General features: G+C 42.0%; 95 protein-coding genes, 2 tRNA genes, 3 pseudogenes and 1 other annotated feature. Of the genes and pseudogenes, 47 read left to right on the top strand and 53 right to left on the bottom strand.

What is annotated here, in order from left to right; translation table 11 throughout:
• Positions 1-529: 529 nt before the first annotated feature.
• A complete protein-coding gene (locus V7K36_RS01610; protein ID WP_335112621.1) occupies positions 530-805 on the top strand; it encodes a DUF485 domain-containing protein in 276 nt (91 codons plus the stop codon).
• Positions 806-979: 174 nt separating this feature from the next.
• Positions 980-2548, top strand: coding sequence for a sodium:solute symporter family transporter (locus tag V7K36_RS01605; RefSeq protein WP_335112619.1), 1569 nt, complete (start codon positions 980-982; stop codon positions 2546-2548).
• A gap of 102 nt (positions 2549-2650) precedes the next feature.
• Here V7K36_RS01605 and V7K36_RS01600 read toward each other — a convergent pair whose 3' ends face one another.
• The 5 genes from V7K36_RS01600 to V7K36_RS01580 all read right to left on the bottom strand — a co-directional run bounded on the left by V7K36_RS01600 (position 2651) and on the right by V7K36_RS01580 (position 6855).
• Complete coding sequence (locus V7K36_RS01600) at positions 2651-3436, bottom strand: hypothetical protein (RefSeq protein WP_335112616.1); 786 nt, start codon at positions 3434-3436, stop codon at positions 2651-2653.
• A gap of 371 nt (positions 3437-3807) precedes the next feature.
• Positions 3808-4083, bottom strand: coding sequence for a hypothetical protein (locus tag V7K36_RS01595; RefSeq protein WP_335112614.1), 276 nt, complete (start codon positions 4081-4083; stop codon positions 3808-3810).
• Between the two features lie 610 nt (positions 4084-4693).
• Positions 4694-4840, bottom strand: coding sequence for a hypothetical protein (locus V7K36_RS01590; RefSeq protein WP_335112612.1), 147 nt, complete (start codon positions 4838-4840; stop codon positions 4694-4696).
• 24 nt (positions 4841-4864) lie between these two features.
• Entirely contained in the window at positions 4865-5707 is an 843-nt protein-coding gene (locus tag V7K36_RS01585) for a tetratricopeptide repeat protein (RefSeq protein ID WP_335112611.1), read from the bottom strand.
• A gap of 227 nt (positions 5708-5934) precedes the next feature.
• Positions 5935-6855, bottom strand: a complete 921-nt coding sequence (locus V7K36_RS01580) for a ribonuclease D (RefSeq protein ID WP_335112608.1) — start codon at positions 6853-6855, stop codon at positions 5935-5937.
• A gap of 448 nt (positions 6856-7303) precedes the next feature.
• Between V7K36_RS01580 and V7K36_RS01575 the strand changes: the two genes are divergently transcribed.
• Positions 7304-7747 carry a BON domain-containing protein gene (locus V7K36_RS01575; protein WP_335112606.1) on the top strand — a complete coding sequence of 148 codons (444 nt, stop codon included), beginning with the start codon at positions 7304-7306 and terminating at the stop codon, positions 7745-7747.
• A gap of 1160 nt (positions 7748-8907) precedes the next feature.
• Here V7K36_RS01575 and V7K36_RS01570 read toward each other — a convergent pair.
• Entirely contained in the window at positions 8908-10287 is a 1380-nt protein-coding gene (locus V7K36_RS01570) for a cytochrome P450 (RefSeq protein ID WP_335112730.1), read from the bottom strand.
• Between the two features lie 232 nt (positions 10288-10519).
• Between V7K36_RS01570 and V7K36_RS01565 the strand changes: the two genes are divergently transcribed.
• A complete protein-coding gene (locus V7K36_RS01565) occupies positions 10520-11152 on the top strand; it encodes a ParA family protein (protein WP_334827347.1) in 633 nt (210 codons plus the stop codon).
• Complete coding sequence (locus tag V7K36_RS01560; RefSeq protein WP_335112604.1) at positions 11152-11892, top strand: hypothetical protein; 741 nt, start codon at positions 11152-11154, stop codon at positions 11890-11892. Before V7K36_RS01565 ends, V7K36_RS01560 begins: the two co-directional genes overlap by 1 nt.
• Before the next feature lie 593 nt (positions 11893-12485).
• Here the strand turns inward: V7K36_RS01560 and V7K36_RS01555 are convergent.
• Complete coding sequence (locus V7K36_RS01555) at positions 12486-13379, bottom strand: alpha/beta fold hydrolase (protein ID WP_335112602.1); 894 nt, start codon at positions 13377-13379, stop codon at positions 12486-12488.
• 303 nt (positions 13380-13682) lie between these two features.
• Between V7K36_RS01555 and V7K36_RS01550 the strand changes: the two genes are divergently transcribed.
• Together V7K36_RS01550 and V7K36_RS01545 are read left to right on the top strand one after the other, a co-directional pair.
• Positions 13683-13994 carry a BMC domain-containing protein gene (locus tag V7K36_RS01550; RefSeq protein WP_273766297.1) on the top strand — a complete coding sequence of 104 codons (312 nt, stop codon included), beginning with the start codon at positions 13683-13685 and terminating at the stop codon, positions 13992-13994.
• Positions 13995-14079: 85 nt separating this feature from the next.
• A complete protein-coding gene (locus V7K36_RS01545) occupies positions 14080-14430 on the top strand; it encodes a carbon dioxide-concentrating mechanism protein CcmK (RefSeq protein WP_334868111.1) in 351 nt (116 codons plus the stop codon).
• Between the two features lie 296 nt (positions 14431-14726).
• Here the strand turns inward: V7K36_RS01545 and V7K36_RS01540 are convergent, their stop codons facing one another.
• Together V7K36_RS01540 and V7K36_RS33915 are read right to left on the bottom strand one after the other, a co-directional pair.
• A complete protein-coding gene (locus V7K36_RS01540) occupies positions 14727-14948 on the bottom strand; it encodes a pentapeptide repeat-containing protein (protein ID WP_335112600.1) in 222 nt (73 codons plus the stop codon).
• Position 14949: 1 nt separating this feature from the next.
• Complete coding sequence (locus tag V7K36_RS33915; RefSeq protein WP_442948423.1) at positions 14950-15060, bottom strand: pentapeptide repeat-containing protein; 111 nt, start codon at positions 15058-15060, stop codon at positions 14950-14952.
• Positions 15061-15856: 796 nt separating this feature from the next.
• Here V7K36_RS33915 and V7K36_RS01535 point away from each other — a divergent pair.
• From V7K36_RS01535 to V7K36_RS01525, 3 genes are all read left to right on the top strand, one after another.
• Positions 15857-17044, top strand: a complete 1188-nt coding sequence (locus V7K36_RS01535; RefSeq protein WP_335112598.1) for a HetZ-related protein 2 — start codon at positions 15857-15859, stop codon at positions 17042-17044.
• Between the two features lie 283 nt (positions 17045-17327).
• Positions 17328-18581 (top strand): pilus assembly protein PilB, encoded by a 1254-nt coding sequence (locus V7K36_RS01530; protein WP_335112596.1) that lies wholly within the window; start codon positions 17328-17330, stop codon positions 18579-18581.
• 201 nt (positions 18582-18782) lie between these two features.
• Positions 18783-19466, top strand: coding sequence for a Crp/Fnr family transcriptional regulator (locus V7K36_RS01525; protein ID WP_335112594.1), 684 nt, complete (start codon positions 18783-18785; stop codon positions 19464-19466).
• Between the two features lie 202 nt (positions 19467-19668).
• On the opposite strand, the gene V7K36_RS01520 is transcribed toward V7K36_RS01525, so the two are convergent.
• Positions 19669-19929 (bottom strand): hypothetical protein, encoded by a 261-nt coding sequence (locus V7K36_RS01520; RefSeq protein ID WP_335112592.1) that lies wholly within the window; start codon positions 19927-19929, stop codon positions 19669-19671.
• Positions 19930-20079: 150 nt separating this feature from the next.
• On the opposite strand from V7K36_RS01520, the gene V7K36_RS01515 reads away from it, so the two are divergent.
• Positions 20080-20703, top strand: coding sequence for a hypothetical protein (locus V7K36_RS01515; RefSeq protein WP_335112590.1), 624 nt, complete (start codon positions 20080-20082; stop codon positions 20701-20703).
• Between the two features lie 376 nt (positions 20704-21079).
• Positions 21080-21730 (top strand): Abi-alpha family protein, encoded by a 651-nt coding sequence (locus V7K36_RS01510; RefSeq protein ID WP_335112588.1) that lies wholly within the window; start codon positions 21080-21082, stop codon positions 21728-21730.
• Positions 21731-22584: 854 nt separating this feature from the next.
• On the opposite strand, the gene bcsA is transcribed toward V7K36_RS01510, so the two are convergent.
• From bcsA to V7K36_RS01485, 5 genes are all read right to left on the bottom strand, one after another.
• A complete protein-coding gene (bcsA, locus tag V7K36_RS01505) occupies positions 22585-25197 on the bottom strand; it encodes a UDP-forming cellulose synthase catalytic subunit (RefSeq protein WP_442948421.1) in 2613 nt (870 codons plus the stop codon).
• 57 nt (positions 25198-25254) lie between these two features.
• Complete coding sequence (locus tag V7K36_RS01500; protein WP_335112586.1) at positions 25255-27594, bottom strand: cellulose biosynthesis cyclic di-GMP-binding regulatory protein BcsB; 2340 nt, start codon at positions 27592-27594, stop codon at positions 25255-25257.
• A gap of 126 nt (positions 27595-27720) precedes the next feature.
• Positions 27721-28986: a glycosyl hydrolase family 8 gene (locus V7K36_RS01495; RefSeq protein WP_335112584.1), complete on the bottom strand. Its 1266-nt coding sequence runs from the start codon at positions 28984-28986 to the stop codon at positions 27721-27723.
• 79 nt (positions 28987-29065) lie between these two features.
• On the bottom strand, positions 29066-31423 hold the full coding sequence (locus tag V7K36_RS01490; protein ID WP_335112582.1) for a tetratricopeptide repeat protein: 2358 nt from the start codon (positions 31421-31423) through the stop codon (positions 29066-29068).
• Positions 31420-33273, bottom strand: a complete 1854-nt coding sequence (locus V7K36_RS01485) for a porin (protein WP_335112580.1) — start codon at positions 33271-33273, stop codon at positions 31420-31422. Before V7K36_RS01485 ends, V7K36_RS01490 begins: the two co-directional genes overlap by 4 nt.
• A 318-nt stretch (positions 33274-33591) precedes the next feature.
• Between V7K36_RS01485 and V7K36_RS01480 the strand changes: the two genes are divergently transcribed.
• From V7K36_RS01480 to V7K36_RS01460, 5 genes are all read left to right on the top strand, one after another.
• The gene (locus V7K36_RS01480; protein WP_335112578.1) at positions 33592-34389 is read left to right on the top strand and encodes a hypothetical protein; all 798 of its coding nucleotides are present in this window, start codon (positions 33592-33594) and stop codon (positions 34387-34389) included.
• A 994-nt stretch (positions 34390-35383) separates the two neighbouring features.
• On the top strand, positions 35384-35917 hold the full coding sequence (gene infC / locus V7K36_RS01475) for a translation initiation factor IF-3 (protein ID WP_335112576.1): 534 nt from the start codon (positions 35384-35386) through the stop codon (positions 35915-35917).
• A 329-nt stretch (positions 35918-36246) separates the two neighbouring features.
• Positions 36247-39267, top strand: coding sequence for an MFS transporter (locus V7K36_RS01470; protein ID WP_335112574.1), 3021 nt, complete (start codon positions 36247-36249; stop codon positions 39265-39267).
• Between the two features lie 28 nt (positions 39268-39295).
• Entirely contained in the window at positions 39296-41173 is a 1878-nt protein-coding gene (uvrC, locus tag V7K36_RS01465; protein ID WP_335112572.1) for an excinuclease ABC subunit UvrC, read from the top strand.
• 622 nt (positions 41174-41795) lie between these two features.
• Entirely contained in the window at positions 41796-41975 is a 180-nt protein-coding gene (locus V7K36_RS01460) for a replication restart DNA helicase PriA (protein WP_292763563.1), read from the top strand.
• 104 nt (positions 41976-42079) lie between these two features.
• Here the strand turns inward: V7K36_RS01460 and V7K36_RS01455 are convergent, their stop codons facing one another.
• Positions 42080-42625: a hypothetical protein gene (locus V7K36_RS01455; protein ID WP_335112571.1), complete on the bottom strand. Its 546-nt coding sequence runs from the start codon at positions 42623-42625 to the stop codon at positions 42080-42082.
• On the opposite strand from V7K36_RS01455, the gene V7K36_RS01450 reads away from it, so the two are divergent.
• A complete protein-coding gene (locus tag V7K36_RS01450; protein ID WP_335112569.1) occupies positions 42610-42855 on the top strand; it encodes a hypothetical protein in 246 nt (81 codons plus the stop codon). The genes V7K36_RS01455 and V7K36_RS01450 overlap by 16 nt on opposite strands.
• On the opposite strand, the gene V7K36_RS01445 is transcribed toward V7K36_RS01450, so the two are convergent.
• Positions 42820-43707 carry a class I SAM-dependent methyltransferase gene (locus V7K36_RS01445; protein ID WP_335112567.1) on the bottom strand — a complete coding sequence of 296 codons (888 nt, stop codon included), beginning with the start codon at positions 43705-43707 and terminating at the stop codon, positions 42820-42822. The two genes, V7K36_RS01450 and V7K36_RS01445, sit on opposite strands and share 36 nt — an antisense overlap.
• A 126-nt stretch (positions 43708-43833) precedes the next feature.
• On the bottom strand, positions 43834-44931 hold the full coding sequence (rlmN, locus tag V7K36_RS01440) for a 23S rRNA (adenine(2503)-C(2))-methyltransferase RlmN (protein WP_335112565.1): 1098 nt from the start codon (positions 44929-44931) through the stop codon (positions 43834-43836).
• 186 nt (positions 44932-45117) lie between these two features.
• Here rlmN and V7K36_RS01435 point away from each other — a divergent pair, with 186 nt between their 5' ends.
• Complete coding sequence (locus V7K36_RS01435; RefSeq protein WP_335112563.1) at positions 45118-45360, top strand: ribbon-helix-helix domain-containing protein; 243 nt, start codon at positions 45118-45120, stop codon at positions 45358-45360.
• A gap of 27 nt (positions 45361-45387) precedes the next feature.
• On the opposite strand, the gene V7K36_RS01430 is transcribed toward V7K36_RS01435, so the two are convergent.
• Entirely contained in the window at positions 45388-46164 is a 777-nt protein-coding gene (locus V7K36_RS01430) for an ABC transporter permease (protein WP_335112561.1), read from the bottom strand.
• Between the two features lie 308 nt (positions 46165-46472).
• Here V7K36_RS01430 and V7K36_RS01425 point away from each other — a divergent pair, with 308 nt between their 5' ends.
• A complete protein-coding gene (locus tag V7K36_RS01425) occupies positions 46473-47621 on the top strand; it encodes a DegT/DnrJ/EryC1/StrS family aminotransferase (RefSeq protein WP_335112559.1) in 1149 nt (382 codons plus the stop codon).
• A 127-nt stretch (positions 47622-47748) separates the two neighbouring features.
• Here the strand turns inward: V7K36_RS01425 and V7K36_RS01420 are convergent, their stop codons facing one another.
• Complete coding sequence (locus V7K36_RS01420) at positions 47749-48492, bottom strand: DUF561 domain-containing protein (RefSeq protein WP_335112557.1); 744 nt, start codon at positions 48490-48492, stop codon at positions 47749-47751.
• 69 nt (positions 48493-48561) lie between these two features.
• The gene (locus V7K36_RS01415; protein ID WP_335112555.1) at positions 48562-48747 is read right to left on the bottom strand and encodes a hypothetical protein; all 186 of its coding nucleotides are present in this window, start codon (positions 48745-48747) and stop codon (positions 48562-48564) included.
• Between the two features lie 898 nt (positions 48748-49645).
• Between V7K36_RS01415 and V7K36_RS01410 the strand changes: the two genes are divergently transcribed.
• Positions 49646-50434 (top strand): class I SAM-dependent methyltransferase, encoded by a 789-nt coding sequence (locus V7K36_RS01410; RefSeq protein ID WP_335112553.1) that lies wholly within the window; start codon positions 49646-49648, stop codon positions 50432-50434.
• A 159-nt stretch (positions 50435-50593) separates the two neighbouring features.
• Here V7K36_RS01410 and V7K36_RS01405 read toward each other — a convergent pair whose 3' ends face one another.
• From V7K36_RS01405 to V7K36_RS01385, 5 genes and pseudogenes are all read right to left on the bottom strand, one after another.
• Positions 50594-51136: a Uma2 family endonuclease gene (locus V7K36_RS01405; RefSeq protein WP_335112551.1), complete on the bottom strand. Its 543-nt coding sequence runs from the start codon at positions 51134-51136 to the stop codon at positions 50594-50596.
• A gap of 221 nt (positions 51137-51357) precedes the next feature.
• Positions 51358-52359 carry a PRC-barrel domain-containing protein gene (locus V7K36_RS01400; protein WP_335112550.1) on the bottom strand — a complete coding sequence of 334 codons (1002 nt, stop codon included), beginning with the start codon at positions 52357-52359 and terminating at the stop codon, positions 51358-51360.
• A gap of 199 nt (positions 52360-52558) precedes the next feature.
• Positions 52559-56215, bottom strand: a complete 3657-nt coding sequence (gene smc, locus V7K36_RS01395; protein ID WP_335112548.1) for a chromosome segregation protein SMC — start codon at positions 56213-56215, stop codon at positions 52559-52561.
• Between the two features lie 342 nt (positions 56216-56557).
• Positions 56558-56719, bottom strand: a pseudogene (locus V7K36_RS01390) (IS4 family transposase); the annotation flags it as partial.
• A gap of 270 nt (positions 56720-56989) precedes the next feature.
• Positions 56990-57775, bottom strand: a complete 786-nt coding sequence (locus tag V7K36_RS01385) for an Npun_F0296 family exosortase-dependent surface protein (protein ID WP_335112546.1) — start codon at positions 57773-57775, stop codon at positions 56990-56992.
• 410 nt (positions 57776-58185) lie between these two features.
• On the opposite strand from V7K36_RS01385, the gene V7K36_RS01380 reads away from it, so the two are divergent.
• From V7K36_RS01380 to V7K36_RS01365, 4 genes are all read left to right on the top strand, one after another.
• Positions 58186-59385 carry an anhydro-N-acetylmuramic acid kinase gene (locus tag V7K36_RS01380; RefSeq protein WP_335112544.1) on the top strand — a complete coding sequence of 400 codons (1200 nt, stop codon included), beginning with the start codon at positions 58186-58188 and terminating at the stop codon, positions 59383-59385.
• 146 nt (positions 59386-59531) lie between these two features.
• Positions 59532-59978, top strand: coding sequence for a hypothetical protein (locus V7K36_RS01375; RefSeq protein ID WP_335112542.1), 447 nt, complete (start codon positions 59532-59534; stop codon positions 59976-59978).
• A 424-nt stretch (positions 59979-60402) separates the two neighbouring features.
• Positions 60403-61422 (top strand): glycosyltransferase family 2 protein, encoded by a 1020-nt coding sequence (locus V7K36_RS01370; protein ID WP_335112540.1) that lies wholly within the window; start codon positions 60403-60405, stop codon positions 61420-61422.
• An 878-nt stretch (positions 61423-62300) separates the two neighbouring features.
• Positions 62301-63857 carry a serine/threonine-protein kinase gene (locus V7K36_RS01365; RefSeq protein ID WP_335112538.1) on the top strand — a complete coding sequence of 519 codons (1557 nt, stop codon included), beginning with the start codon at positions 62301-62303 and terminating at the stop codon, positions 63855-63857.
• 470 nt (positions 63858-64327) lie between these two features.
• Here V7K36_RS01365 and V7K36_RS01360 read toward each other — a convergent pair whose 3' ends face one another.
• From V7K36_RS01360 to V7K36_RS01340, 5 genes are all read right to left on the bottom strand, one after another.
• Positions 64328-64525: an NblA/ycf18 family protein gene (locus tag V7K36_RS01360; RefSeq protein ID WP_094348015.1), complete on the bottom strand. Its 198-nt coding sequence runs from the start codon at positions 64523-64525 to the stop codon at positions 64328-64330.
• Between the two features lie 644 nt (positions 64526-65169).
• On the bottom strand, positions 65170-65895 hold the full coding sequence (locus tag V7K36_RS01355) for a Stp1/IreP family PP2C-type Ser/Thr phosphatase (protein ID WP_335112535.1): 726 nt from the start codon (positions 65893-65895) through the stop codon (positions 65170-65172).
• A gap of 16 nt (positions 65896-65911) precedes the next feature.
• Entirely contained in the window at positions 65912-67597 is a 1686-nt protein-coding gene (locus V7K36_RS01350; RefSeq protein WP_335112728.1) for an ABC1 kinase family protein, read from the bottom strand.
• A 124-nt stretch (positions 67598-67721) separates the two neighbouring features.
• Positions 67722-68048: a DUF6825 family protein gene (locus V7K36_RS01345; protein ID WP_335112532.1), complete on the bottom strand. Its 327-nt coding sequence runs from the start codon at positions 68046-68048 to the stop codon at positions 67722-67724.
• A gap of 146 nt (positions 68049-68194) precedes the next feature.
• The gene (locus tag V7K36_RS01340; protein WP_335112530.1) at positions 68195-68434 is read right to left on the bottom strand and encodes a hypothetical protein; all 240 of its coding nucleotides are present in this window, start codon (positions 68432-68434) and stop codon (positions 68195-68197) included.
• Positions 68435-68518: 84 nt separating this feature from the next.
• On the opposite strand from V7K36_RS01340, the gene V7K36_RS01335 reads away from it, so the two are divergent.
• The 3 genes from V7K36_RS01335 (at position 68519) to V7K36_RS01325 (ending at position 70094) form a co-directional block, all read left to right on the top strand.
• Positions 68519-68881 carry a DUF433 domain-containing protein gene (locus V7K36_RS01335; RefSeq protein WP_335112528.1) on the top strand — a complete coding sequence of 121 codons (363 nt, stop codon included), beginning with the start codon at positions 68519-68521 and terminating at the stop codon, positions 68879-68881.
• Positions 68856-69218: a hypothetical protein gene (locus V7K36_RS01330; RefSeq protein ID WP_335112526.1), complete on the top strand. Its 363-nt coding sequence runs from the start codon at positions 68856-68858 to the stop codon at positions 69216-69218. Before V7K36_RS01335 ends, V7K36_RS01330 begins: the two co-directional genes overlap by 26 nt.
• A gap of 90 nt (positions 69219-69308) precedes the next feature.
• Complete coding sequence (locus tag V7K36_RS01325; protein WP_335112524.1) at positions 69309-70094, top strand: Uma2 family endonuclease; 786 nt, start codon at positions 69309-69311, stop codon at positions 70092-70094.
• Here V7K36_RS01325 and V7K36_RS01320 read toward each other — a convergent pair.
• The 3 genes from V7K36_RS01320 to V7K36_RS01310 all read right to left on the bottom strand — a co-directional run bounded on the left by V7K36_RS01320 (position 70091) and on the right by V7K36_RS01310 (position 74108).
• On the bottom strand, positions 70091-70216 hold the full coding sequence (locus V7K36_RS01320) for a hypothetical protein (RefSeq protein ID WP_335112522.1): 126 nt from the start codon (positions 70214-70216) through the stop codon (positions 70091-70093). The genes V7K36_RS01325 and V7K36_RS01320 overlap by 4 nt on opposite strands.
• A 4-nt stretch (positions 70217-70220) precedes the next feature.
• Positions 70221-72974 (bottom strand): CBS domain-containing protein, encoded by a 2754-nt coding sequence (locus V7K36_RS01315; RefSeq protein ID WP_335112726.1) that lies wholly within the window; start codon positions 72972-72974, stop codon positions 70221-70223.
• Between the two features lie 234 nt (positions 72975-73208).
• Complete coding sequence (locus tag V7K36_RS01310; RefSeq protein WP_335112520.1) at positions 73209-74108, bottom strand: RNA-guided endonuclease InsQ/TnpB family protein; 900 nt, start codon at positions 74106-74108, stop codon at positions 73209-73211.
• A gap of 636 nt (positions 74109-74744) precedes the next feature.
• Between V7K36_RS01310 and psbZ the strand changes: the two genes are divergently transcribed.
• The 6 genes from psbZ to V7K36_RS01280 all read left to right on the top strand — a co-directional run bounded on the left by psbZ (position 74745) and on the right by V7K36_RS01280 (position 79675).
• Positions 74745-74933, top strand: a complete 189-nt coding sequence (psbZ, locus tag V7K36_RS01305) for a photosystem II reaction center protein PsbZ (RefSeq protein ID WP_300415693.1) — start codon at positions 74745-74747, stop codon at positions 74931-74933.
• Positions 74934-75121: 188 nt separating this feature from the next.
• Positions 75122-75700, top strand: a complete 579-nt coding sequence (ribH, locus tag V7K36_RS01300) for a 6,7-dimethyl-8-ribityllumazine synthase (RefSeq protein WP_334827423.1) — start codon at positions 75122-75124, stop codon at positions 75698-75700.
• Positions 75701-75814: 114 nt separating this feature from the next.
• Positions 75815-75886 (top strand) — tRNA-Gly (locus V7K36_RS01295).
• Positions 75887-76095: 209 nt separating this feature from the next.
• Positions 76096-76503 (top strand): hypothetical protein, encoded by a 408-nt coding sequence (locus V7K36_RS01290; protein ID WP_334827425.1) that lies wholly within the window; start codon positions 76096-76098, stop codon positions 76501-76503.
• Between the two features lie 4 nt (positions 76504-76507).
• Positions 76508-77773: a glutamate-5-semialdehyde dehydrogenase gene (locus tag V7K36_RS01285; protein WP_334944070.1), complete on the top strand. Its 1266-nt coding sequence runs from the start codon at positions 76508-76510 to the stop codon at positions 77771-77773.
• A 330-nt stretch (positions 77774-78103) separates the two neighbouring features.
• The gene (locus V7K36_RS01280; RefSeq protein WP_335112518.1) at positions 78104-79675 is read left to right on the top strand and encodes an alkaline phosphatase D family protein; all 1572 of its coding nucleotides are present in this window, start codon (positions 78104-78106) and stop codon (positions 79673-79675) included.
• A gap of 481 nt (positions 79676-80156) precedes the next feature.
• Here the strand turns inward: V7K36_RS01280 and V7K36_RS01275 are convergent, their stop codons facing one another.
• A complete protein-coding gene (locus tag V7K36_RS01275) occupies positions 80157-81341 on the bottom strand; it encodes an acyl-CoA dehydrogenase family protein (RefSeq protein ID WP_335112516.1) in 1185 nt (394 codons plus the stop codon).
• A 773-nt stretch (positions 81342-82114) separates the two neighbouring features.
• On the opposite strand from V7K36_RS01275, the gene V7K36_RS01270 reads away from it, so the two are divergent.
• Entirely contained in the window at positions 82115-83830 is a 1716-nt protein-coding gene (locus V7K36_RS01270) for an iron uptake porin (RefSeq protein WP_335112514.1), read from the top strand.
• 588 nt (positions 83831-84418) lie between these two features.
• Positions 84419-85324 carry a molybdate ABC transporter substrate-binding protein gene (gene modA, locus V7K36_RS01265; RefSeq protein ID WP_335112512.1) on the top strand — a complete coding sequence of 302 codons (906 nt, stop codon included), beginning with the start codon at positions 84419-84421 and terminating at the stop codon, positions 85322-85324.
• A 459-nt stretch (positions 85325-85783) separates the two neighbouring features.
• Here modA and V7K36_RS01260 read toward each other — a convergent pair whose 3' ends face one another.
• From V7K36_RS01260 to V7K36_RS01245, 4 genes are all read right to left on the bottom strand, one after another.
• Positions 85784-86836: a hypothetical protein gene (locus V7K36_RS01260; RefSeq protein ID WP_334827437.1), complete on the bottom strand. Its 1053-nt coding sequence runs from the start codon at positions 86834-86836 to the stop codon at positions 85784-85786.
• A gap of 271 nt (positions 86837-87107) precedes the next feature.
• On the bottom strand, positions 87108-88313 hold the full coding sequence (locus V7K36_RS01255) for an SfnB family sulfur acquisition oxidoreductase (protein WP_335112510.1): 1206 nt from the start codon (positions 88311-88313) through the stop codon (positions 87108-87110).
• 160 nt (positions 88314-88473) lie between these two features.
• Positions 88474-88992, bottom strand: coding sequence for a hypothetical protein (locus tag V7K36_RS01250; RefSeq protein WP_335112508.1), 519 nt, complete (start codon positions 88990-88992; stop codon positions 88474-88476).
• A gap of 11 nt (positions 88993-89003) precedes the next feature.
• Positions 89004-90494, bottom strand: coding sequence for a sodium:solute symporter family transporter (locus V7K36_RS01245; RefSeq protein ID WP_334827443.1), 1491 nt, complete (start codon positions 90492-90494; stop codon positions 89004-89006).
• 301 nt (positions 90495-90795) lie between these two features.
• Here V7K36_RS01245 and V7K36_RS01240 point away from each other — a divergent pair, with 301 nt between their 5' ends.
• The gene (locus tag V7K36_RS01240) at positions 90796-90990 is read left to right on the top strand and encodes a hypothetical protein (protein ID WP_335112506.1); all 195 of its coding nucleotides are present in this window, start codon (positions 90796-90798) and stop codon (positions 90988-90990) included.
• Position 90991: 1 nt separating this feature from the next.
• On the opposite strand, the gene sfnG is transcribed toward V7K36_RS01240, so the two are convergent.
• Positions 90992-92089, bottom strand: coding sequence for a dimethylsulfone monooxygenase SfnG (sfnG, locus tag V7K36_RS01235; RefSeq protein WP_335112504.1), 1098 nt, complete (start codon positions 92087-92089; stop codon positions 90992-90994).
• 858 nt (positions 92090-92947) lie between these two features.
• Between sfnG and V7K36_RS01230 the strand changes: the two genes are divergently transcribed.
• The 6 genes and pseudogenes from V7K36_RS01230 to V7K36_RS01205 all read left to right on the top strand — a co-directional run bounded on the left by V7K36_RS01230 (position 92948) and on the right by V7K36_RS01205 (position 102383).
• Entirely contained in the window at positions 92948-93997 is a 1050-nt protein-coding gene (locus V7K36_RS01230; protein ID WP_335112502.1) for an LLM class flavin-dependent oxidoreductase, read from the top strand.
• Between the two features lie 23 nt (positions 93998-94020).
• The gene (locus tag V7K36_RS01225) at positions 94021-96093 is read left to right on the top strand and encodes a LysR family transcriptional regulator (RefSeq protein WP_335112500.1); all 2073 of its coding nucleotides are present in this window, start codon (positions 94021-94023) and stop codon (positions 96091-96093) included.
• 815 nt (positions 96094-96908) lie between these two features.
• Positions 96909-97130 carry a hypothetical protein gene (locus V7K36_RS01220; RefSeq protein ID WP_335112498.1) on the top strand — a complete coding sequence of 74 codons (222 nt, stop codon included), beginning with the start codon at positions 96909-96911 and terminating at the stop codon, positions 97128-97130.
• A 48-nt stretch (positions 97131-97178) separates the two neighbouring features.
• Positions 97179-99260 (top strand): annotated as a pseudogene (locus tag V7K36_RS01215) (dynamin family protein).
• Positions 99261-99398: 138 nt separating this feature from the next.
• Complete coding sequence (locus tag V7K36_RS01210) at positions 99399-101591, top strand: dynamin family protein (protein ID WP_335112496.1); 2193 nt, start codon at positions 99399-99401, stop codon at positions 101589-101591.
• 117 nt (positions 101592-101708) lie between these two features.
• Entirely contained in the window at positions 101709-102383 is a 675-nt protein-coding gene (locus tag V7K36_RS01205; RefSeq protein ID WP_335112494.1) for a DUF305 domain-containing protein, read from the top strand.
• A 105-nt stretch (positions 102384-102488) separates the two neighbouring features.
• Here V7K36_RS01205 and V7K36_RS01200 read toward each other — a convergent pair whose 3' ends face one another.
• The 3 genes from V7K36_RS01200 to V7K36_RS01190 form a co-directional block, all read right to left on the bottom strand.
• Complete coding sequence (locus V7K36_RS01200; protein WP_335112492.1) at positions 102489-102848, bottom strand: type II toxin-antitoxin system PemK/MazF family toxin; 360 nt, start codon at positions 102846-102848, stop codon at positions 102489-102491.
• Positions 102823-103455 carry a hypothetical protein gene (locus tag V7K36_RS01195; protein WP_335112490.1) on the bottom strand — a complete coding sequence of 211 codons (633 nt, stop codon included), beginning with the start codon at positions 103453-103455 and terminating at the stop codon, positions 102823-102825. The genes V7K36_RS01200 and V7K36_RS01195 overlap by 26 nt, the downstream gene beginning before the upstream one ends.
• A 280-nt stretch (positions 103456-103735) precedes the next feature.
• A complete protein-coding gene (locus tag V7K36_RS01190) occupies positions 103736-104374 on the bottom strand; it encodes a peroxiredoxin (RefSeq protein ID WP_335112488.1) in 639 nt (212 codons plus the stop codon).
• Between the two features lie 548 nt (positions 104375-104922).
• On the opposite strand from V7K36_RS01190, the gene V7K36_RS01185 reads away from it, so the two are divergent.
• Entirely contained in the window at positions 104923-105633 is a 711-nt protein-coding gene (locus V7K36_RS01185) for a hypothetical protein (RefSeq protein ID WP_335112486.1), read from the top strand.
• 67 nt (positions 105634-105700) lie between these two features.
• Here the strand turns inward: V7K36_RS01185 and V7K36_RS01180 are convergent.
• A pseudogene (locus tag V7K36_RS01180) lies at positions 105701-105895 on the bottom strand (redoxin domain-containing protein); the annotation flags it as partial.
• Positions 105896-106222: 327 nt separating this feature from the next.
• Between V7K36_RS01180 and V7K36_RS01175 the strand changes: the two are divergent.
• The gene (locus V7K36_RS01175) at positions 106223-107542 is read left to right on the top strand and encodes a hypothetical protein (protein ID WP_335112484.1); all 1320 of its coding nucleotides are present in this window, start codon (positions 106223-106225) and stop codon (positions 107540-107542) included.
• A 12-nt stretch (positions 107543-107554) separates the two neighbouring features.
• Here V7K36_RS01175 and V7K36_RS01170 read toward each other — a convergent pair whose 3' ends face one another.
• A complete protein-coding gene (locus V7K36_RS01170; protein WP_335112482.1) occupies positions 107555-108475 on the bottom strand; it encodes a lysylphosphatidylglycerol synthase domain-containing protein in 921 nt (306 codons plus the stop codon).
• Positions 108476-108817: 342 nt separating this feature from the next.
• On the opposite strand from V7K36_RS01170, the gene V7K36_RS01165 reads away from it, so the two are divergent.
• Complete coding sequence (locus tag V7K36_RS01165) at positions 108818-109354, top strand: DUF6658 family protein (RefSeq protein WP_335112480.1); 537 nt, start codon at positions 108818-108820, stop codon at positions 109352-109354.
• 129 nt (positions 109355-109483) lie between these two features.
• Positions 109484-110083, top strand: coding sequence for a hypothetical protein (locus V7K36_RS01160; RefSeq protein ID WP_335112478.1), 600 nt, complete (start codon positions 109484-109486; stop codon positions 110081-110083).
• Between the two features lie 239 nt (positions 110084-110322).
• On the opposite strand, the gene rplL is transcribed toward V7K36_RS01160, so the two are convergent.
• From rplL to rplS, 8 genes are all read right to left on the bottom strand, one after another.
• On the bottom strand, positions 110323-110715 hold the full coding sequence (gene rplL, locus V7K36_RS01155; RefSeq protein WP_335067965.1) for a 50S ribosomal protein L7/L12: 393 nt from the start codon (positions 110713-110715) through the stop codon (positions 110323-110325).
• A 100-nt stretch (positions 110716-110815) separates the two neighbouring features.
• Positions 110816-111460, bottom strand: coding sequence for a 50S ribosomal protein L10 (rplJ, locus tag V7K36_RS01150; protein WP_335112476.1), 645 nt, complete (start codon positions 111458-111460; stop codon positions 110816-110818).
• A 61-nt stretch (positions 111461-111521) separates the two neighbouring features.
• Positions 111522-111689: a sequence feature (ribosomal protein L10 leader region), on the bottom strand.
• Between the two features lie 70 nt (positions 111690-111759).
• On the bottom strand, positions 111760-112473 hold the full coding sequence (rplA, locus tag V7K36_RS01145; protein WP_334833052.1) for a 50S ribosomal protein L1: 714 nt from the start codon (positions 112471-112473) through the stop codon (positions 111760-111762).
• Positions 112474-112605: 132 nt separating this feature from the next.
• Positions 112606-113031: a 50S ribosomal protein L11 gene (gene rplK, locus V7K36_RS01140; protein ID WP_335112474.1), complete on the bottom strand. Its 426-nt coding sequence runs from the start codon at positions 113029-113031 to the stop codon at positions 112606-112608.
• A gap of 6 nt (positions 113032-113037) precedes the next feature.
• Positions 113038-113679: a transcription termination/antitermination protein NusG gene (nusG, locus tag V7K36_RS01135; RefSeq protein WP_334833056.1), complete on the bottom strand. Its 642-nt coding sequence runs from the start codon at positions 113677-113679 to the stop codon at positions 113038-113040.
• Entirely contained in the window at positions 113679-113900 is a 222-nt protein-coding gene (gene secE, locus V7K36_RS01130; RefSeq protein ID WP_334833058.1) for a preprotein translocase subunit SecE, read from the bottom strand. The genes nusG and secE overlap by 1 nt, the downstream gene beginning before the upstream one ends.
• Before the next feature lie 396 nt (positions 113901-114296).
• Positions 114297-114369 (bottom strand) — tRNA-Trp (locus tag V7K36_RS01125).
• A 145-nt stretch (positions 114370-114514) separates the two neighbouring features.
• Positions 114515-114877, bottom strand: coding sequence for a 50S ribosomal protein L19 (rplS, locus tag V7K36_RS01120; protein WP_273766612.1), 363 nt, complete (start codon positions 114875-114877; stop codon positions 114515-114517).
• Positions 114878-115343 lie beyond the last annotated feature (466 nt).

Here is a 115343-nt window from a genome sequence, read left to right as displayed (position 1 = left end):
TAAAACCTAGTAGTATTTACGTAAATATTTCTATTTTTAGTATAAAAAGTAGTAGTTTGATTAAAAAAGTAGTAAATACCAGTACAGACGAGCTTTATTTGGTATAACTGCATCTATATAGGATCAGTATTTGATTTCTGAAAAGATACGTAGGGGAGCCAGTGCGTTGCGGAGGTTCCCGACGCTCGATGACTCGCTAACGCTGCGCTATCCGTTGTAGCAACTGGCGTTGTGTTAGCGACAGCGTAACGCACCATCATCAAGGGTTTGGTGCGTTACGAACTGCGTTCTAACACACCCTACAATACCTAATTTTGTTCAAAAATCAAATATGATTCCTATAGATAGTTTTATGTTTCTCTGACTCAAAACAGAGTCGCTATTGTCTTTTTATTTTGGTATATCACTTGGCAAAGTTAATTTTATTACCTGAAATAGCAATAAATTTACTAATAATCTTTAAGAAAATTACGCAGAAATCAACTTCAATGAGACAATCTGACCTAATCTTCTCAACCCAAAGGAAGACATGAGCGATCGCACAAAGGCTCTCCAGGCTCTCGCAGCTGAACGTTGGCGGGTATCCCTGATTCTCAGTGGAGCCATGATGTTTATTTACTTTGGCTTTATCCTATTAATCGCGTTCAATAAGCCCCTGTTGGGGTCATTAGTAGTTCCTGGCCTGAGCCTGGGAATTTTACTAGGGGCGCTGGTAATTGTCTCAGCATGGGTATTAATTTTTATCTACGTGCGTTGGGCAAATAGTAGTTATGACGACCAAATCGCCAAGCTGACACGCAAGTGAATTAGCTATTAGCAATTTCTAAAACACCAATTCAGTAATCCTGGAAGAACCTCTCCCCCAACCCATCTCCGCTTCGGAGAGGCGAATTTGGCTCCCCCTTCCCTTATAGGGAAGAGGGGGCTGGGGGGTTAGGTTTTTTCTAATCCCAAATCCAAAATACTAAACCAAAAAAGCATGAATAGTGTGTGGTTCGATCTGCCACTAGCGGCGGATATTACCAGTCTTGGTCACTTTAACCCGTTAGCGATCGCTTTCTTCTTTCTGTTTGTTGCCAGTTCTTTAGGCATTACCTATTGGGCAGCAAAGCTCACCAAAAATACGGCACAATTCTATACAGCTGGCGGTAAGATTAGCGGTTTCCAAAATGGGCTGGCGTTGGCGGGAGACTTCATGAGTGCAGCTAGCTTTTTAGGTATCACTGGGCTGGTGGCACTCAACGGCTTTGACGGCTTAATTTATTCTATCGGCTTCCTGGTGGGCTGGCCGATAGTCATGTTCCTAATTGCCGAACCACTACGCAACTTAGGTAAATACACCTTTGCCGATGTAGTAGCTTATCGTTTGCAGCAAAAACCTGTACGCATAGCATCGGCGATTGGAACGCTGGTAGTGATTAGCTTTTACTTAATTGCTCAGATGGTAGGCGCTGGTGAGCTAATCAAACTATTGTTTGGCTTTGATTATGAATTAGCTGTAGTCATCGTCGGTTGCGTGATGATGGCTTATGTGATTTTTGGCGGGATGATTGCCACCACTTGGGTACAAATTATCAAAGCAGTTCTGTTGCTCGGTGGAACTATCTTACTAGCTATCTTGGTACTGGCACGATTTGGCTTTAACCCGATCGCTCTTTTTGCCGCCGCATCACAGAAGTATACAGGTGTATTAGCTCCGGGCAAACTGGTTTCTGATCCCTTTGATGCTATCTCCTTGGGGATGTCGTTGATGTTCGGCACTGCTGGACTACCCCACATCCTGATGCGTTTCTACACAGTACCCGACGCTAAAGCAGCACGGCTCTCTGTTACTTATGCGACAGCAATTATTGGCGTTTTTTATCTCCTTACCTTCATCCTTGGCTTTGGAGCGATGGTGCTAGTAGGTCAAGATGCTATCAAGCAAATTGGGACTGGTGGTAATATGGCTGCGCCGATGTTAGCAGAATTTCTCGGTGGTGATGCTTTCTTAGGCTTTATTTCTGCTGTTTCCTTTGCAACTATTTTGGCAGTTGTGGCGGGGTTGACACTCTCAGGTGCGGCTGCACTATCTCATGATTTGTGGGTGAACGTGGTGCGATCAGGTCATGCTGACGAGTCAGAACAGCTGAAGGTAGCTCGCGGTGCGACAATGGTTTTGGGGTTAGTGGCGATAATTCTGGGTATTTTGTTTAAAGGGCAAAACGTTGCTTATATGGTAGGTTTAGCATTTGCGATCGCAGCTAGTGCAAACTTCCCAGCCTTGCTCTTATCAATGCTTTGGCGACGCTTCACTACTAACGGTGCGGTTGCGAGTATGTTAGTAGGTACCGTCTCCTCTTTAGTGCTGATTTATTTATCACCGACTATTCAAGTAACGATTCTCAAGCATGCTTCTGCACCCTTTCCTTTGAAAAATCCTGGATTAATCAGTATCCCACTGGCGTTTATTGTGGCGATCGTCGTTTCACTCTTGAGTACTGAACAGGAGGCACTAGAAAAATTTGCGGAAGTTGAGGATCGCATCCACATTGGTTCTGGAATGTGATTTTGTCAACGCACAAACAAGTCTAAGCGGCGAAAGCCGTTTAGAACTACGTGGAAATGCGTAGCATAACGAGTGATTAGCATTGGGGGTAAACTTAAACAGTTACGAGCGATCTTGTGTCCGTAAAATAGTAGTACCAACAGAACCCGCTAATTCCACATCTTCTAAAAACATTTTATTAACAGTCTTTTGACGGTAAATCATCATTTCCCGCACCCAAGAGTCATGACCTTGCTCCATGTACTTACCAATACAGTAACCAGAGTATTCAATATGCTTAGTTTCGTCGAAAATCAACAAATCAGACATTCGAGTTACTTTTGCTAAGTTCTTAGGTGTAGCATATGCTTGCAGTACTGGACGCAACAATAATTGTAGGATCAATGCCCGAATTTCTAAGAGATTGATTTGGATAATCTCATCCATCACCAACTTTTCATCGATTATTTGAGCCGAAGAAATAGGTATTAGGGGCGGATGCTTGTGGTGATAGTATTGCGGAGAAAAGGCTTTCAACTGTGTGCGGAAATCTGCTTCTATTTTCGTCGGAAAAATAATATTCAACAATGCCACAAACATTAGTGAGTGGCGCGACTCATCAATAGAGTGATTTCTCACCAACTGGGCAAACTCCTGATTTTCGATCTGCTCTGAGAATTGCCAAACTTGTTTAGAACCAGATCCTTCTTCAACGACGTTACTAATCAGGGAATTAGAGAACCACTCAGCATTACGAGCAAACTGACGATAGGAATTACCGTACCATGCCATACCGTGTGGTGGTGGATGAATTTCGCAAGCCTGTCTCAAAACACTTTGATAATCTTCAAGAATCTGGCAGTTATAACGTTGTAGATAATTGAGCGCCAACTCACTAATATTGTTCATATATTTTATCTTAAAAAAACTATATTTAGTATAATTCCTACCCTTGATTGGATAATTATTAGTAGCACATAGCTCTTAAAGCATAGGTGTAGATATAAACCTTAGAGGATATTTGAAAAGTATTGGGCGAATATAATAGAGCCTCCGGCACGCTGACGCGAACGCTATTACACAAACGAAGTCAGCTTTGAAGTTCTGAACGCCGGAAGTCGGCGCTCAGACTTCTCTCTACGCGGACTAATAAAAAATCAAGGGTTTTAAATCCACGCAGGTGGGTAAAGTCCCGTGCAGCCGCGATTAATAGTCGCCAGAGCTAGTAATAAATTAGACTTTTCAAACATCCTCTTAAAGTTAATCTTTCAATTTAATGATTAGTCGTTCTTGCATTTGGGTGGTACTGCAACGATTGTAATTGTAAAAGGGCGCTTGGGTGGTACTGCAACGATTAGAATTGTAAAAGGGCGCTTGGGTGGTACTGCAACGATTAGAATTGTAAAAGGGTGCTTCGGAGGAGATGGACAGTTACTACTACCAGTCGAGATATCTTTTGCCACGCTTGTACCACCTTTGATTGCCTCCATGTCTTCTAGACTTAAATCAAAACTAATTAGTTCGTTATCTAGATTCTCTAGTTTTACATTTTCCATCTGTTTAACCTCAATTTAATTAGTATCAACCGGAAAGAATCTCTAAATACACAAGCTTCTTTCTGAGTTTAAGAACTTAAACAACGCTTTTCAAAGAATTCGTTGCTTAATTTATCTTGAAGATTCACTATTATTTTACAAACTAGCATTCTTACTGCACAGTTTGGTAATCATTACATTATGTAAAAGGGACATAAGTAATTTAGTTAGGTCAAAGGCGAATGGTCCGCTTGAAAAGCTAAAAGCGATGAAAGAAAAAAAGGATTGCAGCCTTTTAATGCCATTGAGCAGTGGTTAGATGGGTCAGGCGATCGCATTCTTGATAGACGTGGGAGCGCCATCGCTCTCCATTGCAGGTGCTGCGTAATAGATGCGGTAATGATACTGTAAAATAAAAAAGGATTCAGAATCCAGAATTCAGAATTCAGAATACTCCACCCATGAAGGGATGCTGCGATTCGTTCAGTATAAATAAGTAGCAATACTTAGGGACGACTGGCAAGGAAAAAGAAGGGAGCAATCCAACAGAACCTTGACTACTTGATAGTCATGTAGGTGAGGGCATAAGCCCAAGTCCTACTCCACAGGTGCAGTGGTAAAAGCACGACCCCTACTGATGAGAATAGCCATCAAGTTGGTAAAGCGGGGCGAAAGAAGGTAGCCGATAGCCCAAAGTCGGTAATCCCTTTAGGAAGAATCCATGAGCAGCGAAAGCGAAAGATGCAATCGAACCATCGTGACTCAGTGGTCTGTTCACTTTTAACTAAAACCCTGCTTTTGCCTACTGTCCAAGTTCTTTGATGTTATTCATCACTTGTTGGTATAAATCGTTGTTACCTTGACTTTGAAAAATGCTTGCTGCTTGTTGCAAGTCCTTAAGCGCTCCCTGTTTGTCTCCATTGGTGGCGCGGGCATTTCCCCGGTTATTGTAGGCAGGGGCAAAGTTAGGATTGAGGCGAATGGCTTCATTGTAATCCGCGATCGCTCCCTGTGGATCTCCATTGGCAACACGAGCATTTCCTCGGTTATTGTAAGCTTGAGCATATTTGGGGTTGAGGAGAATCGCCTGGTCAAGATCATCCATTGCCCCTTTTTTCTCTCCATTGGTGGCGCGGGCATTCCCCCGGTTATTGTAGGCTTCAGCATAGTTGGGATTAAGGCGAATCGCTTCACTGTAATCTTTGACTGCTTCTCTGTTGTTTCCTAGTGAAGCGCGGGCATTCCCCAAGTTATTGTAGGCTTCAGCGTCGTCAGGGTTGATGCGAAGTGCTTGATTGTAATCTGCGATCGCTTTGTCCTTGTCTCCCAAATCAAAGTAGGCTAATCCCCGACCGTTGTAGGCAGCGCCATATTGAGAATTTTGATCAATTGCCTTACTATAAGAAGCGATCGCGGCTTGCAAGTCGCCATTTAAATGCTGATTCTTTCCCTGAATATAGAATTTCCCACCAATGGAAGTTGTCACTGAACGACGGCTAGGTGGACTGACTCCGATTTCTGTCACCAATAAATTGTCATTCTTACTGCAAGAAACACTACTAATTGCGGTCAATGTAGTAAAAATAGCTATGGTAAATAAAGTATTTACCCTTGTTCGCTTTTGCCTAAATAAACGCCGTCTCATAAGTTATTATAAACTGCTATAACACCTGAACGCAATTAGTACCAAAATCTAGATTTTCATTTTTTAACTCAATAATTATTCTAACTTTTTATATAAGTTTAAAGTTCATTTACAAATTAACCTAATATTCAATAGCTTTTTTTAATGGTTATTTCTCGAAGCAATTATCAACTATCAAGTATAAACCTTGCTAGATAAATTCTGGCATTTGTAGCCTGATGAACAATTTACTCATCCTCCGTTTCATTCTCTTGAGTTTTGGTATTTAGCCGCCAAGACGTGGTTTTTTCAATATCTACAGACAGATGTTCCAGATTTTGCCCTAAATCTTTTTGGAGTTTCTGAGTTAGTGTGATCGGAAAATCTAAATCAATACCTTGGGTTTGTGCTAGCCTTGCCAATTCTGTAAATGCAGCTTTGACTGTAGTGCGCTCATAACTAGTCAGCTTATAATCAGAAGTTTCCGATATATTCTGAGCTTGCATAGCTTTTTTCATGCGTTCTTGTAAATGCTCAAATTCGGAATTTAACAACTTCCATTGCTGCTCAAGTTGCGAGTATTTGGTACTTAGTGATATTAAGTCTTCCGTTGCGGGGTCGGGACTGGCTTGGGCTTGTAATCCTAACAAATTTAAGTGGATTTGAGCAAGATAAATACAATCTAAGTAAGCATACTCTATCTGTTCTTCAGTTAGGGGACGTTTTCCCCAATCGCTTTTTTGTTCTTGTTTCTCGATATTATTAAAGCTACAAAGTGCAGTAGCTATGGTTTTGAGTTGGTAGTTGGGTAATGGTAAAAGATAGTAGGGAATTTTTTTTGCCATTTCCCAAGTGCAAGTAATATTTTTGGCTTTCTTGTTACCGAGAAGCTTTAGATCATAACTGGCCTTGTGAAAAACTTTTTCAATTGTAGAATTTACCATAATTTCATCAATAAATTCAGCTATGATGTTAGGCTGATCTAGGACATCTAAAAGGTAGACGCGATCGCCACTCATATCTTGAGGATTATCTAATACCTGAATCAGCGATAGGCGGGGATTACGACTTTTATAGTCAGCCACTTCTGTATCTATCCACAACGTTTTAGCGCTGGTATATTCAGTAACAATGGCACGAATTTCGCCGGCGGAAGTAAGGTACGGCATTGGCTAATATTTCCTGATATTTAGGGCATTGTAAGCAAGCCATAGGTTTCTAAAGTAACATTTTGTGGGCACAATATTGCCAAAATGCTGAAGTTTTGAGTTGCGATCGCCAAACTGACTTAAATCTGATAACATCGAGTCACCACTGTGGGATGGCATTGTCTATCATTGAGAAAGCTCCTCAGCATCTACATTAAATTCATCAAGAGCTAGAGGCTCTATGCAGAGCCATCTTGGTTAGCAGCCGTCAGGAAAATTGAATTGGCATTTTTCAAAACTGGCAGCAAAATCTTAGCTTTAGGAAATCGCCCAAGTTTGAATTTTCAGTAATCTGAGCGCTTGCTTAGGCACTTTTGCTACTTCAAATTTAATCGTTTTTTAACATCTGCTCCTCACCATGACACACACCTCAATTAATCGCTTCAAGTACTCAATTCGGAGATAGATAATGAAAAAGCTTATTCTATTGCTAGTTAGCAGCATTTTGGTAGTTGGTACTTTTGGCTGTCAAGAGGCTCCTAAAACTGGTTCGGAAACTCCTAGTACTACTAATGAAGCTGCTCAAGCACCAGCAACGCCAGCTTCGCAGATAAATCAAACTACTACCAACGTTCCAGCAAAAAAAACGACTCCTTCAGTAACTAGCACCGATGCTGAAAAAACGGCAGCAACCAAAGCTAAGGGCGACTTAAAAACCGAAGTTAGTAAAAATTTGAATAAAGGCTTACCAGGTAATAAGTTACAAGTTGAAAACAAAGAGGGTGAAATTATCCTCAAAGGTACAGCAGCTTCTAAACAAGAACTCCAGAAAGCTGAAACCTTAGCTAAAGAAGTTCAAGGTGTGAAAACGGTGAAAGTGGAAGCAAAAGTTGAAGCTACAAAAAAGCCATAAAAGAATAACTGAAGCTCTCAGTTAATATCGGCATGAAAGCCAAAGCAGGGACTTACGCAGATGTAATATTATGTCCGCCAGATTACCCATAATAAAAGAACCCCACCCCCAACCCCTCCCCGCCGGCGGGGAGGTGAGACAAAGCATAGCTTTGGCGGGGTGGGGTTCTTCGGGTTTAATAAGCAATCAAGCGGACATGATATAAGTCCCTGTTTTTTATTTGCTCAAATCAAGGTAAGCAAATTCGTAGATATAAAACTAGTATTTGATTTTTGAAATACACGTAGGGTAGCGATAGCGTAACGCTCCACAAGCTTGGAATGAATGGTGCGTTACGCTCCGCTAACACACCCATACAAGACTACTGAGGTTTTTTCAAAAACAATTTACGATTTCTATATTAGAACTTACGTATTAACAGGAAATATCAGAAATGGATGATTTGAAAACTACATTTGTTGTAGGGGCAATTCATGAATTGCCCCTACAACTGTGGTATTTGATGATCAGGATTTATTCCAGGACGGAACTATTTGGTATCACTAACAATCCATCTACTATTTTGGGCATCCCATAAAAGAAAAAAGTATATAGAACCAGGAATTACTTTTCCACTGTTCATCAAGTATTTGACTTTAGCATTTACTGTAGCTGTTTGTGCAGTTGCTTCTACCAAACTAACTTGTTCAATATCTACGCTTTCAACCTTTCTCCCCCACCAGTCAATATATGAAAGATAGCCATCTGGATTCCGGCGTTTATTATTTTGATAGCTAGGAGATAGTTGATTCCATCCAGTTTGAAAATCATGTTTATTAATTATCTCAAAATAATTTTTTACAGCTTGTTCTGGTGTTGTTCTATCGTTTTGAGGCTCTGTTGAAGAAGGCAGTTGAGCAGATTGGGTGGGACTAGGAACGTTATTGCTAGGAAATTGCGATCGCAGGGTGATACCAGTTCTTTATGAAGCTGCGCTAAACAAAGCTTCAAGAATAAAGTCGTAAGAGGTGAGAGAAACAATCACCTCTGGTGTAATCTTTTCTAGCACCTTAGCTAATTTACGACGCAGTTGTGTAAGAGTTTTGCAATTTGAGACCCATCACACTTGTACCAAATACACCCTTGGGAATAATTTAGCGCAGCTTCATACAGAAATGGTATTACACCAACGCTGGTGTATTAGCACGCTTAACTTGAGGTGTAGCAACCATCCGCATTCCTGCGGGTGCAGCTATAGTTAACCCACGGCGCACAGGACGCACAGGACGCTTGTTGGCTAGCGATACTTGAAATTCCGACAAAACAGTTGCCAAGACGATTTTCATTTCATACTGGGCAAATGCCATCCCAATACAGCGACGATTACCGCCACCAAAGGGTAAATATTCATAAGGTGAATATTGTCTTTCTAAAAAGCGTTCTGGTTTGAACTGCTTGGATTGTGGGTAAACTTCTTCCCGATGATGTGCTAAATAAATACTGGGGACTATTGCCGTTCCCTCTCGCAGTTCGTAGCCCATAATTTTAATTGGGATCTTCACAATCCGCACGAAAGCAGTCATGAGGATTGGGTAAATTCGCAATGTTTCTTGGCAAACTGCTGTCAAATAGGGCAATTTAGCTACATTACTCAAATCGGGGTTAACTCCAATGGTATTAAGTTCCTCTAGCAACTTCTCCCGCACCTCTGGTAAATGGTCAATCCAGTAAAAAGCCCATGTCAATGCAGAAGCGGTAGTTTCATGTCCCGCAATTAGCAGCGTCATTAACTCGTCGTGTAATTCTTCATCTGACATCCCTTGACCATCGTCATAACGAGCAGCCATCATCAAACTCAGGATATCTTGGCGATTTTGATCAGCTTGGGTCCGACGTTCTCGAAGCAAAGCATAAATAAGTTGATCAATTTTTTGCCGTTGTTGCAGAATCCAACCCCACGGACTCCACGCACCGAAATCTTTTTGGATGAAGCTGAAAAAGAAAGCGCTGGACATTACGGGCGAAGTGATGAAGTCTAGTAAGTCACTTAGCGATCGCCTCAGTGACTCAAAAAGCTCTCCTTCATTCAAACCAAATACAACCCGTAGGATAACACGCAAGGTAATTTCTTGCATCGACTCACGGATCTTAAAAGGCTTGCCAATTTGCCATTCATGACTCACCTGTCGGGATATTTTACAGATATCCTCACCATAAGCCCGCATCCTTTCGCCATGAAAGGGAGGAGCTAATAGTTGCCGTTGGCGCAGATGGCGATCGCCATCTGCTAACATAAAGGAGCGATCGCCAAGCAAAAATCCTAGTCCTATGGCCCTGCCAACCTCAAAATGGCTGGAATCAGCAGTAAAAATCTGCTCAAGTGCTTGGGGTTGACTAAAGTACACAAGATGGTTATCCCCGCGACTACTCCTGATCGTAAAGGTGTCACCATAGATTTTCGCAAAATCATCCAGATATTTCACCGGCTGACCAATAAACTTGATCATCCGCAACCAGCGCGGCATTTGAGGCCCATCAGGCAAATTGTAAGTTGCTGTCATAGAATTTTCTGGAATTGATGGCTTCTGAATTTTATTGTTACGAGTTTTCATGTTCTTGAGAGTCACATAAAGCGGTATATTCTTGTAAGGGAGTTCCAATGAAAAAGTTTCATCACCAGGGACTGAGAACTAGGAACTAGGGACTAGAGATCAGGGGGACAAAAAGGAGAATAATAACTCCTAACTCCTAACTCAGCACTCAGCACTCAAGAGGCAGAATCGGAAGCAAGCAGTGCCAAAAATCATCGCTATTCTCAACGGTAAAGGAGGAGTCGGTAAAACGACTACCGCAGTCAATCTGGCTGCAAACTTTGCGAAGAAAAAAAAGGTGCTTTTGATTGACGCAGATATTCAAGGTTCTGCCAGTTGGTGGTTTGGGCGCAGTCAGCAAGGAATGGGATTTGATTTATCTCAAGAAACCGATCCGACACTTTTAGGTGATTTAGGAAAGATAACAGGTTACGATTTAGTAGTGGTGGATACGCCTCCCGCGCTGCGCTCTGAAGCATTAGTGGCGGTGGTTGCGATCGCAGATTATCTAGTTTTGCCTACACCCCCAGCCGCAATGGATTTAGCCATCCTCGTGGAAACAGTCAAGGAAGCCGTTATCCCCTTGGGAACCCCCCATCGGGTATTGCTCACCAAAGTTGATACGCGCAGTCTGGGGGAAGCACAAGAAGCAAAAAACACTCTGACTCGGTTAGGTATTCCTACTTGTAATACCTTCATCCGTGCCTATAAAGCTCATGAACGAGCGGCACTTGAGGGTGTAGCGATCACTCAATGGCGAGGAGGAAATGCACGGGAGGCGGAATTAGACTACCGCCGTGCAGCTGATGAATTACAGCGTGATTGGAGAAAATAATGGTTAAGAAACAAAGCCTCTCTGACTTACTACAAGAAGAGGCGCAAAAATTTACACCCTCAGAAGGTGAATCTGCGATCGAAGTTGCAGCAGAAAAAGTTGTCGAAGAACAGGCTTCATCTGATGAGGAATCCTCAGCACAGACACCTGAGTCAACTTCTATTAAGCGCACAAGTCCCACTAAGGCTGATTTAGAAGTAACTGTCAAAGAGTTGACAATTAATCTGGAAAAAAGCCACAAAAAAGAAGTATCTCTTGGACAGGAAATTGCTGATTTGCAATCAAAATTATCTAAACAAAAAACATTTGCATCAGAACAACAATTAGTGATACAACAGCTAACAAAAGAACTTGATGAAACCAAAAAAACAGCACTGCAACTTGCAGAAGCAAATTCCCATCTGATAGAAGAAATTAATGCTTTAAAACAAACAGCAGAAGATAATTCTAAACTTGTTGTCAAAGAAACTAGTGCGATAAAACCAGTAAAAGAACAATACAATCCATATAACTACAAAAAATCACATCGGCCATCGGAAAGACTAGCTCAAAATCAACCAGATGAGTATGCTGATAGTGTTGTCAAAGAAACTAGTGCTATACAACCAGTAAAAGACCATTACAATCCCCTTAACTACAAAAAATCACATCGGTCATCGGAAACACTAGCTCAAAATCAACCTCAAAATCAACCAAATGAGTATCCTGATAGTTCTAATGAGATGTGGTTACTTGACTAGAGTCAGTTAATCAGTCAGATCAAGATTAATGGCAGTACTTCAAAATCTATAGCACTGCTTCATTTATTCGCCATTCCGCAGAACCGCACCCCAGCAAAGTTGTGCTTTCCGCCCCCTCTTTGCTTGCAGAGAGGGGATAAAGGACATGGCTGCAAGGATTTTGGGAATGACAACTATAGCGATGTGTTACGACAAGCCGCTCCGCGTCTACGCTTGTTTGTATGCAATACACTCTGACCTCACTTCCATTCCTCTTTCCTAAAAGGAGAGAGGCTTTGAGGTTTACTCTCCTTTCCTTGTTGTAACTCACATTAATAAATAAATTGATAAAACAGTAAAAAATACAAATAAAAATTCTTCAATTAGAAAGATTTTACTCAAAGGAGTTCTAGCTACACAATTCCCTAAAATTCTGTGAAAGTAACACTATTAAAGAGAAAAATAGTAGCTCCGACAGAAGCCATTAGCAATAGATGAAAAACTTTAGAGTTCAGCATTACATAAAAATTATTGATAGCTGTGCTGCCTTGACACGTTCTTCCCAAATATACCTAATAAGTTGCAAGAGATGCATCAGATTTTTTGGGTTTGAACTACAATTCAACTCGAAAGTCTAAAATATACTGCGCGGTAATTTGTGGTTGTTCCAGGTGTGGGAGATGACCACAATTTTGAATCCAGACGAGAGTACTGTGTGGAATTGCTCTTTTAAACCTTGTGGCATCCCCAATACCTAAAATTTTATCGGAATCGCCCCACAAAATTAGCGTTGGTTGCATAATTTGTGATAGCGTTTCAAATCTAAAAGCATTGTAACCACCGCTTTTGGTAAAAGCAATCACAGCTTGATGCCAACTCGGCATTTGTAAATGTAATGCGCCACAACACAGCGCATCGATAGAGGCAAGACTTTGATTTTTATATCCAATGCGGGAAACGCGATCGCGCACTTTCAGATTACTCAAAAATTGAGTTGCTAAATAATCCAACGGGGGAAACATTAATTTACTTAATGGTGAACCACCCGCTAACCCTGCACTGTCAATTAACACCAGTTTTTTTACCACTTCTGGGAAAGTCAGCGTAAAATCAATCGCCGTCGCACCCCCCATCGAAGCCCCCACTAAAATTACAGGTTGCTTAATCAGGCTTTTCCAAAAATAATAAAGATGGGTTTTAATCGCAGTTGGGCTATAAGCAATTCCTGAGAGTCTATCTGTAAACCCAAAACCCAACAAATCCACTGCCCAAGTTTCATTATCTCCAGAAAGCAGTGGCAAAAGCCGCCGAAATTCTAATACAGAACTGTCAAAGCCGTGAATTAATAAAATAGGAGTTCCACCACTCCCTTGCTTGACATAGGTTGTGGTAACTGGTTGATTAGTTAAAGGAGTAGCGATCGCAGAAGTTTGAATATTCCGAGCTAGTGCGATCGAGGTAGATTCTGTCAGTTGCCCAACAGATGTAGGAAGAAAATTTGGAAACATAAATTTCAGTTTATCGTACTAGCTTGCTTCTAGGCATCGCTGATTTTGTTAAACAACAAAATTACACAAACTAACGTGCTGAAGGATTATTTGTAATATATAAAATATAAACTAGCAGCTATCAAAACATTCTAACTCCCAACTCCTAACCGGAGGCGGAGCGTCTTCGGCTTTGCTGCTAACTCCTCACTTCCCACTCCCGCAGAATTCCTGGTATCAAAGAAAGTTTTCTAAAATGTTAAAATTTGGACTAAAGCCACGTACAATTAAAGTCGCCTATCCCTTAATCCAGGAGCTAATGCCATGCCAATGGCGGTTGGCGTAATTGAAACTTTAGGTTTTCCTAGTGTCTTAGCAGCAGCAGATGCAATGGTCAAAGCTGCCGAAGTCACAATTGTGTACTATGGTCAAGCTGAAAGCGCTCGTTTGTTAGTCGCCGTCCGGGGACACGTTGCTGAGGTAAAAAGAGCTGTTGAAGCCGGAATCGCAGCTGGAGAGCAAGTCAAGGTTGGTGCAGTAATTACCTACTACATCGTTCCTAATCCTCCGAAAAATGTTGAAACCATATTACCAATCCATTTCACTGAAGAATCAGAACCTTTCCGCATGTTCTAAGCAATTTTGCTATCAAAATTTGTAGCGAAGCTTCGGACAATTAACTTGTAGCCCCCATATTGTTTATTCATACAGGAGATTAATAATGTCATTACAGGCAGTTGGAGCACTCGAAACTAAAGGTTTTCCTGCGGTGCTAGCAGCAGCAGATGCGATGCTAAAAGCTGGTCGAGTCACCCTCGTTGGTTATATCAGAGTAGGTAGTGCTCGCTTTACAGTTAATATTCGTGGCGATGTTTCTGAAGTAAAGACAGCTATGGCTGCTGGTATCGAAGCCGCAGAAAATGTTTATGGCGGTACGCTGGAATCCTGGGTGATTATTGCTCGTCCCCATGAAAACGTTGAAGCTGTTCTGCCAATTGCTTACACAGAACAAGTCCAACAGTATCGAGAATCTGTAGAAAGTCCCATTGTTAGATCATCGAACGGTCGATAAAGTCAACCCCCTGCAAGGGAATTCAAAATGAAGAATCCTCATAAATGAATTTAAAGAGAAGTATCTTGTAAGGCTTCTGAACATTAAAGCTTTTGAGGGTTGCATTCTTTTTGTTTTTAGAAGAAAACTTATCAAAACTGGAGGACACCCGATCACAGATTTTCTATCGGGTGTTTAAAGATAGTATTGTGATTGTGCAGGTAGTTAGCGGTTATCGAGATTTAAAATCTATATTTGCAGATGTGGATGATAAATAATTTGGCGTTGCTGATTAGATGTATGAATCTTGGTGTAGTCTACCAATCGTGATCGGAGTCGATGATAGTTCCGTCTTCCAAAACGAGACCACGAACTGGGGTACCAGTGAAATCAACCGTATCAACATTTATAGCTCCTCTGACATCGGCAGCAAAGTAGGTTTCACTGATTGCGGCATAAAGCAAGTTAGCTCTGCTCATATCAGTCCCATCAAGTTCAGCACCGGATAGACAAGCTTTGGTCAAGTTAGCTCCACTCAAGTTAGTTATTAGTCAGATTACACCGCTCCAAAGCAGCACTAGTCAAATTGGCATTACTCAAATTGGCTCCAGCCAAGATAGCTTTAGTCAGATCGGCTCCACTGAGATTAATCCCACTTAAATCGGTAGCAAAATCAGGACAAACTTTGTCATAAGCAACAATGTCAAGATCGGGATCGATTCCACTAACATTAATCCCCTTGAGATCAATCCCAGTAAAATCCCTTTCCTAAGCAGCGTAACGTTTTCTCAATTCTTCGCCGTCCATAATTTACTTTTATTATTCAACACATATAAAATCCTAACCGCTATTTTACGTATATACACTTAATAAAATCAAAATATATTACGATATTTAACTTAATTACGATTCAGTTAGGGCTTGCTCCTCCCTAACCCTCCTTAAAAAAGAGGCAATTAAGCTCATTTATTTTAAGAGGGGTTGGGGGGATCTTCCGGGGCAAAATCTCATTAACACCAAGCAAGCATCTTGAGATTTAACTAAGTATTCTACTACGTAAGGGATTATAAAGGGTTGAAGTTGAAACTTATACGGCTGAAATAACGTCTAGAACATTGAGTTGAATTAGATTCATTCCTCCTATGTGTTACAAAATGTCAGATTTCCCCGATCCATCTCGTGCAAAGGTGTATCGTCACCACTCTAGGTAAATTTCTGTTCTCAGTTAAATAACATAACTTTACAAAAAGCTAAAATTAACAGAATTGGTTGAAACGCTTTATAGGTATGGATTTTGGGCTTTTTAAAATTGAAAGTAAAACATCAATGTAGAAATTTATGCATAATTTTAGTGAATTAAGACGTAATAAAAGTGGAATCACTGAGCTATTTTCATGAGACTCATGAAATCCAGGAAAGTTACCAGTTAAACAATTAGGTGGGACGAATGGGGGTTGTGATGCAAACTTCAAAATTGAGTTTCGAGGAACGCAATCTCACTATGACAAAAGATGTAGAACAACTGGCTCTAGATTGGCGAAAGCGCTTGGCTGCGGAATGTCCAGACCAAAATGAAGCTGCTAGGCAAAGCATTATTCTCTGGTTATTTGGATCTGACTCAAAACGCTTTGATCTGTTTAACCCTAAGGAATTCGATATTGCCAAGCAAGCGATGGAATATCGCTGGAGAATTTTATGTCAACGCTACTTGGGGCTAGGGCGAGAACGTGCTTATCGCAACTTGATAACGCGATTGGGAAGTTTAGTAACATTACGGAATAAGATTCAGACTTGGGTTTCCCTCAGCCGCGATCGCCAGCGCAGTGTGATGGATGTGTTACAAGAAGTACTCCAAGAATTACTGCAAAGCGATAGCCATATGCAACAACAAATGGCTGATATTGCTAAATATACAACTGATAGACGATTAAGGGATGCTCTGCTATTTGCCAGTGTAGAAGAATATTCTCTGCGGCCAGTACGCAATCAACCACTATTAGCTTACCGATTTGTGAATTACTTGCGTCGCACTCAGCGCGGTGGCTTAACCCAAGTGCCGGGCCGTGACTTGATTAGACTGGTGTCGGAAGAAGTTCTCACAGACGACAATGATAATCGAGTTAACTTAGTGGATAGTCAGGCGATCGCCGAATATCAAGAAGCACAACAACTAGAGGAACAACAAGCGCTGCGCCAGTCAGTACAAAAAGAATTTGAAAATTATTTACAAGAAAATCTGGGGGCAGACGCAGTAGAATGGCTACGACTGTATCTGCAAGGTAAGTCCCAGGAAGATATTGCCCAGAGACTGAATAAGCAGACTAAGGAAGTATACCGTCTGCGAGAAAAAATTAGTTACCATGCTGTACGTGTTTTTGCCCTCAAAGGTAAACCAGAACTCGTAGACGCTTGGCTCTCAATTTCCTTGCAAGAACATAACTTGGGGTTAACGCCAAACCAATGGCAGCAACTTGATCAAAAATTGACCCCTCTGGGACGGCAGATCCTAGATTTGCGGAGAGAGGGTAACTCAATAGAAGCAATAGCCCAACACTTAAAACTCAAAACCCATCAAGTGCTAGGCGAATGGACAAAAGTCTATCTTGCAGCCCAAGCTTTAAGAACTCAGGAGTAAGCTATGAAGCATCTAGTTGATTTATTGAGGTCGTGGGGAAGAGTAGGAGATGGAGAAAACAGGGGAGCAGGGGCATATAGCAAGTTCTTCCCATCTACCTCTTTATCCCCCTCATCCCTAACTCAGTATTATCACTAAACTACAATCCAAAATTGATTATTTACTTACGTCTATTTATGTATAGATAATTAAATTTTTAATAATTTAACAAAGGATCTTGATTAAATGTTTACTAAATTAGAGGAAAGATAGTATACAAGTAAACACCAAGCAAATCAAACCTATGTTGTCTTCAAAAGGCAAACTAACAGATACCGCAGGAAATAGAAAGCAAGTGCTAACTGCTATACAAGCCCACTGGGAGCGAGTAGACATTCGTAAGCAAATATTCCAGCTGATGGATAGTTTTTTGTCTTTTGAAGCTTGCCTCTACCACCAGATTCTGCCTTTTGAATTAGAAGACAATAACCTATTGCTAGGTATGGTTCATCTACAAGACAGCGAGGCACTAAATTACGCTAGTCGGATCTTGTCTTATATCAATTGCACAACGGCAACCGAGGCGATCGCAGCCGACGCTCACCGCCGAATACTGTCAGCCTACCTCAACCATAAGAATACACCTCAGCTAGATGCAAAACTTGTGCATCAGCCAACAACGGACTTTCTCCCAAGAAATAGCGCAGTTACCACTACTGACAAACCTATCCCCTCCCTAGATGCCGACTCGGAATTAAATCAGCAACCAATATTGATGGTGTTTCAGACACAAAAGCGTCAACATTCTTGGCAGCACGTAGACTTGCCTCCGATCCCAGAGCTAGATAAATTATCTCAAACTCCGACGTTCTTGACTCCTATTTCCAGAGGTCAAGAGAGAGAGACATTCGTTGCAGCAGCACCAAACAATTTACCTATTTTGTCTACACAAGTTCCCGAACTATTTAGTCCGATTGAAGTACTACCAACACTACCACCCAAGAAATTACTAGAAGAATTGCTAGGGCGAATTCTGGCTGGAGGAATTGGTCGGCTGTACTTAGAAAGACAAGCTTATGAAGGCAGGATACTGTGGAGTGATAATGGAGTCTTGCAGTCTGTATTAGACAAACTACCGCTCTCTGTTTTCCAAGGAGTACTAAATGAATTAAAGCGGTTTGCTTCCCTGCCTGTCACCACGGTTACAGAACCAAAACAGGTAGAGAAGGAATACGTGTATCAAAAAAGCCGCTTATTGTTACGCTTGCGAGTCATGCCGGGAAACTACGGCGAAGAGGCAACGCTCCAAGTCTTGCGGGGAGCAGCATTAAAGTTCTATCAACAACAACAGTTGGCGCGTTTGAGCCGCGATGCCTTGGGGATTTCTCAGCAACTAAGCATCAAGTTGCATGAACTACAAGAACGGCTTTTACTGAATCCCAGCCTTGACTCTCAGCAATCAGAGACTTTGATTACCCTGCATCAACTAGTGAAAAATTTAGACCAACAGATCAAAATACTGGCACTGGAAAGTAATCCACCAACAAACAGCAAATGATCGGTCTGTCAGTGAAACCCCTGATTTCGATCACATACATAATTGTTATGTTTTAATGGACTCCAGACCGATCAACCTTAGAGGTTCATCTCCAAATAAATACAAATTTTGCGATCGCATTCTGAGTAAGATTACGGTTTAGACAAACTTATAGTAGAAAGTTAGTTTCCCGCTCTTAAATCCATCTCTTGCAAATATTTCATGCTAACTGAGGTTTTTAGTGAACTTTTCCCCTTAATGAGTACAGCCACTCCACAGACTTTGGAATGGCTGCTCAACGTTGCAATTGAACATGAATACCCATCTGGGCGAGCTGTTGTGATGGAAGATGCCTGGGGTAACGCCGTTTACTTCGTGGTTTCTGGTTGGGTCAAAGTCCGGCGAACCGTCGGTGAAGATTCAGTAGCTCTGGCAATTTTTGGCCGGGGCGATTTTTTTGGAGAAATGGCAATTTTGGATGAATCTCCACGTTCAACCGATGTCATTGCCCTTTCACCCGTGAAGTTGCTTAGTATCTCCAGAGAGCGTTTTATACAAATCTTGTTTAAAGACCCGCAGTTACATCACCGGATGTTGCAACTGATGGTGCGGCGATTGCGGCAAATTAACGTGCGCTTACAAATGCGGTCTTCACCACCAGCAGTCAAACTTGCTCATACCCTAGTGACTTTAGGTGAAAGTTATGGTCAGGAATCAAATTTGGGCAAGGAAATTTATAACATTCCCTTCAAAGATTTAGCAGAAGTTACAGAAATCGGCGTTGAAGAAACCACCAAAATTATGGAAAAGCTGCATGAGAAAGGGTGGATCAAAATTGACAGCGCCAACAATATCATTTCTCTTGTGAACTTTAAACAGTTGATGAACTTAGCTGGGAAACTGTGATTGGGGTATAAGTATCATCGGAACAGAAAACCGAGTTAAGCTTAAAAGCCTTATTAAATAAGGATTATACTGATAACGAAGGTCATTGACTAATGCTGATCATCAAGTCACTATTCAACGATAAAATAAGGGTTTCAGCTTCGGAAAATGCTTGTATTACTCATGTAATATCTCTTAACCTAGTTTTCTACGTGAATGCTACTCATACCCCAGTAAGACCTACATTATTTTCGTCTCCATGCAAGCTGAAATGAAGGATAGGAACCAGTGGATGTTGGTGAGAACAAGCATCGACAAGATGAGAGCTAAGTGCTTCAGCAAGCATTTCTCTGTCGGATGCGAGGCTATACCAAAAGGGAATCCTGGCTAGGTTAAATGCTTCACTCAGTGCGCGACCTTCTACTCGTCCATGCAGAAGATCATGTTTTGATGGTGATTCTATGATGTAGACAAAACCGTTCATTCCCATTGGTCAGTTTTTTGCCCCTCAACTACCTTAAATATTGGTCTGTACAGACTAACATAAAAAGTTTGTTAGAAATTAAGTAATTCTGGGCATCCTATAGTCATAGACAAAAATAAAGCAATTACTTTCAATTTCGCTATTGATGTTATGGGTATTAATCGAAATATAAAATTTGGAATTTCAAAATCAGGAACTTATCTCTTAGACTTTATTCCCAAAGAACAAACAGAGCGTTATTTACATAGACTCAATTATTACAAATTAAATTATAAGGTAGTAACCAGAAAGCGGAACTTGACAGATGATGAAATTTTTCGGCACAGATTAAAAACTGATGAAGAAGAGGTTTGTTGCGTATTCTTTTCTTTGATTGAAGAAGAACTAATCAAGAAATTAATAGCAGCATATGGTTTGATTGACAAAAGAAAATATTTAATCCCAAAATCTAATAATTTTATATGTTTTTTAATGGATAATATTTATATTATCGCCTGTAATAAAACTTTTTCAGACGAAATAAAGTTAATGAATAAATACTTAAGCCAGTACACTGATTTTAAATATAAACTAATTCACATCGAAGATTACGGTATTTTTATGTCGATGGCAAGTATATCAAATCTAATTATTGAAGATATTGAAAATTTTATATGTATCGTGGATGAAAATCATGAAGAACATGAAATAAGAGAAAAAATGTTAAAAGTGCAAAAAATGGTTAAGATATATAAAGAATACCTTAGAGTTCAACCACCTATTTATTATTTTTGAGAATGTTATAGGGAAAGCCAGCGTTATGGTGATCGCTGTAGGGGAATTGTCTTTTGTGGGCTTGTCTCAGTACAAAACAGCCTTGTTTGTATCAGGGTTTGCAGTTAGATAATGTAAGTGACCGAAAAGCCTAAAATTTCGTGAGCGAATCCAGGCGATTAACCAAGACTTATCAATCAGCCCGACAACACGACCGCTACAACCCGCATTCTAACGTTGGCTGATAAAACCTGCTTATGTTTGCAGCATCAGACCTGATTGCAGGTATAATCCGCTCTCGCAGAGCAAGGCACTGATATCAAAATCACAACCCTTTAGAAGTAGAGTAAGATTTTTATAGAAATCATATCTCATAAGTCAAAGATAAAAGAAAAGTATGGATATAATACCAATAATTACTGAAATTTTAGGTAATGCAGATAAAGCAGGAATAACAATTTTAGTCAAAGCACTTTTTGAAAAAGAAATAATCCAAATTGGGAATTGGACAAGAAAGAAAGCTGCTAATTTAGTTGAAACGCTAAAAATAATTCTTAACAAGCCAAATATTAAAGATATAAATTTTGAAGAATTAATAGAAAAAATAGAAGATATTGAACAGGAAACATTGCAGCCTATATTAGAGAATATACTTATAGGACATAAAAATGAAGTAATTAGACAAAAATGGATTAATTTATTAGAGTCAGCAATATTAGGATATTCAATTCACCCTAGATATATAGAGACATTAAGACTTTTGGATGGTATAGACGCTAACATTTTGGAATTTATGTTTGATTTTCGCAAAAGAGGAAATCGATTGAAGAATTCTGAAATTGAAATAGCGTTAGAACAAAGGAAAATAGAGAATCCTACAGAAGAAATGGTAAAAGATAGTTTATCTAATTTAGTAGAAAGAGGATTATGTGATGTAAATAACCTACAAGGAAAACCAAGATACTCAGACATGGATAGCGAAAACATATACATTAGCCGCTTCGGGGAAAAGTTTTTATTTATGGTTGGTGAAAAAAGTCCTGAGTAGCAGGTTTAAAAAGAGAATTTGCTGTTTTGAATAGATGCCGACATAGTGCTGTATAGCGCTTTTATATCAATTATTTTGGTAGTTTTATAAATTACCATAAGGCGGGACGAAGAACCTCGCCTTTTTTAGTTACGCTAAGGACTTGATGAGCCGCTTTCAATACGGGTATAAGTATCATCGGAACAGAAAACCGAGTTAAGCTTAAAAGCCTTATTAAATAAGGATTATACTGATAACGAAGGTCATTGACTAATGGTGATCATCGAGTCACTACTCAACGATAAAATAAGGGTTTAAGCTTCTGAAAATGCTTGTATTACTCATGTAATATCTCTTAACCCGGTTTTCTGCGTGAATGCTACTCATACCCCAATTAGCTGCCCTAAATGTGGTTCTACTCAAATCACTTCAAACAAAAAAGGCTTCAACGTTGGTCATGCTCTGGTTGGAGGTTTAGTAACTGGCGGGGTCGGGCTTGTTGATGGTTTGTGGGGAAGTAATGAAATACGCCTCAATTGTTTAAGATGCGGAAATCGCTGGAAACCAAAAATGTAAAACTGTTTTAGATTGTTTTCTCTGCCCCTGCCCGATACCTTCCCAGCAGATGTTAATTTTTGTGCTGTCGTAATCGGGAAAGATTTTCATGAGGTTGAAACCCCAAAAAATGGGGGTCACTCAGCTACAGATTTTCTGACCTTTATCCCAAGAGGATTTAAAATCCTCTTGGGCGTATTCGGGGAGCTTGGAACAGCAGAGAGCTAGTCCTTTCTGCCCCCCTGCTACCTTAATTAATCTTCCTAATGGGACTTAAACAAAAATTAAGGGTGTTTTGGCTTAAATTGACACTAATGTTGCTACAGAACCTGCAACAGTTGTTTAATTTTGGTGTCTTGGCGTTCCTTGAATTTTTCTGGAAAAATTAACTCGATCGCAATCTTGCCATTTGTCTGTTCTTCTATTGCATAAATTTCGGCAACAAATCGGTTAGATGAGAGATTATCGGCATCCTGATTTAACAGTAAACCAACTAGTGGTTTAGCAGTTCGCATCGTATGCAAATCCTGTTGTCCTAGCATTTTGTGAGAAGACACGGCTTTTTTATCTTCTATTTCCAAGCGTAAACCCGTTGTTCCTAGTTCTGTGGCTACTGCAAAGAAGAAGTTACCATCCCAGTAGAGTTGACTATTAGTGTTTACCTGCTTGCGTACCTTTTTACGGCTAGTTTGGTTGAGGTCACGCAAGGCCCGAGTCAGACTCGTGGCTAGAAATCCCAGGGAAGCTAGGGGCTGGTCTACGTACTGGGCTTTCTGAGAATACCACTCCCGGACATCAGAATACAAAACCAGAGTTAAAGCATCGCGTTGGGTACTATTGAGTTTCACAAAATCAACACCCAAAAGCGTTTGTGTGTCATTGATCGGAGAGACTCGAACAATCTGCGCCGTTAAACAGGCGCTAGCAGTATAATCTCCCATCACCTCAACTTCCACTTCATCTAGTAAATTGGGCCAGGTTTCTAAAGAAATTAAGGCGCCAGTTTCGGAAATATTCACCGTTTTGCCCATGATTGTTTGACCGTTACTGGTAATTAAAATGGGGAGACGACGCTGCAAACGGTGAGCAGTACGTACTTGCGGTTGTTCAAAGCCAACCAGCAAAGCAGCTGAGAGCAAAACAAGATTAAAAATAGACCACATGGTGTTGACTAAGACCGCTTGCCAATCTTCAGGACGTAGCAGCAGCCAATAGGGAACAGCCAGTAACGAAGAGACTACAAATCCTGTCACCACCAAAAGACCACGCATTGATTCCCAATCAAAGGTGCGTTTGGCAATAGACGTCCCCTTGTCGGTAACATTAAATGAACCCAGCTTGGGGTTAAACAGCGCCAACATCGTCACCCACCCAGCCTGGAAAGCCATCGCAAATTCAAAAATTTCGTTCCAGAAGGAGAACCGGACGTTTTTGTAAATGATGTAGTTAGTAAAAAGGGAGAGGAGAATATGGGGTAGGGCATAAGCTAGAGTTTCTAAACCCAAACCTTGAACAGAGTTAACGCCAAATAATAAAAATAGCGGCGGAGCGATCGCATATGTTAGTCGAGGATAGCCATACAAAAAGTGCGAAGTCGCGCTAAAGTAACAAATCCTCTGGGCAAATGTCAGGTTCAGTTTCCGATTAAAAACGGGGTTTTCCAATCGCAGAATCTGCGCCATCCCCCTTGCCCAGCGTACTTGTTGCCCTACATAAGAAGAAAACGTTTCTGGTGCTAAACCCGCCACCATAATTTTGTCGTAGTAGATAGACTTGTAACCAAGCGAATGCAATCGCAAGGCGGTGTGACAATCTTCTGTCACTGTTTCCACCGCAATTCCCCCAACTTCTAAAGCGTGGGATTTGCGGATTAATGCTGCCGAACCGCAGAAAAAGGCGGCATTCCAAAAATCGTTACCTTTTTGTAGTACCTTATAAAACAGTTCATTACCTGCGGGTATTCTACCTTTTGTTACCAAATTACGCTCGAAGGGATCGGGGTTATAGAACCAGTGGGGAGTTTGGACAAAGGATACTTTGGGATCGAAGAAAAAACCCATTGTATGCAGGAGAAATTGCCGTGATGGGATGTGGTCGCAGTCCAAAATCAATACTAAATCGCCGTCGGTTTTCTCAAAGGCGGTATTGATATTACCAGCTTTAGCGTGGTCATTACTGTCCCGCGTCATGTGTATACAGCCGAGTTCTTGGCACATTTGCCGTAGCTGTTCCCGTCTGGCGCTAAACTGTTCTCGGCGTGGGTCGTTTTCTTTATACTTCTCTGGACGACCATCATCAAGAACATAAACCGTTTTTTTCTCAGGAGCATAATCACAGGCTAAGGCTGCCACGGCAGTCTTACGAACAATCTCCACATCTTCGTTGTAAGTGGGGATGTAGATATCGACTTTGAACCATTCCTGTTGAGGAATGTTTGTGAGATTAACTGGTTGGCGTTCTTGAATTTTCAGGGTTTGAAAGTATGCCAATACCAAGGTGAGGATGGCATAGAGTTCGGCGAGGAACAACAACACACAAGCGATGCTGTTGAGCCAACCATCAAAGTTAAGAGTATAGCTGGTGCGGTAGAATAAATAACGCAGCGTTGTGATCATACTCAGCCACAGCATAAACAAGTGGTAATACTGGCTGATTTCTGAAGAGTCCTCTTGAAACTCTGCTTGGATGACCAGTTGACCGACTAGCACCAAAAATACTGCTACCAATCCTTGCTGCCAAACTTCTATCGGGGTAACAATCAGTGGCACTGATAGCACCAATAGCAGCAAGATCAACCACTTAAACTGTTTCACGCCCACCCTTTGGAGAGTGCGGTCAAAAAATCGGGGGGTAATATCAATCAGCCAATTGCTCAATTTTAAGCGCTGGCGATCGCGTGATTTCCGGGGCAATGTGTCGGGGGAAGAAGACATTTTGGATCTCAATTTGGAAATTTAAATTTAAGATTGGCGATACCTGACCGAAAGTGTCTACTTTTTGTCAGCAGTTAGCCGCTTGAGATACAACTGAACAATCCCGTAAAGAATTAGAGAAACACTCAAAATGCCTACAGGTAGCAATAGCCAATTTTCTTGTAAAAAGCGTGATGCTTTACTGAGGGGAGTGGTATTTTCCCAGCGACGGGTGTTCGGGGCGCTTTCGAAAAACTGTAGTTGATAGGCATCAGCATCGTCAGAAGCTGAGTCTTTTTGATCGCTACTAATTAGCACCGTATCTTTTTTAAGCTGGAAGAACCACGGATCTTGATTAAGGACTTGTCGCACTCGCTCTAAACCAGTTTCGGTTTGAGATGTTAAAGCTAGAACGACGCGATCGCTATTCCAAGGAGAGATAATTTGCTTAATCATCCCTTGTGTATCCTGCGGAGTCTGAACCGCAGCATCGGCAGAGGAGCGGGAAAATGCTTGGTTCAAGTTAAAGCCACTGGAATTAAACACTTCAGGGAAAGGAAACTCTTCCCGCGTACCAATTCCTACCAAATGGTCATTTTTACGGACTTTTGTTGGCAAAGCATCCGGTGTATAAACTTCTAGTTTGACGGTATCTGCTTGACTGAGCCTGCCTAAGCGTTCGCTAAAAGCTAACAAGGTCAAAATATCTGTCTTCGAGGGGATTTGGGGCACGACAATCGCCGTCTGAGACAAATCCTGTGGTGCAGCAAAGGGGAAACCAAATTTCAGCAGGTTCAAGTCTGGTAGTTGTGTAGATATCTCCCGTTTCAGGTCGAAGCTAGTATCAGAATGAACCGTACCTGTCAGTTGTTGATCTGGTGGCTGAAGGCAGTTCTGTTTATCAAAGGGTTCTCTGGGACTCATCCGAAAGAAAACTTGCAGTTTCGAGTTAGGTTTGATCAAGTTTTCCGGCAAATTGACTTTGAGGTTTTTGCGAGTTTCTCCCGACTCAGAATCAAGACGTGCCCCACCGATGAAAACTCCATCCAGTAAAACTTCCAGCGCAGAAGTTCGGGGATTAAGCTGCGGTCCATAGCTGTACATCAGATTCATCGAACTACCCCGGAGAAATCTATCATCCGGCAAAGCGCGAAAATCAACTTCAATTGGCGGCGCTGCCATCCCGCGTACAGTGACATCACTAAACGGCTCACCATTTATCTGGGTTTTGATGTCGCCCAGTTTAAAAGAATTTTGCTCTGGCAAATAACGAGGCCACTGGCGGAGTCCTGGTGTCGAGCCTTCTTTGAGGGTATTGACAAAAACTACCTGACCAGTTCCCATTTTCCGTAAGTCTGGTTGTGATAAAAATTGGGTGGCTTTTTCCACAGCTTTTGTGCTGTTGCCAGTGGCAATTAAAACCGGAACCCCGCTCTTTTCAGTTTTTGTGATCATCAACACCCCGGTTTCATCTGGTACGGGGTTGTTGTCACGATCCAGAATTTGATTGCTGACGACTTTCAGAGGCAAATTCTTCCAAGTATTTAGGGCTGGTTGCTCGGTGGGAGTGCCAATGATCACCAAGCGATCGCTTGCCTTCACATTTGCCACATTAGACACCAAGCTCGTCTGAATCGGGCGAAAATCTGCGATTCTTCCGAATGCCGCTTGTAAGCGAGCTGCTGCTGTCAGCCAGGATTGATCAATTTGACTCGGTTGCAAGTAAGCAATTTGGTTAGTTTCTAAACCGAGGTCGTCAAAGAAAGGATAAGGATAGCGGCTGAAATTCAGGGGAATCGACTGCCGTTCATAGTTCAAAATTAATTTGGAATCTGGCAGAATCTCTGTCCACAAGTCGGGACTACTGGGGTCGCTACATTCGAGTGTGTTATTCTGTTGTGCCACCAATATGAGTTCGTTATAGTCTTGAAGCAGCTTTGGTGGGATATTGAACAGTACTTGACCGACTTGGGAATCTTTGCGGTTGAGTGGTACGCTACCGACACTGGTGCCATTGACTAGCACGGTCAGGTTGGAGCGATTGGCATAGAGTGCTGGTGAGTGTTGAAAGCGGATTAAGGCTTGTATCTTACCCCGTTCTAGTTTCCAGCCACGGGGACGGGTAAAAGCAAGACGACCTTCTGAGTAAACCCCGCGCAAGCGCATCCGGTTGCCCACAATCGGACTACGATTGAATTCTAAGATGTAACTTGCCAGTTTTTTGGCGCCAGCAGTTTCTAAGTCTGCTTTACTACTATTTTCTGATGTGGTTGCTTGAGCTAATAAAGTTACTTGTTGTTGCAGTTCGCCTTTAGTTTGAGCTTGAGCGCTCAATAATGAACTAGGGAACAAAAAAAAGCAAGAAGTAACAATAATTGCTTTTTTACTAATTTGGGAAAGGTGAAATAACTGCTTCATGGTAGAGCGTGATTTTAGTTCGTATTTTCTAAAGGAAATCAATGGGAGTCAGTCTATCGGGAATAAAAAGCAAATACTCAATCATGGGTTTGGCAAGCCCGGACTCTAATTCAGCGTCGGATAATGTTATTTGCCTGTAAGCAGTCGCTGAGGTATTGTCTTTGGAGGTAGCAATCCTAACCAAGCCAAATTCTGGGTATAATAACCCGACTGATCTCCCCAAACTCCCTGCTTGTATTGAGGCAGTATTTTTTTCACAAGCAGTTCTTTAGCTGTTGCTGGTTCCACCAATTGCATAGCGGCATACAACATAGCGTATTGGGATGTAGTTTCGTAATTCACTAATGCTTTTCCTTGGAGATCAATGCGGGCTGGTAGACTCGATTGTTTACTCCACAGTTTTCGCAGGTGCTGAGTGGATGTCACTAGATAGCGCTGCGCTTGGGGTGAATTAAACCAGGCAGCATCTAACGACAAACGCCACCAGACTCGATAAGCATCAAAGCCATACAAACTCTTCAGAGTGCTAGATGCTGGTAGAGTTTGGTATTGTCCTGTTTTGGTATTTAGAGCTACCCAGTCACTGGGTAAACCCACGCTAGAAAGCTTTGCCGAATTTTCTAGCACTTGATAGCTACTGTCTACCAAACTCAACCAATCATGTTGGGGGTCAACTTGTGCAAAGATCCGAAAAGCATAGGGAGCAAAATAAGAGGGATTGAGGTAAAAAGTAGATGCATTCGGGACAAATGCAGCTGCTGGCCCTGGTAACAGGTAGCGCTTACCTTGGGATTCTGAGATGGTGGACAGGTTCCATAAATCTTGTAGTTTAATTTTTGCCAGTTCCAGGTATTCGGGACGATTCCAGCGCCGTGATGCCAAAATCAAGGCGGTAATCGCATCTATATCTCCATCACTGGCAAAGTTGGTGTCGATGATACCCCAGTTACCATCTTTGTTTCGTCCCCATTTCCAAGCCCATAAACTATCTGTACCTTTACCACCCGCTTGACGATGGAGGTTATTTTCCGACCAGTGTAAAGTTAGAGCAAAAGTTGTCGGATCATTAATCAGTACTGCTCGTAGTAAAGCATAAGCTTGACCTTCACTAGTTGAGCGATCGCTTGCTTCATAATCAATCACCCGCCCATCTGACTGAATAAATTTTTGGCGGTAGCTGTCCCAGCTTTGGGCTAGTAATTCCCGGTTAGGGGTGGATTCAGGAAGATCCGCTAAAAATCTAGTGAGATTTTGACTACTACCTTCAGTGGGGAGGTTTGCCACCGGAATTAGATTATCCGGTGTTTTGGGTTTTGCTGCCCAGTAACTAGAGATACAGGCAGATAAACCAATCAGGCTGGCAATAGCTGCCACTCTTGGGAAGTACCACATCCTAAGAACAGTTTGATTTGTAAAACATTAGCCGAGTAGTTGTTGAAAATTAACTTTCATAAAGAAATTTAGGCGGTCGCTAATTGCTGTTTCGACGTTGATAATCTTCCCAAGGGGGTTGAAATCCTCGCCGTTGCAGAAAGTCTGTTTGGATTTGCTGTATTTGCCGAGATGCATCACTATCTATTCCTCCTTCGGTGGCGGCTTCTAGTTGCAATTTTTCTAGCTGCGCCAGCGCCGTTAAAGGCTGATCTAAAATCGCATTCAATCCAGCGAGGGCGTGGCGTGTGCCTTTGTCTTCTGGTTTTTGTGCCAGCACTTGAGCATAAATCTCCTGTGCCGATTCAAAGCGGCGCTGTTCAAAGCGAATTCCGCCCAAAGCCGCTAGGGCATCAATGTTATCTGGTTGCTGCGCCAAAATATTCTCATAGGTACTGCCAGCCAAATTAAAATCACCTACAGATCGAGCCAACTCTGCCTGCAACTGGTATGAATCAGAGGTCTTGGGAATGCGAGCAATCAACTGCTTCATCCGTGCTTGTGCTTGGGCTGGATTACGTTTTGCGATCACCTGTAATAGTCGCAGTTGTAATGGATAAGAATTAGGGTCAGCTTCTAGCAGGTAACTATATAAAGCTTCTCTTTGCGGATCTGTAGGTAGCGTTCCTAGCAAACTGTATAGTTCTGGAGGAGTATTGGTTGCAGGTTGTGTAGCTAACCAATTGTTGAGAACTGCCTCTGCTTCTGGTTGGGAGATCCGCTTGGCTTGATAGGCGATACTAGCACGCCCCAGTTGAATCGATAAATTTTCAGGATTACGAGCTATTAGTTGGTCATAAACTGTCACAGCCTCATCAAAACGCTTTTGTTGCAGTCGCACTCCAGCCAGTCCACCCAAGGCAGCATCAATAATATCGCTACTATTTGGCTTGCTAGCAAGGACAGCTTGGTAACGCTGGGCACTAGGTTCGAGACTACCCTCACGACGCTCAATTTCTGCTGCTAGTAACTGGGGTGCGAGGTCTTTAGCACCTGCGGGGGTAGCTGTGTAAGCTGCCAATGCTTGCCTTGCGCCATTCAAGTCTTGGCGCTGCACATACATTTGCGCCACCCGGAAATTCAAAAACGGTACGTTGACCCCTGTTTGCAAAATATTTTGGTATACAGGCAGAAATTCTGGATCGGGAGCATCAATGTTGACTAAGGCATTAGCTAGCTGTTGTAACTGCACGCGATCGCTCGGTAGTGATTGTATTGCAGTCGCCAAACGCTGTTTCAAGTCATTTTTACCGAGTAAACCTAACTGATTTTCCAAAGCCAATTGCTGCACTAGCAAACTTTGATCGTTGGGAAATTCTAACGCCACCCGTCGATATAGTTGCAGCGCTGTTTGCCGTCCTTCGGGGAACCCAGTAAAGACATCAGCGACTTCGCGCAGCAATTTCGGGGAAGGGTTGGGATCAGTTTGGAGGGCTTGACGATAGAGATTGAAAACTTGCTGGGTGAGGGTGGGGTTATTAGTGTACTTGCGAATTTCATTGAGCGATCGCGCTAAGGGCAAAATCGCATCTGGTCTTCCCTGTAATACATCTAAAACCGCCAATGCTTGGGCTTGTTGTTGATTGACAAGGTATGCTACAGCCAGTTCTTTACGGGTTTCAATCCCGATCTGGTTAAGTTTATTGGAGCGCTGCAACTGCGCTTCTAATACCTGTACTGCCCCCGCCGGATTGCCTGTTTCGCGTAAGGTGCGACCGTAGGCTACTGCTGCATACTCTGTAATCGCTTTGCCATTAGAGCGGTAGCGGTTAAACAACTCTAGTGCTTTCGGGAAATCCCCACTGTAACTATAAGTTTGAGCAGCACCAAGGACTGCATCCGGCGTGGGGTTGTTGTTCAGCACGATTTGGTAGTCTGCCAGGGACTCGGTTAATTGTCCTTGATAGGAGTAGAGTTGAGCACGGTAAACGTGAGCTTGTGAGTCGTTGGCATTCAACTCTAATAAAGTTGTCAGAGCCTCAATTCCTTTTAAATTCCACTCAGGACGATAAGTTGCCAATAGACCAACCGTTTTTAAAGCTAGTTGGTTGTTGGAGTCTACCGCCAGTACTTGTTGATAAGCACTCCAAGCTTCGGGAATACGTCCGGCTTTGCGATAAGCGATCGCTAATCCTAACCTAACTGGCGAAGATTGCGGTTGACTTTTGAGGGCTTGCTGGAAGGCTGCGATCGCATCATTAATGAAGCCCTTTTTTAACAATGCAAAACCCTTTTGTGCCGACGCAGGTATATTCTGCGCTTGAGCAGGGGCAATGCTACCCAAAGGCGGCACAGTTACTAAGTAAGTAAAAAGCAAAAATGAACAGGTAAAAAGCGAACGATATTTAATTCTTTTCGGTTTTAGCTTTTGGCTTTTACCTATATTGTTTTGACTCATTGAGCAATTCTCCGTCTTGGAGTCACATCAAATTCTGATTTAATCCTGATACCGAAGACTGTATCGGAGAAATTATCACGTTCCTGAATCGAGAAGCCTAGCCGCAGATTAGGAAGAAATTTAAAATCATAAAACGCTTCTAATACATCGGGACGGTCTCCACGACGCAGACTATCGTTAGAGAGAGGGGTTCCATAAGCTATTCCTAGTCGGTCATCTGGGGTAAAAGTATCCAATAAACTAGCTCCCAATAGGTAAGTATTTGCACCCACTTCTAAAGTGCTATTTTCGTAATGACCATAGCGCCCAAACAAACCTAATTTCAGATTGGGAATAAAGACTTCGGCGTTGAGGCCATATGATTCTTCGCGATCATTTTTCTGAGTGCCAAATTGATTGTTACCTCTGGGAATGCTGTAGCTTTCAAGGAAGCTATCACCCACACCAGCGTCGCGATCGCTGGCATAAGTACCACGAATAATCGCATTACCGTAACGGATACCGATTTCTCCAGCAAATCCATCTAAGGAAAAGTCACCGATTTTGTTGGCTGACGAAAAGACTGCTGCTTTTGCTTCAATATTGTCGGTGACACTCCAATTGACTAATAAACTAGTGCGTGAACTAATCCCGGTCGCCGCCAGTGCTGGGTTCGTTTGAAACACCGGATTAAAGAATTGACTTGCGCCATCTTTAGCAAAGCTGTTGCGATCGAAGTAAGACGTTAAATCTATTTGACCAATCACAAACCGTAGATTAGGCACTCCTGGCAGAGAAGTCGCCAAATAAAGCTCGTTGACGTTTAAACCGTCGTTTCGAGAGTCATCCAACTTGCTGCCTTGGCTGGTTAAATCCAGGGTTGCCCCAACCAAAGTTTGGGGAGAAAGTGGGTAGACTCCTGTGACTCTCGCCCGTGCTGTAGTGTCACCGCCTTGGTTGATATAAACTCCTTGGAATTGTAAAGAGGGTTCCCTTAAACTATTGCTATTAAGAAGCTCAGGGCGTTGTTGAGTAGTTACTGATTGCGTAACTGGTACTGCTGTGATTGGAGTCGGAATGGTACTAGGGACTGATGGTTTTGTCTCTGGATTGAGTAATTGTTGATTAAAAGTTGCTGCCACTGGTGCAGTGAATTCTGGTGTTACAGGTAAGTTGGGAAGTGGCGGCAGGGGAGCTACTTGAGAACTGAGTACTTGATTAAAAGTTGCTGCTGCTGGTGCAGTTGATTTTGGCGTTGCAGACGAGTTGGCCAATGGTGGCGAGGGATCTGCTTGAGAACTGAGTACTTGATTAAAAGTTGCTGCTGCTGGTGCAGTGAATTCTTGCGTTGCAGACGAGTTGGCCGGTGGTGGCGAGGGAACTGCTTGAGAACTGAGTACTTGATTAAAAGTTGCTACTGGTGGTGCAGTAAATTCTTGCGTTGCAGATGAGTTGTCCAGTGGTGGCAGTGGGGCTACTACTGAGCTAATTGGTGGCTTGGAGCCGTTCATCTGTCCCTGCAATCCTAAATTCAGGTCAGAAGTTTCCCCACCTGCTGCCACTGGTGGTACAACAGAACTACGTGCTACTGGCGGGGCTTTTCCAGTCACCTGCTGCTGGATGAAGACACTCTCCAGTTGTTGGAGATCGTTGGCTGGTTTGTGCTGTACAACTTTAGGCACTGGATTAGCGATCGGTGCAACTGCTACACCACTCGTCGCGGGTAAAGGAGGCAATGTTTGCCACCCTGACTGCGATTGACTCTTATTGACGAGCAATTGAGGCACTGGTAGCGGTTCTGCTAAACCCAATTGGTAGTCGCTAGTCTTTAGCTGAGATGGATTGACTTGAGCTGAAGACTTTTCGCTCACTGCCAGTACCCAGCAAATCGAAACGGCGATAGTGCAAAGCAGTGGATAAGCCTTGTGGTACTGACTTAGAAAAGTAAGTTTGTAACAATTGTATACTGTTTGCCTCATCAGCCTAGTTAGGTAACAACTACATATTTTAGGTTAATCAATGTCGCAATTTTAGCAACTGCAATGAGTGTTAGCCACTAGATTACATAAACTTTGCAATTTTAAATTAATTAGATTAAGAGTTATACAACTTGTTATTTATAAGAATAAATTGGGCATAATAGGTAAAAACCTGAGTTATTTGGAAATCAGCCAAAAATATTGCCTTTTATGATGAAAAAGCTTGATTTAAAGACTATTATTCCCAAATTTAAAGCTTTAACTACTGCTAATCTCCAGCTAGCCATTTGTCTAATGCTTTTAGCTGCCAATTATGGTTGTGTTCAAAAAGCACAAGAAAAGGTGGAGATGCAAATTGAAAATGTACAACCTATATCAAGTAAAGGCGTATACAACGTAGCCGGTAGTAGCAATCTACCTGAATCTAGCAAGATTACAGTGGCCGCTGTGCGTTATTTACGTCCAGTATCAGGACAGGCAGAAGCTTTGCTGAACTCAGACACGAATACTAACCGTTCAATTCTGGCTCGTCAAATTGTGGAAGTGAAACAAGGACAATGGGAGGCCGGGTTGAATTTGTGGCAAGTTTCACCCAATGGTAGCTTTCAGGAAGCCTGGCAAGCAAATCCAGCACAAATACGTTTGTTTCCAGAAGATCGCGTTACATTTGTAGCTATTTTCGATCCTGCTAGTCAGTGGGAACAATTAGATAATCAAAACCCTCAAAAGTTAAAGTCAGAAAATCAACAGCTTGAAAAGCTTGAAAGCAAGTTGATTCGCTTTACTAACGAAGGTGAAAAGTATTTACAAGTTAGCCAAAGCTTAACAATAGCCCTACCTACGGGGAAAACAATACCACTTCGTCCGCAACCGGAAGACTTAAATGGTGGCTGGGGAAACCGATATCAAATCCCACCGCAATCCATAGCTTCTAAAACTACCTTACTTGCACCGACTAAAAATAGGCAGACGAATGCCTATGTGACTCCTTCAGAGTTTCTTAGGTGAGAATTAAGATGGGCATCAAACCCTTAATAATTCCAAATTCGTCTTGGAAAGTTCTGATGGCTGCGGTGGTCACTGAGCGCGGTCGTTGTGGGGGCTGCGCCAACAGATAGCGTAGCGTTAGTGAGTCCGCGAGCGTCGGAAACCGATCCTCAGACTTTCCGCAAAATTGAAGACAGTTTCAGACGGAGAGAAGATGGGGTTCTGTAGCCCTCCATCCCTCTCTGTTTGATAGATAAAAACTGGAATAACCAGCCTCAATATGAGCGCTGGCATCCAGATATTGATTACCCAATAACCTTAATTCTCTGATTAGCAAACTCAAAAATCAATGCTCATAACCATAAATAAATTTTATGAATGAGGAGATTACGCAAAAACTTAAACAAGTAATCGCGCTCTAGAAGTTTTGGCATAATACCAGTGTACTTCCTGTTCTAAGCAAAGGCGTGGGTTGCTGTCGGGAGTTGTCGGGGGGATTCATACAAAGCTTTGAGCAATAGCACTTAGATTAATCATCTTTTGCAATCGCTGGTATTCTTTTAAAGAGGAGTATTCACTCCAAACTAATTTTCCACAACCCGTCTAGCGGACGCCACCAGTAGCAAGAAACGGCAAGCTTGAAATGGTACAGTACTTTCAGCTAACACACCCCATAAGACTACTGAGGTTTTTTCAAAAACAATTTACGATTCTTATAAGTCCTGAATTCTGACGCCTCGGCGGAGCGTCTCCGGCTCCGCTGCTGAATTCTGTTTCAATAACTGTAATAATATTTAACATGAGTCTAGGTTCTGTAATTTAGATTAACTCTTGCAGAAAAATTCTTTCAGAGTGAGTAAAATAACAAAAACAACGACGCAACTATTTTATGGATTAGCTACCCTAGAAGTGTAGACTATTTTTTCATATCTTGACTTATTTCAGTATTTTGCCATCTGAGGCATACCAATTTAGACAACACCAAATCCTTCATTAAGAGCTCCCATAAATCATAATGGCTGTGATTGAGAAGAAAAGAACTCGCGATCTGCCCCAAATTAACGAACGAATTCGCTTCCCAAAAATTCGGGTCATCGACACTGACGGCGGCCAGCTGGGAATTATGACCCCACAAGAAGCACTACAACTAGCAGAAGAAAAAGAGCTAGATTTGGTGCTAATCAGTGACAAAGCTGACCCGCCGGTTTGTCGGATTATGAACTACGGGAAATACAAGTTTGAGCAGGAAAAAAAGGCGCGGGAAGCCCGGAAAAAGCAGCACACGGCTGATGTCAAAGAAGTTAAGATGCGCTACAAAATAGAAGAACACGACTATAACGTGCGTGTTAAGCAAGCAGAGCGCTTTTTGAAAGATGGCGATAAAGTCAAAGCTACTGTCATGTTCCGGGGTCGAGAAATTCAACACAGCGACCTAGCAGAAGATTTGCTCAAGCGGATGGCAACGGATTTGGAGCCTTATGGTGAGCTTCAACAAGTGCCAAAAAAAGAAGGGCGAAACATGATGATGCTCATCTCGCCTAAAAAATAATCCTCTAACTCTTTAATAGACTAAGTTTGAAACTCCCCTGACTTCTAGCTAGGGGATTTTTTCATTTTTCGTTGGGATGCAACATAGGCTTTAGGCGCATATCTGTGCGCCCCTACCTCTGATGTCGTTTAAATTTATCTAAAATCGATAGTCCTGAAGCCTGAGTGGGAAACATAGTATTCAGTTGCTCAGGATTTTTGCTATTTCCAGGGGATGAGGAAGAAATCAATTCAAAATTCAAACAAAAGACTGGAGAAGATGAGGAAGTAATTTTTCCCTCTGCTCCCCTGCTCCCCTTACACGGTGATACTACCAGAAAATAAAACTGCATGGAACTGAAAAATCACTGGTTGGCTGCAAATAAAGTTGCTTTACCACGACTACTACAGTGGGTGAATCTCCGACCAGAGGAGAGCGAACGAACTCAGTTGATGTTTCTCTTTTACACAACTGTATCTGTAGGATTGCGGTGGGCAGAGGACAGTACGGTAGCGCTGTTTTTGGATGAATATGGGACTAACCTACTGCCGTGGATGTATATTGGCAGTGCTGCGATGAGTGCAGGACTGGTTTTTTTATACTCTTGGCTGCAAAAGATTTTTCCCTTACGCCGGGTGATTGTAGCGATCGCACCTTGTATGTTAATGCCATTAGTTTTATTAATTTTAGTACGTTGGGGATCGCATTTTTCCTACCTGGCAGTGATTTCGGTATTTCTGCTGCGGCTATGGGTAGATGCACTTTATGTAGTCAATGACCTCAACACCTCTATCGTCGCTAACCAACTATTTAATATTCGGGAGATTAAGCGGACTTACCCACTGGTGAGTAGTGGTCTTTTGGTAGCAGATGTAATCAGTGGCTTTAGTTTGCCTTGGCTAGTGCAATACACCTCGCTGAATAAGATCATCCTCATCGCCTGTGTAATGATTTTATTAGGATCGGGGATTTTATTCTATTTAACTTATCACTATCGAGCAGCTTTTCCTGAAACCCCACAAAAACTAATTCCTGAAGAACAAGCGTCACGGCAGCGTTTCATCAAAAGTCCACTGAAAAGCTATGTCTTTTCCTTGTTTGCCTTTGTGGGTTTGTTGCAAGTCATTGGGTTGTTAGTAGATTTTCAGTATCTGCGCGAACTCCAAGCCAATTTAAGCGACCGAGAACTCGCTAGCTTCTTGGGTCTTTTTGGTGGGATGTTGGGACTGTGTGAGTTGTCGTTGCAGTGGTTTGTTTCCAGCCGACTCATCGAACGGATGGGGGTATTTTTCACAGCCACGCTTTTACCAATCACCATCGGCTTTTGTCTACCAGGAGTGCTGATATTGCTGAATTTAATTCCAGCCATCCAATCGCAAAGCTTTTTCTGGGGTCTGATAATTGTCAAATTCTGCGATGAACTTCTGCGCTACACCTTTGTCATGAGTAGTGGTCCGATACTGTACCAACCGATTCCAGAGGGAATTCGCAGCCGGATGCAGACTTTATCTGGCGGAACTGCCGAAGCGATCGCTACAGGTTTGACAGGAGCGCTAATTTTTGTCACTCTATTGTTTTGTGGGCGGTTTGTACCAGTACCAATGCAAAAATGGGTGTTGGTATCAGAAACAATGCTGATAGCTGGCACCTGTTTAACAGTAGTTTGGGAATTGCGATCGCGCTATGTTGAACTGTTAGTCTTAAGTGTGGCACGGGGTCACTTAAGTGCAACCAATGTCGGCTTACGATTTTTCAAGCAGGGGGTAGTCAAAGCTTTAGCAGAAAAAGGCAGCGAGGCTGATAAACGCTCTTGCATTGAACTTTTAGCCCAAATTGATTCCCAAGGATCTGCGGAAGTTTTAGCACCTCTACTAATCAAGTTAACCCCAGACTTGCAGCGCCAAAGTTTGGAAGTGATGCTGATGGCAGGTGCAAATCCCGCTTATCTAATCGCCATCCGTCCTTTGTTAGAACAATCCCAAGAAACTAACCCCGAAGTTTTTGCCCTAGCGCTGCGCTACGTTTGGCTGGCTGAACCAAATCCGAATTTAAGCATCCTAGAAGAATACCTGAACCCCCAGCAAAACTCACTCATCCGCGCCACCGCCGCCGCTTTAGTCTTACGCCAAGGAACGCCCATGCAAAAGGTAGTAGCTACCCAAACCATGCGCCGGATGTTGACTCATAAGCTAGAACGGGAACGAGTGAATGGAGTCAGAGCGCTCAGAGAAGCAGTTTATTTGCAGGCGTTGCGGATTCACATCCCGAATTTATTACAAGATGAGTCGTTACGGGTGCGCTGTGCTGTATTAGAAATGATTGCCGCAACCCATTTAGAAGAGTACTATTCGGCACTGATTGCAGCACTTTATTACAAATCAACCCGCAGTACAGCAATGTCAGCCTTAGTGGGACTAGAAAATGAAGCTTTAGAAATGCTATTGCGGTTGGCTACGAATATTTACAAACCCGAAGTAGTGCGAATGTACGCTTGGCGAACCATTGCTCAAATTGGCACTCAGGAAGCATTGGAGTCTTTATGGGAAAACTTGGAAACATCTTGGGGTACTACCAGGGATCATATTCTTCGCAGCTTAGTAAAAATACACAAACAACCAGGAATAACAGGTTTAGTGGATCGATTTTATGAAAGTCGGGTGGAAAATTTAATCAAGCAGGAATTAAAGTTTTTAGGTGAGATTTACGCCGCATACATAGACTTTCAAACATTAGACCAAGAAGAAAATCATCAATTCAGTCAGAGGATTGTGATTGTCTCTGAGTTATTGCAACGCGCCCTTTTAGAATTAGAATTGGATGTCAAAGAGCGGCTATTACTGCTACTAAAACTGCTTTACTCGCCAGAAAAGATGCAAGCAGCAACATTCAATCTGCGATCGCCTTCAGTGGTAAACTTAGCGCGGGGGTTAGAAATCTTAGAGCATACCATAACTTTGTCTTCAAAGTCCTTATTGCTGAATATTTTAGATAACCGACCGCAGTCAGAAAAATTGCAATATCTTGTCGAAGCCAAGATCGGAGAATATGAGAATATGCTGGTTAGCGATCGCCTCCACAGATTGCTAACATTGGGTAACTTACTTTCTGATTGGTGCCTAGCTTGCTGTTTTCATTATGTTCAAGTGACTCGCATCCGGCTGACAAGTTCTGAGATTTTAGTGAGTTTGCGTCATCCAACTGGCTTTGTTAGAGAAGCTGCGATCGCATACTTAAATATGGTTTCACATCGCGTTCTCCTGCAAATTCTACCCCAGTTACAAAAAGATCCACATCCTTTGGTGGCCACTCAAGTTAAAGAGTTGCTCGAAAAATACCAGGTTAAATCGGCACAAAAAAATAATTTTTCTTAAAATAGAAAAAGATTACCTAATTTGGGTTGTGACAATATCTACTGAAATATTACCACTGGTTAAAGAACCAGAACGATTAGAAAACCGTCTAGCTGAAATTCCACCGGAACCGGGGGTCTATTTCATGCGCGACAGGAGCGATCGCATTATATATATAGGTAAATCACGTAAGTTGCGATCGCGTGTCCGTTCCTATTTCCGCGATGGCTACAACAAGAGCGAACGCATCGCCACGATGGTCAAGTTGGTGACAGAAATTGAATTCATCGTCACTGATACTGAAGCCGAAGCCTTAGCGCTAGAAGCCAATTTGATCAAGCAGCATCAGCCATACTTTAACGTACTGCTCAAAGATGATAAAAAATATCCCTATCTCTGCATCACTTGGTCAGAAGATTATCCGCGAATTTTTATTACCCGTAAACGCCAATTTGGCAAAGAAAAGGATAAATTTTACGGGCCTTATACGGATGCTGGTTTATTACGAGAAATTGTCCGCATCTGCAAGCGCATCTTTCCACAGCGACAACGACCTCAACCACTTTTTAAAGACCGTCCTTGCTTAAATTATGATTTAGGGCGTTGTCCGGGTGTGTGTCAACAGCTGATTTCACCAGAAGAATATCGCAAAATTGTGCAAAAGGTGGCGATGGTCTTTCAAGGTAGAACTCAGGAACTGATTGATATTTTGACCCAACAGATGAACGCAGCAGCTGAGAACTTGAATTTTGAGTCAGCAGCACGAATTCGTGATCAAATTTCTGGGTTAAAGTCGCTGACAGCCGACCAAAAAGTTTCCTTACCAGATGATACAGTTTCGCGGGATGCGATCGCCCTGGCAGCCGACGAACAGCACGCCTGCATTCAACTATTCCAGATTCGCGCTGGGCAATTGGTAGGACGTTTGGCCTTTGTGGCGGATGCTGACGCGGAACCAGGAGCTATTTTACAACGCGCTTTAGAGGAACATTACCAAACTGCTGACTCAGTGGAAATACCTGTAGAGATTTTGGTACAGCATGATTTACCAGACGGGGAAATATTGGCGGATGTCTTAACTCAACGTAAAGGCAAAAAAGTCACAATTTTGACTCCTTTGCGGCAAACTAAGGCAGAATTAATTGAGATGGTAGAGCGAAATGCTCAGTATGAATTGCAAAGAATGCAGAAATTTGGCGAACGCAATCACCAAGCAATGCAAGATTTAGCCGCCATTCTGGATTTACCAGATGTACCCCACCGCATCGAAGGTTATGACATTTCCCATATTCAAGGGTCAAATGCTGTGGCTTCGCAAGTCGTGTTTATCGACGGATTACCCGCCAAACAGCACTATCGCCACTACAAAATCAAAAACCCTACAGTGACAGCAGGACATTCAGATGATTTTGCCAGTCTTGCTGAAGTTATCCAGCGTCGGTTTCGCAAGTATGGGGAAGATCAGCAATTAGTACGTTTGGGTAATCCCGACTGGCCTGATTTAATCATGATCGATGGTGGTAAAGGTCAATTATCCTCGGTTATCGCCATCTTGCAAGAGATGAATTTATTAGAAGACTTGCGAGTTGTGAGTTTAGCAAAGCAGCGAGAAGAGATTTTTTTACCGGGAGAATCTAAACCCTTGACAACTGATGCAGAACAACCGGGAGTACAGTTATTGCGACGGCTGCGGGATGAAGCGCATCGGTTTGCAGTGAGTTTCCATCGTCAGCAGCGTAGTGATAAATTGAAGCGATCGCGTTTAGATGAAATTCCTGGTTTGGGACATCATCGACAAAAGCTGCTACTAGGACATTTTCGCTCAGTTGATTATATTCGGCAAGCAACAACCACACAACTAGCTGAAGTCGCAGGAATTGGGCCGCGTTTGGCTCAAGAAATTTACGATTATTTTCATCCTGCTTAAAGTCACAACTCCCACTCTCACCTTGAAGACTTGTCGTTACCCACATTTTCGTAACAGTCAAAGTGTCGCATAGACAGGCAATCCCGCCCAGAACTTAAGTTCTGGGCTGATAGCTAAAGTCCACTCAAGTGGACTAAAATTTTTCCTTTTACACACGATAGCCATCTACATGGCTTAAAATCTTGTATTTTTAGCTATTAGCCTCGGAATTTAATCTCATAAATTTTGCCAGCAAATATTAACTAAATATTAAAATAGATATTTTGTTACTAAAGATACAGTATTTTACCGGGTTTAATTTTTAAATACAAGAACGACTTTTTTTGTAGTCGTCTGAAATAACTATAAACAAGGCTCTCTCAAGGCATTAATCATAGGGATCAGTAAATTTCTAAGCAGCATTTAATTAAAAAACAATTTATGTATCTAAAGTAGGAGGGTAGAATCACCTAAATTATAGAATAATAGATAGAGATATGGAAAAGTTTTCAAACTTGAAATTTTGTTTAAAATAATCAACCAAATATTACAGCAGTTTGTTAAGTTGGGTCGAATCAGAAATTTTTCTGGTTTAACTTGTAGTTTTACTAAGTAAAAAATAATTAGAACCAGGGGTTTTAAAATGCAGACAGTACAAAAGATTTACTGCCCAAATTGTGGTAGTCACGCCGAGCGTTATTATATTTCTGATAGTCAATTAACTCGGACACAATGCCCAAGTTGTGACTACTTGATGATTACTTGCACCCGCACAGGCAAAGTCATTGAGGCTTATGCCCCTGGCATTTACGCACACCGCTAGATAATAAATAAAACAGAATAAAGGTGCCAGTCGTCAGAATGCAGAATTCAGCATTATGTATTCTTCTTCAAGAATAAAGTTATTTCTCAGAAATTTTGAGTACTTCACAGGTTGTCGTTCTGTTGTCTAAGTTCTTGCTGTCGCCTCTGTTGTTCTAATCTCAATTCTTGCTGTTGTCTAAGTTCTTGATCTTGTCTGAGTTGTTGCTGTTGTATTCTCAGTTGTTGCTGTCGTGTAAATTCTTGCTGTTGTAGTCTCGTTTCTTGCTGTTGTAGTCTGAGTTGTTGCTGGCGTCTGAGTTCTTCACGTTGTCGTGAAAATTCTTGCTGTTGTAGTCTGAGTTGGTGTTGTTGTTGTTGTGGTTGTTGAAAGTGTAGCCGTAGCCATGTTTCCTCAAATTGCTCTTGTGTTTGCTGAGTTTGCTCCTCTTGTTGTTGTCTAATTCTTTCTTGAAAGGACTCAGGTTGCTGAGGATTCGTCTGAATTTGTTGCTGAGGATTCGTCTGAATTACCTGCTGAGGATTCCTCGGAATTACTTGCTGAGGAATCCTCTGAATCACTTCCCCATAGGCAGGAGAATTCATCGGCAAAGTTTTTGCAATAACAATTACCAGTAGCCAGAATTTAAGCATCAATGAGCGATTCAACATACAGTTATTTTGTCAATCGTTATAGTTCCATAGCCCTAAATAGTTCATCTGCTTCGATGACTGGAGATATGAACAAGAATTCTTCTTCGTTGCAGCAATTTGGCGTTAAGGTAGCTAGCCGTCCAGCACTCCGTCTAGAATTGCGTCACTCAGGGCTTTTGTTGCCAAACCCACAACAACTATGCTTGTTTGTGTCAAACATGGCGTGTGGCAACACACATCAGCGATAATGCTGCTTGTGGAGAATTAGGATTGATACCAGACCATAATTGAGCCAAGCGATACTTGTTGTCAGATTCACCGTAATTGCCTTGTAATACCTCTGCACCAACTGTATGGTTGTGGGGATAAACCTTGACACTAAAGCCAAGTGGCTCCAGAATTTTGTAGTAAAGCTCTGGCGTTACTCCATCCCCAGGTCGGTGATGAACCTCAGTTGCTAATCCCCAAGTTTGCTCTGCTGCTGAGGTATGACCTCCTCGTTTGATTAGCCGATATAGCCCTAAGCGTAAGTTCCATAACCACAAAGCTAATCCTTGAAAGTTCCAGGCAGTCAACTGAGGGTCGTGGTCTGTGATTAGAATGCCGCCTGGACGGACTAAACGCGCTGCTTCCTCCAATACGATGTCCATGTAATCACAGTGATGCAGTGTAGCATTAAGTAGTACAAGATCAGCAAAATTAGAAATGAAAGGAAGTTGGTGGGCATCTGCCTTGACTGGTATATAGCCAATACGTTGAGCCATAGACAATGCCCCATCGCTAACATCTACACCAATTAACAATTGTGGTTTTCCCCCAAGCGTTGCATACAAATTGCCCGGGCCACAACCAATATCTACAACAATTTTATGATCCCAAGTTCCCGTGGCCGCTTGCCAGCAGGACTTGAACACTTGATTACGATGACAGTGCAAAAAATAGTTTTTTGCCCATTCTGGATGCCCAAAGTAATAACTATTCGCCTTGATGGCTGGACTGGAAATAGGAATAGGGAAATTTAAGATATCTTGTTTATCTAAATCGACTCTAAAATCAGCAGCAATATAAGGTTTGAGAACTGAATATGAAGAAGTTGCCATAGCTATCACCTCTATTAATATCCTGCTTCAGTTCGCTACATCAGCGAACCCTTAAATTTATTAACCGAGCAATATTGCCAGGTATCTGTGAGATCAAAGTAATTAAATTTACTGAGTCCAATAGATTTAATTCTTACTTGCTCTTAGTTGCCCACAAGCAGCATCGGCTTCTAAACCACGGGAATAACGGACACTAACAGCAGTATTTTGCTGCTTGAGGACGTTGACAAAGGCTTGAATGCGATCGCGGTTGGGACGTTTATAGTCTACTTCTTGGATGGGATTATAAGGAATCAAATTTACATGACTTTGGAATCCTCGCAGGCATTTTGAAAGTTCCAATGCGTGTTCTGGTAAATCGTTAACACCAGCAAGGAGAACATATTCAAAGGTAAGGCGGCGGCCAGTAATTTCCACATATTCCCGACATTCAGCCAGCAAATCTTCTAGAGGATAGGCGCGGGCACTGGGGATGAGTTTTTCTCGTAGTGCTTGATTGGGTGCGTGCAGACTAACTGCCAGAGTGATTTGCAAATGGTTTTGCGCGAACTCACGGATGCGATTGCGAATCCCAACTGTAGAAACTGTAAGCGATCGCTGTCCTATACCGATGTCTTCGTTCAGGGTTTTCAGGGCTGCTAGGACATTCTCAGTATTTAACAACGGTTCACCCAGTCCCATAAATACGACATTGCTAACCCGTTGCTGAAAATCTTCTTGTACAGTCAACACCTGATCGACAATTTCATGGTGTGCTAGGTTGCGTTTGTAGCCGCCTTTACCAGTAGCGCAGAAATCACACGCCATTGGACAACCCACTTGAGTAGAAACACAAACTGTCAGACGGGCTTTTGGGCCTTCTCCCGCTTCTGCGAAGGTAGGGATGCCAACAGTTTCAATAATTTGCCCGTCTGTTAATTGTAAAAGATATTTGACTGTGCCATCGGGTGCCACAGAGCGGTAATGTAAAATTGAGCGGCCAATCGGAATTTCTGCTACTTCTTTCCGCCATTGCTTCGGGAAGACAGAAATATCAGATAGCGATCGCACCCCCTTGTCATAGATCCATTCATGCAGTTGTTTTCCTCTGTAAGCAGGTTGTCCCTGCTGCTGCACCCAAGTGCTTAACTCCGCAAGGGTCGCACCTAGAAGGGGAGGGATTAATTCTGATTTTTCTGGGTTGTTGTGTAAGTCAACCTGAGATATAAGTGGCGTAGCAGACATAAAAAATCACGAATTGATGCTCGATCTCTATCGTACACCGCCAAATTAACAAAACAGATTAACAATTCAAAATTCAAAATTCAAACATTTTAGACAATGACAAACGTACAGCAACAGAAAAAAATCAATTATGACTAAAATGATGTTATAAAACTCATCAAACCAAACATCATTTGCGAGAACGGTATGGAGCAACAGACGGTTTGCACAATGCTGACCCTCCCAAAGGACTTGTTAGAGGCAACCGATAAAGCCGTTCAGGCAGGAAAAGCCAGAAGTCGTAACGAGTTTGTAACACGGGCATTACGGCGTGAACTAGCTGCTCAAAAACGGGCAGAAATTGATGCAGCCTTAGCAGAAATGGCAAATGACGTAGAGTATCAAAGGGAAGTTTTGCAGATGGAAACAGAATTTGCCCCGGCTCAATGAAATACTCTTGAATCTAGATTAACCCCCTCACGTCACCAACTGCGCGGCGGAATTGAAAAATTGACGACATAATCCCTTAGTAACTAAAACTGTTGTCAGCAAGTTAGCGAAAGCCACCATGAACATAATCAAAATTTCGTAGGATACAGCATCCAGGGGTTTGACACCAGCTAATAACTGTCCGGTAGTAATTCCTGGTATTGCCACCATACCTATGAGGATCATTTGATTGAGAGTGGGAATCAATCCGGCTCTGATGGCGTCTTTGCGGTATTGACTAACTGCTTGCTCTGGAGTTGCGCCTAAGCTTAAATGGGTTTCTATTTCGAGATGGCTGGAATTAATGGTGCTGACAAGACGATCGCCGGCGATCGCAGCTGCATTGGTAGCATTACCTAAAACTATCCCTGCTAGGGGAATTATATACTGTGGTTCATACCATCTTTCTGGTTGAATGATCAAGAAATTGGTGTAAAGCACTGTCAGGGCGGTACTAATTAAAATTGCACCCCACACCAAAGGCAACACATGAGGAATTTTTTGGCTGATGCGATTTCGTGCGACAATCGCCGTAATTGTCAGCATTATTGCTAATAGCGCCAAAACTGCCCAAGCATTGTCCAAAGCCAAGATGAAATCTAAAATGTATCCCAATACAAGAAGTTGTAAAATGGTTCTCCCAGTAGCAAGGGCTAAGTTAAACTCTAATCCTAATTTTTCCCAGGCAGATAAACCAATGGCGATCGCCATCAATCCCACAGCAATAGCTAAATCCACGAAATCCAGCTTGATCAGATCCTGCATAGGTTTTCTATCTCCTGGTATTTTTTATCAAAGCAGCCCACACACCTGGAACTTTGATCCGATGTGTTGGATCTTGAATGATATATATCACTTTCATCAATTCAAAATGGTACGAACTTAGCATGGCAAACACCTAGTATGCCTACTATCTGTAAATTAAATGTGCGGTAGTTAACCGCCCCACAATTTCAGTAAAAACCCTAATAGATGCGTATCTTGGGCGATAGTCTTTTAGTAGCTCCTATTTGATTAAGCAAAAATTGACTGTCGAAGTGCATCCTTTGTATCTCCCGATAAAATGAGAACTCATGATCCAAAGTGTAAATCCCATCCCTGCATTTGATATCAAGCAGCAATACACCACCATCGAAGCAGAAATAAGTGCAGCCGTTTTAGAGGTTCTGGCTTCTGGCCGCTATATCGGTGGTCCCCTAGTCGAAGGCTTTGAGCAACAGTTTGCTGCTTATAATACTGTTACTGAATGTGTGGCTTGTAATTCTGGTACTGATGCGCTCTACTTAGCGTTACGAGTCTTGGAAATTAGTGCAGGCGATGAAGTGATTACAACGCCTTTTACCTTTATTGCGACATCTGAAGTGATTAGCGCCGTGGGTGCAAAGCCTGTTTTCGTTGATATTGACGCTACTACGTTTAATTTGGATGTGGAGCAAGTCGCGGCGGCGATTACACCCAAAACTAAAGCGATTATCCCGGTTCACCTATTTGGACAACCCGTGGATATGACATCATTGATGGCGATCGCTCAGTCTCACAATTTGTCAATAATTGAAGATTGCGCTCAGTCTACAGGAGCAATTTGGGCTGATGAAAAAGTCGGAAGTATTGGACATATTGGTTGCTTTAGTTTCTACCCTACCAAAAATCTTGGTGGTTGCGGCGATGGTGGAGCAATAACGACTAATGATCCAGCGATCGCTACTAAACTGCGAATACTACGGGATCATGGTAGTAGAGTTAGATATTTACACGAAGAAATAGGCGTAAATAGCCGCTTGGATGCTCTCCAAGCGGCTATTTTGCAGATTAAGCTGCGTTATTTAGATATTTGGAATCATCGCCGACGAGATATCGCCAATTATTACTACCAGTTCCTTAGCCAAATTCCGGGAATCGTCCCACCCCAAGAATTACCTGGGGGTATTGGGGTATGGAATCAATACACTGTTCGCATATCAGGCGAAGGGCGAAATGGTTCTAGCGCCAAATATCGAGATTCGGTGCGTAGTCAATTGCAAGAACACGGCGTGAGTTCAATGATTTACTATCCCCACCCTTTACATTTGCAGCCAGTTTATCAAAGTCTGAGCTATCAAATTGGAGACTTTCCAATAGCAGAGCAAGCTTGCCATGAAGTCATATCCTTGCCCATGTTCCCAGAGCTGACACAACAGCAGCAAGACCAAGTAATTTATGCCTTGAAAGAAGTAATGAGTTAGGAGTAGAGACGCGATTAATCGCGTCTCTTTAGGAGTAAAGACGCGATTAATCGCGTTTGTACAGAAGTTAGGAATTTTGAATGAATAAGTTTCTTCAACTCATCACTCCTAACTCATAACTCTTAACTTATTTCATTACTGCATTTGCAGTCGCTAACGCTTCCACCAAGCCACGCACGGCGGCAATCATTGCAACTTCACTATTGAGTTGGTTGATGGCGGAACCAACACCAACACCAGCAGCACCAGCAGCGATCGCTAATGGTGCGGTAACGTTAGAAATGCCTGAAGCACACAATACTGGCACTGACACCACACGAGAAATCTCAAAAGCTGCTGCCAAGGTGGGGGCAGCTTTTTCAATTAATCCTAGAGTTCCAGGGTGAACTGGGTTACTGCTAGTACCGCCTTCGGTTTGAATAATGTCCGCTCCAGCTTTCACCAGTTCTTCCGCTAACTGTACCTGTTGATCTAGTTCCAGGATGTGAGGAACGGTGACAGATAGGGTGATTTCTGGGAGGAGAGCGCGGGTTTGCTTAGTCAGCGCTAGCACTTCTGGAGCCTCAAAGCGGCGTCCTTGAGCATAGAAGGAATCGAAATTCCCGATTTCAATTAAATCAGCACCAGCTGCCACAGCTTGCACAAATTTCTCTGGTTCTACTGCGGATACACAAATTGGCAATTTTGTCAAACTTTTAGCTAGCTGGACTAAGGTTGGAGCGGCGGCAATATCGACAAAAGTAGCACCGCCAAATTCAGCAGCTTTAACAATAGCAGCGACGCTAGTGGGGTCGAAGTTATTCAAGCCGCTAATCACTTTCAGAACGCGGCGGTTAGTAAATGCACGTTGGAGTCTGGAATACATCGTCATGGTTGGGCTTTTGAAGCTATGAAAATTAGGTATATTCTACCGTTCCTTAGTTGATGAGAGACTAAATTATTACGGCAGTTGCCAAATTTTAATTTCTGCAAGCCGCACTGAGAGCGATCGCATAAACTGTGAATAATTAGTTAGGGGAGAACGTACCAAATCGGGAAAGTGGAGGCGATGGGTTGCGCCCCGCCAGAAGCGATACTCCTGGAGCCTCCCGAAGGGCGATCGCATCTCAGTTAATTCAATACCCAAATGTTCGTTATTACCTATAGGACTCCTATTTTATTTTTGAACAAAATTAGGTATTGTAGGGTGTGTTAGAACGAAGTTCGTAACGCACCATTATCAACGGTTTGGTGCGTTACGCTGTCGCTAACACACCCTACATATCTTTTCAGAAATCAAATCGGATTGCTATATCAGCCGAATCATTCAAATTTGTAATGAGAATACTTATCTTATCCTTGCAACTATAAATTAATACCTGGCTCTGATTAACTAATTTTGATTATACTGAAGTACGCAAATACTAAAAAATACCATCAAATCAAATTGGATCTACTGATTGTTGGTAGATATACGCAACATAAACCAACCGATATAATCTGCTAAACATCTTATACACTAAATTCCACAGTAATTAACGCAGTATTTATTAAGTAAAAATAAAAACTAATATCCGAAATATTCGGGATTACATTTAGCTATTGTATAGAGGCAATATAGATGTAAGTAGTAAGCATAATTAAACCTAACTATGTAAACTTATGTAAAGTACCAAAAAGGCTTTGAATATAAGCTTTTAAACGATTTACATTTTTTAATTTAGTTGTCTTTTTAACGCCCGCCTACTTAGTACAACTAATAACTTAAAAATGCGGTCTAACACATAAAAAGTTGTAACAATACCGCATAAAAAGATTTAACCCCTCAGCATTCGGTGTTCTAACCTTTTGACAATGAACGAGCCACAAGCGAGGACGCACAACTATTGCCAACCGAAAAAATTAAAATAAGGTCATTCCAGCCTCACACAAGTGTGAATTTCTCCATGTTGCCGAATGTGTTCAACTAACTGCCCTACCTGAAATTAGGGTCTTGGCTATTGTTTGCGTAAGTCCTGTTAAATTATTCTTTTCCGAAGGAAGATATGACTGAAGAAATAATCGCAAAGTTTGACGAGAAAGAAATACTTGAACTCTGGGATAATAGAGCTGGAGACTGGGATATTCAAGTTGGCGAGGATGGCGACAGCAATCGAATTCTGAACTCAGATCCGGTACTATGGAATTTTGCTGGTAATGTTGCGGGATTGTCTGTCCTCGATGCTGGTTGTGGCACAGGATATCTGGCACGCCAGCTTTGCCTTAAAGGAGCCAATGTAACTGCTATAGATTTTTCACCTCAGATGATAGAAATTGCCCAATTCAGAGCTAGCCAAAAGAATCTAGATATAGATTTTCATTTGGATTCATGCACTGAACTCAAGTCGCTTCCAGATGAACAATTTGATATTATCATCTCAAATTACGTTCTCATGGATTTGCTTGATCTCGAAGGAGCAATCAGGGCATTCAATCGTGTTCTCAAGCCTAATGGTATTGCAATTCTTGTGTTCTCACATCCTTGCTTTCGTCAAGGCAACTCGACTGCTGTAAATGAGGATAGGACGGTTTTTTATGGTTGGACTTCTTCTTACTTTGAAAGGACACAACACAACGACCAACCTTGGAAGCATTTTACAACACCATTTATCTGGTTTCACCGTCCTCTTTCCGATTACTGGAAAGTCTTCAAGGCAGCAGGTTTTTCTGTGGACGAATTTGAAGAGCCAAGAATTACCCCAGAACGATATCATCTTGCAGAAAATGACCGGAAGCTGTTCAATTGCAAAACACGTCCCTATTCGGTAGTTTTTAAACTGCTGAAGGTTAAATGATTATATTGGAACCCGATAAACTTCTAATACAACGCGGCGTAAATAAACATACCATTTCAAATGGCGCAAAAGCCCGGAATACAATTCTTTTGACTTTTGACTTCCGCCTTGCGGTACTAGTTCCATCCATTTACATCTAGAGGATCTTTTACCACTATCCTAGTCAAACTCTAGAGGCCACAAATCTGCAATTGGTACTTCCCATCCTGGGAGCAGTTCGGGAACTGTTAAAATATCGCCATCATGGAGTATTATTGCCTCTTGTCCAAAATTATAAACTTCAACAATCCGCTCATCTGGATTGAGCAAAATTCCTACCTTAGTTCCCAAACTCAGAAATTCTTGAATCTTGGCTCTCAGATCCTCTAAATTATCGCTAGGGGACTTCACCTCTACAGTCAAATCGGGAGCCAATTGAGCAAAAGACTTGGGACTGCGACGCAAGCGTTCGGCTAAAACAAATGAGGCGTCCGGTGCGCGTAAATCTGAATTTGGCAATCTGAAACCAGCACTAGAAGCTGCTGTTCGTCCCAGTTTGCGCGGTCTAACCCAGTTACGTAACTGGGCTACCATTTCAGCTGCGACTTCATCTGATTCGTATCCTGATGGACTCATGACAATAATATTACCCTTAACTAATTCCATGCGAAAGTCAGGGTGCTGTTGCTGCATTTTTTCCAAGTCTTCAAGCGTTAGGGACATAAAACCTCTCTAGGAGCGATCGCTTTATTCCGCCTAGAATTACTATACTGTAATACTTATAGACCTCTTTAGGAGCGAAACGATCATCAGGTCTAAGACTATTATCCTAAAAAATTAGCCAAAAATTAGCCCCCTCCTTGCTTGCAAAGAGAGAGCTGAACTTATCTGAGAAACAATTCGTAATTTTTGGCTTAAATTACGAATTACGAATTACGAATTAGTTAATACCCGCCTTCTTCTTCGTATTCTGGCTGCCTTTCCTTGACTTTCTTGGGAATATTCACGGGCTTCGGCGCATCTTCCCAAGCATCGCCCTCTACGTCGTCATAATCATCGTATTCATCAACGTATGGCTTACTGATGGGCTGGGCTTCATATTTTATTAGCGGTTGCTGCGGTTGTTGATACCTGTCACTGCCCGTTGCCTCGCTCCAGTTATCTTCTTCCTCATCTTCTTCGTATTGAATAGATTCATACTGCTGCGCCCTCATTACCTGACGCTGTGGCCTTTCTTCTTCCACATAATCTTCATTCCATTCCTCTTCCCGCGCTATGGGTTCGGGAGCGCGAACTTTTTGCCTGGGTGGCTGCAATGGCACTCCACTAGGCAGTTGATTGCCGGGTGCAACTTGGCGTGGTGGAGTATAGCCGTATTCTTCTTCTGCATCGCGCTCCCACGGCGCTTTGCCGATACCCAGGCGCTCTAGTAAACCAACTGTTAACTGGTTTACTCGTTCTTCGGCTCCCTCAAACACAATCAACCTATTGGGGCCAGTGCTGACAATTTCATCCACTGAGAATTCGTAAGTACTCAGAAATTGATCGGGAATTTGGGGCAATCCTAAAGAAGCAATGACTATGGAGTTAAGCTTCCCGGTTTCGGCGTTGAACTTGAAGCCCCGAACTTTGCCTAATACTTCACCTGTTTCTGTAATTACTTCCCAGCTAATCAGATTACTGAGAGATTCAACTTCGATATCTTCAATTACATCTTCGTTATCAACCAGGATGACATCACCAATCTGGTTGATGTTGTTGAGGTACATATAGCGCGGTATGCCCGAAATAGAGATCAGGCTGTCTCGCAAACCAAGTGCCACAACCTCTCGTTGATCAATATCAACCCAGACTTGACTGATGATGCCTAACCGCTTGCCGTTGTCGCGGGTAATCACCTGGGTATTTAATATGTCGGAACGCCTAATTATCTGTTCAGAGGTCATTCTATACCGAGTCCTGATCTCGAATCCGGTTTAACGCGATGTGCGACTTATTCTTGCAACCCCTCTCTAAACCTCTCCCCCTGTGGAAGAGAGGCTTTGATTTTTGCTCCTCAACCCTTTTAGATAAGGGGTTGGGGGTTAAGTTTGAGAGAAAGTCGCACATGACGTGGTTTATCTATACACTATTATTAACAAAAACTCAAACAGATGTATTGGATGATTGTAACTTAATCCCCAAAACTTGAGTGTAAGCTCCTCGTGCTTGAGTAACGCCAATTGTGCGTTCGGCTGATTCTATCATCGGACGACGCAAACTCACAACTATAAATTGCGCTTGTTGTGACTGTTGTTTAATCATTCTAGCTAATCGTTCTACGTTTGCCCCATCTAAAAACATATCTACTTCGTCAAAGGCGTAAAATGGCGATGGGCGATAACGTTGCAGGGCAAAGATAAAGCTCAAGGCGGTGAGTGATTTTTCTCCCCCAGACATGGAAGCTAGGCGCTGTACTGGTTTGCCTTTGGGGTGCGCGACTAAATTTAGTCCACTGCTAAAGGGATCTTCGGGATTTTCGAGTTGTAAATAGCCGTCGCCGTCGGAAAGAATGGCAAAAATCGATTGAAAGTTTTCGTTGACAGCATCGAAAGCTTCTCTAAAGGCAAGTTGCCGCAATGTGGTAAAATTTTCGATCCGCAAAAGTAATTCGGTGCGTTCCCCTTCTAAAGTTTGCAATTTTTGCGTGAGTTCCTGGAGGCGGTTTTGGGTGCGTTCGTGTTCTTCCAACGCCAGCATATTCACAGGTTCCATTGCCTGTAAGCGTTTGGTAAGCGATCGCAATTCTTTCTGCAATTCTTCCAAGTCTACCTGATCTGGAACTTCCGGCAAGGGATTTGGCAATTCTGCTCCCACATCCCGCAACTGACTTTGCAAAGCAACTAATTCCTCCCGCCGCTTTTCTTGGGTTTCTTGGAGTTTTTGGATTTCCCATTGCAATTGTTGTTGACGCAAAAGATGCGATCGCACTTCTTGTTCTGTAGCATCACGTTTTTGTTTCTCTTCTCCCAAATTCTGTTCCATTTGACTCAGCGTCGCCCGGGTTTCAGCGATCAGAGTGCTGAGTGCTGAGTGCTGAGTACTGAGGGAAGACAGTTGATTTTGTTGTGTTTGTTGTTCTTGCTGATATTCTGTAATCCTCTGTTCCCCTTCTTGGATTTTTTCTTGTAATCGCTGTTGCTGATTTTCCAAATTTTTTAATCTTTGTTCAGCTTCGCGTAATGCTGTCTCCCGTTGTTGCAATTGTTGCTCTTGAATTTTAATTGTCGCTTGGATTTGCTGCCATTCGCTGGGAGTTTGGGAAGCTTCCAACTCTGCTAAAGCGTGTCGCAATTGTTGCAACTGAGTTTCTTGTCCCGGTAATTCCCGTTCTAAAATTTCCAATCGGGATTGAGCCGTGGCTAACTTTTCACTGTTTTGTAAGAGTTGTGATCGCGTCCCTTCTAATTGCCCTGTTAAACTCTTAATATCTTTCTGTAACTGTTCTAATTGCAACTGCTGTTCGCGCCGCGCCTGACGCGCTTCTGTGAGTTCTTGCGTCAGTTTCTTGGTTCTGGTTGACAAAGTAGCGATCGCCTCAGTACAACGCTCTAAAACCCGCTCAATATCCACCAAGCGACTTCTTAAAGCGATCGCTTCATCAGATTCCGCCGCTTCTGCATTACCAAACCGCAAGGCTGAACGCTGGGTGTTACTACCACCAGTCATTGCGCCGCTAGTTTCCAGCAGTTCCCCGTCTAAGGTGACAATGCGATACAGTCCTAAGTTTTTCCGCGCCGCCTCAAGGTTGGCAAATACTACCGTGTTACCGAAAACATAGCTAAATACATCTTTGTAACGGCGATCGCAATCGACTAAGTTAACAGCATAGTTAACGAAACCGTTGGCAAAACGCAGCGTTGCATCTTGAGTAAATTTGGGAGCGTGAATTTTATTCAACGGTAAAAAAGTCGCCCTCCCAGCACGTTTCTGTTTGAGCAGTTCAATTCCGGCTGCGGCGATGCTGTCATCTTCAACTACAATATGTCCTAAGCGCCCACCAGCAGCCATTTCCAAGGCTAGCTGATGGCGGGGTTCCACCCTTCCCAACTGCACAACTAAGCCACAAAGTCCAGGCATTGCAGATTGTAAAATGACTTTACTAGCTTGGGTTCCTTGGACTTCTTGCTGTGCCTGCGCTTGCGCCTCTATTTTATCCAACTGGCGTTGTTTTTCCCGTTGTTCAGAAAGTAACCGCTTTTGGGTTTCCTGTTGGATTTGCAATTCTTGTTCTGTGGCTGAGAGATTTTGAGCTAAATTTTGGATGGGTTCGCTAGAGGCGTTAAATTCCGTTTCAACTTGATTACACTCAGCTTGTTTTTCTGCTAATAGTGGTTCGTCACGTTCAATTAACTGAGTTTGCTCTTGGATAAGCTGCTGTAACTGATTATTGCGTTCCCTAAGTTGTGCTTGTTCGGTGCGTTGCGGTTCCAGAGTTTGCAGCAAAGTTTCAATTTGACGGTTGAATGCTGTTTGTTGCTGCACCCACGCTTCCGAAGCCGAGGCGATTTCTGCTGCTGCTTCGCGGGAACTTTCTAAAGCTTGCTGCGCCTCATCCCTTTGCTGTTGTGAAGACGCGATAAATCGCGTCTCTAGAATCTGTGTTTCGGCAATTTCTTCTAAGGAAAGACGGTATTTTTGAATCTCTTGCTGAGTTTGAGCCAGACGTTTGGCAGTTTCCTGCGTTGCTGTTTCTAATTCCGTTAGCTGACGCTGGAGTTGTTTACGTTCTGCTTCTTGGGTGGCGAGGGTAGATTGTACCGCCAAAAGTTCATCTTCTCCCAAGGCTTTGACATGGGCATTGAGTTTTTCTAGTTCAGCAGTTTTTTGGACGATTTCGGAATTTAGGTTTGTGAGTTGGGTAGTGAGTTCACCAGAATTGCGATCGCCACTTTGAATTTCGTTAACTAACTTTTCTTGTTGTGCTTGTAGCGATCGCCATGATAAAACTGCTTCCCAAGATTGCTTGGCGATAAATTCCGTGCGAAGCTTTTGATATTTCTCAGCTTTCGCCCGATCTTGGGAAAGGCGATCGCGCTGTGCAGTTAATTCCGTTTCAATAATCCGACAGCTATCTTCCTTTTCCTTCACCTCATCTAAAGTTGATTTGGCTTGGACAATTTTGCGATCGAACGCCGCCACCCCAGCCAATTCATCAATAATTTCCCGCCGTTCCCGCGTATTCATCGAGATGATGCTGGTGACATCCCCTTGCAGCACCACGTTGTAGCCTTCAGGATAAACCCGCAGGTTACTTAGTTGCTCATGCAATTCCGTCAGCGTACAGGCTTCACCATTGATATAGTAATTCGATGTGTAAGTCCCTTGGTGAGTAACTCGCAGCCTTCTAGTAACACTCCATTCAGTTGGGGAGTGGGGAGTACAGACGCGATTAATCGCGTCTGTACGGGAGTGGGAATTTTCCTGATCTTCATCTACTTGTTCTGTGGCTTCCTCACTTTGCGCTTTTGCGCCTCTGCTTGATAAATCCTCCCCCGACAAATCAAACGTCACAGTGACGCTAGCCTCAATAGAAGCCCGTCCTTTAGCTGTTTGAGTGTTATTTACCAAATCCGGGAGGCGATCGGCTCGCATTCCCTTAGAACTGGAAAGTCCCAAGCAAAATAGCAGTGCATCGAGAATATTAGATTTACCCGAACCATTTGGCCCAGATATGACAGTACACCCCGGTAGCAAAGGGACTGAAGTAGTGCCACCGAAGGATTTGAAGTTCGTAAGTTCCACGCGCTTGATATGCACCATAGAGCTAATTACGCAATAGCAATACTTTCAGCCTTTACTCCCTTGAAAATGCTCACCTAATGCTCATTTACCTGACTTTCAGCACTTGATCATGGTTTTTAAGTACAAAATATTACTCAGCAACCATGCTCAAGGAATGCTCAACCTTGTGAGTGAGAATCTACTCTATCTTATATGTCCAGAGTTGTTGGAGTAATAACTAGAGAATTACGAGCAAAACGCCTATAAGAAAACACCCTACTTTTTACGGTAGGGTTTAGTTTTTGCTTATGAATCACAATAGAGTACCTCTTGCTGTGAAGTGACATATTTTAATGTCATCTGGACAATACCTCTGCCAATTTACGAGGGTTCAACGCCGGTGGAAACGGGATGAATACGTCTTAAAGCAGTAAGCTTGGCAAAAATCTGGGTTAATAAAATAGGCTCAGGGATTTCGGGAAGCATTTTTAACATTTCACGAACAAATCGAAAACCACGATGGTAAGCCTTAAGATCAATAATTCATACTATTTTTTTGGCGAAGGTATTGTAAATGGTAAAAGGATTAGGGCGAACCTACCGTAAGTAAGCTCGCCCTAACTTGTATTTAAAATTGTCGTCGGAAGTTGGGAAATCCTAACTACGGCACGCTACGCGAACGTGGAGCTTGGGGTTAGGAGAGAAAATCAGGAAAATCTTACCAAATTATTGAGGAGCCGTGTGAGGTTAACGTCTCATACACGGTTTGTCAACGCCGAGTCAGGAGGGTGACTTCCTAGCTTAGGCATCCACTTATGACAATTGCAAAACTGACTTTTTGTTGACTCGACGAGTCAGAACTGAAGTAGCGCCCACAAAACCAATCACAAAAACTCCTAATAGAGAAGAAGACTCAGGAACTGCTTTGGTAACTACATTACCGGTGATATTGTTGTAGCTAGTAGCGACTGTGTGATTATCTGATTCAAAACCAGTTCCGCCAACATTGGTGAATTGAACCTGATCAAAAGTTCCGGCAACATCGTAGAAGTTGATGAACGCAAAGGGTTCTCCAGAATCCTGATTTGCGAATGTCGAATTAGGATTACCGTAGTAGCTGGCTTTATTTGCTAACCCTGCGATATAACTAACCACATCAGCAGTGGTGATAGTTTGTACAACCTTACCTTGTGAAAGAAATGTAAGTACGTTACTAGCGTCTCCCGCAGACCACCAAAGCCCAAAGTAACTTTGTGCGTTTTTCAAAGTTAAGGTGGAAACCGTTTTAACACTACCGTTATTCGTGTCTACATCAAAATATTGACCTGCTCCACCAGCACCACCATATAGGTTTGCATCTTTTATCAGACCGTTATCATAAGTACCAATAGTTGATGTAAAGCCGTTTGCACTGTAACCTGCTGTTTGTCCAGTAAAAGTGTTTACATTAGAACTAACAAGATTTGATAATTGGGCATTTTGTACGCCTGCGTTTTCTATTGATACCGTAAAAGAGGAAGCCATTGCAGGGCGGGTAAGAGTCGCTAAGGACAAAACGACACCAGAAGCGATCGCGGACTTAATTAAAAAACTTTTCATTCTACAATTCTTCTCAGGGTTAAGATTTTTCTCCGTTCAACGCCCATTGTGCAATGTGCTTCTAGATTTAAACATCAGAAGGATTACTACTGTTTCGATTTGATTCTGCCCAGATAAAATGTAATTTATAGGACTTTATTTAGAGTAAAATCACTGGTGTTAAGTTATGTAACATCTTAGCTTTATGTAGAAAGCACAAAGTTATCAGTACTGAATTGTAAACAAACTTTTTTTATAAAAGGTGCTACTTGGTGATTTACAGGCAGTTTATATTTTTAGGATTTTAGATAAAGAAGGCATGAGTACTGGGTGTCAACTTTCTCCAGTCAACTATGCCAACTGAGTTTTTTTGACATGGGTAGTAACATAAATTAAACTACTTCTTGGAATCAACAAAAGAATCTTTATCAATGCATCCGACTGAAGAAGCTGCTGTTCCTACTCGCGTTATCGGTTTAATTAGTGGCACATCCGTAGATGGTATAGATGCTGCGTTGGTAGAGATTTGCGGTACAGAATTGGATCTCAAAGTTGAGTTGCTAGCTGGGGTAACATATCCCTATCCAGCCGAACTCAGAGAAAGAATATTAGCGGTTGGTGCAGGCGTTGCCATCTCAATGGCAGAATTGGCAGAAATAGATGATGCGATCGCCATTGTCTTTGCCCAAGCCGCCCAAAATATTCAAATTGGCCATCACCCAGCCACTCTCATTGGCTCCCACGGTCAGACAGTTTATCATCGACCACCTGCGGATAGGGGAATGGCGAAGAAAACCACTCCCGACTCCCGACTCGGCTACAGTCTGCAACTAGGGCGCGGTGCATTAATTGCCCATCTTACAGGCATTACAACTGTGAGCAACTTCCGCGTTGCTGATATCGCTATTGGTGGTCATGGTGCGCCTCTGGTACCTAGAGTAGATGCCTATTTACTCAGTCATCCCCAGCAGGGGCGTTGTATTCAAAACATTGGTGGTATTGGTAATGTTGCTTATATTCCGCCTCGGCATGGCGACTGGCTCTCAAAAATTCGCGCTTGGGATACTGGCCCAGGAAATAGCCTGTTGGATCTGGCTGTGGAGCATTTAAGCGCTGGTGCTAAAACTTACGATGAAGATGGCAATTGGGCAGCGAGTGGTACTCCTTGCCATCCATTGATAGAACAATGGCTCAACCAAGACTACTTTCATCTACCACCGCCTAAATCCACTGGTCGAGAGTTATTTGGTGTGACTTACCTGCATCAGTGTTTACAAGATGCCCAAGCATACCAACTTAATGCTGCCGACGTACTGGCAACTCTTACCGAACTTACAGCTGCTTCAATTGTCCATAGTTACCGTACTTTTTTGCCGGAAATGCCACAACGGGTACTATTATGTGGCGGTGGTAGTCGCAATTTCTATTTGAAACAAAGATTACAGTTATTGTTGACATCAATACCAGTCTGGACTACAGATGAAGTCGGCTTGAGCGCAGATTTTAAAGAAGCGATCGCCTTCGCGGTTTTAGCCTACTGGCGACATTTGGGTATTCCTGGGAACCTACCTACTGCCACTGGGGCACCTCAAGAAGTCCTTTTGGGAGAAATTTACCAAGGTCAGTATTGAGTAGTGAGTCCTGATTAAGGAGCTAGGAGACAGGAAAAACAAATAAAAAAATTTCTTCAACGCGATCGCGGTTCATTCTTCACTTCATTACTCAGCACTGCTATAACTGTAGTCTTGGCGGTACTCGATCAAGGCAGGAATAGAAGGTGGCTCATACTTTTTTATTAGAACCAGGACGCTGGGTAATGCAAGGAAATTGGCTGGAACGTAATGGTATGCCAATCAGCGTCAAGGGTATGACCTTGGTAGCTTGGAATCGAGATAACTGGTTCACTATGGCCACAAAACTGATATTTCCTGGTAGCGATCGCTCGGAAATCTCTCTACAATACAAGGGGCGGCTGCATCAGGGAGAGCGGCAGTATACTTTTTTATTGCAACATAATCTTTTGGGGCAGGTTGAAGGGGAAGGCTGGATTGGTCTAGATACTATTGTGCAGCATTACCGAGTACTAGACGATCGTCAGCGTCGTAGTGGGTTTGAAACCCTACACCGGATTTCGGAAGATACATACTACCTCAGCAGTGGCATCTTGGCTGGTCATTTTTTAACTACCACAATGGAAGCTAGCCTAGAGCGTCAGTCAACCTAAAAATTCCGGGAAAAAAGCTTGATCTAGATATAAGCGTTTTAAGAGGTTAAGTGCTGCTTGACAAAAGGTATTACAGACTATAATATTTGACAGCATAGGCGCAGCCCACCGCAGGCATCGCCCTTTGGAGAAAATTTTGTCATCTATAGAATGTCTCATGCCTGAACTTAATGAGTAATTGTTTATGCTCACATACTTGCTAAGTTGTAACTAAGTAGGCAAGAATAAACCAAACTATGTTACGGAATATAAAATCCATTAAATAGGCTCGTAGCAAGGGTTTCAGTCCTCAAAATAGGGTTTCAGCCCTCACTACAAACCTGGAATTATTTATGTCTACGTACTTATAGTAAAAAAGAAATTTTAAAACTATCATCAGGATTCTAGCATTTTGATCTAATCGTGTAGTCAGGAGTTCAGTTTCATGAATCCTAAAGTCTCTGTGATTATCCCTGCTTACAATACTGAAGCTTATATTGCGAAGGCAATAGAGTCAGCCTTAAAGCAAACGCTCACTGATATTGAAGTTGTCATGGTCGATGATGGTTCAAGTGATAAAACTGTAGAAGTCGCTAAAAGTTTTACTGACCAACGTCTCAAAGTGATAGTTAATCAACAAAATCTTGGGGTTTCTGCTGCGCGTAATCGTGCCCTCAGAGCAGCCCAAGGAAAATGGGTTGCTGTTCTGGATTCAGATGACTGGTATGCTCCTGAAAGATTAGAAAAGCTTGTATTGCTGGCAGAGGAAACAAATGCAGATATGATTGCTGACGATCTTTATTTAATCAAAGATGGTGCAACATCTCCTTGGAGTACATTGATTCAAGAAAGTGGAGAAGATATAGATATAGATAAAATTCTCCAAATTGATATCATTTATTTTGTAGAAACTGATGTCTATGGACAAGCAGGGTTGCATCTTGGTTTAAGCAAGCCTATATTTAAACGAGAATTTCTGGTTAAGCACGGCATTGAGTACGATGAAACCTTAAGCATAGCTGAGGACTTTTGGCTTGATATGAAATGCTTAATCAATGGCGCTCGCTTTTTTGTTGTGCCGAAACCCTATTATTTCTACCGCTCACGCCCCAATTCTATGGTACATCAAAGCATATTGTCACGTCTAAATCAATGCTGCATAGCTACTAATTATTTCATTCAACAAGAAGTTGTGAAAAAAAATCCAGCTTTAATGCGTGCTCTATCTTATAATCTTGCAGTCTTTAAGAGAAATCTAGCTTACTTTCAAGTTGTAGTGCCTATCAAGGAAAGGAAATGGTTAACAGCATTAACAGAAATCAGGAAAAACCCGTACTTTTTTTCTGATTTTATTTCTCGATTTAACAATATTATCGAACGTCGAATTCAATACTATGTGAGGGGTAATAAATCAGTTTTTGATATGTCTTATAACCTACATAAAAAAACAAAAACTACCAATTAGTGCTATCACAGTTTTATAAAAAAAATACATCCTTACGTAGTTCAGAATGATCCTGAAGGTTAAAAACCTGGTTAGGCAATAAGTATCTGTGATTACCCCTACTTATAAAACAAAGGCAGGGGAAAGTCTTGCTGGAGGTAGGAGGAAAGTGCTAATCAAGTAAAACTTTAGTTGTGGGTCATTGGCCACTAAAATAACAGTTATAAATCTGAATAAGTTAGAGCATTATTTACAAGGTATGAGGGCTTATATCTGATAAAATCTGCCTAGCACGGCTTCATGTCGCCCCCTCAGGCTTTATTGATATTCAAAACTCCGCACTCATCATACAGTTCTCAGAACTCTGTGGTGAGTATGCTGCTACCTAATTAAGGTTTTTGGCAGATCCTAGAGTTATCTATTTAGTCAAAATTGGGCAAACTAAAACTACACGATAATTAAAGTGCAAAATGGTACAAAACGTCATTATAAATCTACCCTTTCTGCTTGTTTGATCTGGTATGTTGCACCAGTTGTAATAACCGTCTCGGTTGCAACCTACCAGAGAATGGTTTCAATCCTCTAAAAGAGGACTGAAAAAAGCTATAGCAATCCGAATTGAAACGTGAGAAAATACTGAGATTAAAAGTACGTATTTTAAAGCCTTTCAGCGATTTTCTCTCTCACGAATGATTTAGGATTGCTATAGTACAGCACCGCCTAAATAGAGCAACGATTGCAAATCGCACAAAAGCCTATCCTATAAGCTTTTTGACTTCCCACTTCTGCCTTGCGGTACAAGCCTAGAAAGTCATTTCTGGGTGCAATAATTCAGATATCAGTTTGAATGCACTTTTCCTCCCAAACACTTACAATCTGCTTTTGGATTCAAATTCTCTATGTCAGACCCCAACATTGGTCGCTTACTCAGCAAACGCTACCAACTCCAGGAGTTAATCGGTACTGGGTCTATGGGTCGGGTTTATCGTGCTAAAGATACTTTGTTGGGAGGTGTACCTGTTGCCGTTAAGTTTCTGGCTCTATCAATCCAAAATGAAAAGCTGCGATTGCAAGACCGCTTTGAGCGAGAAGCAAAAACCTGTGCTTTACTAGGGCAAAAAAGCATCCACATTGTCCGAGTTATGGACTATGGCGTAGATGAGAATAATATTCCGTTCTACGTCATGGAATACCTACAAGGACAAAGCCTGAACAATATTATTCGCAAGCAACGACTGCCTTTACCAAGATTCTTGAGTATGGCGCGTCAACTCAGCCTGGGGTTACAGTGCGCTCATGATGGCATCTCAGTTGAAGGCACTATTTGCCCAATTATCCATCGTGATGTTAAGCCAAGCAATATACTGGTGATTCAAGATTCCAGTTTCGGAGAATTGGTCAAGGTTCTAGATTTTGGCATTGCTAAGTTATTACAGTCAGATGGCGACCATACAAAATTTTATTTGGGGACATTGGCTTATTCTTCTCCCGAACAGATGGAGGGTAAAGAATTAGACAACCGTGCTGATATTTATAGTTTGGGCGTGATGATGTTTGAGATGCTCACAGGCAAAATGCCACTGGTGGCATCAACTCACTCTTTTGGAGCGTGGTATAAATTACATCACTATCAAAAACCACGTTCTTTTGCTGAGGTTGTGCCTGGATTAGAACTACCAAAAGAAATCGAAAATTTGGTGATAAGTTGTCTAGCTAAAGTACCACGCGATCGCCCCCAAAATATCGCTGAAATCCTCAGAGTTTTAGCATCTCAAGAAAAGCCTGAGCATACACGCAAAATTATGCAAGACAGCCATGCCCTAGTTCCTGCTATTACAGTTAGCCCTAAGCTTGTTGAAGAAAAGGCAAAAGCCGATTTGCGGGCATCCTGGTCAAACGATGAAATCGCTCGTACTATTTCCTGGCCGCAAAATAAACCAATTGCCGATATTGTGTTTCCCCAGCCCATTCATACCAATGGGCAGGTTTTACCAGCTCTATGGGTGATGCTACCGCAAGAGGAAATTCAAAAGCGCTTACTCTGTACCCGCTATAATCAGTTTCTTTTCATCTCTGTTCCTCATCCGATGCTGCTATGGATTACTGTGATCTATAACCGCAAACATGGTGCTAAATGGTTGCCTTACTATCTTGATCTCAAAACCAGTCTTGGTCAAGAAATTGCCCGGTTACTACAGGATTCAGGTTACTACCGCCTGTTGTTCTTTGCACGAGAAACACCAAATCGCTGTACCCATATCTTACTTTCCAGCGTCGCTTCTGCCCAGCGCCAACGGCTGCAAGAGTGGGTCGCAATCAGTAATACATCAATGTCCTCTGCCGACCCCCAATTTAGTAAAAGCTTACTCAAAAGCGAGTACGAAAAGATTAAGCCTCAAATTCTGACAAGACTGGAAAGTATTGATACAGATTCTCCATACGATCTTTCCAGCTAGGCATAATTTCCGAATGTTACATATTTTAGATGGAACTAAGGTGTGGCCACTCCAATAATGTAAAGTTTTATAAACAAAATATGTATAAAGATGTAAGTTCTAGTTATATGTATAAAGAGTGAAATAAATAGCTACCAAAGCAGTAGTGTCTAAATTCTCTCTTGCTCTTCCTGTGTAGATATTCCAGATGATTATAAATTTACGCAGGCGTGATTCACAGACTAGAGGAAACAAAACAAATCTAGCTAAAGCAAACGATGAGTTTAGATGACAAAGCTAAAGCTAGGTCTAGATTCCAGCAGATGTGCCGTAGACAATGTATACTCGTTCTTAGTTAATTTCGTGAATTGAACTTTTGCACCGCTCTTGTGGAATTAGTTATCGAAGTTGACGCCCCGACAGCCCCAGCTCTTTTCCTCTTTGGAACCAAGCAAGAGAAGGAGGTCGTCCACTGCGACATCAGAACAACTCTATGCCATAGTGGAACCGGAATCTAAGCCCCACTGGTGCTTAAGAAGCTCTTGATAAGTTGCCTCGCGCACTACCATTTGTTCATAGAGCTTTACCAAAAAGTCTTTGGCTTGCTCGTGGCTCATATTTTGCACCTGAGTAGAAAATGAGCAGATACTGAATTGCTGTTCCAAGGATAGTTTCATTGGTTGGTTCATAAGTTAACTCCGAAAAAACAACGCGTAAAGGTGATATCGCTCACAGAAGTGCAAATGGGATAATACTTGGACTTGTAACTGTCCAACATTTGTTCCTCCGTATTAAGAAAGATAACAATTGTTTGACAGATTTGCCCACATCCTAAATGCGGAATTTTTCTGCTCTGATATCTTGCACCTAATCCTACTGATATACCACCCAACTCAGCCGGACTATATTCCGGAAAATAGACTCTGTTTGGTTTCAGATAGGTATAACTACCTTTTTCACTCCTTTCTGCTTTGCACAACTCTTCTTTGAGGAGAAGATCAGGTGCTATCCTTAACCCTCGATAGTTTTTCTTAAACAGAAAAACTAAGATGCTGTCTGCCCCAATATGGAGAAAACTTCGGAGGATAGGAATTTTCAGGAGGTTGGGGAATGAATGGTGATAAGCGTGAATTATAGTCGCCTTACCTTATTACGTGCAAGATGTAAATTTACCAATTTATGCAAATTTAGCCTCATTACTTTGGAGGCTAAAAGTATTTGTATCAAATTGTAAAAAGGAAAAATGCTCACGCTGAACAAATTGCTGAGTATATTTACCGGATTACTCATTTGTCCTTTGTCTTTGGATAATAAGCAATGGACTAATGACTATTTAGTCGAGTGAGACGATGACAACTGTGATATTATCGTGCCCTCCGTGGTCTTTGGCAGCCTCAACTAGAGAGATGGCGGCTTTATCAAGCCAAGGAGTGTTTTGGAGGCAGCTAGCAATCTTCTGTTCGACAAGTTCTTCTGTGAGACCATCACTACATAACAGCAAGCGATCGCCAACTTTTACATCCAGTGGTTGCACATCAATGTGATGCAAGTCTTGACGCCCCAAACAGCGCGATAATACATGACGAAAAGGATGTAATCGTGCTTCATCTAAGGTGATGTCACCGATTTTAATTGCCCGTGCTACCCAAGTGTGGTCTTCCGTTACCTGTTCTAATTGCGACTCTCGGAAGCGATACAGCCGCGAATCGCCAACATGAGCGCACCAGGGCGACTCTGGGGCGCGAAAAATTACCGCTACAACCGTTGTACCCATGTCGGCGCGTTCAGGATGATTTTGCTGATCGTGCAATATTGCTTCATTGGCGTCCCACAAAGCTTGCTCGATCAATTCTTGAGAAGATTTAGGAGATTGCCAATTTTCCACCAAATACGCCTGAATTTCCTTAGTGGCAATCCGACTTGCTTCTTCACCTCCCGCATGACCACCCATGCCATCGGCGACAACGAAAAACCGCCCCTCTGGGTCGATATAGTAAGTATCCTGATTATTAGAACGAATAAGTCCCGGATCGGTAAAACCCGTGAAATTAAGTTTCATATTTTTTTTGCAACAATTAATACATACGATCGTAACGGTCGAGGCGTAAAAGTAGTCGGATCAGGATCACTGAAAGCCCTGCTGCAATTAAACCAGGGATTAGTGCCCACCATTCATGATTGCTAACCACTAAGATCGTAGCTGAAAGTGTGAAACCACTGATTAACAGAGCATAACTTATTGAAAGTTGAATACTGCTCTGTCGCCGCAACAGCCGTTCAGTTTCTATAGACCGAACGCGCAGGCGCATATCTCCCCGCTCCAGCTTTTCTAGCGTATCCTCTAATCTACGTGGTAGACCAAAGGCAGTACTACTTACCTGAGCTGCTTGACGACTTAATTCGTTAAGAAAGCTATTCCCCTCAGAACCATTCATATCGGTCATAAGCTGCATTGCATATGGTTTGGCAACTTCCATAAAGTTAAAATCTGGATCTAAACCTTTGCCTACCCCTTCTAAGGTAGAAAAGGCTCGCATCACAAAAGTGAAGGTTGCTGGAAATCTAAATGGCTGATTATAAGCGATTTCGTAAAGATCGTCACTGATTGCTGCAACTGATTGATTTTCAAAGGGCTTATCCATGAAATGATCCAGCATGTACTGGACGGAACGCCGTACTGGTCCCATGTCATCGGTTGCAGCGATCGCGCCTAAATCGATCAGAGACTGAACAACGCGATCGCCGTCTTTTTGGGCAATACCAAACAGTGTTTCCATCAATCCTTCGCGGACGTTGGCTTTAATCCGCCCCATCATGCCAAAGTCGTAGAATATTAGAGCACCACTTGCACTAACCGCAATATTCCCTGGATGGGGATCGGCGTGAAAAAAGCCACTATTAAGTAACTGTATTAAGTAGGCTTGAGCGCCTTGACGAGCGATCGCCTTTCGATCCAAACCTGCTGCTTCTAAAGCTTCGTATTGGCTAATTTTAATTCCAGGGAGATATTCCAAAGTCAGTACTCTGGACGTGGCGTAACGCCAGTATATTCTTGGGACGTTCACCCAATCGTAGCCGCGAAAGTTACGGCGAAAAGTATCGGCGTTACGACCTTCGTTAAGATAATCAATTTCTTCCCAAAGAATACGGCAACACTCTTCGTAAATACCCAACCAATCTCGCCCCCGCCCCCATTTGGGATGGTTTTGAAAGTAGCGGGTAATTCCCTTGAGAATCTGTAAATCTATTTCAAATAACTTCTTTAGTCCAGGACGTTGCACCTTGACAACAACCGATTCCCCAGTATAAAGCACAGCTTTGTGTACTTGCCCCAAGCTAGCAGCAGCTAAGGGAATCGGTTCAAAATTATGGAATAGTTCAGGAATTTTCTTGCCTAGTTCTTTCTCAATGGTCGCTTCTACTTGCTCATAGCTAAATGCCGGTACTTTGTCTTGTAACTTGGCTAGTTCTTCTACATATTCACCAGGGAATATATCAGCACGGGTAGAAAACAATTGCCCGACTTTGATGAAAGTTGGCCCTAAATCCAGCAGGGTATTACGAATCCAGACCGCTTGGGTTTTGCGTCTTGCAGCTTGCTTTACCTCAGTTACTCCACCTGCGTAACTCCAAGATTTGTTGTATAGCCAAAGCTTGAACATTAAGGTCAAGACAAAAGACCAAATGTCCACAAAACGCCGTCTGCTAGAGTAGTTTTCCCGATTCCAACGGTATGCCTGATCTGAATAACCTTGTTCCATATGCTTTGTGTACCGTTGGTTTGAAACCGAATCACGTAGAAGAAAAGACACTCTGATTCCTAAACTGTTTTTGATGAAGTGTCATTTGTCTTTTGTCCTTTGACCAAATGACCAATGACTAAATTTATGCAGAAGTTCGGCGATAATGTTGCAATTCTGTTCGCAACAGGGCAATTTCTGCTCGCAATTCATCAATATCTGCTTGCAAGTCACCTGAATCAGAACTGGCTTGCCGACTACCTGTGGTAGATTGACCAGGATTAGCTGCTTCTGCTGTCCGATTTGCCCGCTCTAGGACTTCTTCTGTAAACTGGCGCAACTGCTCTCTAGCTTCTGCATCAAATTTGCCCAGATCACTCAAAGCATCGGTCAAGGCGACCTCTAAACGCTCATTAACTACTTCAGCTACCGCTCTGCCTACGAAAAAGGCTTGCACAAGGGGATTACTCATAAATTTTTGTTACGTTGCACCGCAAGAGAATTATAACTTGCTCGTATGCTTTACGGCTTCTGTTGTAGAGGTTGAGATTTGGGGTTGGCGATATGCGACTTCATGGCGAATAGAATTCGCGGAGTTTACGGGCACACAAACGAGAGCTACACCGGGCTGGAATAACATATATCGTGACATTCCAGCAACTCTCGATAATATTGCTCTGGTGTAGTGGGTGAATAGGTTGTCATTTGCAAGGCTTGCTCTCTGAACTTGAAACTTTGAGTAATATTAATTTGGCTTAGATCATGGGAAATTACCCAAAGTGCTGCTTGATAATCATTGATACCTACTACCATTTCTTCGACAATTTCAATATCCAGGTTAAAGCGTAGCGATCGCATTTTTTTCAAGCCCCTAATTTAGTGCGAACGCTTTCATAAAAAGATTAGCATATATAATAACTAACTATTGATATAGGTCAATCTATGTCTACCAAAGAGATCACCGAGTATTTCAACTTTCTTTCTTCTGAAGACATTAGACTGAAAGACTCAAGAATTGGTATTGAAACAATTCTTTATGAATACATTGATTGTGGACGTTCTCCAGAAGAAATTGCCCAAATCTATCAATCAATCTCTTTAGAACAAGTATATGCAACTATTCTTTATTATCTGCAAAACAAAGAAAGTGTCAGTGTTTACATAAAAAACTGGATAGAACACGGTCATAGAATGCGAGAACAACAACGGCTTAATCCTCCACCAGTGTCGGAGAAACTGCGCCAACTCCGAATTGAAAGACAAGCCAAAAAACAAACAAATGGCACTGAAATATCTGAGAGATGAAAATGTTAATCCTATCTATCCAAATCAAATTAGGCTAAGAGAACCTGATATTATTATCAAGGTAGTAGGAGAATCAGAAACTCCACCGAAAAGTACACTCGATCCAATAATTCTGTGTTGGTGTGAGGAGAATAATTTTGTACTTGTGACAAACAATCGAAGTTCTATGCCAGGACATTTAGCTGATCATATCGCTGTTAATCGTCACATCCCAGGAATTTTCATCCTCAATCCAAATTTGAGTATTGGTGAAAATATAGAAGAATTAATAATAGGTGCTTTGGCTTCAGAAGAAGATGAATATCAAGACCGAATAGTTTATTTACCCTTGCCCTAAAAATAGGCAATTACCTACGGTATACTATGCGAACGCTTACTACAACACTGCTAAAATAAATCTATAACTACTTGATGCCGTATCCATTCTATGACCATAGCTCAAGAATTAGATTCTCAACAAGGCATCTGCCAAGATGTTATATTTCCCCCTGGTGATCTATATAGTGATGAGCCTCCTTTGGAAAGCGAACTTCATCTAGAGCAAATCATGCTCTTACTCAAATGCCTAAAATGGCTGTGGCGAGATAGAAATGATTTCTACGCAGCTGGAAACCTGACTATCTACTACAGTCCACGCCAACGCAAATCAGAACACTTCCGAGGTCCAGACTTTTTTGTAGTGCTGGGAACCGAACGTAAAACCCGTAAAAGTTGGGTAGTCTGGGAAGAAGATGGCAAATATCCGAATGTAATTCTAGAAATTCTTTCGGAATCAACAGCTAATACTGACAAAGACTTAAAGAAAAAAATTTATCAAGATACCTTCCGCACACCCGATTATTTTTGGTTCGACCCTTATACACAAGAATTTGCGGGATTTCATTTAGTGGATGGAGAGTACCAACCTCTAGAAGCTTCAGAGCAAGGACATTTGTGGAGTCATCAGCTAGGCTTATATCTGGGAATTCACCAAGGTCTATTGCGGTTTTTTACATCAGTTGGGCAACTAGTACCAACACCTGAAGAAACGGCAGAACAAGCAGAACAAACGGCAGAACAAGCAGAACAAACGGCAGAACAAGCAGAACAAAAGGCAAAACAAGCAGAACAAAAGGCAGAACAAGCAGAACAAAAGGCAGAACAAGCAGAACAAAAGGCAGAACGTTTGGCAGCAAAACTGCGTGAGTTAAATATCGACCCAGATCCAATTTAGACTACTGCGATCGCATATAATGCCATAGGCGATCGCCTGTTTTTACAAAGCGTTAATGATGATGAAACGTGAATTGATAATCTGTTGCTCAACACTCCACAAATATATGAGCGATCGCTCATGTATTCATTTAGGATAGTGTTCTGCTAAAAATTCCTCAGCCTCAAATCTATCTTTAATCACTCCATTCAAGGTAGCAGCAAGTAAATCATCTAATATTTGCCGATATTGTGGCCCTGGTTTGTAACCAAGTTTCTTTAAATCATTGCCATTCAATAGTGGCTGCACATTCGCCCAAACAGTGAAATATTCCCAAATCTGATGTCTAATCTCTCGCGGACTTTGCACGGCGATTAAAATCAGTATTGGTAAATCATACTGTCGCAGCAACTGTACTACTTGGCTGGGGCGTTGCAAAGTGGGCAATAATGTCATCACCTCAGTTTGCACTTGAGCTAAGTTCTTCAGCCTAGCAATGCTATCCTCTGGCAATTGCAGATTTTTTGCTACTTTCGCCCGATATTCTGGTGCTAGGTGGGCGATTAACGTTTCTAGGCACATTTCCCAATGAATAAGGGTTGGTTGCGGGTCAAATCGCCGCAAGCAGCGTTCTAGTAAACGTAATTGCCGCAGGAGTTCTGCGTCTAGCTTCAGGGTAGGATGGATGCATTGCAACGCCCCTAAGTTATCAAGTAACTGCAAAGCCGATTTCCAGTAAGGGGCTTCTAAGATGTGCTTTAATTCTGTTTTCAGTCGAGTTTGCAGGGCTGGAGTTCTGCTATTCTCTTGAGCAGTGCGATCGTAAACGCCACTGTTGATGGCATAGCGGATAAACTCTTCAGTTTGCGGTTCAATCTGAAATCCGAAGCGCACAGCAAAGCGCACACCACGATAAATCCGGGTGGGGTCTTCGATAAAGCTATTGGCGTGTAAAATCCGAATTTGTTTAGCTTGTAAATCGATTAACCCGCCAAAGAAGTCAAGTAGGGGCGCAGCCTGCTGCGCCCCTACACCAGCACGGGGAGTAGTGAGACGCAAGGCGAGGGCGTTGATGGTAAAATCTCGGCGATACAAATCTTGACGAATGGAACTCGCCTCAACTTCTGGATTTGCTGCTGGATAAGGATAGAATTCTGTTCTAGCAGTGGCAATATCTACCCATAAAGAATCTAATTCTGGGTCTTTGTGCCACAGCAAAGTAGCAGTTTGAAAAGCCCCGTGATTTTCTAAGCGGGCCGAAGGGTAAAGTTGTTGTAATGCCTTTGCTAATTCCACACCAGCACCGACATCTGCTGCGTTATGAAAGCCATCAACCACAAGATCAATATCTTTAATCATCAAAGTGCCCGATGCTTGGGCTAATAGCAAATCCCGCACCGCACCTCCCACTAGATAAAGATGCCAACCCCGTTTTTCTGCCTCTTGCGATGCTGTGGTGAGTAATTGCCACAATCGAGGAGCAAATTTATTCTGCAACTCAATATTGAGTCCTGTTCGCAGATAGCTATGGTTTAGCCCGTGCTGATTTTTTAGTGATGATTGAGACTCAAGACTCAGCACTCGGAACTCAGTACTGTTTTGATGCAATTCCCTCAAGACATCGGTACGGCTGACAATACCAACTAACTGACCGTTCTCCAATACTGGCAAACGTCCAATATCGTATGTCACCATTAGCGCTTCAATTTCTGGCAATGTTGTATCTGGTGTAATCGTTTTCAGATTCCTAGTCATGTAACCCTTGACTGGCGCATGACTAAATCCGTGATGCAAGGCGATATCGATATCCCGCCGCGAAATAATACCTACCAGTTGCTTTTGAGCATCAACTACAGATAAACCAGAGTGTCCATAGCGCAACAAAATGCGCTGGGCTTCGGCAATTGTGGTTTCAGGCAAAATAGTGCGGACAGGGGAAGACATCAAATCCCTAGCAGTGGGGGGATGGGGAATTTGTGCTTTTACTCCCTCAAGGAGTTGTTTTAATATGGTCTGCGAATCTACTTTGCGTAGGTTCAAGGATGCAGCTTGTGAATGACCGCCGCCGCCCAAGAGTTGGAATAATAGGTTAAGATTTGTTTTGGGAATTTGCGATCGCCCAATTACTGTTAAGTGTGAATCACTTTCACCTAAAGGATACTCATTAGCCAACAGTATGGCATCAATTTCGGTTAATTCCACGAGTTCCGAAGCTAAACTCGATAACCCTGGCACAAAACTATCTGTTTTTAGAGTTACCCAAGCAACCGTATATCCATGTAGGCAGAGATATTCTAAATTTTCCAGCGCCTCAGTTAATAGCTGCTGCAATTGCAAAGACAAGCCAGGGTCACGGTAGGTAGAAATTACCGACAAACTGGCACCTTGTTCCATCAACCAAGCTAAAGCTAAAGCATCCCGTGGTGTAGACAGGTCAAAGGTCAAGGAGCTAGTGTCAACGTGGATACCTAAAGCCATCACAGTTGCTTCAGCTGGAGTCAGGGAAATTTGCTGTTGTTGCAATTGCTCAACAATTAAAGTCGTAGTGGCTCCCACTGAGGAAATATGCGATCGCGTGGCGAGAATATCTGACTCTTGTCCTAGGTGATGGTCATAAACTATAATCTCTCTTAGATTGGGCAAATCTAACCACTGGGCAGCTTTACCCAAGCGATCGCGGTGTTGCGTATCCACCACAGTCAAAGAACGAATTTTTTCCGGATTCACCGAACGGCGTTCAATTAGAGGATATTCATCCCGATGCAATGCCAAAAAATCCCGTACAGGAGGGTGAGAACCGCCAGTCAGCACAATCTTACTTCCCGGTAGTAGGCGCGTTAATCCTACTGCTGCTCCTAGCGCGTCAAAATCTGCTGTAGTGTGGCAAAGAATTAAATGCATAGTCATTGCTCATTGGTCATTGGTCATTGGTCATCGGTACTTAGATAAAGGATAAATGACTAAAATGTTGTAATTTCTGGTAACTTAAAAACAAGAAATTAAGTGTTAGTGTAGCTGCTATATAAAACCTAGACAATTCTAGACTTTACTTCTTACTTCAACGGGGGCATGGGAGCGGTTAACCCTCAGTAAGCTTTCACGGTCAAGCCAACCGCGATAAATTAATCGATGCGTTCAGATCCCTTTGCAGTTGTAAGTCCTTTCACGCAAGGGCATATCCTGAACGTTGCCACCTTTTTGACAAGTCTTGCTGGATGGATACCATCTATCAGCGATGAAAATTTGGCAACCAAACTTGTTAGACTTGTACTCAAGCTGACGTTTAAATTCATGAAATCCACAGTCAGCGATCGCACCAGCTAACTTATGATTCTGCATCATCCCTGCGACATTAAGATCCTCTATCACTACTTTGGCGTGGTTTTTGCATAAGTAAGTAGTAATTTTGTGAAGAGTATCTTTTCTCAGGTTCGCTACTTTTGCATGATGTCGGGCAAGTTTAATTTTAGCCTTGTACCTATTTTTAGAGCCTTTAATTTTTCGACAAAGTGTGCGGGATAACCTTTTTAATTTGGCTAAATTCTGTCTATAGTTTTTCGGGTTAGGGAATACGACTCCGGTACTCAGAGTAGAGAGTTGTTTCACCCCTAAGTCAACACCAACAGCATCATGAGCTTTATTAGTTGGCTGACAATCTTGCTCATAGCTAAAAGCAATAAACCAACTATCAGCAGTGCGAGAAATAGTAATGCTTTTACAAGTAGTGTGCGGCAATCCCTCGTAAGTCTTTACCCAGCCTATAGTCGGAAGTTTTACAGATTTACCGCCCACAGGAATCGGTTTACCCCCATTATCAATTGTGAAAGAATCATTTTTTCCTTTCTTTTTAAAGTTCGGATAATCACCAAGTCCAGCAAAAAATCTCTTAAACGCATTGCCTAAATTGTCAAAGACATATTGAGTTATTTTCTGACAAATCCCTTTCTCTTTAATCCACCCTAACTCTGGTTTAACGTGATTATTGAAGAACTTTTTTAAGAGATATTTGTCAGGCTTTAATCCATCATTGTACAAATCCTTCCAAGTCGCTAAACCCCAATTGTAAGTAAACCTCGCAATTCCAGCGTTGACTTTTGGTAAGCTTTAATTTGGTTCTGATGGATAAAAGCATCTTTTAACAATTCGTAATTCGTAATTACGTAGAGTATGTGGATTTAGACCCCAACCATAACTTTCAAGGGCCTTTAGAGGTCTCTTTAGCTAAAATGGACAGAAGCCTCACCCTTTAACCCTCAGAGTCAGCACCTTAATTGTCAAATATTCTGAAATAGATGATCAGGGCGTTGTATGATTTAATTGGTTACTCGCCCCCACGGTCATTGATACACCTCGCTTACTGCGATCTGGGAAACCTACGTGAAACGTTAGACAACGGGAAACGAGTAGGCATCCTTTCAAAGAATGCAAATTTACCGTTGGTTGACACATCAGTGCAAAAGTCATAAGCAATTCATCCTGTGTCGTAAAATTTGTGGGGTACGAAAGGAAGAAAAAATCAAACTGTCGGCTGTGGGGCATCACGGGGACATAAAACCAGAGCTTTTGGAAATGTCCTATGAAATAGCAGGAGTTACGCTCATTGCCTACACTGTACATGCTTACTGTTAATCTAGGATATATCACTATTTCGCTGTATTGGGAGAAGCAAAAATGACCATAATATTCCAATTTGCCTTGATAGGTCTAGTTCTGTTGTCCTTTGTCCTGGTTGTGGGCGTTCCGGTTGCTTACGCCACTCCCCAAAATTGGGTTGAATCTAAAAAACTACTCTGGGTTGGTTCCGGTGTCTGGATTGGTTTGGTATTTTTAGTTGGTTTGTTAAACTTTTTTGTCGTGTAGGCGACGGCTTCGCTCTGGCGCAGGCACATAATATAAGAACTAGAGGGGCAGAAAAGCCAAGGTCAAAGACCAAAGGAAAAAAGGATAAATTTTTCCGATTTCCTTTTTTCTGACCGTGCTTTCCTGCTCCTCTACATTTTAATCAGAAATGTATATTGGCCAGAAATATAGTTAATTAAGAGGCAGTCATGGCAGTTTTCGAGGGAACTTTTACCCAAACGGAGCCTTTGCGGTTTGCAGTGGTGATTGGTCGATTCAATGACCTTGTTACCGGAAAGCTGCTAGAGGGATGTCAAGATTGCTTGAAACGCCACGGTGTAGACCCTAACCCCCACGGTAATCAGGTGGACTATGTTTGGGTTCCAGGAAGTTTTGAGGTACCTTTAGTAGCTCGCCAACTAGCACTTTCCCATCGTTATGATGCTGTAATTTGTCTAGGTGCAGTCATTCGAGGGCAAACACCCCATTTTGATTACGTATCTTCAGAAGTTTCTAAAGGCATTGCCGCCGCTAGCTTTCAAACTGGGGTGCCAGTAATTTTTGGCATTTTGACAGTAGATACTATGCAGCAAGCCTTAGAACGGGCAGGCATCAAAGGTAATCATGGCTGGGATTATGCCATGAATGCCCTAGAAATGGCAAGTCTGATGCGGCAACTGCGTTCTAACCTGGCAGAGCCATATTCTCGTAATAGCCAGTCTTTGCCGGCCTCTTTTCAAAGTGCCAGTGTCGGCAATTTAACTGCGGAGTCAGAAGAACTGGGCTAGGTTCGTCATTAGTCATTTGTGCTTTCTCCTTTGTTATTCACTAATGACTAATGACTAAATTAAGGGGTTGACAATTACAAATAAATCTGAGATATTAAGATATGGTTATGAATTGCGGGTATAGCTCAGTGGTAGAGCGTCACCTTGCCAAGGTGAATGTCGCGCGTTCGAATCGCGTTACCCGCTTCCAACTAAAACCTCTTGGATCTGAAAATTTCAAGGGGTTTAGTATTTTTAAGGTGCGTTGAAGTCTTCGTCGATTTGCGCTACACTCCTGTGAGCCGCTCCCAATGTGGACAGATTGATCAAAATAAAGAGAGAAGCCTCTAAGGCATTTACCAAAGGATTATATTCTCGCAGTTCGTTTAAAACACGCTCAAGTTATTAGAACGCTTGTGCAATCTCAAAAACCCGAAAAAATCGATTTCAATGCTGAATACCCCTGTCCCTGTCGTCGCCGGGGTCAGTTAATTCCGATTACGCTGACAGAAGCATTTGGTTGCGATCGCTGTCAGCAAATCTTTGTCGTAGAAGATAATGGTCATGTCCTAGAACAGCTTTCTACCACCTACCCCTACAAACGGGCTTGGCGTTGGATAGGAAATAGTTGGCATGTTGTCCATCCCCGCTTAGGAGAAAGCTATCTACCTATAGCGCTGGGCATTATTTTCGTGCTAGTGATTATATGGCTACCATTAGCACTGCGATTGGCAAATGGTTCCAGCATTATTGCTTGGGCAATGGTGGCGGTGCTGTTGGCTATCCTACCAGCACTAATGGTCTGGCTTACCTACAGACGTTAACTCAATGACTGTTGAAGTTTTGGATGATCACCCCGAACCGATTACTAGTGCCCAACGAGCCTATCAAGCTTCCCTAAAGTTGGGTAGCACAAAGGGAGCAGACCGGAGTCGTGCAGTACTGGCGATGGCACAAGCCCTTGAGCGCTCATTTGACGACATTCTAGAAGCCAACACCTTGGATTTAGAAGCCAGTCGGGAAATGGCAGTGCCAGAGTTGATATTGGACTGGCTGAAGCTGACTCCCACAAGGCTAGAGATGACAGTAGACATCTTACAACGGTTGGGGGAATTATCAGATCCGCTGCGGCGCGTCAGGACCGCTGATTATCAACTGGAAGATTCCCAAAGTTACACCCAATTAATGCCCTTGGGAGTGATTGGATTTATTTACGAAGCGTTTCCCGATTTAGCAGCGATCGCAGCGGGTTTTTGTATCAAAACTGGCAATTGTCTAATTCTCAAAGGCAGTACTGAAACTAGCCATTCTAACGCGGCGATCGCTGAGGTACTGCAAAATGCGATCGCCCAAGTTGGACTACCACCAGGTTGTGTAGAACTGATCACAGCAGAACATGGTGCTTCGATTCGTGATTTAGTTACCCAAGACCAGTACGTGAATCTAGTGATTCCCTACGGACGTTCTAGCTTAGTGCAGCAGGTAGTACGACAGTCAACTTGCCCAGTTTTAAAGTCAGCGATGGGTAACTGTTATCTCTACTGGTCGCCCAATAGCAGCTTAGAAATGGTGCGTTGGATGATTCTTGATAGCCATCAGAGCGAACCAGATCAAGTTAATGCCATTGAAAAGGTACTCATTCATCGCCAAGCCTTGCCATCATCAATAGCCGTTCTGTGGAACAGCTTGATGGAAAAAGGCTTTGAAATTAAAGGGGATGCAGAACTAGTAAAAGCCTTTCCCCAGTTGCAGCTGGTGAAGGAAGGTGAATGGGGAAACCCTTATTTAACTAGGACAGTAGCTTTTAAACTGGTGGATAGCTTAGAGATTGCGATCGCCTGGATTAATGAATACAGCAGTAGTCATGCCGACTCCATCGTTACTGAATCCTACCAGGAAAGTCGGCAGTTTGCTTTAGGAGTTAACAGTGCTTCTACCTACATCAACACTTCCCCGCGTTTTTCCCGTAACCCCTCGCGGGGAGATTCAGTGTTTCTCGGTATGTCTAACCAAAAAGGTCATCGTCGGGGATTTATCAGCCTAGAAACATTGACCACCGTCAAGCACATTGTTCAGGGAAATGGCAGGTTTTAAATAATTCGTAATTCGTAATTCGTAATTCGTAATTAGAAGAGGCTTTGACAAAAGTTTCTGTAGCGGCAGTTTTGTTTCAGTTGTGTCTAAATCCCCCAGTCCTAATGTCCAATACTTCTCTACGAGAGGCTGCGCCAACGGCAACGCTACTTCGACCCAACTCTTGGAGACGCTGCGCGTAGCTTGCTTCCCGAAGGGTATGGCAAAGCTCAGGGCAACGCGTCGCTCAGTACAAGTGCCCCAATTCAATTTTAAACTTAACAAAATCTTAATTTCTGCTTGATCCTGCTTTGATAGGTTCCTTGTATTTACATTTGGAAAGGGGTGAATATGGAACTTATGAATGGCGATAGCCTGCTAGCAAATCGATGCAGACGGCGGAGTTTTTTGTTGGGTGGAGGATTCTTAACGGGGTTAACAATCGCTAGCCAATGGCATCCGGTATTGGCTAACTCAAGGTTTTCTGGCTATCCGTTCAGTCTTGGTGTTGCCTCTGGTGATCCTTTGCCGGATGGTGTTGTTATCTGGACACGACTGGCTCCTAATCCACTTTCTGGAGGTGGAATGCCACTGGTAAATGTTCCAGTGCGGTGGCAAGTTGCCCTTGATGAAAACATGAGACAGGTGGTGCAGCGAGGAACAGTACTAGCGACACCAGAGTTTGCACACTCAGTCCACGTTGATGTCCGTGGGCTAGACCCTGAGCGTTGGTACTGGTATCAATTTCAAGCTGGTAGGGAAGTTAGCACTATTGGGCGGACTCGCACAGCACCGACATTTTATGGCTCTATCTCACAACTAAACTTTGCTTTTGTCTCCTGTCAAGACTGGCAAAATGGCTACTATACGGCTTATCGGCATTTGGCTGATGAAAACCTCGACCTTGTGGTTCATGTGGGTGATTACATCTACGAATACGGTCCACAATCCGGTGGGCCCCGCCAGCATAATAGTCCAGAAATTATCACTCTTGCTGACTACCGCGATCGCTACGCCCTCTACAAAAATGACCCAAATCTCCAAGCTGCTCATGCGGCTTTTCCCTGGATTGTCACTTGGGATGATCATGAAGTTGACAATAACTACGCCAACTTAATCCCCGAAGATAACCAAACCCAAGAGGCTTTTAAGAAACGCCGAGCTAATGCTTATCAGGCTTACTACGAACACATGCCTTTACGTCAGTCTTCATTACCCAAGGGTTCAGACGCACTGCTTTATCGGCGGTTGACTTTCGGTAATTTAGCTGAGTTCAACGTTCTAGATACGAGGCAGTACCGCACTAACCAACCTTGTGATGATGGACTTAAGCCTCGCTGCCCCCAAGCTTTTGATCCCAATGCTACCATGACCGGTTCAAAACAAGAGCAATGGTTACAAAAAGGCTTAGACCAATCGCGATCGCGCTGGAATGTGATTGCTCAACAGGTGATGTTTGCCCAATACAATTTTAATAGTAGTCCAGGTCCAGGTGTCTTCAATATGGATCAGTGGGACGGCTACGTGGCTGCACGTAATCGGCTCCTGAGTTTTCTAAACCAGTGTCAACCTTCTAATCCAGTGGTGATTAGCGGAGACATCCATTCTAGTTGGGTACACGACCTGAAGCTTGACTTTAATAACCCAAACTCAGCGACGGTAGGCACAGAGTTTGTAGGAACCTCAATTACCTCTGACTTTCCGACTGCATTTATCGCTCCAGTTCAAGCTGCCCTACATAATAATCCCCATACTAAGTTTTTTGACGGTGCTTACAGGGGATACGTTCGCTGCAACCTTACCCCAAAACGTTGGCAAAGTGACTACCGCGTTGTATCAAGCATCGTTGACTTGAATGCTTCTGTCAAAACCCTAGCTTCCTTTGTAGTCCAAAACGGACAACCAGGAGCACATCTAAGCTAACGTGAGTTCGACAAATCTTGTTTGACCTCTCCCCCAGCCCCTCGACCTTGGCGTCAGCCTGCCGTTAGGCAAGCCCAGAGGGGAGTAAAAAGCTTAATTTTTCGTTGCTCCTCCCTTTCCGTTTCGGAGACGGAGGCTGGGAGGGAGAGGTTCATCGAACTCACGTTAAGTTAAGCAAATCTCACAAGCAATCAACCAAACCCCTCAAATAGAATCTGGGGGGTTTCAATATAGGATGAAATATGACTTCGACATATTAGAACATCCGAATTTTGATGCTATTATCCCAGATTCTTCTGGTGTTCGGATATAGCAATCCTATCTGAGTTACCAAAACTACAAGAGACTTAAAAAAAGTTGGAGAATATGGGAAATTCAGGAGTAGTGTAGACTATTCAAGCTGCGAGCGTAGGCATAGCCCGTCGTAGACATCGCCTGTTAAAGGTTACAGTGAAATTTTCCTAAAACGGCAAGGGAAAAACTATGAATAAAAGTTGGGTTTTGGCAGTTGATCATTTAACGCCCAGTTTCCTATGTCTTGGATTTTGTAATCTACTGGATCGTGGAGAGTGAACGTGCGGAGATTACGCCAATAACGGTCAAAGCCATATTTTGCATTAGTAGCGCGTGCGCCCATAACTTCAAAGATCCGGTTGGTAATGTCTAAACCAACTTTAGTGGCCACGACTTTAGCAGTAGCGACACTGAGCGCACATTCTCCCCGTTGTTCTGCGGTAAGTGACCATTCCCGGTTCCAAGCTGCTTGTAGTAATTCTCCTGCTTGCTGAGTTAGATACACGGCTGCTTGGAGATCAACCCATATTTTGCCATAGTGCTGGAGGATGTAAGGATCTTTGGTTGCACTTTCTACACCTGATGTCAGCCAAGGTTTTGTATTCGTGCAAGTATATGTTTTAGCAGCTTCAAATGCTCCCTGTGCAATTCCCAGGTAGATATTAGCAAGATTCAATTGAGTTAAGCAGGCGCGAATAGTGGCGAACGGTTGACTTTCTTTGTCTCTACTACTAAGAATTTCGTCAGGATACACCAACACATTGTCAAAAGTAACACTACCACTGTCTGTTTGACGTTGCCCCATATTATCCCAATCATTATGAACAGTAACGCCTTGCCGTTGGGTGGGAATTACTACAATACTCAATTCACCAGTTTCTTGATGAGTGGCAGTGATCGGCAATATATCCGAGTCTTGAGAGCCAGAGCAAAAGCTTTTAATCCCGTTGAGCCGGAAATAATCATTTTCCGATGTCAGAGTAGTTCTTTTATCTAAAGGGTTGAGGGCATTGCACCAAAACCAATTATTGTGAATAGTTTCTGAGTAATATCGCTGTTTTTGCTCTGTCGAACCAAAGATATGAGGAATTACCACACCTAGATGGTGATAAGAAAAGACGTGAGCAATGGAGCTATCAACTTTGGCAAACTCGCGGGTAATTTGCAAGACGGTAATCCAGTTCTGTCCTAAACCACCGTATTCTGTGGGTACGATCAATTTAAGCAAGTTGCTTTGGCGCAAGCGATCGCGTTCATGCTTTGGTGTTCCCCCTTTTGCATCCCGTGCCACAGCAGTCTGGGCAAATTCCTTTGCTAAATACTTAGCTAGATCAAGATAATTTTGAGACTCTTTAGTTTCGATTAATTGCATCCCTTGCAACATCTCCTGTTAATCTTATTGTGAGGAGCAACTTTAACAATTCAAAATTCAAAATTAAAGACAATTTCAGACAGGATTTAAACCCTGACTGAAATTGAAGCTACGTGTAGACGTAGGGGTCTTAAACCCTTCGATTTCCGATAAATTTTGCTGGCACAACTTTAAATCTACAGTATTTTGATAAAATTACCGTATCGTAAATATATGATTGCACAATCTAACTAATAAGGCAAGTTCAAATCAAAATAATTTTGCTAAAGTTATGGGTTCTTAAAACAATCTCAAAAAATAGTTAATTGAGAGTCAAGCAAAAAACAACTTTTGAGAATAAATTTTCTTACCTACTTGTTTTTTAGGACTATATATGCAATATTATTAACTTAAATCCAATAATCTACTTTAAATTGATAGTTGTGTAGTAGTTTGAAATTAGTTGGCGATAAATTAAGATTATTCTGTAAAACTGCAATGTATTTTTTACAGATAGATAGACGTTCTCTTAGCAAATAGACCAATTTTTGCGGTGATTCTATTTGTGTAAAACAAGTCTTTTCTACACTTAAATATGCAGATGAAAACGCCAGAGATTCGCTGATACATCTGGTTATCTCTGGAAGTGTAGTGATATTAGTGAAAACTTTCGAGTGTTAAAGTAATTCAACATTTTCAGGGCTAGTAATGAATTTTTAGCTTGACAAATTACTGAAATATCTGATGGCTTTCACTAAATTTTTCAAATCAAAAATGGGAGGGGAGTGATAGAAATGTTCAATCGTTCATTTCATAATTTATTCATGGAATCGATGATTTTGGGTGCTACTTTGCTAGCTAGCACATCAGCTTATGCTGAAGACAGGAATTTAGTAGCTGTGACTGGGACTCAAACAAATATATCAACTGCCTTGGCGCAGCCCAACCCAGGCATCGCCAAGCGCCCTCTACGTCCCAACCAAACTTCACGTTTCGAGGACAATTCTTCGGAAACAACCATCGCACAAACGCCTAAAATTCCTGCAATCAATAGTGATGCAAGTGTTCCACAGACAAACAGTATGTCTCAGGTAACATCTGTATCTCAGTTTTCAGATGTGCAGCCAACTGATTGGGCGCTTCTTGCACTCCAGTCTTTAGTTGAGCGTTATGGATGTATTGCGGGCTATCCAAATAGCACTTATCGGGGAAACCGCGCCATCACTCGCTATGAATTTGCAGCCGGCTTAAATGCTTGTTTATCTCGGATAAACGAGCTGATTGGAACAGCTACATCTGACTTAGTTACTAAAGAAGACTTAACTACCCTACAAAGACTGCAAGCAGAATTTGCCACTGAACTAGCAACTCTACGGGGTCGAGTTGATAATTTAGAAGGTCGGACTGCGGAACTAGAAGCCAATCAGTTTTCAACAACAACAAAGCTTTCTGCGGAAGCTATCTTTGTAATTACGAATGCCTTCCAAGGTTCAGTTAATGGTGATAACACAGTTTTTCAAGATAGAGTTCGCCTCGTTTTCAAAACTAGCTTTACAGGTAAAGACACTCTAAATACTCGTCTAAGTACTGGAAACGCTACTATTTTGCAGCTTCCTGGTGGTTCAGCCGAGGGTTTGCAAACCTTCAATCTTGCTCCTAGTAACAACAACCTGTCCGTAGATTGGCTCTCTTACTATTTCCCCGTTGGCAACAAAATCGATGCTTATATAGGAGCCGTGAACGGAGTACTTTATGATTTTGTTCCTACTCTGAGTCCCTATCTCGATAGTGGCTCAGGAGGTGGTCGTGCTTTGACAGAATTTGCTTCCTCTAGTCCTATCTACCGTATTGGTGGTGGTGCAGGTGGAGGATTCAATTATCGATTCAGTGACCAATTGGTATTGAGCTTGGGTTACTTAGCAGGAGATCATGCCAGTCCTCAGCCAGATAGTGGTTTTTTTAATGGTCAATATAGCGCATTTGGACAAATAGCATGGAACCCTAACAAGAACTCTGGCATTGGTTTGACCTATGTAAATGCCTACCAAAATCGAGGAGGAATATTTGACCTGGGTAGTGGTTTTACACTTGTCGGAACAAAACAAGCCAATACTCCATTTGAGCGGACGATTACTAACTCCTACGGAGTAGAAGCTTTTTACAAATTCAGTCCTCAATTTACAGTCAATAGCTTCTTTGGCTACACTAACGCCAAAAATCTGACAGGTAGTGGTAGTGCAGATATTTGGTACTATGCTCTGGGATTGGCATTCCCAGATTTAGGTAAAGAAGGCAACCTTGGTGGTATTGTTGTGGGTGCAGAACCATATCGGGGTGGTAATCCAGCACCTGCAAACGATTTATCCTTACATATTGAAGGCTTTTACAAGTATCAGTTTACAGATAACATTGCCATCACCCCTGGCGTAATTTGGATAACGGCTCCTGGTCAAAACGATGACAATCAGGATGCAGTAATTGGCACTGTGAGAACAACTTTCACCTTTTAGATAATCAGCAAAGGTGCAAAGAACAATTCATAGATAAATTCAGCTGAATTTATCTATGAAATTCTAAAATTGAGTGTTGAAAACCTGACGGGACGACACCAGTCGCTCACAAAACCTGAGTTCGACGTAAGAAAAAGTCTGAGAAGTAGACAGAGTAGAGCTTATAGCAATATAAGTCCATTTAAGTTTATATCAATAAGCTCCGATAAATGAGAATATATGTATTGATGCCTATATATTCCGTGAGCAACTTGAAACCACTCGACCCAGTTAATCTCTGCTTATCAATCCGAAAAGCTACAACCCGCATTCTGGCGTTGACTAGTAAAACCTTACAAGCTTTATTACAACAGTATAAGTACATAGATTATTGTATTTTCTCTATAAAGATGCTTGGTAAATAGTTGTAATTCCTTCGACATCAAAGTACCTTATAAATACTGAATTATCAAAGATTGCTTCCCAGCTACGACTTCTTGTTACCCTATTTTCTGGCTAGAGTGAAAAGCAAACTTTCAATGCTGGGTGCAAGATTTGGAATTTCAAAAATTGTAGTAACTCGCACATTAACTCTACAGGAAGTATTTCGTGAATAGAAGGTACAAATTAGCACTAGCAACTGCTAGCATTGCTTTGGCTTTTGGTGTAATCCCAGCTAAACCAGCGCAAGCTGCCACACTTAGTGGTCCGATTTACATCGATGCTGCTGCCAGCTTAACCGACACCCTACCCCTGGTTGAGACACTTTACCAGAAAAGCAACCCCAACGTCACCTTTATCAATAACTTTGGGGCTTCTGGCACTCTCGCTAATCAAATCCTAACGGGAACAAATCCAAATCCAGCAGTAGATATCTTCTTCTCAGTATCCCAAGCACCGTTAGATATTCTGCAATCTGCCAACAAACTAATAGAAGGAACCAGGCAAGACATACTAAACAACACCTTGGCTATAATCACGCCGATAAACTCAACCATATCTATATCAAGCGTTCAAGACCTATTAAATGTGCGTCAAGTGGTTATTGGTAATCCTGCGTTTGTTCCAGCAGGAGTATTCGCCCAGCAATTATTTACCAATTCCGGGATATCGCAGCAAATCCAACCCAAACTTGTCTTCGGCACGAGTGTGCGTGATGTACTATCATTAGTGTCAACCGATACCACTGATACTATAGATGCGGGCGTTGTTTACACCACAGATGCTCTAACAGCACTTGATAAAGTCAAAATTGCATACACTCCGCCTATCAACGCTTACTCTCCGATTGTTTATGGCTCTGCTGTACTACAACAAACTCAAAACCTAGACGCAGCTAGGGACTTCAACTCCTTTCTGCGCAGCTCTCAAGCGTTACCTGTGTTTCAGGCATCTGGATTCTCGGCTATCCCCGAACCCATGACTACTGGTGGCTCAATAGCAGCTGGTATAGTCGGCCTGATGATGAAGCGAAAGGTAAAGGCAAAAGCCAAAGCGAAAGCAGCAGTGAATTAAAGCTTTTTGGCTGTATTCTCAATCAAAATTGAACTCATAACTGCAAACGGCAATCAACCCAGGTATAATCCTGACTTTTCACGGGATGTGAAAAGTCAGAATTACTTTGGAAGCACCGGGGCAACTGTTCGGCATGAGGACAGGAAGAAATTACGTTCCCTTTCAAAGAGCGATTACCTTTAGCACTGTCTCTTGAATAATCTCCCCAAAGTCGTCTGTATGAAGTAGTGATAATGATTGTTCTCGGTTGCTATTTTTAGATAATGCAAAGTTTTGCATTAATCCAAGAAACTACATTAATGCAACAGCTTAGGCGGCGAACTGTCTGAATTATTCAGCTTTTGAGCAGTCTATAAAATAGCGATCGCTTCCTTTATTTTCCGATCCAGGAAAAAGTGAGTCGAACAGACTGCTCTATTTATTTACTCAGAGAGAGCAGAGACAGCAACATCACAACTATTAACGCTCATCACGATTGAGGCTCAGGGGTTGCCGTTCTTCAACTAGTGGCGGCACATCCTGCCAAAGGCTAATTCCGTCGTATAATCCCGGAGCCATTAAAAATACTTGAACCCAAAGGATATTGAACCACCAGTAAAGCCCTTGGATAATATTTTCCTGACCTACCAGGGATACTGTCACTAAGTAAAACAACACCGAAATTATTAAACTAGCAACAGATGCAACGATACCTTTTGTGGGCTGTGATAGCTCCGTGAAGGGCCACATATTGAATTGCCAAACAAATCCTAAACCAACTGTTGTCCAAATTGCAGCAAAGGTTGGGCCTGTCGTTGTTGTAAACAAATCTAGTCCTAACTGTTTGAGGAACAATTCTGTAATCAAAGTGAGTAACAAAACAATACCTGTATGGAGTAACCCCAAACGTGGCATTCCTAGTTCCAATTTGTTTAAAGGCCAACGTTCAAAGAAACTGCCGAACACTGTCGAACAAGGATACCAATACCAAGGAATGTAAAACGGTTGAAGTCCCCACATTTGTGGCAAAAAGGTGAGTGCAGGGGCAATAAAAAAGATAGCAAAAAAGATATTGATAAAACCGCTTACTGGATGCCAGTTGCGTACTTCCTCAGTGGTGACAATTGTGTTGTCAAAGAAGAACAAACTGGCGGCGGCTGCAATGATTGCTGTTTGTCCCCACAAACCAACAGGTGTATCAGTGAGAATTGCTTTTGCAGAAATTAACTTCCAAGCTTCTCCAGTTATATAAACTAGCGCTAACAGCACTACTAAATTCACTGTTCCTCGTCCAAATCGGGTAGAGGAAAAGCGAGAACCCGGATAGCCGTTGAGGGAAAAACCTAGATGCCACCACCAGACGAAGCATATAGTGATGTAAGTCAACTTTGTTCCCACATTTAGCTGAATAATTTGACCAAAGATGAGTTCAAAAATATAGCTAATGACAGCAATTACAGGAATAAAAAGTAGTCCCTTAAATGGCTGGCTTTTCCAAATGCTCCGCCTCTGGGTTGGGTTTGCAACGCTCATAGTATCAACTTAAATAATGTTGAATTGATTAGGGGCAAAGCATTGGGGTAAATATTCCCTGCGAATGCCCCAGCGAATTTTAGATTTTAAATTTTGGATTGAAGATTCAAAATTTAAAAAGGTCTGAGAGTAAGCAAATTCATTTGTGAAATCAATCCAAAATCTACGATTCTTTATTCAAGTCACTGCATTAATGCATGGGGTCAATCTAAAATCTAAAATCTAAAATCCAAAATCCAAAACTGATTGACCCCAATAGAGAATGCGACAATTACAGCCAAGGATGGCGTGGGGGGTAGACACCATTGAGGAAGTAGTTACCAACAGCGTAATATTTCCAACGGACGGGATCGTGGAGTGTGTGAGCGCGAGCATTTCGCCAGTGGCGATTGTAGTTGAATTGCTCCAATGTGGACTTAGTACCTGCTAGTTCAAACAACTTGTTGGTAGCTAGTAATGCTGCTTCGGTAGCAAAGGCTTTAGCTTCCGCAACTGCGATTGATGCTTCCACTACCTTGGGTTCTTCTAAACCTGATTCGTTGGCGATGTCGAGAAACTCACCTGCACGTCGTAGCAATGCTTCAGCAGCGTGAACCTGAATTTGGACATTGCCTAAGTTATAGAGCGTCAGAGGGTCTTCGTATCCTTTTTCTAAATTGCTGTCAACCCAAGGGCGGGTATGGTTGCGGACAAAGTAGATGGTGTCACGAACTGCGGCTTTAGCAATCCCCACGTCTACGGCGGCTTGGATGATTTGCGCGATCGCACCCATTGGTGTTGCCCTCTCAAAGGCTAAGTAGTGCGGAATGACGTGTTCTGCCTTCACTTTCACATTTTCAATAATGGTAGTGCCGCTAGCAGTGGTACGCTGTCCGAAGCTCGTCCAGTCATCAAGTAGCGTCAATCCGGCGGCATCTCTTTCGACAAATGCCACCACTGTCTTAGCATCTTGACTAGCAATCACGGGAACCCAATCAGCTAGTAATGCCCCGGCGGAGTAATATTTACGTCCGTTGAGTACGAAGTCAGAACCATCTGGTTCTAACTTTGTCTGGACATCAGTAACAGACTTAGTGCCAATTTCTGAGAAGGCATTACCAAAGCGCTTACCTTGTAGAGCTAAATCAAAGAAGAACTTCTTCTGCTCATCTGTACCATCCAAGCGAACTGCTTCCACCATGTAGAGGTGGTTTTGGGGAATTTGACCGAGGCTAGAGTCTGCTTCGGAGATGATTTTTATGACTTCTGCTAAAGTGACATTAGATACAAAAGCCCCACCATACTCTTTAGGAACTGTGATCCCCCACAATCCGCTCTGGGAGAACTTTTGGACTTCCTCAGCAGGCAAACGCCGATTTTGGTCGCGCTCTGAGTCTCCCTTGGCAAACTCAGCTGCTAGTTCGTGAGCGATCGCGATCGCTTCTTGGTCATCCTGAATAATATGTGCCTTCTGTTCTGTATTAATTACTGATGTCATGGTATAATACCTTGATTTTGATTGAGTAATTGATAATTACCAGTGCTATTTGATCAGCACATCCCATCTTGAAGGATGGACATCTTGTCCATTAATGGTTTGAGATGGGCAAGATGGCCATCCTTCAAAACACTTATGGCTCCTTGAGATACTGACTTGCTTATCCTCGAATTGCTTGTCGATCTGCTTTGGATGCAAGGACTTTTTTGTACCGTTTGAGGTCAAGTTCCATTGCCACAATCGGAACTATTGGGCCAAGTAAGCAAATAATTGGCCCAAGATACAAGAATCCCCAGCCAAACCCATAGGAAGCAATAATCAACGCAGAAATAACAACCAAGAAAAATGCTCCAAATCCCAATATCTTGTTTGCGGTTGATTCGTTGTCATCGTCTTCATCTAGGTCTTGATCATCAAGCCCATAGGTCTTAGAAGCATAGGTCAGAACAAAATACATTGCCCTGAGATAAAAGATAGTGATAGTGGCACCAATGACTGCGGTAATAATTGTTTCTAGGGAATATGGGCTATTGGTGGCAGGGCTACCAGCACTAGCAGAAGTTTGAGCATGACAAAGTTGTGCATAAAGAACTGTTAACACCGTACCCAGGATGAAAAACCCAATCCTTTTAGTAATGCCCTGCCATCTAAAAGGTATAACTGTCAACATATTGTCCATAATCAAATAGGTTATTTAGCGTTAGATTCAGATAAATCATGAGCCTGCTTCAGCTTGCTGTAATCAAAACGTTCGGAATTAGTGGCAGCAATGATGATTGGAACTACTGCACTGACAACAACTACGGTATATGTGCTAATCTCTTCTCCTAGAGTCAGGAGGGTGATCACCCCAGCAATTAACCCGCTAATTGTGCCTGCTGTAAATGCAGTTGCATTCATCTTTGTCCAAATAATTGAGAGAATTAGCGGCACAAGCACGGCGGCTCGAATCACAGAGGTTCCCAAAACTAAGGTCACTAAATCGATTCCAGATAGTACAACCGATATCGAAATCAAGGCCGCGATGACCATAGAAATCCGAGTCCAGGCAAAAAGCGATCGCTCGGAAATATTGGGAAATAAGGGCTTAATTACGTCTACAGCCGAAACGGAACTCACAGCCGCGAGTGTGCCATCACAGGTTGAGTAGCAGGCAGAAAGGACGATAATCACGAACAGATAAATCACCCAACTTGGTAATCCCAAGTGCGAGACAAGAAAAGGCCCCAAGGCTGCGGGATCTCCTCCCAAATCTTTTACTAAATCTACCTTCAGAGCAATTCCTGCTAGCCCAATTACTCCTAAACACAGAGCAATTGGATAGTAAAGCGCACCTCCCCAGAAAAAAGTCTTACCTAGTTCTTTTTCTCGAATACCCCAGGCGACTTGCCAGAATTCTTGACCGGCGATGGTTGCTGTAATCAATGCCAAGCAGAATGTTAAGCCAAAACTCTGGAACGCATCGGGTCGAGTGACGGAAAGTAAACCATTACCATTACTCTCCACAGCCTGCCATATTGCTTGTAGACCGCCAACTTGCCCAACTACTGCCGCAGTGACTAAGACTGAGGGTACCATAATTAGTAAGCACATCAGTGTGGAAGTTGACATAGAAGCCCACAGTCCACCCAACATGATGTAGCACAGAATGACAAAAGATGCGATCGCCGCCACAACTCCCTCATTCATCCCAAAAATCGTTGCCACCATCAGGGAAGCACCTTTCAAATTCACCGTCACAATCTGCACAGCCCCAAAAAGGATACCTGCAACTACGACAATCCGAGCTAACTTAGCACCGCCATAACGCACAGATACAAATTCACTAATGGTGTAGCCATGAGGCATCAGTCTTCTGAGCTTTTTAGCGAATGGAATTACAGCAACGACAGATAAACCATTGGGTACTGTAAACCACCACAGTCCCGATAGTCCATATTTGTACGTCACACCAATCGGCAATAAAATACCAATTACCCATGTCCAGACCGAAAGCAAACCCGCAATCCCAAACCCTAAACCCAATTTGCGACCCGCAATCACAAAATCATGGGTGTTCCTCACAAGTTTCCACTTCGCATAGTAGGCGACAATCAACATTGTCAGCCCCATTCCAATTAACGTGATTAAGCCTTCTGTCTGACCAAGGGATGCACTTGCCGTTAGGGTAATTCCTAGCATTACTTTCTCTCCTTTTATTTGTTTCTCTTTTACCGAGAGAATGAAATTGCTTTAGTTATTAAGGTCATGGCATTAATGCTAAATAAGAGAGATAATTGAGAACACTATTTTCGACACCTAAACCACATCTATTTTGAGAACCATAGTTTTTGAAAGTAGTGGAAGCATCTTGCTCCATGATCGTAGTAACGGGTTTTCCGTCCCGCACTACTCAAGTTTCAAAACGGACGAAATTTAACAATTGAGAATTTTGCTGTTGTCGAACACCATCAACAACAACAAATGAACTCTAGCCTTTTATATGAATAATGATTTGAGTTTGGCGAATCGATTTTTGTTAGAGATTTTGAGATGTGTACTAACCGCCTGGTATTTGTATAGTGCTTCGCGCTTGCCATCGGCATCGCTAATTACTATTGCTGTAGAAGTGAGTTTAGGCATTATCTCAACAGCTTGGCTCAGAAAAAGCCGCACCTACAAAGTATGTTGGTGTTAATCTACACCACAACCAACTCATCAGCCTTACGACGATTAGCTTCTAGTTCGTGCACAATCGGAATTACTGTCTTACCAAATGCAGGCAAATCATCCGAGTAGTGTAAGAAGCCACCGAGAATTAGATCAACTCCGACTTCATAAAATTGGCGAATCTTGTCAGCAACTTGATCGGCAGTACCAATCAAGCCTGAACGAAAGCCATCGTTATACTGCACCAAGTCTTCAAAATTGGAATTCGCCCACATTCCCTGATGCTCACGAGTAGAAGCTCCCGCCTGTTTCACTGCTTCGCCAAATCCTTTCACCGCTTCCACATCCGCTTGGGCAATAATATCGCGCAATACTTCATGGGCTTCTGCTTCCGTATCTCGCACGATGATAAAGGAATTCAGACCAAACTTAATTTTGCGTCCTTCAAGACTCGCTAATGCAGACACTTCTGCAATCTGCTCTTTCACCCCTTCTATGGTGTTCCCATTCATAAAATACCAATCAGAGACGCGGCCAGCCATGCGCCGGGCTGCTTTCGAGTTACCGCCTTGGAATATCTCCGGGTGTGGATTCTGATTAATCGGTTTGGGCTTCACCCAACCGCCGTTAATGCGGTAAAAGTCGCCCTTAAAGTGAAATTCCTCCTCTGTCCACAAACCTTTGAGAACACGGATAAATTCTTCGGAACGACGATAGCGTTCGTCATGGTCTAACCAGGGTTCACCATAGATGGTGAATTCATCTTTGAACCAGCCGCTAACTACATTTAGTGCAAACCGACCGTTTGACAGAAAATCAATGCTGGCACCGATTTTAGCAACTACTCCCGGATGCCACAATCCAGGGTGAACTGCTGCAATTAGCTTCAATTTCTTGGTGACTGGAGCTAAGGCTGATACGGTTGTAAGCGCCTCTAGCTGGTATTCAGCGCCATAACTAGCGATAAATCTGGCTTGTGCTAGAGCATATTCAAACCCAACTTCTTCAGCTGTTTGAGCCAGTTGAGCATTGTATTCGTAAGTCCAATCTGTCCGTTGGGGGATTTTGCTTACTACTAACCCTCCGCTAACGTTGGGAATCCAGTATGCGAACTTAATATCTACCATAATTGTGCGTTTGTAATTGAAACTGCTTGGTTATTTGTCTAAGTTTGCTTGTAATCCAACAAAGCCTAATTTTTGATCACTAACAAATTAGCTAAAACTTGATCGGGCAAAATCTTAGTCAAAATCGAAACCTTGAGAGCGGCTGGAAACTACTCTGAGTTTACAAGTAGACAATCTCAGGATGTGATAGTGGCAATATACCATATCTTGACTGTGCTACCGTAGTTATTAATGTATGAGACTTTATCACGATAATTTTTCCGATGTCGTGACTCGATATACTTAAATTCCATTTCCATATTCCATTTTGGAATACAGCCCAATTTTGCTGAGTGAGTATTTAATTATTTTTAGGACTAGCCCTTTCAAGGTCACTGATAAAATCTCTGCTTTCCTCTCTGCGTTCTCCGTGCCTCTGCGGTTTAAAAGTTATTTATTGAACCACAGAGGCGCAGAGAACACAGAGAAAAGAGGAATTATTATCCAAAAATTTTACCCACCTTGAAAGGGCTAATTTTTAGGACTTACGCATTGACAGAAAATACTAAATATAGTGTGTGATGATAAAAACCGGATCTATCGTCGGGGCAATTCATGAATTGCCCCTACAGTGCATAAGTCCTAATTTTTTATATTTGCTGGCTATGATCATGATTCAGTCAGAGCAACTAGAAATCAGGACTCGACAAAGTATCACTACTATTCCATATCGTGATAAGTAAATGCTTTTCATGTGTCATCTGAAACTATACACAGCAGAAATAAATGTGGTACTGTGAACTACTAAACTACGGTAAAGAGATATTAATACCGTATTTTAGTTAAAATATCGTAAAAAAAGGCACAGGAAAAAGATTTATGCCACTTCAGTTTGGAATTTGGTCGCCGGTGTGTGGTGGATGGTTGCGGGTTGTCAACCATGAGGCTAATTTATCTATTCAAGATTTGGTAAAGCTGGCAGTTCAAGCAGACGAGTTAGGTTATCATTTTTATTACATTCCTGAACATTACTTGAATGCAGTTCATGGGCCTAACTATAATGTTGCTGATGCTTGGATTACAGCAGCTTTAGCAAGTTTAAACACCAAAAATATCAAGATTGTTGCGGCTGTACAACCTGGTTTTAAACTGCCTGCGGTCGTTGCCAAACTGAGTGCAAACATTCAAAATCAACTCAGTAACGGCAGATTCGCTCTGAGTGGTATTGCCGGTTGGTGGAAATTAGAAGTAGAAAGCTATGGAGATATCTGGCTACCCCATAGCGATCGCTACGCGCGATTAGAAGAGTACATTGATGTAATCAAGGGGCTATGGACAGTCGAAGGCTTTAATTACGTTGGCAAGTATTACACGATCGCAGGTGGTATTCTCGCAGATAAGCCTACACCAATACCACCCATTTTCATTGCTGGTGAATCAGACCGGGCGATTGACTTAGCGGCTCGTCAGGGAGATTATTTATTTATCAATGCTGATGAACCAGAAAAAACGGCAGCATTGGTGCAGAAAGTGAAAAGATTGGCTAGCGAGCGCTACGGGCGTCAGATTAAAGTAGCAATGAGTGCGTTTGCGATCGTTCGTGAACATACCGCCGAAGCTGAAGCCAGATTAGAAGCGATTTATCGTTCTGCCTCACAGCAGCAGATTAAGTACTTTCAAGAGCAAATCGATCCTAACGTAGTTGCCCACAACAAACTAGATATCAGTCAAACCATTGAAGCCAATCTCGGTTTATCTGCTCAACTCGTTGGCGATCGCTATACTATTATTCAACGCCTGAAAGAATACGAAGCTGTTGGCGTTGACTTAATAGTACTCAAATTTGAATCTATGACAGAAGACACTATTCGCTTCCATAAACTAGTGATTTCCGAATATACACAGCAAAATAGCTTAATTGCGTTGTAATTAAAAATCTTGCCTTACCTAGCATGAATAAGATTAAACTCGAAGATATTACCCTAAATCACATCAAAATTTTAAAAGCAGTAGATGACTGTGGTAGCTTCTCTAAAGCAGCACAAAAACTAGGGTATAGTCAGGCATTAATTAGTAAAAAAGTCAAGCAAATAGAGGATTGTTTCGGAGTAATTCTCCTAAATCGCTCTCCTGGTTTTATATGCTTGACCAATAAAGGCAAGAAATTAATTTCTCAGACACTTAATGTAGTAGAAACTGTAGAAAATCTGCGAGAAGAATTTCAAGCAACATTTAGCGCTGAAGGTGAAGATTTGATATTGGGAGCTACTAATTTAATCTTAGAAGTCTGGCTCAAACAATATTTACAGCGATTTCAGCTTTGTTTTCAAGGTAGAAATATCAAAGAGATCGGAGTTAAAAATAGCATATTTTTCTCAAACTCTCAACTTATCGAGATGGATCTATTGCTCAACAGTTGCTCTGGATATAAGGAAGAACACCACTGTACTAGATTAACAACTCATAAAATGCTGCTTGTCTCCTTTGGGGCAAGTAAATATCTGAATGAGCATAGCTTAATTAAAATAAATGATATTGATTTAGCTGATGTTGTACTTTTAGATGAGGTTCATTATGAACTATCGAAAAATGGATTTTTGATGAATAAATTAAGTGGTGTAAAGGTACTACATAATTATCAATATTTACTCACCTATACTTCCGAAAATCAAAAACTAACGATTTTACCTGACTTTTGTCAAGCTGATATAATATCTCAATATCAAGTACTAACTCTTCCGATTCAAGATGTTAATGAATATGGCATTTATATTCATGTTCCTCGCTTTAGTGAGTTGTTAATATCCGCAGAGAGTTTGGTGAGAAGTTTTAGACTCGATCAAAATAACTTAGAAAGTTTGCCTAACGTAAATCTAATTTTAGGTAGGCATTCTTCCAAAGAAGAAAATGTTCTTCGGATAGGTATTCAAAGTGATTCCATCGGGCAGCTTATTGCTGGATATGGGACTAAGCATATTTCTGATTTACAGAGAGCATCCTCATCACTGGAAGAGTCTATTTTCAAAAATATTGAAATGAACCGAGATTTCGAGTTACAAATTCTACCGTTCACTTCTGGAGAACAAATGAACCGAGAGATGAAACGGGGAGAACTAGATATTTGTATTTTAGATGATATTTCTCTGTTGAATAATGGTAGCCAATTCTTCGATGATTTAAGTTTTGGCTCTAAATTGATTGGGATTGCTTCGTATAATCTTTTAGGTCAAGATATAAATATTATACTGCATAAAGATTCTTCTATAAACACAGTTCAGGATCTGAAAGGGAAACGAATTTCCACCTTATTTGGTTCAAATGCTCATAGGTTCATCATTACTCTTTTTGATCTCTATGATATGGATGTGAGTCAGGATTGCAGATTAGTGAATGAAAATCCTCGAAAAGCAAGTAAGAGTTTGGCAAATAAAACTATAGATGCTTACGTATGTTGTCACACTTTTGCCTCAATTTTAGAAGGATATGCTTTTCTCAGAAAACTGCCTCTATCTCAGATGGTTAGTTTAAGAATTCCATCAATCAGAGGAATTGTTTGTCGTTCGCAGTTCATTAAAGAAAACCCGAAAATTGTCGTTGCTTATTTACATGATTTAGTAGTTGCTAACTATTGGTTTAATTCATCTCCACTGAAGGCGGCAGATTTATTAACTAAAGTGATTGATGTCAGAACCGCTCAAGTAAATCAGTTTTTTAATCCTGTATTTGGTAATCGCATCGATCCGACCCTTAAACCTCAATGGTCTTGGTTACTTAAAACTTTAAATCGCAGATTGGAAGGAAAATATAGCATTTCACTATTTGATGTAGATTTCTGGATAGATGATTATTTTTTAAGACTTGTCTACAATTTGCTGAATTTAGATTATCACTTTCATCAGGTTTCTTTTGCAAGTGAATTTTCCAGCAGCTATTTTGTAGAGGAACAGTTTAGCCGACACATGAAAGTTCTTTATAATAAATATGATCTACCGCTATATAGCGGTATGGAATTGAGTGAGATATGAGCGCGATCGCTTCGCAGGGCTGCACCTACGCACATTTACTATATATTTTTGGCGTTGCATAAATGCGGGATGAATTAATGGTTGAAACCATTGAAAAATCCTTCCAAATTGGTCGAAATCATCCCATGATTCAGCAACGCCATATTTTTTAATAAATTAGCCAGATTTCTCACTTGTGAGAAAAATGCTGTCTACCCGACTGGCTTTTATTTCTAGGACTTACGCACTGTACAAATTCATCGTGATGTACGTTAACAAAAATAGGTTGTTTCAGGCTTTTCTTAATTATCCTTTGATTGTAAATAGACGATGCTGTAGGGGTAAAGCATGCTAAACCCCTACGAAAGATGTGGTTTTTCACCTGATTCATATTTGGTATTTCTTGTCAACGCGTAAGTCCTAATTTCTTATTTTCGCACAAGTCATTGTTTTGGTGAGAGCGCATTCCACGGTTCTGGTCTAATTCCGCAAACATTAGAGCCGAGGATTTTGCACTTGATTACTAACTAAATCCATACTGGGATTCAAGTTTAATAGTGGGAATAGTCGTTTTCGCTACAATTTTCGGGAAAGGGGCTGCATTTTATGGTAGCTAACTTTCAGTTTAAGTTTAGCAGGTAATGAAAATTAAAATAGTAATTTTACTGGGGTTAAATAATATTATCGTAAGTTATGATACTCCATAATTGATCAGTGAATGCTGACATCATTTCATTCTCTTAGACGGGATGGACACCAATGACATCTGAAAGCGTAGGCATCGCCAAATAGAACTCTAACACCGGGAACGTTTACTAAGAGAACGAGAAGTTGAATTGCGTCTTTGGGAAATGGAAATTAACATCCATGCTACCAATGGGGTTTTTCATCAAACTGTGAAGCATCAGTCGGAAGATTCTCAGAAACCTTGGATGAAAAAAGCTATCCTCGGTAGAAAGCTGTTTGCTCTTGGTGTGGTAACGCTGGTTGCAGTCAGGATAGCCTCAGTGGTAGCTGGGTTTATTATTGTTGCTGCACTGGGGTGGATGTCTTACTAATTATTTTTTGAATCAAAAAAACCAATCTTTAATAAAGGTGTAACTATGATGAGTGAGCAGGTAGTAACTGACAGATTTCTCCAAGATTTAGAGCGTGTTGCTCAAGTGCGATCGGAGATTTCTGTGTGTTTGAGCAAAATTGCTGAAACAATTGATAAAGCTGAATTGGCTGGAGACTCTTCATCAGGAAAACTCAGTTTAGAACGAGATATTGAAGATATTACTGTAGCTAGCAAAAACCTCCGTGAAGGTGTATTTCGCCTTTTGGTCTTGGACGATATGAAACGGGGAAAAAGCACGTTTCTCAACGCCTTAATTGGTGAAAACTTATTACCGAGCGATGTTAACCCTTGTACCGCAGTGTTAACAGTTTTACGCTATGGGCCAGAAAAGAAAGTTACGATTCATTTTAATGATGGTAAAAGTCCGCAACAGCTAGATTTTCAGAGCTTTAAACATAAATATACCATTGATCCGGGTGAAGCTAAAAAACTAGAGCAGGAGAAAAAACAAGCTTTTCCTGATGTTGATTATGCAGTAGTTGAGTATCCTTTAACGCTACTAGAAAAGGGAATTGAAATTGTCGATAGTCCAGGATTAAATGATACAGAAGCGCGAAACGAATTATCTTTGGGTTATGTAAATAATTGCCATGCAATTCTGTTTGTGATGAGAGCTTCTCAACCTTGTACCTTGGGTGAGCGTCGCTACTTAAAAAATTATATTAAAGGTCGAGGATTGACAGTCTTCTTCTTAGTTAATGCTTGGGATCAGGTGCGGGAATCATTGATTGATCCTGACGATGTAGAGGAGTTAAAAGGATCTGAAGAGAGATTACGGCAAGTCTTTAACGCGAATTTAGCAGAATATTGTTCTGTAGAAGGTCAGAATATTTATGACGAACGAGTGTTTGAGCTTTCGTCAATTCAAGCACTCAGACGACGGTTGAAAAATCCTCAAGCTGATTTAGAGGGGACTGGCTTTCCGAAGTTTATGAGTTCGCTTAATACTTTTCTTACCAGAGAACGTGCGATCGCAGAACTCCGTCAAATCAGAACTTTAGCAAGACTTGCCTGCAATCATATCCGCGAAGCAGTTGCTAGACGTATACCATTACTTGACGAAGATGTAAATGAATTAAAAAAACGAATTGATTCAGTAGAACCAGAGTTTAACAAACTCACAGGTATTCGAGATGAATTTCAAAAAGAAATTATCAATACAAGAGACACTTAAGCAAGAACGATTTCCGAATCTTTTCGTAGCTACGTTTTAAACTTAGGTAATACCTTTGAAAATGATTTCTTACGCTATCAGCCGGAATTAAATTTGTTTGATTTTCTCAGTAGTGGTAAACGAGAAGCATTTAATACCGCACTACAAAAAGCTTTTGAGCAATACATCACCGACAAATCTGCTGCTTGGACATTAACTGCTGAAAAAGATATCAATGCAGCTTTTAAAGAACTTTCTCGCAGTGCTGCACAATATGGCGCGTCTTACAGTCAAGTCACAGACCAAATAACAGAAAAGCTGACTGGACAAAACGTTAAAGTAAATACCACTACCACTACTGAAGAAGATAACTCTCCCGGATGGGCAAAATGGGCAATGGGATTGTTATCACTGTCCAAGGGAAATCTTGCTAGTTTCGCACTAGCTGGCGCTGGATTTGATTGGAAAAATATCTTGTTAAACTACTTCACTGTAATTGGTGTTGGCGGGATAATTACAGCAGTGACAGGTATTTTTCTTGGTCCAATTGGGTTTGCGCTGCTAGGTTTGGGAGTAGGATTTTTGCAAGCAGATCAAGCGCGTAAAGAGTTAGTTAAAACTGCTAAAAAAGAGTTAGTTAAACATCTACCCCAAGTAGCACATGAGCAATCTCAGGTTGTATACAATGCCGTGAAAGAGTGTTTTGACTCTTACGAAAGAGAAGTGAGTAAGCGGATTAACGATGATATTGTATCTCGTAAATCTGAATTAGATAATCTGCTCAAGCAGAAAGAAACCCGCGAAATTAATCGTGAGAGTGAGTTCAGACGTTTAAAAACCTTACAGGAAGATGTAATAGCTCAGTTGCAAAAAATTGAGGCGGCATATAGCAATTTATTAGCTTACTATAGCTAATATTTCTCATTATTCTCGACTCTCGTTCCCAGTCTCCGACTGGGAATGCCTACTGGGAGGCTCTGCCTCCGATAATAAGAATATGAGGCGGAGCCTCAATTATCTGCATTACCAGGCGAAGCCTGGGAACGAGGGAATATGCAACAACAGTATGAAAGTTATAAGGATTTAGCGGATTCTCTCAAATCTGCATCTGCATTACTGAATTTAGAACGCAAATCGCAATTGCATCAAGATATAATTACCATTTGCAATCATCTGGTTAATCCTAGTTTTCGCATTGCGGTATTTGGCCCCTTTAATCATGGCAAATCTACCTTGCTGAATGCCATGCTAGGAAATCGTACTTTACCAATTGATTTAATTCCCACCACAGGTGCGGCAATTACTGTCAAATATGGTTCTGATGTGCGAACTCGCATCATGTTGCTAGATGGTACAGAAATCTCCCGCAGTGGCACAGAAGTTTTACAGCAATTTGCAATTCTTGATGGCAATAGGCAGATGCAAAAAGATGTAGCATCTGTGGAAGTTTTTTGTCCGCATCCGTTCTTAGAAACGGGTGTAGAATTGCTCGATTTACCGGGAACAAATGATAGAGATGAACAAGATAGTTTAGTCCGAGAACAACTCTTAAGTGCAGATTTAGTTATCCAATTATTAGATGCACGTAAGTTAATGACTTTAGGTGAACGGGAAAACTTACGAGATTGGCTATTAGATCGCGGTATTAAAACAGTTATATTTGTTGCCAATTTTCTTAACTTACTTGAACCCGACGAGCAAAAACAAGTTCAAAATCGTCTGGTGTTTGTTGCGGAAAGCTTTCGAGCCGAATTACCTCCAGGTTTTAGTAATTTATATCGCGTTGATGCTTTACCTGCCTTAAGAGCCAGATTAAAAGGCGATGTTGCTGCTGCCAATAGTAGCGGGTTAGTGGCTTTTGAAACAGCATTGCAAAATATTGTGGGGATTTTGCAACCAAATCGTGGTAGTGTGCGTTTGCCAAGAGTGCAAGCGATCGCTTCTCAAATCCAATTCTCATTAAAAGCTAAAATTGACCCGATTGCTATTGAAATAAAATCCTTTGATGATAAACAGAATAGCAAAATTGAAATTAAACAAAAAGCAGCCAACTTAATTTATAAAGGTTTTGCTACTAGCGTGGGAGAATTACGTGATTGGCTAGCATTACCCAAGCTACTCACAAAATATCAAGCTGGTGCGGCAGTTGCATTGGCAGAAAATAACTTTAAAGTTTGGCAAACAAATACTCTTAAAAAAGACCTGACTCAATTACAATTTGCTGTGGTGAAATGGCTTTATCAAGCTTACGAATTTTTCCAAGAAGAACGATTGCAAGATTTATTAATTCCCTTTCCTAGCGAACCACAAGTAATACTACCCTCAAAGCCAAGCAATACTGATGATTTGAGTGAACCTGGTTCCATCGCTGTTGGTGGTGGTATTGGTTGGTTGTTAGGCGGCCCGGTGGGTGCTGCTGTCGTCGGAAGTATTTCTTATTTGTTAAACAAGAATATCCAGACACAAGACGAACAATTAGCAAAGGAATCTTATCATCAGGAAGTTGCTAAACTTTGTATTAGTGCAGTTGAAGATTATTTATCTCGCTTCAGCAGTCAAGGGTTAGCAATTTTGGCTGAATATGAGCAGAAATCCGAAAAAGTAATTTGCTTTGAATTTAGTCAAGAACCACTAGAAATTACTAATAGACGGGAAAATTTGCAGCAATTACAAAACGGTTTTAATCAGTTGCTACGAGAATTAGAACAAGTCAAAATTCTCTCAAATCATCAACCTTATAAAGAATTACCAAAATACACGAATACCAATAGAAAATATTCGCCACAACCAAAGAAAGTTAAAACTTCCCCTCAAAAAGATCCTGGTGTTAAGCAACAACAGGAAAATACTGCTAAGAATAGTGAGACAAGGATAAAATCTGTTTCTCCACGTCCAGAAGAGGTGGAGGCGAAATTTCGTTATTGGGAACTCAATGAGGAAATAGCGCGAATGAAAGCAGAAATGCGATCGCCTGGTTTTAAAACTGGCAAACAGCAAAATACAACTCAAAGCAACAAAGCACCCAACCAACCAAAAACCCAGACGGAAAAAGATAAGATTACTCGCGCCTATGGCATTTTAGGATTGCAAGCAAATGCTTCTTTGGCTGAGGTAAAGCAGGCTTATCGAACTTTAGTAAAAAAATGGCATCCAGATTTGTTTGTTGGTAAGCCGCAACTGCTAAAACAAGCACAAGAGAAAATGCACTTACTTAATGAAGCTTACACAATTTTGAGTGAGAAATGAAAAATAAGATACCTGACTTCTCAAAAAAATCAGGTATCTTTAAATTTCATCCTAATTTCATTTCTGGCTGCAAAGCTTAGAGTAAATATAGAATTAGGAAACTGTTAGTTGAGATTTATGCAACTGTTATCTTTAAGGAATGGCTTTTTGGCGTTAACCTTGACTGCGATCGCTTCAGCTGGTAGCTTAATCACAGCCTGTACCAATACTGCTTCCCAGAACCAAAGCCAAGCCCCAAATGCAACCGCTACCAATACTAGCGACAAGCAGATGAATCACAGCATGGGAATGGATTTAGGCCCAGCCGATGCTAATTTTGATTTACGGTTCCTCGATGCTATGATACCTCACCATCAAGGGGCTGTGGAAATGGCTAAAGAAGCGCAGCAGAAATCAAAACGTCCTGAAATCAAAAAGCTAGCAGACAATATCATCAAATCGCAGAACCAAGAAATCACTCAGATGAAGCGGTGGCGACAAGCTTGGTATCCGAAGGCGGGAGATAAACCAATGGCTTATGACAGTCAAATGGGGCACATGATGGAAATGTCCTCTGACCAAATGAAAACTATGATGATGAGTCAGAACTTAGGTGCAGCTGATGCTGAATTTGATCTGCGCTTTATCAATGCGATGATTCCTCACCATGAAGGGGCTGTAACAATGGCAAAAGATGTTTTAAGTAAGTCTAAGCGCCCTGAAATCAAGCAATTAGCCCAAGAAATTATCAAGGCACAAAATACAGAGATTAAGCAAATGCAGCAGTGGCGAAAAGCCTGGTACAACCAGTAAACCTAAGTATCTGGGTGGATATGCAAGCAACTGAAAAGTACAGCTTGTTTGTTATTAGGAGCATTCATCCGCTGCAATGCTTTTGTTATGCTGCATTAGTTATTACTACAATCGAAATGTATGTCTCAATGCTTGGTCAATATTTGCTGTTGGTAGTGAGCCAATTACTTGATAAATTGCGGAGAGTGTAATTGTTGCCAAGTTATCAGCCATTATTACTGAATCTGCTAACAGCCCTGATTGTTGTCCTTCTGGGGAACTTAGCATTATAGTGACACGGCTAGGATGTCCTGCTCGAAACATCTGGCTGGTAATCATAGCAACGATAAGTTGGGGCAAACCTATCTGCAAATTATCTGCTTGCACAATCAGAGCAGGTCCTGTTTTGGCAGTAGTCAGGTTAGAATTTGGAAATAGTACCAGAACAAGATCACCTCGCTTAAAGGTTTGTTTTGGCTGCGTCATAGTTGTCATAAATACTCATTTCCGGGCTATCCCAATCCTCTGCAAAGATTGCTAGATGCGATCGCAAAATCTCAGCCTGTGCTTTGTTAATTCCCTGAGAAGCTAGGTCAATTTCATCTTGCTGATTTAGCTCTAATACAGGCAATTGCTGCAAGAGTTGAGGCTGACTAATCTCAATTAGGACTCCTAGTTTCTCGGCTAGCTCCAGAACGTTATTGCTAAAATCAGCAGATCCAGCAACAATACCAGCAATTGTACTAGCAATCACCAACAGTTTCCCTAAACGGATTTTAATTCTCTCAGGCTTTTGCTTCTCAGGTGTACTAATATCCTCTTGTAAGTCTTCCAAATTCACGAGAGCATCTTCACGTTCAGATTCTGGAAAACCTTGTGCTATCTCGCGTAGAGAGCCAATCAGCCTGGTAATTTCGTTAATGTTATGTCCGATATTCTGAGAGAAGTTGGAAACAGTACCGCTACCACTTTGAACAAATCCGATATTGGTAGCATGTATTGTGGTTTTGTTAGTAGGTTCTTTCTCAGCCATTGTTTTAACAATCTCTATCAAATTTGTATTATTCTGACGTAACTGCTCCCGGTATAACACAATTAGCTCTTCCTTATCTTGTAGCCTCGCTTGATGTAATTTTTCTGAGAGCTTCAGATGCCTAGTCCACTGACTATATTCTCACGCAAAGAAACAAAGACGCAAAGTTATATATTTGCGTCTTTGTTTTTTTATCCGAAATCATTTTCAGATCTATATCATGTCCGCTTGATTGCTTATTAAACCCGAAGAACCCCACCCCGCCAAAGCTATGCTTTGTCTCCCCTCCCGAAAAGCGGGGAGGGGTTCTTTTATTATGGGTAATCTGGCGGACATGATATTACTTATTAGGCTGAGGAGTTAGCCGCAGATAGGGTTTAACTTCCTTGTACCCTTTGGGGAATTTCTCTTTGAGTACTTCTGGATCTTTGAGTGATGGGACAATTACAACATCCTCGCCATCTTTCCAGTCAGCTGGTGTCGCCACGCTGTAGTTATCAGTCAATTGCAGAGAATCAATCACCCGCAAAAGTTCATCAAAGTTGCGTCCCGTGCTGGGGGGATATGTGAAAGTGAGACGGAGTTTCTTGTTGGGGTCAATCACGAAAACCGATCGCACTGTCACCGCCGCATTAGCATTCGGGTGGATCATGTCGTAAAGGTCAGAAACCTTGCGATCGGCATCTGCCAAAATTGGGTAGTTAAGGGTAGTGCTTTGAGTTTCTTCAATGTCTCCTACCCAGCCGTTGTGGGATTCAACGTTATCAACGCTAAGTGCGATCGCTTTGACATTGCGCTTGTCAAATTCTGGTTTGAGCTTGGCAACTGTGCCGAGTTCTGTTGTACAAACAGGTGTAAAATCAGCAGGGTGAGAGAACAGCACAACCCAGCTGTCACCTGCCCATTGGTAAAAATCGATGTCGCCGTGTGTTGAGGCTTGCGTAAAGTTGGGTACTGTATCACCTAGACGGAGAGCCATGTGAGATTCCCTGTAGTTAGAAAGGCATATATATTCTAGTATGCCATCATGACATAAAACTCCCATTTCCCAATCGGAGTTTAGCTGTTTGAAACAAAATTTTAGGTTGTCAACACTCTCAGATAAGAGACGTGAGGGAGGTAAAATCTATTGACTAAAATACACATATATGAGCTAAATTATTATGTTTTCCCTACAAATTTTTCTTTAAATAGAGGATTGCAAGTATCAGGGTGATGTCTAACAACAAGCCATTGCACGTCTAGGCATATTGCGTTGCAGAATTACCACATTATTGCATAATTACAATAAACTTTCTTAGTATAGATGCAATATTGTGAGAAGTTTCTAACAGGATGTTTTAAAAGTATTGGGCGAATATAATAGAGCCTCCGGCACGCTGACGCGAACGCAACTATACAAGCAAATTCCACCTCCGTGGAAAGTTTGCAAAATCAAGGGTTTGCTAACCTGTGGAGGCAGGTTTTGTCTGTGTAAATGCGACTTCTAGTCGCCCAGGCGAGTAACTTATTATTTTTGAATTAATCATGATATTAATATTTTTGGTTATTGGTGTTATCCTCAGCACAACTGCGAGTTTTGTTTTTGGAATTCCCTGGTTGATGCCGATTTTCGGTGCTGCTGTTCCCTATCCCATTTTATTTTTACAAGTACGTCGTCAACAATATAAAAGTGCTTTTTGGTGGATGTTACTGTGGGGAGTGTTGCAGAGTATTGCCATAATTGTAGCAATAGCGATTGCACCAGAAACAGCCGCAAAAGTCATCCTCCGTGGACAGTCATACACTACAGAAATGTTGTACTGGATTCGCACGGGAGAAGGTTCAGAAGGTTCACTCAGTTTATTTTTACCAGCGCATTTATTGCAGTACGGGATTTTTTGTATTCTCTGCGTTGTCACCTTAAGTAGTGTGGCATTGATATTTGGCACTTGGATGCTGAACTACATGAATTTTTATGTTGCAGAATTGGTGAAAGTTAGTGCTAAACCTTGGTTAGCAGCCATTTTAGGGTGGTATCCTTGGTCACTTTTGCGGATAATCGGGTTTATCGCCACTGGGGTAGCTTTAGCTGCATTAGGATTAAATCTAATAACTCGCATCAGAGGCGAAGTTCCTAAATCTCCCTTTCCTAAAAATTATATGTTAATTGGGATTGGTTTTGTGATTGCGGATATCGTTGTCAAAGCAGTTCTAGCCCCTATTTGGCAAAAACTGCTATTGTCTGCGTTGGATTAAATTCATTTGTTTGCCAGAATTTTTTGGTAGGCTTGGATTGTTTGATTTGCGATCGCATTCCAGCTAAAACAGCCGCATTACCATTGGGGTGGATCATGTCGTAAAGGTCAGAAACCTTGCGATCCGCATCCGCCAAAATTGGATAGTTAAAGGTGGTGCTTTGAATTTCTTCGATGTCTCCTACCCAGCCGTTGTGGGATTCAACGCTATCAATGCTAAGTGCGATCGCTTTGACATTACGCTTGTCAAATTTCTTAACCAAAATTTTTACCCACCTTGAAAGTGTTAATAATTATGACTTACGCACTGTACAAATTAATCATAATATGTATTACGCAAAATGACCGTTTCAAGCGCTGAACACAACCCTAATTTGGTCGCATATTGACTCCCTTAAAAGTAAATAATTTTACTGGAGTATTTGATGAAGTCTTAAACAATTTATGTTTAAGACTTTATTTATAGTCTGAGTTTATCAAATTTGTGTAAAAAGATTACTGAATGTCTGAAGAATAGATTGATGCTACTGTTAGCCAAGGTTAAACTAGTAATAATATGAACAGGAAATCTTTTTGTCCTGAGAACTGGAATGACCGCTAATAGTTTATCAATTAGTCAGGAATATCCACATTTGGTTATGTCTCAATCTAGACCGCTAAATGTGCAAATTGCACAAGAAGAGGTTTATAGCTTCTTTGTGGAAATTGTCAAAAAACTGTCGCCAGATGATGTTTTACGGGAGTTCAAAGGTTTATTTATAGACGGTCTTGATTCACAGGATTCCCATTCTATACCTGTGATATACAGCATTTTTTTAAATGATAACGAACAGGAGTTTTGTAATACACTTAAGCGTTGTAGTTATATAATAATAAACAACTGGACAACCAATAGAAAAGACAAATATATCCCAGAATTAGTTAATTTATTTGCTAATCCAAACCTAAAAGTAAAGAACAATAATTTTCCAGCCATAAATAACTGTAAAAGCTGGCTAGAGAATTTCATAAACAGCAAAGACTACCAAGAATTAAAATTATTTGCTGGTAAACATGAGGAATTATCTAAAGGTCATTGGGCTAATCGCTACAATTCTTATTTATTAGTTGATCAATCTGTTAACGAGAATAATTGCCGAGATCAACAAGAGGCTGCCAGAAAGCTTTCTAGACAGATGAAAGACAAATTTAAGTTTGAATTAGCAATGTATATTGCTCGTTCTCAATCTGCTGTCTCAAGCACAACACGCTACACAAATCCCAGTATTTTGGGAGATAATGTCCTGCATTTAATAAAAGCAATTGTTTTAAAAAAGGGTGTGTTTAGCTATGAGAATATTGCCAATATATTTGTCAAACAAACTCAAGAGCAAACTCTTAAAGAATTTAAAATTAGTATAGAAAAATATCTATTTTTTTCTGTAGATAATCAAAATTTAGTCGAGAATTTACGGCGGCAGTTCGCAGAAAATTTATCATTATGGAAGAAAGATTATAGTCAAGAAATTATCACTAAAGAATTGTTCTTGAGAACCTGTAATCGAGTAATTGATTGTTTGACAACAGAAAATGGAAAAGAACCTTCGTCGTTATTTATATTATTGCTTGCTCCGGGTCACTCTCTAACATTGGTGATTATATTGCTGAAGACTATTTTAATTTGTAGAAATTCCCGCAGGCATTTAGAAATTAGGATTGCTCATCTGATTCGTTATTACGAAAAATATCCTAAAGATGAGTGTAAGTGGGTAATCAATTTTATGGAGATTTTTAATATCACGTTTGCAATATATGCGGAAAACGTAGAATATAACTTGATTAAGATGGAAGAAAACCAAAGCAGTAATCCGCAGTTAAATCTGGATGGTTATCGTGTGTTTTCACAGATGAAGGTAGATAGACAAAAATGAGTGTCGCCTGATTTAGGATTTAGCAAGGCGTTCATCTAAGCAAGCCAGAGCAGCACCCGCAGTTTCAGCTAGAATACTAATGAGTCGATATAGAGCGATCGCACTAAATACTAGGGCAGATGGAAAGTGGTGTCGCAAAAGTTCATATGCAGTCGCTTCAAACACACCTAATCCACCAGGCGCACCTGGAATGATAAACCCTAACAACCAAGCGCAACTAAAAGCCCCTAACAACAAAGGAATTTCATTTACATTCAACGAACCGAGGGCGAACATAGTTAATATAAACCCAGTTCCACGCAGTCCCATAAAGCCCAATTCTCCTAACAAAGGTCGTAGGGGATAGCTTTTAAGACTGAAGGGAACAGTTGACTCAGTGCTAGTAGCAGACTTTTTTGCTTTCAATCTGTACAAAAAACGAATAATTGGGTTTAAAAACCAGGGATGAATAGCACAAAGAACTACAGCTAAACTCAGAAATTGTAGTATTTGCAGAACAAGGGTAGCATTAGCTGCCGCAAATTGGCTACTGCATAGGACAATGATGATTAAAGCAGCCGCTAGCATCAGTAGGGGTTCCAGCAAAACGCTTAAGGTAGCTGCACCAGCAGAAACATTGGCATTTTTGGCGGCTACAATTCGCCCGTAGTGATGCCAGATATTACCTGGTAAATATTTAGCTATGTTAGTTTTGAGGTAAACTTGGATGAACTGGGTAGATGATACAGGTTGACTTAACTCTTGCAGAATCCAAGTCCAGATCCAGCCAGCCCAAGTATGTGCTAGTAAAGTGATGCCTGTAGCGATCGCCATAATTGCCCATCCTACCCCATCAATGCGGATAGCAGTCACTTCAATCCAATTATCCTTCAGAGCTTTCCCTAAAAAAAACAGCGTTCCCCCCAAAATTATCCAGCGTAAAAATTGCTTCATAAATTTAGTAATTTAACGGTTAGAGCAACAAGGGCTGAATGCCTCAACTATTAGACTACATCAGCTACCTATTCAAAGCTTTTGAAGTATTAAACAGGTTGATGTAGTTCTTTTTACGAACACTATATTACTTTATTTTATATCTCTCTATAGTTAGATAAAAATATTCTATTATTACTAATTAAAATGTGGCCTGCGCTAGAGGTAAAGTTAATTTTATTATTCATATCCTTAATAGAGGTTATGGAAAGTGAGCGAACCAAAATAAGCACAATAACTTGCTGACCAATTCAATGATTCAGCAAATTATTAGCTTATTAATATTTTGGCAAGGAGGACTACGTGAACGCAGTGAGAGTATTCTTGAAAAAAATAAGATTGCGCCAAATATTAACTATCTTTTTAGCTGGACTATTGTTGATAGTTAGCACTGCTTGTAGTGGGGCAAATGCTCAAGGTGCAAATCCACAAAATCCTGCTGTACAAGCTGGTGGAGCAAACAATCCTTATAAGAATGGTGGAGACAAGTATACCAACTATAGAATGTCCACCGATCCGAAAATAGCAAACCCAAAAGCCAATCAGGGACGCGACCAAGCTAGCTTACAACCAAGTTCGCAATTGTTGATTGCTACAAATAAAGAATCTGAGATACTTTATCCTGGTGGCGAGACTTTAGCAGGTCGAGTCGAGAAAGAAGCAGAGCTGCCACTGATCACAGATAAAGACTTCCGACAACCTGAACCAGGTGGTTTGATTCAGAATGAATCAAATGTAGGAGAGCGGGTTAAAGATCGTCTTGAGACTGTAAAAGAGGCTGTTGAAGAAGCTTCCGGCTTTTTGAAAAACAAGCCAGATGAAGTTAAAGCAAGACCTTAATTACAACCAAGTCCAGCACTAGACAGATAAAACTATTATTTTGTCTGAATGCTTGTGATGTAAAATTAATTACAAATGCTATCTTGGTTGAAGTTTAACTTAGTCAGAAAAATGCAAGGAGTTAGAAGTATGAAAAAAGCAATGAATTGGCTGAAAAACATTCGTCCCTTGAAAGTTTTAACTGTTTTTTTAGCAGGAATCTTTCTATTTATGACCCAGGCTTGTGGTGCTCCAGGAATAGCAACACAGCCGCCACAACCTGGCGCTCAAGCACCTAATATAGAACGATACGATTCCACAAAAGATTATCCTCTGAATTCTCCGGCTGGTGGGATGAATAACTTTAGTGATGTAGATCCTAGAGCGCAAGATGAAAAGGCAGCGAATGACAGAGCTGATGCGCTGGCAAAAAATTCTCAAAGGAATATTGATCAGAAAGGAATTGACAGCTCAGAGCAATATGGTCAAAATTACAAACAAGGTACATCCCTTGGTGAAAGAGTGAAGAACCTGGGTGAAGATATCGGCAGTTCAGCTGAAGAAGTTCGGAAAGGTCTTGTTAAGGGAACTCAGCGAGGAATTGAAAATATCAAGGGTAATACCCAGAATGCTGCTGAAGACGTGACAAAAAATGTTCAGCGTGGGGCTGAGGATGCTGGCAAAAATGTTCAGCGCACAGCTGAAGATACAGGCAACGCAGTCAAGAGGACAGTCAAAGACGTTGATTGAAATTAGTCATTCAATGTCTTGCAAAAATATGAAAGCGCCCACAGATATTTAGTCTGGGGCTACCCAAGCAAAGCCTGCATAGACAGGCTTTGCTTGGGTTATAGGTAAATGACAACTTGATGCATCCGCTTTTGGGAAATCTGCGATACACTCTTAAGCGATAATCATTTACAAAAACCGTAATAAAAAAAGGAGCCTGACTCAGACTCCTTAATAAAAAACTAGTAATAGAATTGTGACTACTTAACAGTCACCTTACCGCCAGCTTCTTCGATGCGCTTCTTAGCATCTTCAGCAGCATCCTTAGCAATACCTTCTTTAACTGCCTTGGGCGCAGCTTCTACCAAGTCTTTCGCTTCTTTCAGACCCAAACCGGTCAATTCCCGGACAATCTTCAGCACGGCAATCTTCTTATCAGCTGGGACTGATTCAAGAATCACTTCAAACTCAGTTTGCTCAACAACTTCCTCAGCAGGAGCAGCACCACCACCACCAGGCATCATCATCATGCCGCCAACGGGTGCAGCCGCACTTACGCCAAAAGCTTCTTCAATTTGCTTGACTAACTCAGAAGCTTCCAGCAAAGAAAGGGTTTTTAGTTGTTCTAAAATTTGATCGGTTGCAGTAGACATGGATATAACTCCTGTAATTTTGATTATTTATTTGTCATGGGTCATTGGTCTTTAACTATAGACTCTTGACTCTTAACTCTTGACTGATTAACCACGAAGTCTATTCAGCAGGGCTTTCAGTGCTGCTATCTTGTACAGCAGGGCTTTCGGTACTGCTATCTTGTACAGCAGCGGTTTCGGTACTGCTATCTTGTACAGCAGGGCTTTCGGTGCTACCACCACTTTGCTCTTGGTCGGCCACAGCCTGCAAAGCACGAGCCAGTGAACCAGGAACTTCGTTGATACCCACAGCAATCTTGGTAGCCAAAGCGTTGATAGCTCCAGCAATTTGTGCTATGAGTTGTTCCTTAGATGGCAAGTCTCCCAGTATCTTGACATCCGGTTCTTTGAGTAGACGACCTTCCAGAACACCACCGCGAAGTTCTGTCTTCTTGGTGACTTTTTGGAATTCTTGGTATGCCTTAATTGCCGATGAAAAATCTTCTTTTACCAGCAAAAAGGCGGAAGCACCGTTGAGCAATTCCGACAGTGGCTGCCATTTTTGATCATCTTTAATGGCAATGCCCATTAGGGTGTTCTTCGTCACCTTACAAACGGTGCCACTAGGACGCAGCCGCCGCCGTAAGTCTGTGATTTCAGAAACCGTTAGCCCCTGATAGTCAATTACCAGTGCCAGAGTTGACTCACTCAAAGTAACTTTGAGGTCAGCTACTATCTCTTTTTTATTTTCTAGTGTTCTACCCATTCCAATCTCACCTCCTTAAAACAATCGGTGATTGCCCTACTTGTGCGTTTTTTTTAAACTGAACCCAAACAACAAACCCCAGCTAACTTAGCCGGGGTTGAGTATTAAGACTCCTGATACCATAGTTATCACACCTTTACGAGTGATAATTTTGACAATTAGAGTTTTAACCTCGGCAGGATATTAAGCTATTAGCACCTGCTGTCTCCGGCTTTGCTATTTAGTTTAAAGTTATGAGTGAGTAGTTAGAAGTTAGTAATTTTATTCCTAACTCCTAACTCCTAACTCCTAACTCTTAGTTAACCTACTTCGCTCAGTTTCAAATCTCGTAGGGCGCTGATATCAACTTTAATCGATGGCCCCATTGTGGCAGCTACATAAAATGTGCGCCAATAACGACCTTTAGCTCCTGAAGGACGGTTACGGTCAATCGTCTCCTGCAATGCCTTCAGGTTGACTAACAAATCTTCAGGCGAGAAAGTTGCCTTACCAAACATAACATGGACAATGCCAGTTCGATCAGCTCGGAATTCTAATTTACCAGCTTTGAATTCTGCGATCGCACCTGCTAAATCAAATGTCACGGTTCCACCCTTGGGCGATGGCATCAAACCACGCGGACCAAGCAACTTACCCAGCCTTGCCACCTGTGGCATCACATCGGGTGTAGCAATCAGCTTGTCAAAATCCATTCTACCTTTTTGGATTTCGTCAATCAGTTCTTCTGATCCGACTATATCAGCACCAGCGTTGCTTGCTTCGTTTACCTTTTCGCCTCTGGCTATCACCGCCACCCGAACGATTTGTCCTGTACCTTTGGGCAGTGCTACCGTTGTCCGCAACTGTTGGTCTGTATACTTAGGGTCAATTCCCAGCCGGATATGTGCTTCAGCCGCTTCGGCAAATTTAGCTGTTGCTGTGTCTTTGAGAAGGGCTAAAGCCTCTAGGGGTTCATAGTCCTTATCTTCTACTTTTGCTTGCAGCGTCTGCAAACGACGCGATATTTTTACCATTTTTTTCTCCTGGGGTAATTCCGAAGCTTCGCCTCTCCCCCGATACAATTTTGGATTTTAGATTTTGGAGTAGGAAGTTAAAAGTGAGGAATCAGGAGTTACTAAATTTAAAACTCATAACTCATAACTTTTTTACTCTGTGACTGTTACACCCATATTCTTAGCCGTTCCTGCCACAATCTTCATTGCCGCGTCTATGTCGTTGGCATTGAGATCGGGGAGTTTCGTTTGGGCTATTTCTTGCAATTGTGCTTTGGTAATTGACCCAACTTTCTTTTTGTTGGGTTCATTCGAGCCTTTTTCAATTTTCGCCGCCTTCCGAATCAGCACTGATGCTGGTGGCGTCTTGAGTACAAACGTAAAACTCCGGTCTTCAAAAACCGAAATTTCTACAGGTATCACCATTCCAGCTTGATCTGCTGTTTTGGCGTTGTACTCTTTGCAGAACATCATGATGTTGACGCCGTGTTGACCCAATGCGGGCCCCACTGGCGGTGCTGGGTTGGCTTTTCCAGCATTCAGGGCCAGTTTAATGACCGCTACTATTTTCTTCGCCATTTGTATTTAGCTCTGTTTCTCTACCTGATTAAATTCCAATTCTACTGGTGTATCCCTGCCGAAAATTGAGAGCAAGGCTTTAAGCTTATTCCGCTCTGGAGAAACTTCAATCACCTCGCCTTCAAAGTCTTTAAATGGACCAGAAAGCACCATTATCTTATCACCAGTAGCCATGTCAATTTTGAGAACCGGCTCCTGTTCGCTGGTTTGTTTGAATATACGTTCGACTTCTGAAGAACTCAGTGGTATGGGGTGGACATGACCTCGACCCTTACTGCTACCACGTTTTTGTTCTGAACCGACAAAGTTAATTACATGGGAGGTGTTTCGTACAACCTGCCAGGTATCATCATCCATCATCATCCGCACCAGCACATAGCCAGGGAAAACTTTTTCTTCTGTATGCTGGCGACTGCCATCTTTGCGGATTTTCACCGCTGGCGTCTGCGGAATTTCTACCTGAACAATTTTGTCAGCTACATCAAAAGTTTGAATGCGTTGCTCTAAATTAGTCTTTACACGCTTTTCACAGCCTGAGGCTACTTGCACGGCATACCAGCGTGTTTCTTTTGACGCTGCTTCTGCTGTTTCTGCTGTTTCCTCCGACTGCAACGTTGAGTTGCGAGGTTCGTTTGTTGCAAAAGTCATCAGAACACCTGTTTTGCTGCCCAACCAAACAATCCATCAACCAAGTATATCAAAGATGCGGAGAGTGCCACCATTAGCAACACAGCCGCGGATTCGCTAACTATCTGTTTCCGACTGGGCCAAACTACTTTTTCAAGTTCTTCTTTGGTTCCCTGTATGAAGTTGCCCAAGCTAAACCCATTTGTGTTTTCTGGCAATTCTGCTTCACTTTTTTTGGACACGACCGTTTATCCCCCGTTTGTACTCAATTTTGGATTTTGGATTTTAGATTTATCCTATGCCTTAAGGCAAAGGCGCTTAATTTTAGATTTTAGTTTGTCGATTTTAAATTTCTTCTCAATCCCTTCTCCCAAGGGGAGACGCTGCGGGTACGGGTGACGCTCCTATGTCGCTAACAGCAGTTGCTCATGGGGGAAACGCCCAATACTACACTGCTTCACCAAAATCCAAAATCTCATCAAATCTAAAATTCGGTCATCCAGGTTTACAGTTTCGACTCTATTTCACTTCCTGAAAGCAAAACAACTGCAAACACAATAAGTTTACCCGAAATTATTAGCGCTAACTGCTATATTAACAGCTGCGTAATTATTTCGGGCTTTTTTTTTGCTTTTGAGCGCGCCCTGGAGGACTTGAACCCCCGACATCAGGTTTTGGAGACCTGCGTTCTACCAACTGAACTAAGAGCGCACAAGCTGTTTTGGATTTAGTCATTGCGCTGAACTAAATTTCAGTTTAACGCAATATCCATTTTTTATCATACCTTAATTTTGTCAGGAAAACAAGTTAGCGGCAGATGCCGCTTGATGCTTCTCCCATACTTTTGAAGGACGAATCACAAAGGGCGGTCAAACCGTTGCTTAATCCGGGTTGCCTTACCTACGCGATCGCGGAGATAATACAGTTTAGCACGGCGTACTTTACCGCGACGTAATACTTTGATGCTGTCAATCCGGGGAGAATGCAACAGAAATACCCGCTCGACGCCCACGCCTTGAAAAACCTTACGAACTGTAATAGTTTCGTTGATGCCACCGTTCCGCATGGCAATCACTACTCCCTCGTAAGGTTGTACGCGGTATTTTTCGCCTTCCTTGATTTTCACTCCCACTTTTACGGTGTCGCCCACATAAATGTCGGGCAGATTCGATTTTATCTGTTCCGCTTCAATCGAGCGGATAATCTCTTGAGCATTCATAGTCTTTCTGTCTGCTTAAAAAAAACTCACAATCATCAATTATAAATCGATAATCCTCTTTCAGTCTACTTATTGGGATTGATAACAGCAATTCTCATTCTGATAATGATTATTATAATAAACTAATGAACTGGAACTATCCAAAATTTTGAGTTAAAGGTATGGTTTTTGTATCTGTTTAATTTGTAAGCGTAAGGGCTTTTTTTGAATCAGCCAGGAATTTTCGACGAAATAAGCTGTTGCGCCTTTAATTTGCACTAATAACCCAAGTTGCTAGTTATTGATTCAGGCGATCGCTTTGTGCAAGAAAATTCCCTCCAGAGATGAAAAACGGAGGGGAATATGTTAAACGAAATAATTACTGTCTATGCTATAGGACTAATATTTGATTTCTGAAAAAGCTCCGTACATTTGAAGAGTGTCAAAATCAAAGGTAGTGTGTCGGATAAACCACTCAAACATCCAT

The organism is Nostoc sp. (assembly GCF_036919555.1).
Taxonomy (GTDB): Bacteria; Cyanobacteriota; Cyanobacteriia; order Cyanobacteriales; family Nostocaceae; genus Nostoc.
The sequence above is the reverse complement of the archived record's forward strand: the minus strand, read 5'-3'. Positions and strand labels throughout refer to the sequence as shown.

Bases quoted from the DNA above. Each gene is read 5' to 3' on its own strand.
- V7K36_RS01610 (WP_335112621.1), top strand. From the start codon at position 530: ATGAGCGATCGCACAAAGGCTCTCCAGGCTCTCGCAGCTGAACGTTGG.
- V7K36_RS01605 (WP_335112619.1), top strand. From the start codon at position 980: ATGAATAGTGTGTGGTTCGATCTGCCACTAGCGGCGGATATTACCAGT.
- V7K36_RS01600 (WP_335112616.1), bottom strand. From the start codon at position 3,436: ATGAACAATATTAGTGAGTTGGCGCTCAATTATCTACAACGTTATAAC.
- V7K36_RS01595 (WP_335112614.1), bottom strand. From the start codon at position 4,083: ATGGAAAATGTAAAACTAGAGAATCTAGATAACGAACTAATTAGTTTT.
- V7K36_RS01585 (WP_335112611.1), bottom strand. From the start codon at position 5,707: ATGAGACGGCGTTTATTTAGGCAAAAGCGAACAAGGGTAAATACTTTA.
- V7K36_RS01580 (WP_335112608.1), bottom strand. From the start codon at position 6,855: ATGCCGTACCTTACTTCCGCCGGCGAAATTCGTGCCATTGTTACTGAA.
- V7K36_RS01575 (WP_335112606.1), top strand. From the start codon at position 7,304: ATGAAAAAGCTTATTCTATTGCTAGTTAGCAGCATTTTGGTAGTTGGT.
- V7K36_RS01570 (WP_335112730.1), bottom strand. From the start codon at position 10,287: ATGACAGCAACTTACAATTTGCCTGATGGGCCTCAAATGCCGCGCTGG.
- V7K36_RS01560 (WP_335112604.1), top strand. From the start codon at position 11,152: ATGGTTAAGAAACAAAGCCTCTCTGACTTACTACAAGAAGAGGCGCAA.
- V7K36_RS01555 (WP_335112602.1), bottom strand. From the start codon at position 13,379: ATGTTTCCAAATTTTCTTCCTACATCTGTTGGGCAACTGACAGAATCT.
- V7K36_RS01550 (WP_273766297.1), top strand. From the start codon at position 13,683: ATGCCAATGGCGGTTGGCGTAATTGAAACTTTAGGTTTTCCTAGTGTC.
- V7K36_RS01545 (WP_334868111.1), top strand. From the start codon at position 14,080: ATGTCATTACAGGCAGTTGGAGCACTCGAAACTAAAGGTTTTCCTGCG.
- V7K36_RS01535 (WP_335112598.1), top strand. From the start codon at position 15,857: ATGGGGGTTGTGATGCAAACTTCAAAATTGAGTTTCGAGGAACGCAAT.
- V7K36_RS01530 (WP_335112596.1), top strand. From the start codon at position 17,328: ATGTTGTCTTCAAAAGGCAAACTAACAGATACCGCAGGAAATAGAAAG.
- V7K36_RS01525 (WP_335112594.1), top strand. From the start codon at position 18,783: ATGCTAACTGAGGTTTTTAGTGAACTTTTCCCCTTAATGAGTACAGCC.
- V7K36_RS01520 (WP_335112592.1), bottom strand. From the start codon at position 19,929: ATGAACGGTTTTGTCTACATCATAGAATCACCATCAAAACATGATCTT.
- V7K36_RS01515 (WP_335112590.1), top strand. From the start codon at position 20,080: ATGGGTATTAATCGAAATATAAAATTTGGAATTTCAAAATCAGGAACT.
- V7K36_RS01510 (WP_335112588.1), top strand. From the start codon at position 21,080: ATGGATATAATACCAATAATTACTGAAATTTTAGGTAATGCAGATAAA.
- bcsA (WP_442948421.1), bottom strand. From the start codon at position 25,197: ATGTCTTCTTCCCCCGACACATTGCCCCGGAAATCACGCGATCGCCAG.
- V7K36_RS01500 (WP_335112586.1), bottom strand. From the start codon at position 27,594: ATGAAGCAGTTATTTCACCTTTCCCAAATTAGTAAAAAAGCAATTATT.
- V7K36_RS01495 (WP_335112584.1), bottom strand. From the start codon at position 28,986: ATGTGGTACTTCCCAAGAGTGGCAGCTATTGCCAGCCTGATTGGTTTA.
- V7K36_RS01490 (WP_335112582.1), bottom strand. From the start codon at position 31,423: ATGAGTCAAAACAATATAGGTAAAAGCCAAAAGCTAAAACCGAAAAGA.
- V7K36_RS01480 (WP_335112578.1), top strand. From the start codon at position 33,592: ATGATGAAAAAGCTTGATTTAAAGACTATTATTCCCAAATTTAAAGCT.
- infC (WP_335112576.1), top strand. From the start codon at position 35,384: ATGGCTGTGATTGAGAAGAAAAGAACTCGCGATCTGCCCCAAATTAAC.
- V7K36_RS01470 (WP_335112574.1), top strand. From the start codon at position 36,247: ATGGAACTGAAAAATCACTGGTTGGCTGCAAATAAAGTTGCTTTACCA.
- V7K36_RS01460 (WP_292763563.1), top strand. From the start codon at position 41,796: ATGCAGACAGTACAAAAGATTTACTGCCCAAATTGTGGTAGTCACGCC.
- V7K36_RS01450 (WP_335112569.1), top strand. From the start codon at position 42,610: ATGAGCGATTCAACATACAGTTATTTTGTCAATCGTTATAGTTCCATA.
- V7K36_RS01455 (WP_335112571.1), bottom strand. From the start codon at position 42,625: ATGTTGAATCGCTCATTGATGCTTAAATTCTGGCTACTGGTAATTGTT.
- V7K36_RS01445 (WP_335112567.1), bottom strand. From the start codon at position 43,707: ATGGCAACTTCTTCATATTCAGTTCTCAAACCTTATATTGCTGCTGAT.
- rlmN (WP_335112565.1), bottom strand. From the start codon at position 44,931: ATGTCTGCTACGCCACTTATATCTCAGGTTGACTTACACAACAACCCA.
- V7K36_RS01435 (WP_335112563.1), top strand. From the start codon at position 45,118: ATGGAGCAACAGACGGTTTGCACAATGCTGACCCTCCCAAAGGACTTG.
- V7K36_RS01430 (WP_335112561.1), bottom strand. From the start codon at position 46,164: ATGCAGGATCTGATCAAGCTGGATTTCGTGGATTTAGCTATTGCTGTG.
- V7K36_RS01425 (WP_335112559.1), top strand. From the start codon at position 46,473: ATGATCCAAAGTGTAAATCCCATCCCTGCATTTGATATCAAGCAGCAA.
- V7K36_RS01420 (WP_335112557.1), bottom strand. From the start codon at position 48,492: ATGACGATGTATTCCAGACTCCAACGTGCATTTACTAACCGCCGCGTT.
- V7K36_RS01410 (WP_335112553.1), top strand. From the start codon at position 49,646: ATGACTGAAGAAATAATCGCAAAGTTTGACGAGAAAGAAATACTTGAA.
- V7K36_RS01405 (WP_335112551.1), bottom strand. From the start codon at position 51,136: ATGTCCCTAACGCTTGAAGACTTGGAAAAAATGCAGCAACAGCACCCT.
- V7K36_RS01400 (WP_335112550.1), bottom strand. From the start codon at position 52,359: ATGACCTCTGAACAGATAATTAGGCGTTCCGACATATTAAATACCCAG.
- smc (WP_335112548.1), bottom strand. From the start codon at position 56,215: ATGGTGCATATCAAGCGCGTGGAACTTACGAACTTCAAATCCTTCGGT.
- V7K36_RS01385 (WP_335112546.1), bottom strand. From the start codon at position 57,775: ATGAAAAGTTTTTTAATTAAGTCCGCGATCGCTTCTGGTGTCGTTTTG.
- V7K36_RS01380 (WP_335112544.1), top strand. From the start codon at position 58,186: ATGCATCCGACTGAAGAAGCTGCTGTTCCTACTCGCGTTATCGGTTTA.
- V7K36_RS01370 (WP_335112540.1), top strand. From the start codon at position 60,403: ATGAATCCTAAAGTCTCTGTGATTATCCCTGCTTACAATACTGAAGCT.
- V7K36_RS01365 (WP_335112538.1), top strand. From the start codon at position 62,301: ATGTCAGACCCCAACATTGGTCGCTTACTCAGCAAACGCTACCAACTC.
- V7K36_RS01360 (WP_094348015.1), bottom strand. From the start codon at position 64,525: ATGAACCAACCAATGAAACTATCCTTGGAACAGCAATTCAGTATCTGC.
- V7K36_RS01355 (WP_335112535.1), bottom strand. From the start codon at position 65,895: ATGAAACTTAATTTCACGGGTTTTACCGATCCGGGACTTATTCGTTCT.
- V7K36_RS01350 (WP_335112728.1), bottom strand. From the start codon at position 67,597: ATGGAACAAGGTTATTCAGATCAGGCATACCGTTGGAATCGGGAAAAC.
- V7K36_RS01345 (WP_335112532.1), bottom strand. From the start codon at position 68,048: ATGAGTAATCCCCTTGTGCAAGCCTTTTTCGTAGGCAGAGCGGTAGCT.
- V7K36_RS01340 (WP_335112530.1), bottom strand. From the start codon at position 68,434: ATGCGATCGCTACGCTTTAACCTGGATATTGAAATTGTCGAAGAAATG.
- V7K36_RS01335 (WP_335112528.1), top strand. From the start codon at position 68,519: ATGTCTACCAAAGAGATCACCGAGTATTTCAACTTTCTTTCTTCTGAA.
- V7K36_RS01330 (WP_335112526.1), top strand. From the start codon at position 68,856: ATGGCACTGAAATATCTGAGAGATGAAAATGTTAATCCTATCTATCCA.
- V7K36_RS01325 (WP_335112524.1), top strand. From the start codon at position 69,309: ATGACCATAGCTCAAGAATTAGATTCTCAACAAGGCATCTGCCAAGAT.
- V7K36_RS01320 (WP_335112522.1), bottom strand. From the start codon at position 70,216: ATGAGCGATCGCTCATATATTTGTGGAGTGTTGAGCAACAGATTATCA.
- V7K36_RS01315 (WP_335112726.1), bottom strand. From the start codon at position 72,974: ATGCATTTAATTCTTTGCCACACTACAGCAGATTTTGACGCGCTAGGA.
- psbZ (WP_300415693.1), top strand. From the start codon at position 74,745: ATGACCATAATATTCCAATTTGCCTTGATAGGTCTAGTTCTGTTGTCC.
- ribH (WP_334827423.1), top strand. From the start codon at position 75,122: ATGGCAGTTTTCGAGGGAACTTTTACCCAAACGGAGCCTTTGCGGTTT.
- V7K36_RS01285 (WP_334944070.1), top strand. From the start codon at position 76,508: ATGACTGTTGAAGTTTTGGATGATCACCCCGAACCGATTACTAGTGCC.
- V7K36_RS01280 (WP_335112518.1), top strand. From the start codon at position 78,104: ATGGAACTTATGAATGGCGATAGCCTGCTAGCAAATCGATGCAGACGG.
- V7K36_RS01275 (WP_335112516.1), bottom strand. From the start codon at position 81,341: ATGCAATTAATCGAAACTAAAGAGTCTCAAAATTATCTTGATCTAGCT.
- V7K36_RS01270 (WP_335112514.1), top strand. From the start codon at position 82,115: ATGTTCAATCGTTCATTTCATAATTTATTCATGGAATCGATGATTTTG.
- V7K36_RS01260 (WP_334827437.1), bottom strand. From the start codon at position 86,836: ATGAGCGTTGCAAACCCAACCCAGAGGCGGAGCATTTGGAAAAGCCAG.
- V7K36_RS01255 (WP_335112510.1), bottom strand. From the start codon at position 88,313: ATGACATCAGTAATTAATACAGAACAGAAGGCACATATTATTCAGGAT.
- V7K36_RS01250 (WP_335112508.1), bottom strand. From the start codon at position 88,992: ATGGACAATATGTTGACAGTTATACCTTTTAGATGGCAGGGCATTACT.
- V7K36_RS01245 (WP_334827443.1), bottom strand. From the start codon at position 90,494: ATGCTAGGAATTACCCTAACGGCAAGTGCATCCCTTGGTCAGACAGAA.
- V7K36_RS01240 (WP_335112506.1), top strand. From the start codon at position 90,796: ATGAATAATGATTTGAGTTTGGCGAATCGATTTTTGTTAGAGATTTTG.
- sfnG (WP_335112504.1), bottom strand. From the start codon at position 92,089: ATGGTAGATATTAAGTTCGCATACTGGATTCCCAACGTTAGCGGAGGG.
- V7K36_RS01230 (WP_335112502.1), top strand. From the start codon at position 92,948: ATGCCACTTCAGTTTGGAATTTGGTCGCCGGTGTGTGGTGGATGGTTG.
- V7K36_RS01225 (WP_335112500.1), top strand. From the start codon at position 94,021: ATGAATAAGATTAAACTCGAAGATATTACCCTAAATCACATCAAAATT.
- V7K36_RS01210 (WP_335112496.1), top strand. From the start codon at position 99,399: ATGCAACAACAGTATGAAAGTTATAAGGATTTAGCGGATTCTCTCAAA.
- V7K36_RS01205 (WP_335112494.1), top strand. From the start codon at position 101,709: ATGCAACTGTTATCTTTAAGGAATGGCTTTTTGGCGTTAACCTTGACT.
- V7K36_RS01200 (WP_335112492.1), bottom strand. From the start codon at position 102,848: ATGACGCAGCCAAAACAAACCTTTAAGCGAGGTGATCTTGTTCTGGTA.
- V7K36_RS01190 (WP_335112488.1), bottom strand. From the start codon at position 104,374: ATGGCTCTCCGTCTAGGTGATACAGTACCCAACTTTACGCAAGCCTCA.
- V7K36_RS01185 (WP_335112486.1), top strand. From the start codon at position 104,923: ATGATATTAATATTTTTGGTTATTGGTGTTATCCTCAGCACAACTGCG.
- V7K36_RS01175 (WP_335112484.1), top strand. From the start codon at position 106,223: ATGACCGCTAATAGTTTATCAATTAGTCAGGAATATCCACATTTGGTT.
- V7K36_RS01170 (WP_335112482.1), bottom strand. From the start codon at position 108,475: ATGAAGCAATTTTTACGCTGGATAATTTTGGGGGGAACGCTGTTTTTT.
- V7K36_RS01160 (WP_335112478.1), top strand. From the start codon at position 109,484: ATGAAAAAAGCAATGAATTGGCTGAAAAACATTCGTCCCTTGAAAGTT.
- rplL (WP_335067965.1), bottom strand. From the start codon at position 110,715: ATGTCTACTGCAACCGATCAAATTTTAGAACAACTAAAAACCCTTTCT.
- rplJ (WP_335112476.1), bottom strand. From the start codon at position 111,460: ATGGGTAGAACACTAGAAAATAAAAAAGAGATAGTAGCTGACCTCAAA.
- rplA (WP_334833052.1), bottom strand. From the start codon at position 112,473: ATGGTAAAAATATCGCGTCGTTTGCAGACGCTGCAAGCAAAAGTAGAA.
- rplK (WP_335112474.1), bottom strand. From the start codon at position 113,031: ATGGCGAAGAAAATAGTAGCGGTCATTAAACTGGCCCTGAATGCTGGA.
- nusG (WP_334833056.1), bottom strand. From the start codon at position 113,679: ATGACTTTTGCAACAAACGAACCTCGCAACTCAACGTTGCAGTCGGAG.
- rplS (WP_273766612.1), bottom strand. From the start codon at position 114,877: ATGAATGCTCAAGAGATTATCCGCTCGATTGAAGCGGAACAGATAAAA.